This is a genomic window from Pseudomonas sp. AB39(2026), assembly GCF_059831485.1.
Map to the genome: position 1 here is coordinate 4,447,145 of NZ_CP195212.1, position 112,155 is coordinate 4,559,299.

Consider the following 112,155-nt stretch of genomic DNA (forward strand, 5'->3'; position numbering starts at 1 on the left):
TGCACGCGCATGGAGTTGCTGGTAGGCCACGGCTTTTACCAGCGACTTGAAAGGGTCGTGCGGTTCGATCAACGGGTGGAGGCAGGGGCCCACCTGGTTTACCAACGTTTGCCAGTTAGGATCTATAGTGCTCAAAGCCTTCATGGCTTGGGCAATAGGCTCATTGTGCGTCATGAAAGATGATTCCAAGGCTGAAGCGGTTGCCGTCGCGCACGTCGCTGACCCCGTGGCGGGTATAGACCGAGTAATAGCCCTTGGTGCCTTTTACTGGGCGCCGGTTGACTGAAAATATCAACGCGTCCCCTGCCGCCAGCGGCAGTACAGTTGCGCGCGATTGCATGCGAGGGCGTTGCTCGGTGATCACAAATTCGCCCCCGGCAAAGTCTGAGCCCGGCTGCGAGAGCAGCACAACCATCTGCATTGGGAAGGCTACATCGCCGTAAAGGTCCCGGTGTAAGCAGTTATAGTCGCCCGCAGTATAGCGAAGCAGCAAAGGCGTAGGCTTGTGCTGGCCAGCGGTGGCGCATTCAGCGATAAATGTGTCTAGCAGAGGAGGGTAGTGTTCAGGTATCCCCAGCCTGGCGTTCCAGGCATTGGCCAAGGGGGCGAGGCGTGGGTACACCTGCGCGCGTAGCGTGGCAATCAGGTCCGGCAGCGGGTAGGCAAAATACTTGTACGTTCCCGAGCCAAACCCGTACCTGGCCATGTGTATGCACGCTCGAAAGGTGGCGTCATGCTCATAGCCGCCAGCAAGCTGGTCACAGACCTGGGGTGTCAGCAACCCTTGGATCAAGGTATAGCCTTTGGCATCCAGGCCCGCCAGGTGTTCATCCCAGGGGAGGGCGGCAAGGCGTTCCTCCAACGCAGCATCAGGCATGTCAGGCACCCTTGTATGAAGTGCATGAAGCCTAGCGGTAGTTGGCGGTCGAACCTTCCCGTTTATTGCTATTTAAATGCGTGCCACCCCCCGGCGGTGGCAGCGATGGTTTATTTGCCGCTTGCCAGCGCTGCGCGTGCGGTGTCGTAAAGGTCTTTGGGCAGGGCGTGTGCGCCCGGTTCGCCCAGCTGTTCCAACGGCACACGGTAGGTTTCCGGTGCCAGGTAGGCTGCCAGCGCAGCCATGCAGGTGACGGCGAAGGTCAGGGTGCCAATCACCATCGGTACGTTGTTGGTACCCGGAGGCGCCACCAGGGTGAACAGCGCCGGCAGCATGGCCGTAAGGAAGGTGCCCAGGTTCTGGGCAATGGCCATGGCCGATACCCGGTAGCGTGTCTTGAACAGTTCTGGGTAGAAGCTGGGGAAGATGGCGTTGTAGCCCTGGTACACCACGCCCCACATCAACAGCGACATGACAAAGGCCAGGGGCAGGTTATGCAGGCTGATGGCGTACAGGTAACCGTAGGACAGCAAGCCAGAGCTCAAGGCACCCCCGATGATGAGCGGCCGGCGGCCTATCTTGTCTGACAGGTTGCCCACAAAGGGAATGGTAACAACGGCTACGATATTGCCGATGACCGGAATCCACAGGTACACGCTTTTATCGAAGCCTATGCCGTAGGCCGGCTGTACCGCGTAAACAGCCCCAAATACCGTGGCAACCACGGGAATCACGTTCATGAAGGCCACGAACACCACCAGTATCATGCGCTTCCAGCTGTATTTGAACGCTTCAGTGATGGGGGACTGCGCCGTGGCCTGGCTGGCATCGGCCTCGGCGAATGCCGGGGTTTCGTGTACACCCCGGCGAATGAAATAACCGGCGATCAGCACCAGCGCACTGAGCAGAAACGGAATGCGCCAGCCCCAACTGTTGAAGTCTTCAGGGGCCATGAAATAGGCCAGCGGCAGGAAGATAGCCGCTGCCAGCACCTGGCCGAATTGCACACCCTGCAAGGTAAAGCTGGCGTAGTAGCCACGGCGGCCAAACGGTGCATGCTCAAGAATCATCGAACTGGCCCCTGAGATTTCGCCGGCCACGGCAAAGCCTTGGATCAGGCGCATCACCACCAGCAGGATAGGCGCCAGAATGCCCACCTGATGGTAGGTAGGCAGCAAGCCGACGCCCATGGTGGCGATGCCCATCAGGAACATGCACAGCAGTAGCAGGTTCTTTCGCCCACGGGTATCACCCCAGTGGCCAAGGAAGAACGCGCCCACGGGCCTTGCCAGGTAGCCCACGCCATACGTAGCCAAGGAGGCAACGATGGCGATCTTCGGGTCGGTGGAGGGGAAGAACAGTTGCGGGAAAATCAGTGCGGCGGCTTGTGCGTAGATGAAGAAGTCGTAGTACTCCAATGCCGAACCGATCCAGCCGCTGGCGGTGGCCTTGCGGGATTGAGAGGACATTTGTGGCTTGCCAGTTAACGGGTTGCCCATGGGGCACCTCCTTTATTGTTGTTATTGAACGCGCTGCCTGCCGGTGTGCCTGGTTGTTGCTTCAGTGGGTGATGTCCACCATTCGGCCTGTCCGGGCGGCCTGTACGATGGCTTCGGTGACCAGCAGGTTGGCCAAGCCATCCTGCACGGTGACCAGCGGGTCGGCTTCGCCCCGTATCACGGCACCGAAATGGACCATCTGCCGGGCGAGCGGGTCTGCTCGGGTCATCTCTACTACGCCGGTTTCAAAGGGTTTCCACCAGGAGCGGTCATTCTCCGTGGGGTACGTGTTCAGGCGCAGCGTCGGTACGCTCAGGCTCCCGTGTGTGCCGGCAACCACATAGCAGTCCTCGTCCGGGTAACTGGCGTAGGCCGGGTTTTCCTGGGAGGTCTGCTCCCAGCTGCGCGGGCTGGCGGCAGTGTCCGACAGCAGAAAAGTGCCTAGCACACCATTGGCGAAGCGCAGGTTGATGGCGACGGTGTCTTCCACGGGAAAGCGGCGTACTGCGTGAGAGGCAAAGGCCTGAACCGCGGTGATGTCGCCACACAGCATGCGCAGGTTGTGTACCTCGTGGATCATGTTCAGCAGGATTGGCCCTGCACCGGGTTCCTTGCGCCAAGGGGCATCGCTGAAATAGTGGTCCGGTTTAACGAACAGGGCGCTGCCCATTACGGTCACCAAACGGCCCAAGGTCCCCTTGGCAATCACTTCGCGCGCCTTGGCCATGATCGGGCTGTGGGCGCGGTGGTGGCCTACCAGGATGCGTGCGTGGCTGCGCTGCGCCGCTTCGGCCAGTGCCCGGGCTTCGGCCACCGTTGGGGCCACCGGCTTCTCCAGCAGCATGGGAATGCCGGCATGGATGCACAGCTGTGCATGGGGGACGTGAAACTGATTGGGCGTTGCCAGCACGATGCCGTCAGGCCGGCCCAGGGCCAGCAGCTGCTCCAGCGACTCATACAGCGGTACACCCGCCTGCTGCGCCAGGGCCTGGGCAGCCGGTGAAGGGTCGACCACGGCGGCCAGCTCGCACGTACTGCTGTGCTCCAGCACCTGCATATGGGCCTGGCCGATATAGCCGGCGCCAGCAACGGCAATGCGTGTCTTGGTCATAAGGGGCTCCGTTATTGTGATTATTCAAAGGGAGCCTGACTGAGCGTGCGGTTCAGCCGCGTACCGCGCTGACTACGGCTCGCAGGCCCAACAGGTAGCTGTCCACCCCAAAACCTGCGATCTGCCCACGCACGATCTCGGCGAATACCGAATGGTGACGAAAGCCTTCGCGGGCATGGATATTGGACATGTGCAGCTCCACCACAGGCACGGTCAAGATGGCAAGCGCGTCGCGAATGCCATAGCTGTAGTGGGTCCAGGCACCGGCGTTGATCAGCACGCCGTCTACGCCGTCCTGGTAGCCCTGGTGGATACGGTCGACGATCAGCCCTTCGCAGTTGCTCTGGAAGCTGTCGATGTTCACATCCAGCTCCTCCCCCAGCGCCTTCAGCCGGGCGTCGATCTCGCTCAGGGTAATGGTGCCGTACTGCACCGGGTCACGCTTACCAAACAGGTTGTGGTTAATACCGTGCAGCATCAGAACGTTCATAGGGCTACTCACGTCAAGGGCACCGTCAGGCGGTCGATCACCGGGCGGGTATCAGGGCGCACACCGCGCCACCAGTAAAAGGCTTCGGCGGCCTGTTCCACCAGCATGCCCACGCCGTCGGCCAGGTGTGCCGAGCCGTGCTCACGCGCCAAGCTCAGAAAGGGCGTAAGGCCTTTGCCATAGGCCAGTTCGTAGGCCAATGCGGCATGGCTGAACACGCTGCCAGGCACAGGGGGACGTTGGCCCGTCAGGCTGGCGGACGTGGCATTGATCACCAGGTCGAAGCTGTCCCCATCCAGTGCCGTGTAGGGCCGCACCGTCAGGCGTGGGTGGTTGATTTCCTGGGCCAGTGCGTGTGCCTTGGGCAGGTCGCGGTTGACCATCACCAGCTCGGCCGGCCCAGCCGCTAGAAACGGCAACAGCGCCCCACGCACGGCGCCGCCGGCCCCCAGCAATAACACCCGCTTACCGTTTAAGGGGGTGCCCAGGTTGTGCTGGATATCGCGCATCAAGCCGATGCCGTCGAAGTTGTCGGCCAGCACCTGGTCGCCCTCGAACTTCAATGCGTTAGCGGCCTTGGCCAGGCGGGCCCGTTCGCTGGGGTGGTTGGCCAAGGCAAAGGCCTGCAATTTGAACGGGGCCGTTACGTTCATGCCGAGCCCACCTGAGGTGCGAAAGCGTGAGACATCCATAGCGAAGTGCTCCAATGACCCCTCGATGGCCCCGTAGTGAATGTCCTGCCCGGCGCCTTCGGCAAATAGCCCGTGGATCAGGGGCGACTTGGTGTGGCTGATGGGCCGGCCAATCACGGCATAGTGGTCAGTCATGGCTTGACCTCCTGGGTGTAGAGCACGCCATCGGCGACCAGGCGCGCAATTTCATCGGCACTCAGGCCCAGGCGCTGGGCCACTTGAACGTTATGCTCCCCCAGGTCGGGGGCTACTGAAGCAATGGTGGTATCGCAGTCGGAGAACCGGAAGGGCAGGTTGGGCAGGCGCAGCGTGCCGTAGCGCGGGTGCTGCTGCTCCTGGATCATCCCCCGGGCCTTGATCTGCGGGTCATTAATCACTTCGTCGATACGCTGCACCTTCGCACAGGGCACGTCGATGCCATCGAGCAGGTCCAGCAAGCGAGCGACCGGGTTACGCGCCACCCAGGCCTTGACCGTGGCCAGTATCTCCTCTCGGTGGGCATTGCGGCCCTTGAGGGTATGGAAGCGCGCATCGCTGCCTAATCCCGGCTGCTGAGCGTCCTGCTCTACAAGGGTTGCAAACCGTTTCCAGGCCTCATCCACCTGGGCAGCGATCACCAGGTCGCCGTCGGCGGCCCGGAATACGCCATACAACGTTGAAGTGGGCATGTCGTGCCCGGTCTGCTCCGGCAGAATCTCGCCGCCGGACAAGGTATGACACTGCACCGCATACTCGTGCATGGACACCAGTGTGTCGTACAGGGCCATGTCGATGTGCTGGCCCTTGCCGCTGGTCACACGCCCCAGCAGCGCGGCGTTGATGGCCGCCACCGCATGAATGCCGGTGTACATGTCGCCCAGCGAAATACGCAGCAGCGGGGGTGCCTCACCGGGTGTGCCCACCATCTGCATGATCCCGCTCTTGGCCTCGGCAATTAGCCCGAAGCCGGCACGGTGTGCATCCGGCCCGGTATGGCCGTAGGCCGAGATGGAGCAATACACCAGTTTCGGGTTGCGCGCGGCGAGTTCCTGATAACCCAGCCCCAATTTGTTCAACGCACCAGGGCGGTAGTTCTCAATGAACACATCGGCGCTGTCGCACAGCTGCTGCATAAAGGCTTTGCCGCGCGGGTCCTTCATGTTCACGCTGACGCCTTGCTTGCCCATGTTCAATTGCAGGAAATAGCCGCTCTGGTAGTCGTCCAGCACAAACGAGTGCTGACGGCCGGCATCTCCGCTGCCAGGGCGCTCCACTTTGATCACTTCCGCGCCCAGCCCCGCCAGGCAGCGGCCCACATAAGGGCCGGCCAGAAAGTGGCTGTAGTCGATTACCCGGATGCCTGTGAGGGGTAAGGGCTGGCTCATAGGGCGCCTCCTTTGCACGGCACCATCAGGCGGTGCTCACCCTGCTGTACCACCTCGCCTTTCTGGTTGATCAACTGGGAGGGCAGCACCACGATGCCCCAGCCGGGCTTGCTCTTACTCAGCCGCATGGTGCCTACGCGTAGGCTCACATGCAGCACGTCATCCACCCGGATCGGGAGCAGGAAGTCCCAGGTCCATCCCAAGGACATACCAGGCACGAAGCGGTACTCGCACTGCGTCTTGAGCCCGTCCGCGATGGCCAGCCCCATCAGCCCATGGGCGACCAGGCCGCCGAAATGGCTGGCGTTAGCGTAGGCCTCGTCCACATGGACCGGCGTATGGTCCCCGGTGAGGTCGGCATAGGCAAGGATACGTGCCTTGGTGACGTGGTACTGGGGGGTGATCGCGGTGTCGCCCTCGCGGGCGTCGTCGAAGTATTTTTCAAGCAGGGTCATGGTGGAGGCACTCTTCTTATTGGGGGGCACGTGCGTTAACCGCCAAGGCGTCGTGCACCGCCTGGGCTGGACACGCCTGAATGAATTCCACGGCCAGGCCATCGGGCAACTGCAGCCAGTTGGAGCCCTGGGGCATTTGCGTCACGCCCTCGAAGGCCCTTGCCGCCGCCAGGGACGCCTCCAGGTGCTCACACATGATGCCCAGGTGCCCAAGCCGGCCCTCGGGGCCTTCGAAATCGGGCTTGCTCATGAACTGCATACCGCCCAGCGTCCAGTATTGAACGGGAGCGTGTGCCGGCCCCTGTACTTCGCGCAGGGTCATGCCGAACACGTCATGGAAAAAACGGATGTGCCAGTGAATGTCACGCACCCAGATGGCCACGTGTTCCAGGTAGGCTTTGTGCACGCTCATAGGGTGGTCTCTTGTTGTTGTGTTTGGTGTTGATCGGCCATGGCGCGTTCGAGGCCTTTGATGCAGGCCACCAGCGTGGCGTTGACGGGCGTTGGCACTCCGTAGCGCTGGCCCAGGCGCACCACGGCGCCGTTGATGAAGTCGATTTCGGTGATCGAACCTTTCTGCAGGCTTTGCAGCATGGAGGTTTTGAAGGCGGCGGGCAGGCCTTCGCTTGCCAGCTGCCAGGCCGCTTCCGGCGTGTGCAGGCTCAGCCGTATACCGGCCGCCCTGGCCACGCTGATGGCTTCTGCAACCGCCAACAGGGCAATGTCCTGCAGCGCAGGCTCGCTGTAGAGCTGGCCATAGTTCAGCCGGGTAATGCCGGTGAGTGCGCCGGTAGCCACGTTCACCAGCAGCTTGTCCCACATGGTGCCCAGAATGTTATCGGTTGCCGTGGTGGCCAGGCCTGCACCGTTGAACGCGTCGACGACCGCCTGCACACGGGGTGTAAGGCGCCCGTCCAGTTCGCCAATAAACGTGTGCTTGCCCATCACGCCGCTGCACACCACGCCAGGTTCCGCCTGCACCCCCCCTACATAGGTTTTGCCCGCAATCACCTTGTCGCGGCCGACCACGCTGGCCAACACGTCTTCCTGGCCCAGGCCGTTCTGGAGCGACATCACTACAGTGTGCGGGCCGACAAGGGGGAGGGCACCTTCTATGGCGACCTGGGTGGCAAAGGACTTGACCAGTACTACCACCAGGTCCACGGGGCCGATGTCCTTGGCATCGGTGCTGACGCGCACATTCACAGTACGCCGGTGGGTATCTTCTTCGACGGTCAGGCCGTGGCGGCCTATGGCCTCAAGGTGGCGGCTGGGCCGGTTTAATAGCCATGTGGTATGCCCGGCTTCGCTCAGCCAGGCACCGAACGTACTACCCAACGCCCCAGCACCAAGAATGCAAATATTCACAATAGAGGCGGCTCCCGTTTTTGGGCTACCTTAGGCACCGGGCGTTCTTTGAGCTATACAATGAAACCAATAGGCCTATTGGGAAACGCAATAATGCGCAGCGTTGATGGGTTGCCAGACCCCAAACTGCTGATACTCTTCGATGTGCTGTACAGCACAGGCAGTGTCACCCGCGCTGCCGAGCACTTGGGGCAAAGCCAACCCACTATCAGCCTCTGGCTAGGCAAATTGCGCAAGCAACTGCGCGACCCGCTGTTCGTTCGCACGCCTACGGGAATGGCCCCTACACCCCAGGCAGATGCACTTATCACCCCTTGCCGCGAGGTGCTCGAATCCCTGCGCCGGCTGGTGGCTTGGGAGGTGGCTTTTGACCCGGCTACGGCGCAAAGGCGCTTCAACCTGTGCATCACCGATGCCAGCCACATCACGTTGCTGCCGCGCCTGCTTGCTCACCTTCGCACCGTAGCGCCAGGTATTCGGCTGGACATCTCGCGCATTGATGGCAATACCGAGCGCGCCTTGGAAGGCGGCGAGGCAGACCTGGCTATAGGGTTCGTACCTTGGCTGGGGGGTGGCATCTATCAGCAAGTGCTGTTCCCGCAGCGCTGGGTATGCCTGGTCAGCGCGCAGCACCCGCGTGTGACACATACACTGTCCAAGGCCTTGTACGAAGCCGAGGGCCACGTGCTGGTCAGTGCCGGTACGGGCCAGCGGTTGCTGGAAGCCGGGCTGGCACAGGCGGGGGTAAACCGGCGGATCGTGCTGGAACTGCCCGGCTTTCTCGGGTTAGGTGCAGTGATTCAAACGTCGGACCTTGTAGCAACCCTGCCGCGCCATATCGGGGATACCCTGGCGAGCACTTATGGCTTGCAGGTGTATGACTGCCCAGTGCCTGTAGAGGGGTTTACGGTGAAGCAGCACTGGCATGCCCGTTACCACCAGGACGCTGGCAACCGTTGGTTGCGAGGGGAGGTGGCGGCGTTGTTCAGTTACTTGACCTGAACGGTATGCCTGGCGCTGTGTCCGCATTAAGTAGGATCGCCAGGCACCTTCCGTTCACAATGAGGTATGCAGGATGACATCGAATTTCGAGGCTGTTGGCTTCCTGGGCTTTGACGTGTTCGGCACGGTGGTGGACTGGCGCACAAGTGTCGCTCGGGTGGCGGAACCATTCCTGAAACGCCATGGCCTGGAGATCGATCCTCTGGCGTTCGCCGATCGTTGGCGGTCGCTGTACCAGCCCTCCATGGAGCCTATACGGGCCGGGCGCCGGCCTTTCGTCACCCTGGACGTGTTGAACCGTGAAAGCCTAGACACTGTTCTGAGTGAACTGCACGCCGATATCAGCCGTATCCCGGCAAAGCAGCGCGATGAACTGAACAGGGCGTGGGAACAACTGAGCCCTTGGCCTGATGCCGTCGAAGGGCTAGCCAGGCTCAAACGTCGGTTCGCGATTGGCTCGTTGTCCAATGGCCATATCGCTGGAATGATGAACCTGGCTCGTCACGCAGGCTTGCCATGGGACATGATCGGTGGGGCGGAGCTTAGCCAGACCTACAAGCCCCAGGCACAAACTTACCTCAGAACCATTGCGGCCGCAGGCCTGCCCCCGGAACGTACGGCACTGGTCGCTGCACACAATGAGGATTTGAGAGCTGCACGTGCTGTTGGCATGCGTACCGTCTTTATTCGCAGGCCTTGCGAGCACGGCCCTGGCCAAATGAAAGACATTCATGCAGAAGAAACGTGGGATGTGGTGGCCGATTCTTTGATTGAGGCGGCTCAAGCGCTGGGTTGCTAGTTAGAGCTCCCCAGCCGCTTTTGTCAGGCAGGCACCTGGCATGCAATAGCAGGCGCCTGGTTTAACCGATCAATCCCAGCTCAGCGCCCCGCCGGTCTGGTACTCGATCACACGGGTTTCGAAGAAGTTTTTCTCTTTCTTCAAGTCCATGATCTCGCTCATCCAGGGGAACGGGTTGGTGGTGCCTGGGTATTCTTCCTTCAGGCCGATCTGCGACAGGCGACGGTTGGCGATGAACTTGAGGTAGTCCTCCATCATGGCCGCGTTCATGCCCAGCACGCCGCGTGGCATGGTGTCGCGCGCGTATTCGATTTCCAGTTGGGTGCCCTGGAGAATCATCTGGGTGGCTTCTTCCTTGAGCTCGGCATCCCACAGGTGCGGGTTTTCGATCTTGATCTGGTTGATCACATCAATGCCGAAGTTCAGGTGCATGGACTCATCGCGCAGGATGTACTGGAACTGCTCGGCTACGCCGGTCATCTTGTTGCGACGGCCCATCGAGAGGATCTGGGTGAAGCCGCAGTAGAAGAAGATGCCTTCGAGTACGCAGTAGTAGGCGATCAGGTTACGCAGCAGTTCCTTGTCCGTTTCCGGGGTGCCGGTGTCGAACTTGGGGTCGGAAATGGCGCGGGTGTATTTCAGGCCCCAGGCTGCCTTTTTGGCGACCGATGGGATCTCGTGGTACATGTTGAAGATCTCGCCTTCATCCATGCCCAGCGATTCGATGCAGTACTGGTAGGCGTGAGTGTGGATCGCCTCTTCGAAGGCTTGGCGCAGGATGTACTGGCGGCACTCGGGGTTGGTGATCAGGCGGTATACGGCCAGGGCCAGGTTGTTCGCAACCAGGGAGTCGGCGGTGGAGAAGAAGCCCAGGTTGCGCATCACGATGCGGCGCTCGTCGTCGGTCAGGCCTTCGGCGTTTTTCCACAGGGCGATGTCGGCGGTCATGTTGACCTCCTGGGGCATCCAGTGGTTGGCGCAGCCGTCCAGGTATTTCTGCCAGGCCCAATCGTACTTGAAGGGCACCAGCTGGTTGAGGTCGGCGCGGCAGTTAATCATGCGTTTTTCATCGACCTTCACACGGGCAGCGGAGCCTTCCAGCTCGGCCAGGCCTTCGGCGATGTCCAGGCTGTTGAGTGCTGCCTTGGCACGGGCCACCGCCGCGCTGTCATTGGCGCTCACTTCGCGGGCCTCGTGGGCGGCGGCATCACCGGCGCTGTCGAGTTTGTCCATGGCAACGGCTGCTGGGTTGCCATCGGCCTGTACAGCGGTATCGTCGTCTTTCTCGAATTCGTCCCAGCTCAGCATAGGGGAGTCGCTCCTGCTTGAAGCCGCACGCTGGCGGCCAGGTTGATGGGGGAAAAGCTGCTGCGCCGCGCCTATTGGCGCGATGCAAAAAATAGGGTTTGCCGCTTAGCCGTGTATAAGGCCAAAGGGGGTGCGGGGTACTGCCAACCCCTTCTTCGGGGACGAGAAAAGCCGCCAGTCGGTATGAATAACCGCTGTTTCCAAGTGCATGGTCAGGTCCTTTTGCAGGTGGCGCAGTATAAAGAAAATCGCGGCAAAATGCTCGGGCAGAAACCACAAAATTCCATGAGGTAGCCGGCGCTTTTGTACAGCGTCGCACCTATATATAGGGGTGCGTGTTGATGTAGGACACAGGATAGTGTGGTTTGTGCGACGGTGCGTACAGCCGTCAGTCGGGCGAAATGCGGCCCGTGAGACATCGCGCGAAGATGACGCCAAGAGGGGCGTAATCGCAGTGAACGGCACTGATGTTGGCCGCTTTCCATTCGTCAGGAAGGACCGTGCTCCACTCCACCGTATAACCGGCGTTCACAACCACGTGGTCGAACAGAATGCGCTGTGCTCTTCCGTTACCCTCGCGAAACGGGTGGATCATATTGAGCTCACCAAATAGTTCGGCAATGGCCTCGATGAAGGCGAACCTGGGCAGGTGTGTGAACCAGTTTTGATGAGCAGCCTGTGCGAAAAGCTTCTCTGCTTCGGCCTCAATTCGGGATGTTGTACAGAATCGGGTGGAACCCTTGGCAATATCGACCGTTCGTAGCTGGCCAGCCCAATCGTATAGGTCCTTGAACAGGTGATGGTGCACGGTTTGCCAATACGCTATGTCGTATGGAGGAGGCTGAAAATCGATTTCATTGGCAGCAAGGGTAGAGAGGTCTCGTTCAGCCTCGCTCAACCTTGTTGAATCCGTGATACCCAAGCGGTTGCGAAGCACCCTGGACTGTGGGTAGCAATAGGTGTCCTGGCCTACGCCGTATTTATCCATTACTCCGTACGAGTGCTGGCGCTGTACCGCTTCAGTAGTTCTTCACGGGTAGGAAGCGGTTTGGTGCAGCTGCCTTCTGGCACGTCAAAACCTTCCAGCCTGAGGCTTGCCAGGTAATTAGCTTGGCGGATGCGAGCGTAATAGGCACGTTTTTCATCGAGCGAAGCGGGCATAAGCATATCTCCAAACGTAGTCGGCAATTATAGGCCGCAAAGGCGCCTTCACCAAGGGCTTGCCCAAACGAGACAAGGCGCCCGAAGGCGCCTTGTTGGGTCACTCCGCCAGGGTTACTGGCAGGCTTCGCAATCCGGCTCGTCAATGGCACAGGCCTTTGGCACCGGAGCAGGGCCGGCAGGGGCGGCGGTTTCCGGGGCGGCATGCAGGGCGGAGTCGCCACCGTTTGAAACGGCGTTCAGCTTGCCCGTGTTGACGGTGGATTTCTCAGTGCTGGTAGCGGCCAGGGCACGGAGGTAGTAAGTGGTTTTCAGGCCACGGAACCACGCCATGCGGTAGGTCACGTCCAGCTTCTTGCCCGAGGCACCGGCGATGTACAGGTTCAGTGACTGAGCCTGGTCGATCCACTTCTGGCGGCGGCTGGCTGCTTCCACAATCCACTTGGTATCGACTTCGAACGCGGTGGCATAGAGGTCCTTGATTTCCTGCGGAATGCGCTCGATCTGCTGCACCGACCCATCGTAGTACTTCAGGTCGTTGATCATGACCGAGTCCCACAGGCCGCGGGCCTTGAGGTCGCGTACCAGGTAAGGGTTGATCACGGTGAACTCGCCCGACAGGTTCGATTTCACGTACAGGTTCTGGTAGGTCGGCTCGATGGACTGTGACACGCCCGTGATGTTGGCGATGGTCGCGGTCGGCGCGATGGCCATGATGTTCGAGTTGCGAATACCTTTCTGAACCCGTGCCCGTACCGGTGCCCAGTCCAGGGTTTCGGTGCGGTCCACTTCGATGTACTTGGCGCCACGCTGCTCGATCAAGGTGTCCAGCGAGTCCAGCGGCAATACGCCTTTGGACCACAGCGAACCCTGGAACGTCTCGTAGGCGCCGCGCTCGTCGGCCAGGTCACAAGACGCCTGGATAGCGTAGTAGCTCACCGCTTCCATGGAATGGTCGGCGAACTGGATAGCCGCTTCGGAACCATAGGCGATGTGCTGCAGGTACAGCGCGTCCTGGAAGCCCATGATGCCCAGGCCGACCGGGCGGTGCTTGAGGTTGGAGTTGCGTGCCTGGGGTACCGAGTAGTAGTTGATGTCGATCACGTTATCGAGCATCCGCACGGCCGTTTTAACGGTGCGTGCCAGCTTGGCGGTGTCCAGCTTGCCGTCCACGATGTGGTTTGGCAGGTTGATCGAGCCCAGGTTGCAGACCGCAATCTCGTCCTTGTTGGTGTTCAAGGTGATCTCGGTGCACAGGTTGGAGCTGTGCACCACGCCCACGTGCTGCTGCGGGCTGCGCAGGTTGCACGGGTCCTTGAAGGTCAACCATGGGTGGCCGGTCTCGAACAGCATCGAGAGCATCTTGCGCCACAGGTCCTTGGCTTGCAGGGTTTTGTACACCTTGATCTTGCCGTACTCGATCAGGGCTTCGTAGTACTCGTAGCGCTCCTCGAAGGCCTTGCCGGTGAGGTCGTGCAGGTCCGGGGTTTCGGACGGGGAGAAGAGGGTCCACTTGCCGTCTTCGAACACGCGCTTCATGAACAGGTCAGGAATCCAGTTGGCCGTGTTCATGTCATGGGTACGGCGACGGTCGTCACCGGTGTTCTTGCGCAGTTCGAGGAACTCCTCGATGTCCAGGTGCCAGGTTTCCAGGTACGCGCACACAGCGCCTTTGCGCTTGCCGCCCTGGTTGACCGCTACGGCCGTGTCGTTCACCACTTTCAGGAAGGGCACGACGCCCTGGGACTTGCCATTGGTGCCCTTGATCCATGAACCCAGTGCCCGCACAGGCGTCCAGTCATTGCCCAGGCCGCCCGCGAATTTGGACAGCATGGCGTTGTCGTGGATGGCGCCGTAGATGCCGGACAGGTCGTCTGGCACGGTGGTGAGGTAGCACGAGGACAACTGCGGGCGCAGGGTGCCAGCGTTGAACAGGGTGGGCGTGGAGGCCATGTAGTCGAACGACGACAGCAGGCGATAGAACTCGATGGCGCGGTCGTCGCGGTTTTTCTCTTCGATGGCCAGGCCCATGGCCACGCGCATGAAGAAGATCTGCGGCAGTTCGAAGCGCACGCCATCCTTGTGGATGAAGTAGCGGTCGTACAGGGTTTGCAGGCCCAGGTAGGTGAACTGCTGGTCACGCTCGTGATCGATGGCAGCGCCCAGCTTGGCCAGGTCGAACTTGGCCAGCTCCGGGTTCAGCAGCTCGAATTTCACACCGGCAGCTACGTAGGCCGGCAGCGCCTTGGCGTACAGTTCAGCCATTTCGTGGTGGGTAGCGCTCTCGGCCACTTCCAGGAAGCTCAGGCCTTCGGCACGCAAGGTGTCCATCAGCAGGCGTGCGGTTACGAACGAGTAGTTCGGCTCGCGCTCCACCAGCGTACGGGACGTCATCACCAGTGCGGTGTTCACGTCCTTCAGGGCTACGCCGTCGTACAGGTTCTTCAGGGTTTCACGCTGAATCAGCTCGCCGTCCACTTCCAGCAAGCCTTCGCAAGCTTCAGTGATGATGGTGTTCAGGCGGCCCATGTCCAGCGGCTCCAGGGCACCATCAGCGCGGGTGATGCGGATGCTGGGGTGGGGCTGGGCAGGCTGGCCGGCGTTGCCACGGCTGGCACGCTCGCGGGTGCGCTGCTCGCGGTAGATCACGTAGTCGCGGGCTACTTTCTGCTCGCCAGCGCGCATCAGGGCCAGTTCAACCTGGTCCTGGATCTCTTCGATATGAATGGTGCCGCCGGAGGGCATGCGTCGCTTGAAGGTGGCGCTCACCTGTTCGGTAAGGCGGGCAACGGTGTCATGGATGCGCGACGACGCGGCAGCGGTGCCGCCTTCCACTGCGAGGAACGCTTTGGTGATGGCCACGGTGATCTTGTCGTCGGTGTAGGGGACGACCGTACCGTTACGCTTTATCACACGCAATTGGCCGGGGGCCGTGGCGTTCAGCTCCTGGTGGGAGCCGACGCCCTGAGGCGCCTGGCCTTGCGGGTTCTCGCGAGTGGTGTCGGTGTGCATTGAGTTCTCCACGGTTTCTAGAAATAGTCAGGCGCGGCGGAAAAACCACCGTTCCATACGAAGCACGACAGCCGGCGAAGGCAACCTGGGGCCGATGGAAGGCCCCGACCGCCTGGGCCGGAATACAGCACTTCAGAAAAAAATTGGGGGGCTGAACAGACGCCTCCCTGGCAGCGCTAGCGCGCATAAACAGCACAAGAACAACGTATTGCCTGCCACGAACCCGCTTCAAAAAAGGCTTGAAATATTCAGCTGATTTGTGTTCACAAGAAAACACCAAAACCCAACATGTAGTGTTTCTGCGCGAGGCAGATACAAGATAATGCGGTCTACCGACCATTGCAACATCAGGAAATGTGGATAACGTGTGGGCAAAATGTGGGGCAAAACCTGCGAGCCGCGTGCTTCAAGGGTTTCAGCCAGATTCGACACGTATTGTAGGAAAGCTACCGTTCGTCCCGTCGCCCAGCGATGGAAACCAGGCTCAGCAAACGGTCGTCGGTGACCTGGAATTGCCCGTGCAGTTCACTGCCACGCGTCCATTCTTCGCTCAGGTCCTCCAGCAGGCGCAGGCGCGCCTGGCCGTCGTCAGACCACGCCAGCAGCTCGGCTGCCTCGAAGTAGAACCGGCGCCGTACCAAGGGGTAGAGGGCCTTGAACAGGCTTTCTTTCAGGGAAAAGGTAAGGGTCACGGCCAGTGCTGAGCGCTCGGCGTGTGAGGGAAGCCGTTCCAATTCCGCCGGTGTAAGGATTTCTCCGGCCAATCGCTGAGCGCGCTCAGGTGCGAGTACGGTTTCAACGTCCAGCCCCAGCCCCCGATAGGCCTGCAAGGGCGCCACGATAGCCGCTGCCCAGCCTTGGCCATGGGTAATGGCGCCGCTGATACCTGCCGGCCATACCGGTGCCCGGTCCTCGCCAATAGGGATGCCGCGGTCGGTAACCCCCAGCTGTGCCAGGGCCTGCCGTGCGCACAACCGGCCCGCCAGAAATTCAGCCTGGCGCTTGGCCACGGACCGTTCGATGGTAGCCGGCTTGGCAATACCGCTGCGGCTAAAGTCGTCTGCGGCGAGCAAGGCGGGGTCAAAGGTGCAACTGGCGAACCCACTGCCTACTACTGGCAAGGGCAGGGGGCAGTGGTGTTCAAAGGCGGTGCAACAGGCAGGATAAGCATTCATGGCGCTATTCTGCCGTTTGCCACCGATGTTGCCCACCTTTGGCGTTCGGCGGTCAGAAGAACACTTTCACCAGCAGGCTGGCCGTGTTCTGGTCGGTGTCGAAGTAAGGGGTGTCCTTGATGCCGTACTTGTCTTTCCAGTAGTCGTATTCGATACCCACATACAGTTGGCGATCCTGCATGTTCAAGGCCTTGCCCAGGTCATACTTGATCTGTGGGTTGAAGTGCAGGTTGGCGTGGTAGTCGCCACGGTTGTTGCTGTCATTGCCCACTACCCAGTCCATGAAGCCATCGATCAGTACATCGGACTTGCCCACAGGAAGGGTGTAGGACCATACAGGGGTGATCTGCCATACGTTGTCGCCGGCACGCGGCCCATCGGTCACGCGTTTGTAGAAGTTGAGCTGGAAGTAATCGAAACCGGGTACGTCCAGGTCGAAGCCGGGGCCGAACAGGTAGGATTCGTTGTCCCCTTCGCCGAACTCATAGGTCAGCGCCAGCAGCACGTCTTTTACAGGGCCCAGCTTGATAGGGCGGTCCAGAATCTTGGCAGCAGAGATGCGCGGGCTGAATTCGCCATACAAGGTACTGTTGCCCGAGCTGGAAGACGCCTTGCCGTTGAAGAAGATCTTGTCCACGAACAGGAAGTTGTCCCCATACTTCCAGGAATCAGCATGTTCGTAGGTAAAGGTCTGCTGGTTCTGTGGGTCTACCGTAAAGTCCCGCCCGTTAAGGTAAGTCAGGCTGTTGCTTTGCCATTGCAACCACTCGCCTGCCGCGTGAGCAGTGTTTGCGGCCAGCGCAAGGCCGGTGATCGCAAGGCTGGAAAGGACACGGTTCATTCATAAGCTCCCTGGTGATAACGACGGCGCTACATGGGCGCCACCTGAGTAAACGTGCTGTCTGGTTGGTCAGGTTCGCTGACGGCCAGAACCCTTTAGCAATTGCTGCGCCAGTGCTTACGGGCCAATTGAAAAGAGTTGTCGAACGGGTCAGGAAACCGCGCCAACAGGCCAGGCCACACTCTTCAACGGCAGGCAGCCGGGCAGGGCAGCGCTATCGGCAAAAGGGCGCGCAGCATAATGAGGGGCATTGTGAAAGGCAATCGCCCCGGGATGGGGCGTTGTGTGTCAGGAACAACCGCTGCAGGGGTGGGCAAGGCCAGGGAACAGGGTGCAGTCAGCTATCAGCGGTAGCCTCCAGCCTGGCCATGGGGGCAAGCATCCACTGCTGCTCCACCGGGAAGAAATGCTCGTCGCAGTTGTTGCCTGGCCCACTGCGGTCTACCACCAAGAAGTCGTCCTGCGGGTGCAAGGCCAGCACCGGGTGGTGCCATACGCCACGGTGGTAGTTCACGCCTTGGCGGCCGTCGCTATAGAACGCGCAAATAGCGGCTGGGTCCGGTTGGTCGGCTGGCGGCGCCACTACCACCAGAAACGGATGCCCCAGCAGTGGCATGAACGCCTGGCTGCCATAGGGGTGCCGCTCCAGCATGGTGATGGGCCGGGGCATCTCCAGGGCCTGTGCCCGGAAGATACTGAGGATGGCCGTATCCCCTGGCAGGCCCAGTTGCACGTCGGCCAGCCGGTGATAGCGTTCGGTGGAGCCGTTGTTGATCAGGAAGTGATCGCGCCCTTGGGTTTCGATCACCTCACCGAAAGGCGCAAAGGCATGTGGGGTCAATGGCTGGATCAGCAGTTCACGCATGGCAAATCCTTGGGAAGGTCAGCGCGCGGGGCGGCCGATGATGCGCAACCGGCTGACACCGCCGTCCGGGAATACATTCAGGCGCAGATGAGTGATGGGGCCAAGGTCGCGCAGTTGCTCGGCAAAGTGGTGCTCTTGGTGCATCTGAAGTTTCTGGCTGGGCAGCAACTCGCGCCAGAACAGGCTTTGTGTTTCGATCTGGCTGTCTGTACCGCCCTTTACGAAGGCCGCCTGGATGGAACAGCTGTCGGGATAATTACCTTTGAAATGCAAGGTGTCTACCACCACCTGCTCCACGGTGCCTGGGTGCCCCAAAGCGACAATCACCCAATCGTTGCCCGGGGTACGCCGCCGTGCGGTTTCCCAGCCATCGCCCATGTTCACACCACGGCCAGGGTTGAGCAGGTTGCTCATGTGGCCGTAGTGCTGGTCGGAGCAGGCCAGCGCACGGCCCCCGTTCAGTGCGGCGGCCAGGTCCATAGGCGCGTCCCCGGCGCACGACCAGTCCACGGTAGGAATGCCATGCACACGCAAACGCGCCACACCGCCGTCGGGGTAGATGTTGAACCGCAGGTGGCTCACCGGCTGGTCATAAGCGATGGCGTGGTAGTGGTGGCTGTTGCCTTGCAGTTCCACGGCAGCCAGCACCTCGACCCAGGGGGTAGTGTCGGTAGGGTCGCCCTCGGCCAGGTAACAGGCTTCCAAGGATGCTGAGGGGGGGAAGTTGCCGGTGAACCACGAGGTGTCAATGTCTACGCCTTTCAATGTGCCCGGCACGCCTAGGCGAATTACGGTGTGGTCGTAGCCTTCAAAGCGCTTGCGCCGGGACTCCCAGCCGTCCATCCACTTGCCATTGTCGTCAAATACGCCTTCTTTCCACACAGCAGGGTGAGGCTGGAACAAGCGGTTCACGTCAGCGAACCAGTCGTCGCTCACCGACAGGGCGCGGGTGCCCAGGCGGGCGTCAGCCAGGTTCAGGTACTTCTCGAAGGGTGCGGCGTAGGCAATCATCAGTAGGGCCTTGAGCGGTTAAAGGGCGTGAAGGCGGAAGCGGGCAATCTTGTTGATTTCGCCCAGTGCGCAGTTGAACTCCTGCGCTGGGGTGTGGTGAATCCGGGTTTCGAACGCGGCCAGGATCTGGTGCCGGTCACTGCCCTTCACCGCCATGATAAACGGGAAGCCGAAGCGTGCCTTGTAGGCGCTGTTGAGTTCGGTGAAGCGGGCGAACTCCTCGGGCGTACACAGATGTATGCCAGCGCCCGCCTGTTCGGCCGTGCTCGCCGCGGTCAACTCACCAGCGACGGCGGCTTTCCCGGCAAGGTCCGGGTGTGCGTTGATCAACGCCAGTTGGCGGTCGCGCTCGGCGGCCAGCAAGGTTTCGCTCAGGGCGGTGTGCAACGCGTCCAGGCTATCCAAGTGCTGCCCGCCCAGCCGGTCCCAGGTGTCGATGGCGACCCAGGGCGAGTGCTCATACAGGTCGGCAAACGTCGCAATGAACTGTTCGCGGTCAAGGGCGGCAATATCGATCATGGGGTGGCCTGAGGCTGGAAAGGGTAGGTGGCATGCCAGTGGCGGGCGATGTCGACGCGGCGTGCGAACCACACCCGGTCATGGCCTTTGGCATACTCAATGAAACGCCGCAGTGCAGCCAGGCGGGCAGGGCGGCCAATCAGTCGGCAGTGCAGCCCTATCGATAGCATTTTTGGGGCCTCGGCACCTTCTTCGTATAGCACGTCGAAGGCGTCCTTCAGGTAGTGATAGAACTGGTCGCCGTTATTGAAGCCTTGTACCTGAGTAAACCGCATGTCGTTAGTGTCCAGCGTATAGGGAATCACCAGGTGCGGCTTGCCTGTAGGTGTGACAGGTTCCCAATAGGGCAGGTCGTCGTCGTAGGTGTCCGAGTCATACAGAAACCCCCCTTCCTCCATCACCAGGCGGCGGGTGTTGGGCCCGGTACGGCCGGTGTACCAGCCCAGCGGGCGCTCTCCGGTCAGTTGGGTCAGCACCTCGATGGCCTTGTGCAGGTGCTCACGCTCCTGGGCTTCGTCCATGTATTGGTAGTCGACCCAGCGGTAGCCATGGCTGCAGATCTCGTGACCGGCGGCCACCATGGCGCGGATCACCTCCGGGTGCCGCTGGGCGGCCATGGCCACGGCGAACACGGTCAAGGGAATGCCTTGTTGCCGGAACAGCCGAAGAATGCGCCACACACCGGCACGGCTGCCGTATTCATACAAGGACTCCATGCTCAGGTTGCGTACGCCTTGCAAAGGCTGCGCCGCCACCATTTCAGAGAGGAAGGCTTCGCTTTCCTTGTCTCCATGGAGCACGTTGCGTTCGCCACCTTCTTCGTAGTTGAGCACGAATGACAAGGCAATGCGCGCCTGGCCAGGCCACTGGGGGTGAGGCGGGTGCTCGCCATAGCCGACGAGGTTGCGGGGGTAGCTGGCGCTCACGGCAAAGCTCCTTCTGGCGAGCGTTTGAAAAAGGGGGCCTTTATCAGCACGGGCAGGCCGGTGTTTTGTATCCTGCCTCGGCCATAAAAGCGTTGCAAGAAACTTGCCTGCGTGGTCAGATTTTCTCGTTTCCGCGCAACAGGTGTGCCACTGAAATGGCAATTGCCTAAACCGCACCCGCGTGGTGCATTTGGTTGATACAGGAGCCTTTCATGGGGCGTTTGACCACACATGTATTGGACGCTAGCAGAGGCTGCCCTGGCAGCGGCATCGACATTACGCTCTACCGCGTGGATGAGGGCCAGTTAACCTGGCTGGCCAGCGCCACCACCAATGCGGACGGGCGCTGCGACCAGCCTCTGCTGGACGGCGCGACTTACACCAGCGGTATCTATCAGCTGCACTTCCAGGCCGGTGCCTATTACCGCGCGCAAGGCGTAGCGCTGACAACACCGGCGTTTCTGGACGAAGTGGTGCTGCGGTTTGGTATAGACGCTACCCAGGCGCATTACCATGTGCCCCTGTTGCTGTCCCCCTACAGTTATTCCACCTACCGCGGGAGCTGAAGGTAGATATCTACCACGCGTGCTTTTTCGCGGTAAGCACACTGCGGCTTCCCACTGGAAGGAGCCGCAAGCATGCATGCTTTGGATGATCTACTTGAAAGCCCCGTTACCCCTTACGACGACGGCGCGCCGCCGCTGGCACAGCAAGACGCCCAGGCGTGCCTGGCGGCCGGTGAGGCAGCTTCGCACTGGCCCGTTACATGGCTCAATAAGGTTGCCGATGCCCTGAAGGGCCACGCTCAGGGCCAAGACGACTGGTACCTGACCCTGCCCCCCGAGCTGTCAGCTCAGCGTGACCGCATAGAGGCTGAGCCAGAAGCCTGGCAGGCCGCGCTGACAGAGGCGTTGCACTTCCAGGGGCGGGCTTATGAGGCGCTGATCGCGCTGGGGAACCTGCCTCAGGGCTACCCCAAGCAATGGTTGGAAACCCAGCATGCGCGCCATTGCGAGCGCTTGCTCGCCCGCTTTGGGGATGAAGCGCCAGCGTCTGATGTGCTCGCGCCTTACCAAGCGATTCGACAGCAGCGTCAGCTGGCGTGGCAGCAACTCCATGGCCTGCTGGCTGGGGAACTGAGTTCGGCCTACCTGGAAGACCAGCTGCTGACTGTGCAAAAGTTGATCCAGGACGCCTTGATGGCTGAAGCGGCCCTGCAGGCCGAAGAACGGCAGCTACCCGAGACGGCGCTGCAAAGCCTCACCGCCGGGCTTGCGGCAGGCACGCTGCAGTACCTGGCGATCGAGTGGAACGGCGCACGCCTGCCCGGCGCCTGGGTGTTGACCGATGAACATGCCTGGGCTGGCAACCTTCGCACCCTGCCGCTGTGGCTCTGGGTACAGGGCGAAGGGGGTGGCCTGGCCCATTTTGAAGACGCAGCTACGCTGTGCAGCCGCTTGGCATTCACGCTTGAAGCGCCGGTGCTTTCCGTATGGTCAGAGCGCATGCCAGACGTGGTGGGTGATGACAGCGGCTTGAAGCTTGTGCCTATGGCGGGCGGCTTGAGCGCTGTCGTTCACGCTATGGTCGACCATTGGGTAGAGCGGCTTCGTGCTGTCGAATCCGGGCAAACGCCCTGGCCTGAGCTGACTGCCGCGCAAGCGCTGGAGCGCGTGACAGATGAAGCCCGAGCCGGTTTGGCGGTGCCTTTGGACACTACCCGTAATCAGGCATTGGCCACGGTAGAGCGACAATGGCAAGCCGATGCCTTGGTGGAGCATTTGCCCACTTGGCTGTTGGCACGGGACAGCACTGACCGGCAGCGCTTTGCCGCAGAGCTTCAGGCCTACCATGAGGCTGCGTCGCGCCTTGAACACTGGCTGAGCGAAAACATCCCGCCGTTCCCGAACTTTGCGGGCCGCTTGCTGGCTGAGCGAATTCAACAAGACCTGGGGCTGACGCTGGACCCACGCGAGCCGGTGCTGGAGCGCCCGGTGAGTGTCACTTACCACTGGTTCGGCCCGGGTAGCATTCTTGAACCCTCGCCCGAAGGCACGTGGGGCGCCGCTGTCGAGCCCCATGACGTCCCTACCGGGATGCAGTGGGTACCCAGCCAGGCGTGGGAACAGGCCAGCCTTGAACAACTGGCCACGGAAAACCTGGATGCCCGCGACGAAGCGGAAACCGAACGGCTGAAGCAGGCGCAGTGGCGGGTGCCGGGGCTCTCCGCCAGCTACCTAGTCCGTACGTTGCCTGCACTGGACCCCCTCAAGCAGTACAAAACACTGTTGCAACGCCTGCTGGACCCTGCGCTGAGCGACGCGCCGGAGCGTTTAAGGCGCCCTTACGAACTCGAATTACGCTTGCAGGGCCTCACCGCCCATTGGCAGGGGCGTTTGAGTGAGGGGGGGCTGAAACTGCTCCACAGCGCGGCGGCCGAACACGATCCCGGGCGGCTGGCCGCCTTGGGGGTGAGGGTGCATTGGCTGGTGGTGCAACCAGGTGAGCCGATCGGCCGCAATATCGAAGGCTGTTGTGCCTTGGTCGCGGGCGAGGGCGGTCGCACCCTGCTGTGTATGCCTGGGGCGCCTGGCGGGTTCTCGCTGCTGGAGCGTGACACGCTGGCCGATGCTCTGGACACCCTGCGCGATGCTATTCGCACACGTGACGACATGGCCACTTACGTGGCCAAACGCTTGGGCGGCGACCCGGCGCAGCGGCTGTCGTGGTTCCGTCAGGCCGCACAGCATGGTTACGGCGGGTATCTGAGCGCGCCCGCCAGCCTGGCTCAAACCTTGGTGGCTGTGCAATTGCACGACCGACGCGCCTGGTTGCTGGCACGCGCCAGCGAGGAGGGGCGTAGCCAGCTGGATATTCTAAAAGCGCGCAATTTGGCCGGGCATCATCAATACCTGGGGTACCTGCGTGCAGCGTTGGCGATTTTGCCAGGTGTGGGCACGCTGATCGGCCTTCAAAACATTTATGAAAGCGCTCACGCCGTAGCCGCAGGCTGGCGTCAGCAAGACCCTGAAGCCTTTAGTTGGGCCTTGTTGGGTGTTGCCGGTGGCATCGTGGACGTACTGCTAGGCGCGTTGCCGGTTGCCGGCGGCTTGGCAAGGTTGCGCCATGCGGTCCGCGCACACGTCAAACTCCGCTCCGGGTTGGAGGCAGGCCGGGAGGCCTTCGCAGGTTACCAGGCACCGCTGCGGTTGCGCGGCGCTGTCGCCCTGGAAGGGCGAGACACCGGGACCTGGTTGCTCAACGGTGAACAATACATCTGGCAGGACGGCCGAGCCTATGCCGTATACCGCCGAGCGGAAGAAGAAACCCTACGCCTGAAGGCAACGGTTACCCGGCGTTATCAGGCACCCGTACGCCGTGAAGGTGAACGTTGGGTGATCCATGCCGATACTGGATTGCGTGGCGGTGGCGGTAAATTGACCGAGGCTGAAGAGGTGTTCGCATCCTGGGGACCGCGTAGCCGACATGCCCCCTTCGCAGGCACGAGCCGCGCGGCTGCGCTACGACGAGGCCGCAGCGTGCTGGCAGATTACAATTTCTTCAGTGAAACGCGCGCCAGCGAGTTCGCCCACGCTTACCTCATTGATGGCACACCGCCAGCCTGGGCATTGGAATTTCGCCGCGGCCCAGGCGCTGCTCCCACTGCGGTGCCGCCTGCCCAGGGCTGGGAACGTGTGCGTTGGAACCTTACCCGGAGCGATCACGTTATCCCAGGCGTAGAAGGGGGGGGCGTTACTGTCATGTTCCAGGGCAGCACCCAGAGGCGGCCTGCGGTACGTATACAGGGCCAGTACTACCCTGTCATAGAAGGTGCCATGCGTAGACAGGAGCGTTTTATCACCCCGGTGGGTGCGCCGCCCCGCAGCCTGCGGGACCTTGACGACTTGATCAGCCGGGGTGAAGGGCCGATTCGTGTACGCCTGGGCGACTCCGCCATCGACCCGCCTGAGGTGCTGGGTGGCTATACCCAAACCTTTCAGCAGCGGCTGGCCGAACGTTTTCCCGGCCTTGCCGCAGACAGCCGCCAGGCGCTGGGTGAAGCGGTATATCGCAGCGCCGACACGACAACGGACGGCCTGACCCATGCTCGCCTACAGGCCCTTGAGCGCTTTGTAGCCGACCCGCACGCCGACCCGCTGCGTTTCCTGACCGTGCAACGTCTCAATACGGTCCAGCACTCGTTGACAGTTCGTGCTGGATCGGAGCAGTTTTCTCAATTGCGCTGGCAGTTGGACGCGGCAGAACATACGGCATTGCGCAACGCACAATTGTCAGGAGACGGGTCGCAGTTGCAGGCTGCGTTGGCGGACATCATTACCCATCGGGGCTACCAGGTGTTGTTCAGCCGCTCGCTCCCAGGGCGCCACGTGTGCATTTTCCGCCGCGACGGCCATGCCCGCATCCATGTGCTACTGCAGGTGGACACCCAGGGTGTGGTGTCCATTCAGGGGATGAATGACGTCAATCTGCTTAGCGACGCCTGGATGGACATGATTATCGCCAGGCTGCCGGATCCCCAGATGGCCGCTACCTTGCGTCGGGCCAGGTACCAGGGGCATTTCGATACCTTGCTCGGTGGCATACAAACCCAGGCTACACGCCCGGCCGCATTGATCTGGGAGCGCGTGATTCTAGGATCAGGTACACCGGCACAGCCGGTGCGGGGGCGTAACTGGCGCCATGCGACACGACCGCTCGGCGTGCAGGACATCGAAACCGTGCAGGGGTCCAGGCTGTACCGCACACAAGGTCAGGCTGCGGTTGAGGGTGTCCAGGTCAACGGCCGTTTGTTACCGGTTTACCCTGCAAGCGAGGATGCATTGCTGCTGCTGTCCAGGCCAAATCACTTGCCATCGCCGCTAACATTCGAGGCCTTGGAGCGCTGTGTTCGCGAGCGATTTGGCGAACAGCCCTGGCTGATCGCACGTGAAAGCAATCGGTGGACCGTGCGCCGACAATTGTTCATAGCCCCTTTGGACCGTCAGGTAAGCCGCGCCAGGCCAGGGCTTACCCGGCAAAGCGCTTTGAACGTCGCTCACGCTACCTTCTTGGCTGCCGAGGGTAGCGATGCCGCCCGGTTGCTACACTTTGAACACACCCTGTCGAGCTGGATGCGCGAGAGCCACACACTGGGCAGGCTCGCCGACCCTTTGACGTTGTTGACTGCGCAGCGTCCAACCCTAACGACAAGCCCTGGGGGATGGCGGTTGCCGCTGGTCGCCGATGCGCCCGCGTCAGCGCCGACGGTGCTTTACCTGCGGCCCGTGGAACAGTACACCCAAGGGTTGGTCGCGGCCGTTGGCAGCGTGCGCATGCGTCACCACGCCGCGAACGTGATTGACGATATGCTGACCCGTTACGGGCTCATACTCGATCACCGTGCCGGTCATTTCGCTCAATATCGCCAGCCCTCTACCAACCAGGTGTACCTGGTCGCCTTGCAGGTCAGCGAGTCGCAGGTCATAGAGATCGCGTCCGAAGGAGGGCATCAGGTGCTGTCCAATGGCTGGACCACGTACTGGCGTCAACACATCAGTGAGCCCCAGGCCACGGCATTGGAGCTAGCGATGGCTGAAGGCAGGTTGATAAGGCTGGTGGCGACGTTGCGCCTGGACGGGAGCACAATGCACGGGCAGGTAGCCTTGCAACGTTTGGCCGATTTCTAAGCTAGAAACAAGGGCGCTTAACGCTGCCCGAGCAAGGCGGCCGTGCCAGCGCTGGCAAACAATGCAGCGCTGGCGCGGTTGAACCATTGCTGGCCACGACCACTGCGCAGGTAGGTGCCTGCGCTGCGCGCCAACAGGCCATAGCCCAGCTTGCAGCACAGGTCCAGTACCGCCCAGGTCAGCGCCATGACCGACAGCTGCGGCAACAGCGGTTCGGTGCTAGTGATGAACTGCGGCAAAAAGGCTGCGAAAAACAGGATGTCCTTTGGGTTGCTCGCGCCCAAGGCAAACGCACGGCCAAACAGGGCTGCGTTCCCCCCGTGCAGTGCCACAGGCACAGTGGCCACCACCGCAGGCCGTCGTGCCTGACCCCAGCTCATCCAGGCCAGGTAAAACAGATACAGCGCACCTCCCAGTTTCAGTAACCCAAACCAAGTAGCGGACGCAGCCAACAGTGCGCCCAGCCCCAGCGCCGATGCACACAGCAGGCACAATGACGCGCTTACGCCACCGATGAAAGCCGGCCACGCGCGCCGGATGCCCAAGGTGAGGCTGTTGCTCACCATCAGCAGCGACAGGGGCCCAGGGATGACAATCACCACAAAGGCAGCGGTCGCGAAGAGAAGCCAGGTTTCCAGGTTCATGGGCAAGGTGCAGGTCGCTTGAAAAAGGGGGGATTATCCGCCTGCCCACGGCATGCGCAAATCGCCGTGGGGGCGCAATGTTGTGCTCAGCGGCTGTGCACCCGGTGGCCCGCTGCGAAGGTGTGCTGCACCACGCGGTCGTCGCCCAGGGTCATCAGCACGAACAGGGTTTCTGCGATGTCGCGGCATTGGGCCAGGCGGTAGCTGAGCAGCGGCGTCGCCTTGAGGTCCAGTACCAGAAAATCTGCTTCATAGCCGGGGGCCAAGCGTCCGACCCGGTCACCGAGGGACAATGCCCGCGCACCGCCTAAGGTGGCCAGATACAAGGATTTGAAGGGGTGCAGACGGGCACCCTGCAACTGCATCACCTTGTACGCCTCGTTAAGGGTCTGCAGGATCGAAAAGCTGGTGCCGGCCCCTACATCGGTGCCCAACCCCACCTTGATGTTATGCCGTTCGGCCATGGGCAGGTTGAACAAACCGCTGCCCAAAAACAGGTTGGAGGTGGGGCAGAACGCAATGGCCGAGCCGGTCTGTGCCAGCCGCGCGCATTCGTCTTCGCACAGGTGCACGCCATGGGCGAAGACCGACCGCTCCCCCAGCAAACCATAGTGGTCATACACGTCCAGGTAGCCTTCCTGCTCAGGGAACAGTGCCTTGACCCACTCGATTTCCTGTTGGTTTTCGCTGAGGTGCGTGTGCAGGTACACGCCTTCGTGTTCAGCCAGCAGGCGCCCGGCCGCGGTCAATTGCTCCGGGGTGCTGGTAGGGGCAAAGCGCGGTGTGACGGCGTACTGCAAGCGGCCCTTGCCATGCCAGCGCTCGATCAACGCCTTGCTCTGCTCATAGCCTGTTTGTACGGTGTCGGTAAGATAATCCGGCGCATTACGGTCCATCATCACCTTGCCGGCGATCATGCGCAAGTTGTGGCGTTCGCACACTTCGAACAGGGCGTCGACGGATTCGGGGTGAACGCTGCCGAACACCAGCGCCGTGGTAGTGCCGTTGCGCAGCAATTCAGCCACGAAGCGGGCCGCCACGTCATCGGCATGGGCCTTGTCAGCAAACTGACGTTCGCACGGGAAGGTGTAGGTATTGAGCCAATCCAGCAGCTGTGCGCCGTAAGCCCCGATCATGCCGGTTTGCGGCAAGTGGATGTGGGTATCCACAAAGCCCGGCGTGATCAGGGCGTCCTTGAAATGCTCGACCGGCGTGTCCGCGCCTAGGGTAGGCAATAGCACGGCCGCCTCGCCCATGGCGGCAATATGGCCATCTTCGACCACCAGCACGCCGTCGCTGATGTACTGGTAAGAGGCATCGATACCCAGGTCTGCTGGGTCGCCCAAGCTGTGCAGCAGGCTGGCGCGGTAGGCTTTTCGGGTTGTGTTCATGTAGGGCTCTGTCATAGCGATGAATGACGCCGGGACGGCGACACCAGGCGAGTGAAGGTTTCCCCGCCCTGGCTGGCTTCGCCGAAGCGTGCGTTGTAGAGAGAAATGATTTCGGCCGCGATGGACACGGCGATTTCCATGGGCAGTTTACCCTTCACAGCGTCCAGGCCCACCGGGCACCGCATACGCGCCAAGGCTTCAGCGGCCAGGCCCCGGTCGCGCAGGCGGTGTTCAAAGCGGGCGCGCTTGGTTTTCGAGCCGATCAGGCCAAACCACTGGGTATCGCCACGGCGCAGGATGGCCTCGCTCAAGGCCAGGTCCAGTTGGTGGTCATGGGTCATCACCAGGCAGTAGCTGCCGGGGCGCAGGTGATCCACTTCTTCGACCGGGTCATCGTTGACGATAGCCTCCACACCGGCGGGCAACGCAACGGGGAATTCCTGGGCCCTGGCATCCACCCAGCGCACGCGGCAGGGCAGGCTGGCCAGCAACGGCACCAGCGCGCGCCCCACATGACCTGCGCCGAATACCGTGATATGGGCCTGGGGCTGCCCCAAGGGTTCGAACAGCACCACAGCTGCGCCCCCGCAGCACTGGCCCAGGCTGGCGCCCAGGCTGAACCGCTCCAGGCGCGATTGGCGCTGGCCGCTGGCCAGCAGTTCTCGTGCGATGGCCAGTGCCTTGAATTCCAGGTTGCCGCCGCCAATGGTGTCAAAGGCTTCCTGAGGCGTGACCACCATTTTCGCCCCGGCGTTGCGCGGCGTAGAGCCGCGCTCTTCGATCAGGGTCACCAGCACGCAGGGTTCGCCCGCCGCGTGATGCTGGGCCAGTGCGCCTATCCAGTCGCTCATGGGCACGCTTCCTCGGGCTGTTGAACGGGCACTGCCGTGGCCGTGGCCTCACGTACCTGCTGGCAGGCCATCAGCACGCGTTCAGGGGTGGCAGGGGCGTCCAGCAGCGGGTGTACACGGTAGTCGGCCAGGCTGGCCACGGCATCCTTGAGGGCGCACCAGGCGCTGATGCCCAGCATGAACGGCGGCTCGCCCACGGCCTTGGAGTGAAACACCGTGTCTTCAGGGTTCTTGCGGTTCTCCACCAGGCGCACATTGAACACCTCGGGCGTGTCTGCCACGGTCGGGATCTTGTAGGTGGCCGGGCCGTTGGTGAGCAGGCGGCCCTTGTCGTTCCACACCAGTTCTTCGCAGGTGAGCCAGCCCAGGCCTTGGATAAACCCGCCTTCCACTTGGCCAATGTCGATGGCGGGATTAAGCGAGGCGCCTACGTCATGAAGAATGTCCACTCGGGTGAAGCGGTATTCGCCCGTCAGCACGTCCACCAGCACTTCGCTGCAGGCTGCCCCAAAGGCGTAGTAGTAGAAGGGACGGCCCTTGGCCTGAGAACGGTCATAGAAGATTTTCGGCGTTTTGTAAAAGCCGGTGCTAGAGAGTGACACCTGGTTGAAATACGCCAGCTGGATCAGCGCTTCGAACGTGATGATCTGCTCACGGACTTGTACCAGGCCGTTGCTGAATACCACGTCTTCCTCGCTCACGCGCCAATGGCTGGCAGCGAAGGCCACTAGGCGCTGGCGCAAGGTGAGGGCGGCATTCTGGGCGGCCTTGCCGTTGAGGTCAGCCCCGCTGGACGCAGCCGTGGGTGAGGTGTTGGGCACCTTGCCGGTGTGGGTGGCCGTGATCTCGATACGGCTGATGTCCACCTGGAACACTTCGGCCACCACCTGGGCCACTTTGGTGTTCAAGCCCTGGCCCATTTCGGTGCCGCCATGGTTCAGTTGCAGGCTGCCGTCGGTATAGATATGGAGCAGGGCACCGGCCTGATTGAGAAAGCTGGCGGTAAACGAGATACCAAATTTTACCGGCGTGAGCGCTAACCCTTTTTTCAGCACAGGGCTGCTGGCATTGAACGCCTTGATGGCCTCGCGGCGTTGGGCATAGTCGCAGCTGGCCTCCAGTTCGGCGGTCATCTCCTCCAACAGGTTGTGCTCTACGGTCTGGTAGTAATGGGTGATGTTGCGGTCCGTCTTGCCGTAGTAGTTGGCCTTGCGCACGGCCAATGGGTCCAGGTGAAGGTGGCGGGCAATGCGCTCCATCACCTCTTCAATGGCCACCATACCTTGGGGCCCGCCAAAGCCGCGGTAGGCGGTGTTGGACGCGGTGTTGGTCTTGCAGCGGTGGCCGTTGATAGTGGCGTCGCCCAGGTAATAGGCGTTGTCGGCATGGAACATGGCGCGGTCTACGATGGAGGCAGACAGGTCGGGTGAATACCCGCAGTTGCCGGCCAGGTCCAGGGCGATGCCGTGCAAACGGCCACGGTCGTCAAAGCCCACGTCGTATTCCACGTAAAACGGGTGGCGCTTGCCGGTCATGGCCATGTCATCGCCCCGCAGCAGCCGCATCTTGGTGGGCTGGCCGGTCAGCCGCGCGATGATTGCGCACAGGCAGGCCGGGCCAGCGGCTTGTGTCTCCTTGCCACCAAAGCCGCCACCCATGCGGCGCATGTCCACCACCACCTTGTTCATGGCCACGCCCAGTACTTCAGCCACCAGCTTCTGCACTTCCGTGGGGTTCTGGGTGGAGGAATACACCAGCATGCTGCCGTCTTCGCCGGGCATTACCGAAGCCACCTGGGTTTCCAGGTAGAAATGCTCCTGGCCGCCGATGTGCAACGTGCCCTGCAGGCGGTGCGGCGCTTTGGCCAATGCCGTGGCGCTGTCACCCCGCTGGTGAGTGTGACTGTCCAGCACAAAATGGCGTTTGCGCAGGGCTTCTACTACATCCAGTACCGGTTCCAGTTCTTCGTATTCGATCACGGCCAGCTGGGCCGCGCGCCGTGCGGTTTCCAGGTCGCACGCCGCCACGGCCAGGATCGGCTGGCCCACGTATTCCACCGTGTCGATGGCCAGCAGAGGGTCGCCTGGCACCAGGGGGCCGATGTCTTTCAGAGCCGGGAGGTCTTCATGCGTGATCACCAGGCGCACGCCAGGCACGGCCAGGCAGGGTGTGGTATCTACGCTGATCAAGCGGGCGTGGGCGCGGTCGGACAAGCGTGCATACACATGCAACTGGTTGGGGAATTCCAGCCGGTCATCAATGTACTGGGCTTCGCCGCTCACATGCTTTTCAGCACTTTCATGGCGCACGCTGCGGCCCACACCTGTGGTCATGCCTTGGCGAAAGGCTTCGGCCAGGGCCTCGGGTGATCTGTGCGGGGCATGGGAACTAGACATGAGCGGCCACCCGGAGGTTGAGTTCTGGTGTAAGAGTTTCCAGCAGGCACTTGCGTAACAGGTTCTGTGCAACCAGCAAGCGGTACGCCCGGCTGGCGCGCATGTCGCTCAGCGGGGTGAAGTCGTCGGCCAGGGCCTGGCAAGCGTGTTCTACGGTTGCCGTGGTCCAGGGCCTGCCCAGCAGGGCCGATTCGCAGGCCTGCGCCCGTTTGGGAACAGCCGCCATGCCGCCATAGGCGATTCGGATACCGGCGACGCGGCCTTGATCAAGGGTAAGGCTGAAGGCCGCGCACACCGCAGAAATGTCATCATCCAGCCGCTTGGCGACTTTATAGGCCTTGAACTGTTCACCCGGCAGCGGCCTGGGCACATGCACGCGCTCGATGAACTCGCCGGGCTGGCGGGCGGTGATGCGGTAGTCCAGATAGAAGTCTTCCAACGGAAGCGTGCGTTGCACAGCGCCTTGGCGAAGTACCAGCGAAGCTCCTAGTGCTAGTAGCAGGGGCGGGCAGTCGCCGATCGGGGAGGCATTGCCGATATTGCCGCCCAGCGTGCCCTGATTGCGTACCTGCAGTGATGCAAAACGGTGCAACAAGGCGCCAAAGTCCGGGTAGTCCTCGGCCAGGGCCGTGTAGCAATCGGTCAGTGGGGTCGCCGCACCGATGTCGATCACCTGTTCGTTGACGGTCACACCCCGCAATTCAGCCACGTGGCCCAGGTAGATCATGGCGCCCAGTGGCTTGTGCAACTGGGTCACTTCCAGGGCCAGGTCGGTGCTGCCGGCAAACAGGCGTGCTGCGGGGGCTTGAACATAGGCGGTGGCCAGTTCGTCGACTGTAGTGGGGATCAGGCAATGGGCGCTGCCATTGTCCAGTTCCGCCAGGCCTTGCTGGGCAATGCCCTGCAGTTGGGCAAGGGTTTGGGCCTCAAGGGCATCGAAACGGTCCGCCACGGGCTCGGCGCAGGCCTGGAGCCCGGCCTGCACAATGGGGCGGTAGCCGGTACATCGGCACAGGTTCCCGCCCAGGGCTTCCTGGATGGCGGGGGTATCGGCCCCAGGGCGGTTCTTTTGCAGCGCGAACAGGCTCATCACAAAGCCAGGCGTGCAGAACCCGCATTGGGACCCATGGCAGTCCACCATAGCCTGTTGAACGCTGTGGAGTTGGCCTTGCTGCTTGAGGGCTTCCACCGTGATCAGCTGCTTGCCATGGAGGCTGGCCACCAAGGTAAGGCAGGCATTCACACTACGGTAGCGCAAGGTGGGAGCGCCATCGGCGTGAGGGGCCAGCTCGCCCAGCACCACGGTACAGGCGCCGCAGTCGCCGCTGCCACAGCCTTCCTTGGTGCCACGGATGTTGCGGTGTTCGCGCAGGTAGGCGAGCACAGTAAGGTTAGGGTCCAGGCGGTGTTCGGTGCACAGCGTATGGTTGAGCAGAAACTGAATCACAGGGCGGCCTCGCTGGCAGTTCCGGCCTTTGCCGTTATGGGCAAAGGGTGTGTTGGGCAGGCCCAAAGGTCAAATATTTTCTGACCTATGAGTCAGCTTTAAAAGCGGTTGGCTTTCGCAAGCGGGTTTCGTGCCACCTTTGCCTGTGGGTAGCAGGCCCGGCCCGTGTGCATTTGCTATACAATCGCGCCCTTGCGCTCAACCGGACCCCTAGAGACCATCATGACGTTCAAGGCCTCGGACAGCCTCGCCGAGCAGATCGCCCGCCACCTGGCCGACCGCATTGTCCGCGGCGAGCTTCGCCCGGGCGAACGCATTCAGGAACAGAAAGTCACTCAAGCGCTGGATGTAAGCCGTGGCTCGGTTCGTGAAGCATTGTTGATCCTGGAGCGCCGCCACCTGGTGGTGATTCTGCCGCGCCGGGGTGCCCACGTCAGCGACCTGGATGCCCACCACGTGCGCAGCCTGTGCACCTTGATGGCTGAACTGTACATCCTGCTGGGCAATGCCGTTGCCCAGGGCTGGCGCACCGAGGCAGACCTGGCGCCGTTCACTGCGCTCCGCCAGGCCTTGGCACGCAGCGCCCAGGCCGATGATATCCAGGCGTTCGTGGACCACAGTTTTGCGGTAATGCGTGCAGCCTACCGGTTTGCCGACAACCCTTACCTGCGTGAAACGGTGGAAAACCTGCAGCCGGCCATGAACCGCAATTACTACCGGGCCCTGGAGCAGCGCAAGGCGGTGATGGCTGACTACCTGGCGTTGTTCGACGGCTTGCTGGCCGCGGTTCGCCAACGGGATACCGCCGGTATCCGGCAGCAACTCGATGCCTACGGCCAGTTGAGTTGCCAACTGGTGCTGGCCGCCCTGGGTCAGCCCTGACATGCGCCTTAAATGCATTCGCCTGGCGGGCTTTAAGTCCTTCGTAGACCCCACGACGGTCAACTTCCCCAGCAACATGGCAGCCGTGGTAGGGCCCAATGGCTGTGGCAAGTCCAATATCATCGATGCCGTGCGCTGGGTCATGGGCGAAAGCTCCGCGAAAAACCTGCGCGGCGAGTCCATGACCGACGTGATTTTCAATGGCTCCACCAGCCGCAAGCCGGTAAGCCAGGCCAGTATCGAACTGGTGTTCGACAACAGCGAAACCACCCTGATCGGAGAGTACGCGGCCTACGCCGAAATCTCCATCCGCCGCAAGGTGACCCGCGACGGGCAGAACACCTATTACCTCAATGGCACCAAGTGCCGCCGTCGAGACATCACTGATATTTTCCTGGGCACGGGCCTGGGTGCGCGCAGCTACTCCATCATCGAACAGGGGATGATCTCCCGCCTGATCGAAGCGCGCCCCGAAGAGCTGCGCAACTTCATCGAAGAAGCGGCCGGCATTTCCAAGTACAAGGAACGCCGCCGGGAGACCGAAACGCGCATCCGCCGTACCCAGGAAAACCTCGAACGCCTGACCGACCTGCGAGAAGAGCTGGAGCGCCAGCTCGAACGCCTGCACCGCCAGGCCCAGGCCGCCGAGAAGTACCAGGAATACAAGGCCGAGGAACGCCAGCTCAAGGCGCAGCTGTCGGCCCTTCGCTGGCGGTCGTTGGATGAACAGGTCGCACAGCGTGAAGGCATTATCGGTGAGCAGGAAGTCGGTTTCGAAGCCCTGGTGGCAGACCAGCGCAACGCCGATGCCAGCATCGAGCGCCTGCGCGATGGCCACCATGAGCTGTCTGAGCGCTTCAACCAGGTACAGGCCCGGTTCTATTCGGTAGGCAGTGACATTGCGCGTATCGAACAGAGCATTCAGCACGGCCAGCAGCGCTTGCGTCAGTTGCAGGACGATCTACGCGAGGCTGAGCGCGCCCGCCAGGAAACCGAATCGCACCTGGGCCATGATCAGACCCTGCTGGCGACCTTGGGCGAAGAGCTGGACATGCTGGAGCCCGAGCAAGCCATAGCAGCGGCAGCGGCCGAAGAAAGCGCCGCTGCCCTGGAGGCCGCTGAAGCGGCCATGCAGGGGTGGCAGGAACAGTGGGATGCGTTCAACCAGCGGTCGGCCCAGCCCCGCCAGCAAGCCGAAGTGCAGCAAGCCCGCTTGCAGCAGCTGGAGCAATTGCTGGAACGGCTGGCCGAGCGCCAACGCCGCTTGGCCGAAGAACTGGCTAGCCTGGCTGCAGACCCGGAAGACGCGGCCATTGTCGAGCTTAATGAACAACTGGCCTCGGCCGAGCTGCTGATCGAGGACCTGCACAGCGAAGAGCAGTCGCACACCCAGCAGCTGGACACCCTGCGCGATACCCTCCACACCTTGGGCCAGCAGCAGCAGGCCGGGCAGGGCGAGCTGCAACGGCTGGGTGGCCGGCTGGCCTCCCTGGAAGCTTTGCAGCAAGCAGCACTCAACCCGGTGGGCGGCGTGGCGGACTGGCTGAGCGAGCAAGGTTTGCAGGCACGGCCGCGCCTGGCTGAAGGCCTTCGTGTGGCGCCCGGCTGGGAACAGGCGGTAGAGGCCGTACTGGGCGCGGACCTGAATGCGGTACTGCTCGATGACCTCAAGGCCGCCGACCTGGGCCGCTTCGACGGTGGCGACCTGCGCCTGGCGCAACCGGTACAGGCCCCGGCACTGGCAGGCAGCCTGCTGGATAAAGTCAGTACGCCCGTAGACCTCTCTGCCTGGCTGGGTCAGGTACGCCCCATGGACACTCTGGATGCGGCCTTGGCAGCACGTTGCCAGCTGGCACCGGGTGAAAGCCTGGCCACCCGCGACGGGTACTGGGTGGGCCGGCACTTTGTCCGGGTTAGCCGAGGCAGCGACACCCAAGGGGGTGTGCTGGCACGTGCGCAGGAACTGGACACACTCAACGCCACGCGGGAAGCCGCCGAAGCCACCCAGGCTGAAGTGGAGCAGCAACTGGCGGACCTGCGCGCGCGCCAGCAGCACAGTGAACAGGCTCGGGAGCAGTTACGCCGTCGGCTGCAGGACGAAGCCCGGCAACTGGGAGAATTGAAAGCCAAGCGTTCGGCCAGCCAGGCCCGCGCCGAACAGTTGGCCCTGCGCCGGCGCCGGTTGGACGAAGAAACCCTGGAGCTGGCCGAGCAGCGGGCCATGGAAACCGAGGCCATTGGCGAGTGCCGGCTGCTGCTGCAAGAGGCACTGGACGCCATGGCCGAGGACACCGGCCAGCGTGAAACCTTGGCCGCCCAGCGAGACGCCTTGCGCGAACAACTGGACCGCGTGCGCCAGGCCGCACGGCTGCACAAGGACAGTGCCCATCAGTTGGCGCTCCGCCTGGGGTCATTGCGTGCCCAGCACACGTCCACCCGCCAGGCCCTGGAACGCCTGGAACTGCAATCGGCACGGCTGGCCGAGCGTCAGGAGCAGCTGCTTCTGAACCTGGAGGAGGGGGAGGCGCCGCTGGAGGACTTTCGCCTCACCCTCGAAGGGCTGCTGGAGCAACGGCTGGCCGTGGACGACGACATGCGCCTGGCCCGCGCTGCTCTGGATGACGCCGACCGTGAGCTGCGCGAAGCGGAAAAACGCCGCACCCAGGCTGAGCAGCAATCGCAACTGCTGCGCGGGCAGATGGAGCAGCATCGGCTGGAGTGGCAGGGCCTGAGCGTTCGGCGCAAGGCGTTGCACGAGCAACTGACGGCGGATGGTTATGACCTGCACGGTGTGCTGCTCACCCTGGCGCCAGATGCCAGTGAGCAAGGCGCCGAAGCATCGTTGCAGGCGCTGGACGCTCGTATCAACCGGCTGGGGGCCATCAACCTGGCGGCCATCGAAGAGTATCGCCAGCAGTCCGAGCGCAAGCATTACCTGGATGCCCAGAATGCAGACCTGGAAGAAGCGCTGGCCACGTTGGAAAGCGTGATCGGCAAGATCGACCGGGAAACCCGCAACCGCTTCAAGGACACGTTCGACCAAATCAACAGCGGCTTGCAGGCTCTGTTCCCGAAAGTGTTCGGCGGTGGCAGCGCTTATTTGGAACTGACCGGCGAAGATTTGCTCGATACTGGGGTCACAATCATGGCCCGGCCACCAGGCAAGAAAAACAGCACGATCCACCTGTTGTCCGGCGGCGAAAAAGCATTGACGGCCCTGGCGCTGGTGTTCTCGATTTTCCAGCTGAACCCGGCACCGTTCTGCATGCTAGACGAAGTGGATGCACCATTGGATGACGCAAACGTAGGACGTTACGCACGGCTGGTGAAGGAAATGTCCCACACGGTGCAATTTATCTACATTACCCACAACAAGATCGCCATGGAGATGGCCGATCAATTGATGGGGGTTACCATGCATGAACCCGGTTGTTCCCGGCTGGTGGCTGTAGATGTTGAAGAAGCGTTGGCGATGGTGGATGCCTAAGTGTTGCGCCCTTGCGGTGAAACACATGCGCGGGACGGTGTAAAGTTGCCTTTGGTCGTGATAGTTTATTGTTCATATTTTTGTGTACGTGGCAAAAAGCCAACCAGAACATAGGTTTGGGGCTACGTTTTAAAGGGTTTTTCACCCTATTTCATTTTTGACATCTTTTTCGAGGCACAGGACTTCATGGAAATCGGTTTGCGCGAGTGGCTGATCGTCATCGGCATCATCGTGATTGCCGGCATTCTCTTCGATGGCTGGCGCCGCATGCGCGGTGGCAAGGGCAAGCTCAAGTTCAGGCTGGACCGCAGTTTTTCCAACCTGCCGGATGAAGAGGGGCCAACCGAAGTACTGGGCCCGCCCAGGGTGCTGGAAACCCACCAGGAACCCGAACTGGACGAGGCCGACCTGCCGTCCATGACCGCACCGGCCAGGTCGTCGAACCGTCGCAAGCGCCAGGAAACCGCCCGCGTTGCCGAACTGGCGGTGGACGAGCCGCGCCTGTCAGCCCGCGAGGATTTCGGCCCCGAAGAGGCGCATACATTGGTCGAAGACGCTTCGCCGGTAGAGGAAGTGCTGGTCATCAACGTGATTTCCCGCGACCCCAACGGTTTCAGGGGCCCGGCCTTGTTGCAGAACATTCTGGAAAGCGGCTTGCGCTTCGGTGACATGGACATCTTCCATCGCCACGAAAGCATGGCAGGCAATGGGGAAGTGTTGTTCTCCATGGCCAATGCGGTCAAGCCAGGGGTGTTCGACCTGGATGACATCGACCACTTCACCACCCGCGCCGTGAGCTTCTTCCTGGGTATGCCTGGCCCGCGCCATCCCAAGCCTGCGTTCGAGGTTATGGTGGCGGCTGCACGCAAACTTGCCCAAGAGCTGGATGGCGAACTCAAAGATGACCAGCGCAGTGTATTGACGGCACAGACCATCGAGCACTACCGCCAGCGTATCGCAGAGTTCGAGCGCCGCGCGCTTACCCACAAGCGTTAATGCTGCACTGTTTGAAAAGCCAGTACCGGCGTGAAGTCGGGCTGGCTTTTTTAGTTTCAATCCCTATTCAACAACGCCTTGAACCGCTGATGTTCGAGGCCGGACTACGCTTATGACCACTGCCCATACCCGTATCCTTGAACTGCGCGCCGAACTCGACGAGCACAACTACCGTTATTACGTGCTGGACGAACCCAGTGTGCCAGATGCGGAATATGACAGGCTGTTCCGGGAACTCCAGGCATTGGAGGCGGATAACCCTACCCTTATTACGGTCGACTCGCCCACGCAGCGGGTCGGTGGCAGCGCGCAAACAGCCTTTAGCCAGGTACGCCATGAAATCCCCATGCTCAGCCTGGGCAATGCCTTTGCCGAAGGCGACCTGGTGGATTTCGACCGGCGTGTGACCGACGGGCTGGATGCTGCACCAGGCAAGGCGGTGGAGTACAGCTGCGAACCCAAGCTCGATGGCTTGGCCGTCAGCCTGCTGTATGTGGATGGCCAGTTGCAGCGGGGTGCCACGCGTGGCGACGGCACTACGGGCGAAGACATCAGCGCCAACGTGCGCACGGTACGCAACATTCCGCTCAAGCTCAAAGGCATTGGTTGGCCAGCCACGCTGGAAGTACGCGGCGAAGTGTTCATGAGCAAGGCCGGGTTCGAGCGCTTGAACGCGACCCAGGCCGAGGTGGGCGGCAAGACCTTCGCCAACCCCCGCAACGCAGCAGCTGGCAGCCTTCGCCAATTGGATTCACGCATCACCGCCAGCCGCCCGCTGGAGTTCTGCTGCTATGGCATCGGCCAGGCCAGCCATGACATTGCCGACAGCCATATCGGCAACCTCCAGCAGTTGCAGCAGTGGGGTTTGCCCATCAGCCGTGAACTGAAGCTGGCCCACGGCCCCCAGGAATGCCTGGCGTATTACCACAGCATTGGCGAGCGCCGTAACAGCCTGGCCTATGAAATCGACGGTGTCGTGTTCAAGGTCAATAACATTGCCGCGCAGCGGGAGCTGGGGTTCCGCTCCCGCGAACCGCGCTGGGCAATCGCGCACAAGTTTCCAGCCATGGAAGAACTTACCGAATTGCTCGGTGTGGAATTCCAAGTAGGGCGCACGGGCGCGGTAACCCCGGTAGCGCGCTTGAGGCCGGTGAAAGTGGCTGGCGTCACTGTGGCCAATGCCACCCTTCACAACATGGACGAAGTGGCACGCCTGGGCGTGATGATCGGCGATACGGTGATTATTCGCCGCGCCGGCGATGTGATTCCTCAGGTGATGCAGGTGGTGTTGGAACGCCGGCCTGAAACCGCCGTGCCCGTGCAGGTGCCTACCCACTGCCCGGTCTGTGGCTCCGAAGTGGAACGTACCCAGCTGATCAAGCGCAGCCGGGGCAAGCAGACGGTGACCGAGGGCGCTGTGTACCGGTGTGTGGGCCGGTTGGCCTGTGCCGCGCAGCTCAAGCAGGCCATTATTCACTTCGTTTCCCGCCGTGCCATGGACATCGACGGCCTGGGGGACAAGATCGTCGAGCAACTGGTGGACGCTGGCCTGGTGCATTCGCCGGCTGACCTCTACCAGCTCACCCAGGAGCACGTGCTGGGGCTGGAAGGCTTTGCCGAAGTCTCCAGCCGTAACCTGATCGCGGCCATCGACGCCAGCCGCCAACCTACACTGGCACGCTTCATTTTCGCCTTGGGTATTCCTGATGTGGGGGAGGAGACGGCCAAGGTGCTGGCACGCGCCTTAGGCAGCCTGGAACGCATCGGCCAGGCGCTGCCGCTGGTGCTTACCTACCTGCCGGACATCGGCAACGAAGTGGCCTATGAGATTGGCCATTTCTTCGAGGAAGCCCACAATCGCACCGTGATCGCGCAATTGCTGGAGCGGGGCGTAGCGCCTCAGGACCAAGGCGAAGTGCACGCCGAATACGCTGCCGCCACAACCTTTGACGGGTTGGTGGCCAGGCTGGAAATCCCTTATGTAGGCCCCGGCGCTGCGCAAAAACTGGCCGAACGCTTCGGCTCCATCCAGGCCCTGGCCGAGGCCGACTGGTTGGACCTGCGCCAGACGGTGAGCGAGCGCGCGGCTGAAGCCTTGCGTACCTGGTTTGCCGACCCTGCCCAGCGTGACGCGGCTTTAGCCGTAGAGGCTCAACTACGTGACTTCGGCATGCACTGGAGCAGCGCCAAACGCACCGTGGAAGGTTTGCCCCTGGCTGGGCAGACCTGGGTGCTCACCGGCACCCTAGAGAGCATGAGCCGGGACGACGCCAAGGAAAAGCTTGAAGCCTTGGGTGCCAAGGTGTCCGGCTCCGTGTCCGCCAAGACCCATACCGTGGTGGCAGGGCCTGGGGCGGGGTCGAAGCTGGCCAAGGCGCAGCAGCTGGGGGTGGCGGTGATGGATGAGGCACAGCTCCTGGCAGCGCTTGAGTCGATGAAACCTAACGGCGCGTGAGTTCCGCGCAAAACCACATGGTTTCTTTAGACTGCACATCCAGCCCGGTCATCACGCCATTGGATGGCGTTAATAGATAGTCCGGAGCAGGGTGGCCAGGACGCTCGCAGGTATTGTAATGCTCTTTGTAGTGGATCCAGCGGGAAGACGACTCACTGCCGCTGGTGCCGAGCGTAGCGGTCCCTGAGGGGTTTTGAAAAGAGGCGCAAGTCAGTGTGGCGCCCTCGAAAAATTCCCCGTTGTAGGAGTTTTTCAGGTAAAGGCCTGTTACAACCTTTCCATTAGGGCACGACCGAGGAGGGTCATTCGGGGACATTGACACAGTGGATTCATCGTATGAGGTGTACATCTTTCCACTGTCGTCCAGTAGGTCCGCGCATTGATACGAAAATTCGCCTGCCCGTTTGTTGTAGGTAGCGATCAGTATTCCATTCCCACATTGGGCATTCTGATCTTTCTTGGACTCTACCCAAAGGCGAGGCGACAGGTTCATTACGTCTGCTCGCTGCAAGGCCGGTAACTGAAGTAAAGCGCATTGTATGGTGCTGGATGATTGAGACCTGATCTGTGCGCCTACGATTTTCAGGTATGGCGCGATGTACACGTTATCGGAGGGATTGGCTATCCACTTGCTGGCTTCGCTGAGGATGTTTGAGACAGGCAGGCTTGCACTCGACGTTAATCGGTTAGTTGCCTGGATTTTCACCCACCATCGCGAAGTGAAAATCAAAGCAGATTCAGTGCAATCATCTCCGCTAATGAGCAGCGTACTTTGTGACGGCATTGCCTCTACCAGAACCTGGTCAGCCCCATAATCGCAGCTACGATTGAGTGCCCAATGCCCGGTGCCTTCTACGGGCAACTGACAATTGCGGTTTGCGCTGTTCAGCATCCGTACACTCCCTGACAGGGGCTCGGCCCGTGGCGTAGGCGTATTAGATTGCTGTGCCGCCATCGTATAGGTATTACAGGCCAGCGCGATAGCCGCTGCGGTTAAACAGGTGAAGCGTCGAATATTCATCAGGGCTTCCTTCCAAGCTGTCAACGAGTGCCTGGACGGTATCAACTGCACACGGCGCTGAATACCTAGCAACCTTGTCAGGGAAAACGCGGCAAACAATGGCCTATTTTTTGCTGCACCTGTGGCATGGCTCGCCAAGCGCAACAATGTGCGGGCTCTAACGATGATGGGTTGTACCCCTAACACAGCTAAACGCTTGAGTTGAGTAGTTTTTTCCGTCAATTAGTTGTATCCCGCTGCCAAGCCTGTACAATGGCCCCCGCTCACCGGGCAACCCGGCCGAGCGTGCGTTATGGTGGCCCTATCGGTCCCCTCGCAATGATTACCCGTTAACCTGGTCAGGCCCGGAAGGGAGCAGCCATGGCGGGAACATCGTGTGCCGGGGTGTGGCTGGTGGGGCTGCCACCCTACCTACCCGCCGTACATCCCCTTCGTGAGCGCTACACCCTTCCTACGCCTTCGAACAAACGCCCGGCCGCCGCATGCGCAGCCGCCAGACCTTCGTTCATCCGCTTATTCGTACGTCACAACAAACCTCAAGGCACCTTTGGGCTTCCCCGGAATCACCGCACCCGTATGCTTGACCATCCGTACGTTGAACGGCACCTTCAGGTTGCCGGTGGGCAAGGCCATGATAGGCACCTTGGCATTGAGCGGCATCGCAGTAATGGCGTCCTGTTTCAGCAATTGAAAGGCCACGCCGCTGCCGGTGCTACCAGTGCCGGTGCTGAAAAGCCCATTGGCAGCGTCAAGGATCGTTGAGCCGTTGTCAGGGTCCATCTGGACATGCACACGAGGTACCGTACTTTGTGAGGGGGCCTGGCAGTCCACCAGGTTCAGTTCGAAGCGTGTTGGGGTGCTGCCTGAGTTGGCTTGTTCAAAGTCCTTGACGTCGAATTCGCCCAAGTCCACCGGGTTTGGGGTGACCGGATCGGTGGCGGTCTCGCACCCCGAAGACACCAGATCGCCCGACAGCCTGAAGTTCAATACGGTATCCAGGCCCGGCAAGGGTTGCATGATGTCGGCACGAATGATTTCATAGCTGGGATCAAAGCTGTGCATACCCGCAGCTATCGTTCCTGTTTTCACGAGGGACACGTAATAAATGTGCGACGGGACGCGCGTAGGTGCCAGGCTGTAGTGGTGGCGTGTAGCGGTAAACGGGACGCGAGCCTCCGTCCCTTGTAGCAGAAATTCGTACTCATTGGCGCCGGTGCCTATCCAGCGTTCCATCTTGATGCTGGCCCCTACGCCCGGAATGCTCGTACGGATGATCGTCTCCTCCGGGAAGGGCAGTGCTATGCGCGGCAACCCCCCCTCCAGTGTGGCCAAAGGCGCAACGTTATGGGCATTGTAGGTAATGCGCACCATAGGTCCATTTGTACTTTTGTTGTCGCAGATATAAATACTGTAGGAGGAGGGTATGCCTTCGTCGCGGAAGGTTTCCCCACCAATCAGGGTGCCGACTGGCGCGTCTTGGGCAATATGCAGGGTAGGTGGGATATTGAACACCACCTGGGCCGGGCCGATCCATGGATCCTCCCAGTAGCAGCCATTTTCCCCGGGCGCGGCCCAGGTATAGGGTGATGCCAGAAGGGCCCCAAGTAAGGGGCCTAGGGTTGCTAAACGGTGCTTCATGAATAATGCCTTGTTCAGAGCGGCGGGTAGGGCAATGAAAAACATGCGGGGTGCAACCAGGTTCAGGGGGTGCAGACCGCGTCGATGAGGTGGTAGCCCTCGCGCTGCGTGGCCTGGGCAGGGTCGAGGCTAATCAGGCAGCGCGACTGGCCATTTTCCCCCCAGCGTGCCATGAGGGTGTGCACTTGGTCTGGGCCTTCCAGCAGTGCCTGCCCACCCTGGCCGACCGTGGCTATCCACTGGCCGTCCCGGTCCAGCAGTTCAGTGCCGAACGCGAGTTTTTCGCCAGACGGCAACCTCGCAGTCAATAGCAGCCGAGTAACAAGGCGACCACTGAAGGTCGTTTTCACGATAGCCCCTCGACGTGGGATCACCTGTTGCGTGCCATTGTCGATCAGCACATCCGGGCCCAGGTCACTGGTGTCCAGGCTAACGGTGTTGGTGCGGTAAGGGCGCAGTGAATTGGCCACGGTGTAGCCCGAGGCATTGGTACGGCCGCTGCCATTGTGCACCCCCACGTTCTCGATGCCCGGGACCTGCACGATGGCAAAGGTATCGCTGACTTGCGGCGACGCAATAAGGCCTTCGGGGTGCAGCACCAGGGAGCCGCTGGCATTGACAGACAGTGAAGTTCTGTCGCTGCTGCGGCTTATGGCGGCACCCAGGCTAGCTGCAGGTGCCTGCCAGCTGGCGGAAAACGCTCCGGTACGGTTTCGCTGGCTGTCTTGGGAAACCGTGGCGCGATAGCCCAGTTGCGAGCCTGGGTGATAACCGGCCAGCGAAGCGTTCTGGCTCAACCGCTCGCCGCTGCGCTGCACATTGAACGTTGCGCTCGAGCGGGTGCTACCCAGTGGGATACTCAGGCTCAAGCCCCATTGGCGATACTGGCGGTTACGCTCATCGAAGGCTTGGCTGGCGTACAGGTTGGCGCCGATGCCCTGCCACAGGGTGCTGAGGTTGGCCTGTACCTGGCGGCGCTGGTAGGTCGAGCCCCAGTAGTCTTCCTGGGACATGGACAGGCTCAGGTTGGTACGCGGCCCGAGGGTCTGGTATAGCGCACCTTCAAGCCGGCTACGGCGTGAGCCATGGCGTAGCCAGCGGTGTTCCTGTTCATTGACGGCTTCGTCGAAATCCCGATAGCCTTCAGTGGAGTAACGGTAACCGGCGAAACGCAATTGCGTACCGGTGCCAAAGGCTTTGCCGTAGCGTGCGGCGTAACTCATGCCTCGGTGTGTACCCCCTTCACTGTCGGTAGTGGCAGCGGTGGCGTCCATGGACAGCGCGCCCCAGGCGCCAAAGTCCCGCGAAAGGCCCAGCTGCCCAGCCTGATAGAAGCTGGCACCCAGCCCTCCGCCGTATAGGGTCCAGTTGCCTGCAAGCCCCCGAGCAACGTTGGCTTGCGCCAGCAGTGGTCGGTTGGCGCCTGCATAGGCCGGGTTATAGCGGCCTGCCGCTACGCTGTACCGCCATACCCCCTCGCGTAGCAAATTGCCCAGGGTCGAGTAGGGTTGGGTGAACCGGGTAACCTGGCCATCGTCCTCGATCACAGAGACTTCCAGTTCGCCGCTGCCGCTAACCGACAGGTCATCCAGCACAAAGCTGCCTGGAGACACATAGGTGGTGTACAGCAAGTAACCGTCGCGGCGCACCTCGACCTTGGCACGGCTTTGGGCTACGCCGCGGATGATCGGGGAATAGGCCTGCAGTACATCTGGCAGCATGTCCATGTCCGAGGCCACCTGCGCGCCCAGCAAGGGCACACTACGAAAGCCATCCCCCTGGGTGAACACTTCACCGACGGTCAGGTTGGCGCGCCAGTGGGCCAAGTCACGCTGGGCGTAGGTATTGGAGTGTTGCCACTCCCGGCCCAGCCGGTCACTGTCGGTCAAGGCGTGGGTTGTGCGCAGGCGCCAGTCACCCAGGTTGAGGCCAGCGTTCAGGTACAGGTCGCGGCTGCCGTCACTACCGCCGCGCCGGCCACGGCCTTGTCGTGCTGAGGCCTGGTAGTTGACATAAGCGGCGTTGATGCCGCGGTCCCACTCCTCAGGCTGGGTGGTGCCATGCAGGCGGCGGTGGATCGCCGCCTGCGGGACCAGCACTGTGACTTTGAAGTGGCGGGTATCTACGTTCACCTGGCTGTCGGGGAGGGCGTTTTCCAGGTCAATGCAGCGTGCGTCGGCCTGCGGTGGCTCAGCCAGCGCGGCCAGGTTTACACCTGCTCGCTCAAGCAGTGCCAGCGGTAGGCACACACGCCAACGGCCTTGCGGGGCCGGTTCCAGGTTCAGGGCGTGCTGGCCCAGCGCCTGGTCGTTGACAGACACGTCGAAACGGTACTCGCCTGGCGCTATGCTGGCCTGTTCATCCAGGTGGGCCAGCGCGCTGGCAGCGGCCGTGTTGCGCAAGAAACCTGGGTCGAAGTCGCTGGCCTGTACAGCGCCAGCTAGCGTACTCAAAGGCACCAGCCAGGCTGCACGCAAGGCGGCATGGGCTGGGCGCGGGTTGCAGGGGGTCATGGGGGTTACTCCAACGTCGACCGCAGTCAGGGCATCACAGGCAGGGGCAGGTCCAGAGGGTCGGTAAAGCCGCCGTAATCGTTGATGGCGGCCACGCTTAGGCGGGCGTCGCTGCCCAGCGCAATGTTCACCGGGTAGCGCTGGCGGGAGAGTGGGGCAAGCATTGGCGCCACGGTCAACGGGTGAGATTTTCCGGCGCTCTGCGCGCGCAGCGTGACGAAGGAAAAATGAAAGGGTGTAGGGTTATCGACCACCAGGTAGTCCTGGCCCTGTTCCCGTGTGCGGTACCAGTGCAGCTCTTTGAGGCGCAGGGTCGGGTCCTCTTTGAACTGGCTGGGGCGATAAAACACCTTGATGCGCGTGCGCAAGGCAATACGCAGCATATTTGCGGCGCCTTCGCTCTTTTGGGGGATTTCCTGCAGGTTGAAGTAGAACAACGACTCACGATCGGTAGGCAAATCGCTGGGTAAGCGGTTGACCGTCACCAGCTGTTCCTCACCCACGCCCAGCCTGAACAAGGCAGGTGCGGGAATCAGCGGTACCTCGGTGGTGGTGTCATCGGTTTCCGTATTCACCCACACCTGTGCGGCATAGGGCTCCTTGCTCGGGTTTCTCACCACCAGCGAGGCGCTGCGTTTATCATCGGTTATTACCAGCCGCGTGGCGCTAAGTGTCAGCGCGGCCTGGGCGGCAGCGGGTATCAGGCAGGCGAGCGCCAGTGCCACCACACCAGTCCGGCGCAGCGCGGGTATTATGCAAATAGCCATGGGTCTACCTTCAAAGGCGGGCCGCATTGCACGGCCCGCAAGCAATCAATTGATGGTCAATTCCACTGACACGTCAGCATCGGCGGCACCGGCCTCCACGGTGGCGGCAGTGGATTTATAGAAGGCCGTGAAGCCCAGCTCGTTGGCCTGGCCCCCGATAAGGGGGTAACTCTTGGAAGTGCCCCCATGGCCTACCAACGTGCCGGCGTCGTCCTTGATACCTAAGGCCACACCGGTTGCAGGTGCACCGCTGGCATTGAGGGCAAACAGTTGGTCGTTGTCAGCACCGCCTGCCAGGCCGAAGAAGCGAACGGCACCGACGTTGCTGCCTGAGTTGTTCCAGCCGGGGCATGTAGCGGGGTCGTCCACCTTGATAGCGAAGTTGCGATGGTTCACCTCAAGGCCTACCCGGTCGAAGTTGCCGGCCATGGCTTCGCCCATACCGATGGTGCCAGAGGTCCCTCCGGCGGGGTCCTTGATAGTGATGGGGCAACTGCCCGCGATCACGTTACCGGTAAAGCTGATGACGGCCGTGTTGGCCAGTGCCGACGCGCTCAGGGCCAGCAGGGGGAAGGCCAGCAGGTAGTGTTTCATGGAACATCCTTTTAAACGGCAGGGGTGGGAAACCAGGTCAGTTGATGACTAGTTCGAGCTGCACGTCGGCATCGGCGGCACCGGCTGTTACGGCTGCCGCAGTGGATTTGTAGAAGGCCTCGAAGGTCAGGTCACTCTGGCCACCGCTGTTAAGCGGGTACTCCCCAGAAAGCTCACCGTGGCCCACTTGTTTCTTGTCCTTGTCACGCAGGCCTAGGGCCAGCCCTGTGGCGGCGCCAGTACCGCCCTTGAGTGCAAACAACTTGCCGCTATCGGCACCGCCTTGCATGCCGATAAAGCGTACTTTGGCGACATTCGTGGCCCCACCGGCGCCGTCCCAGCCTGCGCATAGGGAGGCGTCAGCCACTTCAATGGTGAAGGCACGGTGGTTAGCCTCAATGCCAGCCTGGCTAAAGTTGCCCGCCAGGGCTTCGCCCATCTTGACCTCGCCGCCGGTACTGCCGGACGGGTCTCTAATTTCGATAGGGCAGGTGCCGGCCTTGATGCTGCCGGTGAAATTGATGATGCCGGTGTTGGCCATGGCCGGGGCGCCCAGCGCCAGCAAGGGCAGGGCAAGCAGGTAGCGTTTCATGGGGTGAGCTCCTTTCAGCGATAAATACAGGCCGCTTGGCCTGCAAAACGAAAAACCCCGCCAAAGCGGGGCTGTGGCGGGGTGGGGAGGTTAGTGCCCGAAGGTCAAGGAGGCTATTGGCAGAAGTCTTAAACGTTAGGCGTTCTTAGCCCTTAGTTATCTTAGTTAGAGTTCGATTGAGTTCAGCAGCAGACAGGTTCGTATTGCCTTGGGAAACGGGTTTTCCATCTTTCGAAAACCATGTGTACTGGTCATAAAATACGTTATCAAGAGTTTTTACTCAGCAGCGTCAAAAAAGCGTTTTGGGGGAGGAGAGGGGTCATGCGCACGCTAACGGTGCACCAGGAGGACGGCGAGCGGCGATTGACCGCGGCCGAGTTTCAACACCTGGCCGCGGTACCGGCTGCCGTCGAATGGTTTGCCAACATCGATAACCCACGCACGCGTCGTGCCTACCAAAATGACCTGACGGATTTCTCTTCCTTTATAGAGCTAGCTGCTGTCCTCTGACTGCTCAGAGGCACATCCAGCCTTAACGCTTTTGCCTGAAATTTCCTTGATGTGTAGGAATGTTTGAATACACACACATCAAGGGATGGCGTTTTGATACTTAGTTGAGAACCCTGGCTCACAGGGTCTCGAACAATTTCTTCCTTATCTGATCAACTTTGTTTAGCGAAGGCTTTTTATCGGAATCCGCTAATTTATCAGAAAGTTTTGAAAGTGAATTCAGCATGCCACTCACGCTTTCAGAGTTATACGGTTGTTCATATGGCATCATTGGTAAATAACCTGCCATACCAGATGGCGGCGGTGGTGGCGGTGGATAGCCTCCCATACCAGGTGGCGGCGGTGGTGGCGGTGGTGGCGGTGGATAGCCTCCCATACCAGGCGGCGGCGGATAACCTGCTATGCCAGAGTTGAAGTCGACAGCCGCTGGCAGTTTTCCGAAAACTCCATCTAAATTTTCAATAGTACTGATTAAGTTATTAAAAACTGTTTTGATTGTTGCCTTATCAGGTTTATTCTCCACCCAGCTTCTTTCAAAGGCGTGTAGATATTGGTTGCTTTTTTCCCACAAGGATTTTTTAATATATCCTTGCTCTTCATTACTCGGCAATTCATTCGTGTGTGAGATAACTTTATCAAATACAGCAGTATAATCATCTTCAGCAAATGAAATTGCTTTTGTGATAAGGCTTAATGCTTCGGATTTAAAGGACCGCTCCATTCTTTCTTCGTCGGCAGGAAGTATTGGTGTTTCTATCAGGTGAGCAGGCAATTTGCTTACCAAATTTAGCAAGGACAAAAGAATTTTCGGGCTTATTTCCTCCGAGAAAACTTTATGCGCGATATCATCAAGAGCATCTCGAGCCTTTATATCTTCCATCCAGTTAGGATAATCTGAAGCATATAGATTTTTTATTACATCACTGAATTCCGCTGGCGCGTTTTTAGGATTTACAAGAGCATTCTGTAGGCGTTCATTTTCAAGCGCTAGCTCTTTAATTTCTTTAGGAAAATGCATCGAAAGAGCTTCTAAAAGACTATCCTGTAAAAATTTGTTATGTTCACTCGAAATTTTTAAACTTCCTCCAAGAGGCTCGTAATCGGTAGGATCGTATGAACCAACTGATTGGCCTCGATAGTAAAATGGTCTGAAATCACACGGTCTCTCAACGTAGCCCTGGTACTCTGGATCCTTTGATTGATGAAGTGATTCTTCATCTAAACATTGCAAAGCCTTCATACTAATTTTTGTTGCTGCTTCAAAAGATCTAGTCCAACCCATTTCAGGATTATCAGCAAGGTATTGAACATGCGAGGCTAATCTCTAGAGCATTTCATCCTTTGATTTTTCCATTTTTTTCAGAATTTTTATGTTTTTTAGTTTTTTGGAAAATGGTTCAGGAAAAAGTCCAGAGATATCGTTAGCTGTCTTGGGTCGAAATTTAATATTGCTCCCTTCATTCATTGAAGGGCCAGGAAAATTCATAGATACAGGATCTTTAGAATATTCTTTAAACTCAATACTTATAATATCATGCCTTTTAGAAAGTTCATTTAATTTAGTATTAATTAACAATATATCTTGGTTAGTCATCCTCTTAAATTGTTTTATACCGCTATTAGACTGACTTGGCAAAGTCTCCAAATCAGGGCTGCTTATGGCATCTTTTGCAAGCCCAACTAGCATCTTTTCATTATCATTACCCTGTGCTTCTTTTGCATTCAAAGCATAGGCTGTGTAATCGCTTAACCCAGCCGGTGTCAACCGGCTATGCTGCTTAGACAGTTGTGCTTCCGCCATTGCTTTTGAGGTTTCAGCAGAGTGTGCTGAACTGGCATAAACGCTGTGGTCACTATTACCTCTAACCGGAATCATTATATCCTCAGTGTATATTTTATGCATAAAAAGAACTGAGTGGCATGAAAATCCAATCAGTTCCATTCGGGCTAGCTACAAAGTTAAATACTCGACGAAAGACAGTACTTTTCCGTAGCCAGACTTGACTGTCTTGCCTAAATCTCCAGTGCTGCCATATGCTCAGTCGATTTCCCCTGGCGTTCAGAGAGTCTGCGCTGACTAATATTCAGTCAATTGCTTGAAGGTAAGCGAGAGTGGTCATCAAATATCATATTGTCACGCGCCTTACGCAAGGCGCAGGGGTTCATGGCCTGAGCAGGGCCGTGCGTGTGAAGGGTCCGGGGAGCAATGAGATAGGGAAGTCACTTAAGCTCAGTGCCAGCCCGCAAACCCGCGTGGCGCCTGGTCCAGTTCGATAAAATCACCGTTTTCTAAAACCATTTATGCGATCATGGCGAACGGCTCAGAACGGCCCACAACCAGCCGAAAAATTTTCGATAAACTGGTTTCACAAATCAAAATACGTCAATCAACACCATCGAATGAGTAAACAGAACTTTAACTCGGGCTTAAGTGACTTCGCTGTTCCATTGCTCCCCGGACCCCGTAAACTGCTTTAAAGGGTTCCATATGAAACTTCAGAATGATGACTTTCGAATAGACTGGGTGCCTATGCCGTGGCAGATCCGTCTGCCCCGTGTTCTGCAATCAAGAGAGCCTTACGCACCAGGCTGCGCCTTATGTCTTTGCTCTTTTATACATATTAGCTCAGCCTCAATCTTCCGATCTGCAAAAATACATAACTAATTTATCTTAATGATTTATACTGCTAATACGGAATCAAAATACAGGTTATCAAGAGTTTTCAATCAGCCGCGTCAAAAAAGCGTTTTGGGGAGGAGGAGGGGTCATGCGCACACTAACGGTGCATCAGAAGGACGGCGAGCGTCGATTGACCGCTGCCGAGTTTCAGCACCTGGCCGCGGTACCGGCTGCCGTCGAATGGTTTGCCAACATCGATAACCCACGCACGCGTCGTGCTTACCAAAACGACCTGGAAGACTTCTGTTCCTTTATAGGGTTGGCCACTGCAGACGAGTTTCGCGTGGTAACGCGTTCTCATGTCTTGGCCTGGCGTGCCCAGCTGGAACACCGAGGCCTGGCCGGGGCCACCATCCGACGCAAACTGGCAGCGCTGGCCAGCCTTTTCGACCACCTGCTGGAGTGCAACGCGGTCGCCGGTGGCAACCCGGTGCACGGGGTCAAACGGCCCAAGATCGAAAGCAACGAAGGCAAGACCCCGGCCCTGGGCGATCACCATGCCAAGGCGCTGCTGGACGCGCCGGACGTGGCTACCCTAAAAGGGCTGCGGGACCGGGCCATTCTGGCCGTGCTGCTCTACCACGGCCTTAGACGGGAAGAAGCGGCCCAGCTGGGCGTCAGCGATATGCTGGAGCGGCGTGGTATCAAGCATTTATTGATTCACGGCAAAGGCGGCAAGGTGCGTTATCTGCCTCTACACCCGGTTGCCGCTGACCGCATTCATGATTACCTGGAGCGCTCGGGGCATCACCTGGTCACGCCTAAAGGCCCGCTGTTCCTGCCGCTACGCGGCCCCATAGATCGAGGTGGCATCACTGCCGATGGCATTTATAAAGTAGTGGAAGCCTATGCCAAAAAGGCTGGCATTGAGGTCGCCGGTCTGGGTGTACATGGCCTGCGGGCAACGGCAGCTACCAATGCCCTGGAGCATGAGGCGGACATTGCCAAGGTCCAGGCCTGGCTGGGCCATGCCAACATCAGCACGACCAGGATCTATGACCGGCGGCAGAACCGGCCGGAGGATTCACCAACATATAAGGTTAGATACTGAAAAAGAGGTTAAATTATGATTACCGTCCTAGCTAAATTAGCCTAGGACGGAGATTCTTGTCTACAAAGAATCAGACTTTGATTTTCTAGATTTGTGATCAATAATTCTAGACTGCTGTATGCTTATATGTGCAATTGTAGAAAGCCGCTGCTTGTCTTTGTCGGTGGTATGAAACATATGGAGATGATAATATATCAAGCTTTGCAGGATGGTAAAGGCAAACTTGTTATTTTTTAAATCTCGAGAAAGGGATTCTAGGTAATCAAAGGGAATATGACCAGGTTGCGTTAGACAGGAAGCAGCCTCTATCAGCCTATACGAGTTCTCATTTTTTTCAGCTACGGAACGCGCAATATCATCGCGGATTTTTTCTGAACTGACGAGGTTTCCAGTTCTAGCTATAAAAGAAGTAGTTATTAATCCTACAAGCTGGAATGCAAATTTCTTAGCTTGAGTAGTTAGCTCTTCCGCCTGCATCTTCGGAAATCGTTCAGCAAGCTCCCTCTCCATTTCGGCAACGAATCTATCCGGCTGCTCTATTATTTCAGAGAAAAGGGCACTCAATGTCCTAAGCGAGCTGTCAAATATACTGGTTATGTATTGCTGTTTTCTAGCCTTTTTAATTGAGCCGTAATAGTTTTTAACTATGTTAGCCAAAATTTCAGAAGTTTTTGTTGTGAGGTTAACATTTGAGCCTATACTAAGAGCTTTCTTACTTTCATCATATGTATTTTCATTTTGCGCATCATGGTCTTCATCTTCTGTTTGCGCAGATTCAAACCTGTCCTGATTTTTCCTGCTATTTTCTTGGTTCTGATCAACATCGGGATTTTTGATTACTAATCGAGTAGCTGACTCGACCAAATTATTTATTGCAGCCAGATCTCCATTCAGATGAAGAGGTTCATTATCAGAAAAACATGAATCTAAAGTTGCCGAAATCTTGTTTATAACTCTTGGATCGCTTGAATAATGAGTAAGGAACATTATAATATTTGCGTTTTCGCGGAGATATAATTCCTCACAATACTCTTCAACGCTTTGCATTATTTCATCTTCATGCAAATTATCACTTAAATACTTACCGACAAGCAAATAATATATATAGGCATAAGTAAATCTATAATAGTCCCCGCATTTAGAAATTATTTTTGCAGTTGAAAGCAGACTAATACGCTGTTCAAAATCCACCGAAGTAAATTCATCCGAGAACTTTTTATTGAATTCTCTTAGCTCAGCAGTGCTCAATTCCTTACGGTTATTTTCTTTAAAATACCAAGCCATTTGAGAAAGATATGAGAACATTTCATCAAACTGATCGGTTCTATATCCTGCGTCCTTCAAGCTTTTTGTTATAAGGTACTGATAATAATAGGAGAAACTACTGTTTTGTAATTCCCTTTGTTCATTTTGCTCGTTACTTTGCAGAAATATCAATAAGTAAACTGGCTTCGCAGGGACTATGCTTTTCCCTAATATTCCATTTACCAGTTTTTCTGCACCGTAGACCTTTCTATCAAAGTCTACAAGTGTAGTCACTTCCCCCAGCATGCACCACTTTTTTATAAGTGCATTCCTGAGTAAATGCCCGAACGGTCTAATCTTATAGGTCGCATACTCCATTATGAAGTTTGATGCTTCACCCCCGACAAGCTCGTCTATTTTATACCTAGAGCTTCCAGTCAATACCACAGCGACAAAACGTTCTTGTAGGATATTGACCAATCTTTCCTGTATTTTGAAATCGCCTTTTATACGGTCAAAGTCATCAACCAGGGCTATTTTTTTAGATTTCTCAGCATATCTAAATTCATCTGGATTTGTATATTGCTGTGCGGCTGTCTGCTCAATTAGCTTATCAATATCTCTTTCAGTAACTGATTTTACATCTTCGCCTTTTAAGTATAATGGAAGTCCATCTTGCTCATAAGCGTCAAGAAAATACTTCCGCAGAAGAAATGTCTTCCCCCCTTCGTCATCTGCAAGAATTAGGATTTTTTTTCCTAGCTGCCAACCAGCACAAATTTCGTCTCCATAAAGAGTCTTTTTCTTAGCTGCGTCAGGATCGTTTTCTTCAAGTTGAGGATAGACGAAAATTTCCTCTGAACTCAAAGATCCTCGAAGGGGATGGGTAAAATTCCCACCCGGATCCATTAATACTTTTAGGAATTCGGGGTTAATCTTATTTAGTTTAGATTTTCCAGAATTTGTATCAAAACTATGTGTGATTTCCGGTTCGATCAATTCAGGTAACGAACTAGTTGCTTTGAATCTCTTCTCAAAAACAGATTTGCTAGCTGTCTCAAACAGTAGACAAGTAAACTGTGGCTCTAGGTTTCCCTCATGTGGTTGCAAAGCCGGAGCTTCCAACATGAGAGTACTACCATTCAAATCAGATATCACCTCAGATCCTACCGAATGCTCATGACCCGATAATATCACGTTACAATGCGTTTTTAATGCCCTACGCATAGGATGATATGTGTTTTGACAATACCAATTAAGTGGGTGATGGATAAGTGCTAGCCGTAAATTGCAAGGAATTTCAAGATTGTCTAAGTAATTTTCTATTGGAAATACCAACTGCCCTGCATTTTCATGCAGTTTTGACATCCAAGCCGCATTAATTGAGGAAATTCGAACAATGCCCCCACCGACGGGAAGCTCAAATTCTTTCCACAATTTATCTTCAAAAACCGGCTCAAGCGTTCTGATTTTTTTTTCAAACTCAAAATAAGCAGATTGCGCTTCAGTGCATTTCTCTATCAATGCTTGGCTAAGATTTCTCCCTTGGCTTTCGATGACTTTTTCTATTGTTATGTTCCGTATTTCATCAATGGGAAATAGTGAGCAATCATGATTTCCTGGGGCTAAAAATATTTTTATATCCCTGGCAACCTCACCCTGCAATTTTTCCGCCAGCGTTAAAAGCAACTCCTCGGAGTAACCATATTCTACTTTTTGCCCACCATAAGCTAAGTCACCTGTTACGATAATAACGAACTCATCACATTGACGTGCAGTTTCATAGCACGCTTTTGCTATGCAGCCCGCATAGCTCCTAGCGGGATCACTCTCGCGTCGAAAATGAATATCGCTGAGGTGTAGTACTCCTAGTTTCATCCAGATTTCCTTGGCTTTTGGTAGACAAAATACTGATGCCCCGCATCAGGGTATCCAGCATCAGGGAAGGCATATTATCACGACCACTAGCTGAATGGATCCGTTATTGCGGCCTATGCATATTACTGATCGGTTATAGGTTTTTTGATAGTAATTTATAATTGAGGTTTAGGCTTTTTATCCTTTGTTGGCAACTTATAGGCCAAAATAAATAAAACCTAATCATTGCGTTAGACTACTTACTAAGAGGATTTATGCCACCGAGGGATACAGAATAGATAGGTAGTACATAGGACGATTTAACATATCACCCGATATGGTCATTTCCAGTCGATGCAAGCTTGTAACCAGCTCTTCACCAGTGGGGGAGTCTTCCCTTCCAGGGCGAGACGCTCTGGTTGGAACAAAGTAGCGACGAAGAACCCGGCACCTGACAGTTCGACCACTCGCACTTCACCATCCTCATCCCAACCTGTCGCGCATAGAGCCCTATCCAGCAGCTCAGCCGCGAACTGCGGATTCAGCCCATACCGGCATCTATAACCCTCCTGAATACGCAAAGCGCCATAGGCCTGGGCGATACGTGAACCTTCGGCCAGGCGAATGGACTGTTGAGTCTCTACCAGCCCACACGTCAGTGGGGCAATTACCGCCCGGCCGCCTTCGCTAGGCAGTTCGCCATGCTCGGCATCCTTCCAGTCCAGGGCATTGCGGGCATACTCCAGCAAGGCGTGTTGAAAGCCGCCACAGGTGCCTAGAAATGGAATGGCCTGCTTTCGCCCATAATTGATAGCGGCCAGCACAGCATCGGTGTCACGGTAGGGACTAGCAGGAACGCACCATAGGCCATCGAAAACGGGTAGGTGTGATGGGTCAATCGAGTCTGTAGTCAGCCATTCAAATTCGACAATGATACCCATTGCGGCAGCAGTCAATGGCAGCGCTTGTTCGATAGCGCGGTGAGCAACGACGCTAAAGTCGCGGTCTCCGATCAGGCCTACACGTATGGCCTGCAATGTACTCATAAGTCGTTCCTTTGACTGTGGTAAAGCTAACTGCAGCAAGAAGCGACGATAAGCTCAGGGAGGCGATCTGTCGAGTATGGCCACCCAAAGCGATCGTCGTCGTGACGCAGATACGCTAAACGTAAGTGTCTGGCGCGCGCAACCCCCTAAAGCTGAGATGGAGCCATCATCTCCATTGAATCGAGGCAATAGTGGTTATGCGTATTCTGTTCTCTATAATGACTGGTCGGCCATGTTTAGGGTGCTCGTTATGCCAGCCTCCGTTGATCAAAACCCTGCTGTCGTTTTATGCGCAGCTTGCAATAACGACCTAGAAAATCTGGTAGCCATCAGGATTGAGGCCATGCGCGAGAGCCTTGAACGGCTTGGGCGTTTTAACCCAGATCGTGCGCGCGAACGATTTCTCGATGGGTTCGACGCTAACAGCACACGCCGCATAGAAGTATCAGGTGAGCTGGTCGGTTTTGTCGTTGTCAGAGACCGTCAGAGCGAGCTTCTGCTTGACCACTTGTATGTGGTACCCAGCGCTCAAGGAGCAGGAATCGGCTCTGAAGTTCTTACTCAGATTTTCAGAGAGGCTGATGAGATCGGGCGTCCCATCAAGGTTGGTGCTCTCAAGGAAAGCGCTTCAAATCGTTTTTACACTCGTCATGGATTCGTGTTCGTCGAAAGCAGTGAATTCGATAATTATTATATCCGGATTAATGGTAATTCCATTAATTTGGATGACTAGGCTCTGTACGAAATTGATAGATACCTCTTTAACTAGCAGCTACGCACGCAATCAGTAGCGTTCACGTCCTTCAAGGGAGCTTCTCTAATGGCGAAACGCTACGAAATTGCAGACGCATTCTGGGCGTCGATCGAAGAGCTTTTCTCTCCCCCTCGATATAGCTGCCGTTAGCTATCGGTCGAGACCCACGTGGTACGCACCTACTCTAGAAAACGACTTTCACTCATTTCACTTATGTAGGAGAGTCATTTCAGTGCGCGCTTACCGCCCACAGCTGGCCAATGCGCGTGGTATGGCTCTGACTCATGAACTCCCGACCCATGCCCCAATCTGGCTCTATCGGCACCTTAGCAGCCCGCAACGTGCCTCGATCCCATGCTCGCTCGCTACGGCCTAGCCGCGACTGACCTAGTCTGGAATCTCTTGCTGCCATTCTTGTAGAAGTGCCCTGAGCGCAAGCCATGGGTGTTGGGGCAGGTCGCTGCGCAGGGGACAATCAATGTAGTGCAGCGGATTGAAAGGCTGTCCTGCATCCTCGATCAACTGCTGGGCACCGCACTGCGTGCAACGCACATACGGGTCGTCAATGTCCCACCAGCGCTTCCAGCGCTGGATGCGTGCATCAGGAGTACTCATTTGAGCCATGGCTGCCTCTTACTTTATCCAGTTATCAGTAGATAGTTTATATCTTATCAATGACTTCGACTATGTGCGTAGCACTGAAATTATTTAGGTTCGGCAAAATAGAAATTAAAATTTCAAGCCAAGTGGAAAATGGGATACAATTTTAAGTTAACCCTTAAACTAAAATAGTGTAGAAATATATAGTCTATAAAAAAGATTTTTACAGTCGCTATCGATAATATATACGCATTGACGTAGCTTTATTTATTGCTAGCATGCTTGGAGCTTTCACACTCAGCGGATACGCCTATTTAGAAAAATACTGTTTGACATTGGATGTTCCAATCGAGTAGATAGAAGTTAGCGCGCAGCGAATTTTGGCCTATGGTGCGGCAAGACTTGGGTCATATATAAGCGTAATAGTAAGCACCATTGTCTTGGTCGGATCGTCAACTTTGTTATTGGAAGTATTAGCAAACTGAATACGAAAGAGATTTCTCCAATGCATGGCTAAAATGGCTTTGTACCATTAAATATCGCTTCATGTCGAATCAGGCTGCTGCTATAACTATTTTATTTATAGGCATTTTTGCAGTTATATTTGTACCAATATCTATGGAAACTACCCGCCAGCTGGCACTTCTTTCATAGCTTGCACCATCCAATACCGTACAGATGCCTGAGTATCAATAGGCGCGCGGCTCAAAAATTATTACGGTCAATAGCAAAACCGCCGGTGCGCCCCCTACGCTGAACCTGATCACCTCCTCCTACGACGCTAGCGGCCCGTGCGGCCAATCTTGGATTGCGGGGTGCAACCTGTCGCCTGGATTAGGAATTAGGACTTTTCTTACATACGGCTAGGAAGCATCTACCTAGGCTTGCGCCCCTTTCGATGTTTGCAACTTTTTATTGCAGGAGTGTTGTTGTGGGTAAGCATGTAGAAAGGTCGGGCCATTCGGCCCGCTGCCTCCGGCTGGCCGTAGCCCTGGGTATAGGGGCTGCTCTGCCAGGCGGTTGGGCGCAGGCAATTGTCATTGATCGTGACACCCAGCTGGAAGGCAGTCACCCCTCGCTCTCCTATGAGGTGGAAGAGGGCGCGACCTTGACGGGTTCTAACACGGCCTTCAGGTCTGCAACCTTGGTTGATCAGAGCACCTTGATACTTAGCGACAGTACGGTATCAGGCTCGAACAGCTCCGGCTTCGCCCTGGACCTTACCAACTCCAGCATGACGTTAACCGGTGTTACGGTGCAGTCTGCCGATAGGGCATTGTGGCTCAAGCAAAGCCAGGCTGAAATCAACGGCAGCAGCCTGGTCGGGCAAAACATCGGCGTCACGCTTTCCACCGGCAGCGAGATGGTGCTCGATGGCAGCCAGGTCCGAGGCACAGACCTGGCTGGCCTGTACATGGGCGGCGGTAAGGTAGTGGCCAACGGCAGCTCAATCACCGGTGGCGAGTTTGGCATTGTGATTGAAGACACGACCGGCAGCGATGTGGCCACCCTTGAGCTGAATGGCACCCAGGTAGATGGGGGTACGGGGCCCGCCATCCAGGTGGGCATTCCCTTCACCGGGGGGTACTTGGGGCAAGCCGTTATCACGTTAAGCAACGGCACCACGCTCAGCAGCGGAAGCGGCGAACTGGTTGCCGTGACAGACGGCTCCCGGGCAACGGTCAACGTGACCGGCTCGAACCTTGAGGGTGACCTGGTGGCCGGTGACAATGCCGCATTGGCGCTTTCTCTGGGGCAAGGGGCTAGCCTGGTGGGCAATGTACGGGCCGGTGACAATACTGAGGCCAGTGTCGCTCTGGCAGATGGCGCACGGTTCACCGGCCGCCTGGAAAACGTGGCAGACATGAGCATCGCCAGCGGCGGGGTGTGGTCGCTGGTAGAAGACACCACGCAACAGAACCTTCGCCTTGATGGGGGAGCAGTGACGCTGGGCGACGGCAGTGCATTTCGTACCCTGAGCGTCGGCAACCTGAACGGAAGCGGTGGGCAATTCAACCTCACCACCGACTTTGCCACCGGGCAAACCGACTTCGTGGAGGTGACAGGTACCTCCAGTGGCAGCCACGTGCTCAACGTGCAGAGCACCGGCAGCGATGCCAGCCAGACTCACATCGACGTGGCCCGCACGGCCGACGGCGGGGCGGATTTCTCGTTGCTAAACGGCCGGGTCGACCTGGGCACCTGGTCGTACCTGTTGGCCAGCGAAGATGGCAAAAGCTGGTACCTGGACGGCAGCGAGCGCACCGTCAGCCCTGGCGCTGCGTCGGCCATGGCCCTGTTCAACACGGCACCCACCGTCTGGTATGGCGAACTTACCACCCTGCGCAGCCGCATGGGCGAACTGCGCTGGCGTTCGACGGCCCCCGGCGCCTGGGTGCGTAGCTACGGAAATAAATTCAACGTTGCCACAAGCGCGGGCGTGGGTTATCGCCAGCAGCAGCAAGGCGTATCACTGGGGATAGATACGCCATTGCCTTGGGGTGACGGGCAGTGGATCGCTGGCGTGCTGGCCGGTTACAGCCAGTCGGACCTGGACCTGCAGCGCGGGACGGACGGCAAGGTCAACAGTTACTACGCAGGTGCCTACGCCACCTGGCTGGACAGCCGCAGCGGCTATTACGTCGACGCGCTGATCAAGGCCAACCGGTTCCGTAACAAGGCAGACGTTGCACTCAGTGATGGTGGCCGTACCAACGGCGACTACAACACCCTGGGCGTAGGCGCTTCCGTGGAGTTCGGGCGCCACATCAACCTGCCCCAGGGCTGGTTAGTGGAGCCTTATGGGCAATTGTCTTCACTGGTGGTGCAGGGCCGTGATTTCAGCCTGGACAACGGCTTAAATGCCGACGGCGAGCGGGCGCACTCCTTGCTGGGCAAAGCCGGTGCCACAGTGGGCCGCACGCTGGAGTTGGGCGAAGGGCGCAGTGTTCAGCCTTATGTGCGAGCGGCGATGGTGCATGAGTTCGCCAGGGGCAATAACGTGACCGTCAATGGCAACCGTTTCAACAACGACCTGGCAGGTTCTCGCGCAGAACTGGGGACGGGCCTGGCCGTTAATTTCGGCAGCCGCTTGCAAGCCAACGTAGGGTTTGACTACGCCCACGGGGATGCACTCGAGCAGCCTTGGGGCGTCAACGCGGGGCTTCGCTACAACTGGTAAAACTTTAGGGAGTTTACGCATGGGTACGTCCGCGTCACATGAGTTCAGCCTGTCACCGGCCAACGTACTCGATGCGTTGCCGGACCTGGCGGGCGAGCCGGTAAATTTGCTGCCCGTAACGCTATTGAGCCAGCCTCTACGGGTTCAGGTGCCGAACTGGGGTGAGAGTGGAGGGCTTGGCCGACCCAGGGTGGAGCTGTATTGGGATGGGGCGATAGTCCTTGACCAGGAGATGCCGCCAGAGTTCGGCGATGACGACCTAGTGTTTTCACTGGAAGGGCTGCGTCTGGACCACGGCACGCATCGTTTGCATTACCAGGTACACCTGAGCAACGGCAGCGTGAGTGAAGGCGAAGCCACAGAAGTCAATATTGACCTAATACCTCCGACCTTGGGCGTGGCGCCACCGTTTTTGCAGTTCCCAGACGAAGTTCTGAGTGGGCTAACGGATGACTACCTGCAGGCCCATGGCGACCAAGTTCAGGCAGTAGTTCCCGCCTATTCAGGCCAGGCCCCTGGAGACTGTATCGAGTGGTACTGGGATACCCAGCCCAGTGCCGAGAACAGTGCAGGTAGCCTGCGCGTTGCGCAGCTGGTTCCCGCAATGACGCTTACCTTCAAAGGCGAGATGGTGCGAGAGCGAGGCGATGGCCCACGGTTTGTGTACTACCGCATTACGGACTATGCCGGTAACACCTCGCAGTCTGCAATTACGTCGCTACCTGTACAGGCTACCCCCGTGCCTCGTGTACTGCCTGTGCTGCAAGCCAAAGATGCCACTGGCAGTGGTAACCAGCAAACGCTGAGGGCGTGCCAGGTTACTACCGGGCTTACCCTGAAGGTGCCGGCCACTGCGGTGATCAAGCCTGGCGAGACAGCGGTCCTGGTATTCGGTACACCTGGCCAGGTGGGCGGCACATGCCTACCGATCGAAGGTGCCGGCACGCAGGTGAACGTAGGTGTGCAAGCCGTTGCGCCGCATCTGGACAGCACGGTTGCCGTGCATTACGAGGTGACTGACACGGCAAGTAAGGTTCACCTCTCCGAGGTGCTTACCTTGAAGCTGATAGCGTCCAGCGAGTTGAATTTTCCAACCGTCCAATGCGAACTGGTCGATGGCAGCCAACTGTCATTGAGCCGGGTTCCTAAAACTGGGGCGCCGGTCACTTTGGCGCCCTGGCGCATGATGACCACTGATCAGCGCCTGATGGTGCGTGTGGAGGGGGTAGACGCCAGTGGCGCAGCTTTGAACGAGCCGATAGTAGAGGTAGAGGGGCGGCCTATTGCAGCCGCCGAGGTAGGCAATGGCGTGGGCCATGACGGTAGCCTGGTGATTCCCCGGGAACTGCTGCTGCGCCTGCATCGCGGCTGGACGTTCTACGTGCGAGGTTATTTGAGCTTCGATGGGTCGGATCAATGGCCGGCTGTGCCCACCTTCAAGGACCTTGTGCCCACGCTGGTCAGCTAGGCGCGCATTTACAAGTACAAGGGGCTGTTGCATATTTCAGCTGAATCGTTTTGGTTTTGCTACGGAGTACCGCACGTGGAACAGCCCCTCAGCACGCCGTTGGACAAGGTGTATATCTTGCGTATCGATGGCACCCGCTTCGGCCCTTACGACACGCAGGTGGAGCAGGGCAAAGCCTTGATCTGGGAGGTGACGCTCAACGCCGGTGCCGGTGACACCCTGGAGTACCACCCGGCAAACGGCCCTGTATCCAGCTACCTCATCACCAATACCCATTTCCAGCCGCAGATGAAAGGCATCGAAGCCCATTACACCGTTCGCCTGCGGGCCGAATAGGGTTACTCAAGCGGGTTGGCGGCCAGCCACGCCTGCACGTCAAAGCAAGGGCAGGCTTTGAGAAATTCGTTCGGCGTCAGTTTGCCGTCGTTGTTCAAGTCTGGGGAAAAGTCCCGGTGGCCGCGCACACGCGCCGCCGGGTAGCGGCGTGTGAGTTGGCCCAGCAGCGTGCCTAAACTGGAAAACTGCGCCGGTGTGAAGTTGTTTTCCGGCTTGCCCTGTTCATCCAGGCCGCCCACCAGGCAGAGGCCCACTGAGGTCGAATTGAAACCCTGCACATGGGCACCCACGGTGTGCTCCGGTCGGCCTGCCTCCATAGTGCCATCCCGGCAGATGACGTAGTGGTAACCGATGTCGGCCCACCCCCGGTCCAGGTGCCAGCGGCGTATGTCGGCAGCACGCACGGCACTGGCCGCGCGCGTGGCGGAGCAATGCACCACCAGCCAGTCCGTGCGGTGGCGTTGCTTGAGGGTAACGGTTGTCATGGCTTGCGTCCTTTGCGGTAAGAGAAAGGTGCGTAGAAAAGCCTGAGCGTAAAAGCCTGCCAACTCGGAAAGGCTACCGGCGAGCCTGCTCACACGCCGTGCCCAGTGCTTTTTTGGCCCTGCTCGGCTACGATTGGCGGCCTTGGGCAACGGGTTGTGACGGGTTTTCATGAGTTATCAGGTTCTTGCACGTAAATGGCGGCCGCGTTCGTTTCGCGAAATGGTCGGGCAGGGCCATGTGCTCAAGGCCCTGATCAATGCGCTGGACAACCAGCGCCTGCACCACGCCTACCTGTTCACCGGCACCCGCGGGGTGGGTAAAACCACCATTGCCCGCATCATTGCCAAGTGCCTGAACTGTGAAACCGGCATCACCTCTACGCCGTGCGGCCAGTGCTCGGTGTGCAGGGAAATTGACGAAGGCCGTTTCGTCGACCTGATCGAAATCGACGCTGCCAGCCGCACCAAGGTCGAAGACACCCGTGAGCTGCTGGACAACGTGCAGTACGCCCCCAGCCGTGGGCGGTTCAAGGTGTACCTGATCGACGAAGTGCACATGCTGTCTACGCACTCTTTCAACGCCTTGCTCAAAACCCTCGAAGAGCCGCCGCCCTACGTCAAGTTCATTTTGGCCACAACAGACCCGCAGAAACTCCCGGCAACCATTCTGTCCCGCTGCTTGCAGTTCTCTCTCAAGAACATGACGCCTGAACGGGTGGTCGAGCACCTGGCCCATGTGCTGGGGGCTGAGAACATTCCCTTCGAAGACGATGCCTTGTGGCTGCTGGGCCGGGCGGCTGACGGCTCCATGCGTGACGCCATGAGCCTTACCGACCAGGCCATTGCGTTTGGCGAGGGCAGGGTACAGGCGGCCGATGTGCGCGCCATGCTGGGCACCCTGGACCACGGCCAGGTGTTCGATGTGCTGCAAGGGCTGCTAGAGGCTGACGCCAAGGCACTGCTGGCTGCTATTGCACATCTGGCCGAGCAGGGGCCGGACTGGGCTGGCGTGCTGGCAGAAATCCTTAATGTGCTGCACCGGGTGGCCATTGCCCAGGCCTTGCCCGAGGCGGTCGACAACGGCCACGGCGACCGTGAGCGTGTGCTGGCCCTGGCGCAGGCTTTGCCGGCCGAAGACGTGCAGTTCTATTACCAGATGGGCCTGATCGGCCGCCGCGACCTGCCGTTGGCGCCGGAACCCCGCAGTGGCTTCGAGATGGTGTTGCTGCGCATGCTGGCGTTCCGGCCGGCCGGTGAGCCCGCGCCGCCCGTGCAGTTAAAGCCGGCAGGGATCAGCCAGGCCACGGTTGATTCCCCCAAGGCCGTGGCCCCATTGCCCGTTGCCCAGCAGCCGGCAGCCTCCAAACCGCCGCCTGAGCCCGTACCACTACCAGCGGCGCCCACCAAGCCCGCATCGCTGGGCGCGGACGACCCGAGCCTGCCGTGGAACGACGCGCCCGCCGCGGATGCAGAAGTGCCGGTCACTGCGCCCGCCGCGCCGCCCGAAGCGCTGCTCGATACCCGTGCCGAGCAACCCCCTTTGTCGCCCATGCCAGGCCCGGTACCGGCCTCGGTGGTGCCTCCGGCGCCCGACAACAATGCCGCCCTGGACGACAACGCCGGTGCGCCGATCGAATACCATCCCGTTGGCATGGTGCGGGACGACGAACCACCTGCCGATGACGACTACTACCTGGAGGAAGCCGACCCGGCCGGCTACGGCTACCTGGACGACCTGGCCAGCCACGCTGCCGAGCCGGTTACCGCACCGGAGCCACCGCCTGCCGCACACGCCGCCACCGGGCTGGCACTGGAGTGGTTGGAGTTGTTTCCCAAGTTGCCCGTTTCAGGCCTTACCGGCAGCATCGCAGCCAATTGCAGCCTCGTGGCAGTAGACGGGGATACCTGGCTGTTGCACCTTGACCCTGCCCAGGGCGCGCTGTTCAACGCCACACAACAACGGCGGTTGAATGAGGCCCTGAACCAGCACTTGGGCAAAACGGTCACGGTAAAGATAGAGCTGGTGCGCCCGGAACAGGAAACCCCGGCCCAGGCCGCCGCACGCCGCCGTGCCGAGCGCCAGCAGGACGCAGAGCAGGCCATCGCAGCCGACCCGTTCATCCGCCAGTTGATGGACCGGTTTGGCGCTACCGTGCGCAACGATACCATTGAACCCCTGGCAGACCAGGGCACTTGAACCCGAACGAACGTGGAGATTGCACCCATGATGAAAGGTGGCATGGCAGGCCTGATGAAGCAGGCCCAGCAGATGCAGGAAAAAATGGCCAAGATGCAGGAAGAACTGGCCAATGCCGAAGTAACGGGCCAATCGGGCGCAGGCCTGGTGAGCGTGGTAATGACGGGCCGTCATGACGTCAAGCGCATCAGCCTGGACGACAGCCTGATGCAGGAAGACAAGGACGTGCTTGAAGACCTGATCGCCGCCGCCGTAAACGACGCCGTGCGCAAGATCGAAGCCAATAGCCAGGACAAGATGTCGGGCATGACCTCTGGCATGCAATTGCCGCCTGGTTTCAAGATGCCGTTTTAAGAAACGCCCAGGGCCTGGCGTGGTCTCTTTTCAGTCCCCAACGATTGAAGGAGCCACGCTCATGGCCGCTGATGCCATTCAAAACCGTCGTATCGTTCTGGCCTCCCGCCCCAAGGGCAAACCGGTGGCCGACAACTTCCGTACCGAAACCCAAACCTTGCCTGCGCTGGAAGACGGCCAGGTGCTGCTGCGCACCCTATGGCTATCACTGGACCCATACATGCGTGGCCGCATGAGTGATGCCCCGTCCTACGCGCCACCTGTTGAACTCAATGACGTGATGACCGCCGGTGCCGTGAGCCGGGTGGAACAGTCGCGTCATCCTAAATTCCATGAAGGGGACCTGGTAGTGGGCGCCACTGGCTGGCAAACCCATTCGATTTCAGACGGCTCCGGCTTGATGCCTTTGCCAGCGGGCATCCCTCAGCCTTCCATGGCGCTAGGTGTGCTCGGCATGCCTGGCATGACCGCCTTCATGGGCCTCACCCACATCGGCCAGCCCAAGGAAGGTGAAACCCTGGTAGTCGCGGCGGCATCCGGCGCGGTCGGCTCTGTGGTAGGGCAGGTTGCCAAGCTCAAAGGCCTGAAGGTCGTTGGCGTAGCAGGCGGCCCCGAGAAGTGCAAATACGTGGTGGAAGAACTGGGCTTCGACGCCTGTGTGGATCACCGCAGCGAGACCTTTGCCAAGGACCTGGCCGCAGCCTGCGACAAGGGCATCGACGTGTATTTCGAAAACGTCGGTGGTGAAGTGTTCGAAGCGGTGATTCCGCTGCTCAACCCTCGTGCACGTATCCCTGTCTGTGGGCTGATTGCCCATTACAACGAACAGGACCTGCCCGAGGGCAAGGACCGCCTGAGCCTGATACCGCGCTTGTTGCTCACCAAGCGGGTACGCATGCAGGGCTTTATCGTGTTCGACGACTTCGGCGACCGCCATGCTGAGTTCTTCTCGGCCATGGTGCCCTGGGTGCGAGACGGGAAAATCAAGTTCCGCGAGCACGTGGTAGAAGGCTTGGACAACGCGCCAGAGGCCTTCTTTGGGCTGCTCGAAGGTAAGAACTTCGGCAAGCTGGTGGTGAAGGTCAGCGAGTGACCCATCGACGTTGACCCCTGTAACAGGCGCGGGTATAACCCGCGTCTTCGCCGTTTTTGTCAGGTTGTGTTTTGATGAGCTTCAGCCCACTGATTCGCCAACTGATCGACGCCCTGCGCATCCTGCCAGGCGTAGGTCAGAAAACTGCCCAGCGCATGGCGCTGCAATTGCTGGAGCGGGACCGCAGCGGCGGCGCCCGCCTGTCTCAGGCACTGGCCCATGCCATGGACGGGGTAGGGCATTGCCAACGCTGCCGTACCCTGACCGAAGAAGCGCTCTGCCCCCAGTGCGCAGATCCGAGGCGTGATGATACGTTGCTGTGCGTGGTGGAAGGGCCCATGGACGTGTACGCCGTGGAACAGACAGGCTTTCGCGGCCGCTACTTTGTGCTCAAGGGCCACCTGTCACCCCTCGATGGGCTAGGACCGGAGGCCATTGGCATTCCTCAATTGATGGTCCGCATCGGCGAGGAGCCAATGCTGGCCGAGGTGATCCTGGCCACCAACCCTACGGTGGAAGGCGAGGCCACCGCGCATTACATCGCTCAATTGCTCAATGAAAAAGGCCTGGTGGTGTCCCGCATCGCCCATGGTGTTCCTTTGGGCGGCGAGCTGGAAATGGTAGACGGTGGCACGCTGGCCCACTCCTTTGCGGGGCGCAAGCCGATCACTCTGTAAGTACAGCGCTGGCACTGTTCGCCGGCTGGCGCCAGCTCCCACAAGGTATGCGCCGTTTACGCTGTAGGACCAGGCGAAGCCTGGGAATGCGCACAGTGCTGGACAATAGCCCTCACAAGGTCGGTGCCGTTCATGCTGTGGGACCAGGCGAAGCCTGGGAATACGGGCCTTTGGGCCTACTGCTCGTCCAGCGCGAACGCGGTCAGGCTGAACACCGGCACGCCGGCTTCGGTCAAGCGTTGGCCGCCCCCCAGTTCGGGCAGGTCGATGATGGCCGCGGCCTCATGTACATGGGCACCCAGGCGGCGGGTAAGGCTCACGGCTGCCAGCAGCGTACCGCCGGTCGCGATCAGGTCATCGAACAGCACCAGTGAGTCCCCTTCGCACAGGCTGTCGCTGTGGACTTCCAGGAACGCTTCGCCGTATTCGGTCTGGTAGCCCTCGGAAATCACATCGGCGGGCAGCTTGCCCTGCTTGCGGAACAGGATCAGCGGCTTGTTCAACTCGTGCGCCACCACGGCCCCGATCAGAAAGCCCCGTGCGTCCATGGCGCCGATATGGGTCACGTTCTGCTCCACATAACGCTCCACGAAGTGGTCGATCACCGTACGCATGGCCCGGGGTGACTGGAACAACGGGGTGATGTCGCGAAACACCACGCCCGGCTTGGGGAAGTCCACCACCGGGCGGATAAGGGACTTGAGGTCGGAATCGTCAAAAGGCATGAACACGTCTCGGCAGGGCACAAAAGCGGGGGATTATACCTGCCCTTACGCCGGTGTTCAGCCCTGCATCGACCCACCGGCCAGTGCACAGAGCTCAACCGGTTGTAGAATATGGATTTCCTTGCCCTCGGCTGCGATCAGTCCGTTCTGCTGGAAGCGTGTGAATACCCGTGACACGGTCTCCACCGCCAGGCCTAGAAAGTTGCCCATGTCGTTGCGCGACATGCTCAGGCGGAATTGGTTGGGTGAATAACCGCGTGCCCGGAAGCGCGCTGACAGGTTGATCAGAAACGTGGCGATACGCTCATCGGCATTCTTTTTCGACAGCAGCAGCATCATCTGCTGGTCATCGCGGATTTCCCGGCTCATCAGCCGCAGCAGCTGACGTCGCAGTTGCGGCAGCTGCATGGCCAGGTCTTCCAGGCGCTCGAAGGGTATTTCGCACACGCTGGTGGTTTCCAGGGCCACCGCAGATACCGGGTAATGGTCGGCGTCCACGGCACACAGCCCTACCAGCTCACTGGGCAAATGGAAGCCTGTGATCTGTTCCTGACCGTTGTCACTCAAGGTGAGGGTGCGAAGCGTACCGGACCGGACCGCGTACAGCGCACTGAAGGGGTCGCCCTGGCGAAACAGGGCGTCACCTTTCTTCAGGGGCCTGCCACGCTTCACAATGGCGTCCAGCGCGTCCATGTCTTGCAGGTCCAGGGAAAGGGGAAGGCAAAGCGGGGCCAGGCTGCAGTCCTTGCAATGTGCCTGATGGCCTGCCCCTTGTTTAAGTGGCTCGGACATCTATCAAACTCCTTGAAGCACGTATGAAGCGCAAGGGTAACCGATTGAAACACAACGGGCCAACTTCAGCTGGATCCATTAATGACGTGGTGTGTAGCCATGTGCTCATGGTGAGAGCTGAAAGCCTCATGGTAGACAACAGCGGCGCACGTCCACAGGCCATAGGCAATCAGCAGGCTGCCCGCCGCCCGGCGAATACCAGGGCGTCTCAGCCAGCGCTGCCCACCGGCACCGGCCAGGCCGGTCAACAGCAAGAGGGGCCACGTGCCTAGCCCAAAGGCCAGCATCAACAAGCCCGCATGCGCCGGCTGGCCCTGACTGGCTGCCCACAGCAGCGTGCTATAGACCAGGCCACAGGGTAGCCAGCCCCACAGCATGCCCAGCATGACCGCCGCTCGCAGCGAGGCCACCGGCAGCAGGGTGCCGGCCAAGGGACGGATGCGCGCCCACAACCCTTGGCCCACATGCTCCAGCTTCAGCAACCCCTGCCACCCTCCCGCTAGGTATAAGCCCATCACCACCAACAAGCCACCGGCCAACAGCCGTAACGGCCACTGCCCTAGGGCTTGGGTGAGCGCCCAGCCCGCACCGCCCAGCAGCATACCGGCCACCCCATAACTTACTACCCGGCCCAGGTTGTAGCCCAGCAGCAGGGCTGAGCGGGACCGGCGGCCCGGTGTGGCGCCCAAGGCAAAGGCGCCCATCAGCCCCCCGCACATGCCTACGCAATGGCCACTGCCCAGCAACCCGAGGATAAAAGCACTGGCCAGGCTGGACAGCATTTCAGCGGTCATGGGAAGGCGGCTCAGGTGGGGGAGGCAGGTCTTCATCCATCAGCAGGCGCCGTGCGGGCGTATCAAGGTCATCGTATTGCCCACTGCTGACAGCCCAACAAAACAGCCACACCACCGCGCTGACAATCAGCAGCGCAGCGGGTATCAGAAAATACAGGGCGCTCAAGGGCGGGCCTGCGGCAAGCGGTTCAGGCGCAAGGCGTTGAGCGCCACCAGCAGCGAGCTGGCCGACATGCCAATGGCCGCCCAGGCCGGTGTGACCAGCGCCATGGCAGCAAACGGCAGGATGAGGCCATTGTACAGCGCAGCCCACGCCAGGTTTTGCAGGATGACCCGGCGGCACCGGGTCGCCATGTCAACAGCCTCGATCACAGCACCCAGGCGATTGGAGAGCACCACGGCATCGGCCTGGGTATGGGCCAGGTCCGTGCCTTGCCCCATGGCGATGCCAACGTCGGCCTGGGCCAGCATCGGGGCGTCGTTGCTGCCGTCACCCACTACCAGCACGGTTCGGCCCTCAGCCTGAAGCCGCGCCAGCAGGCTGAGTTTGTCCGCAGGCAGCAGCCCACTGAAGGCCTCGATGCCCAAGGTATGGGCCAGGCCCTCCACGGCAGGGGAACGGTCGCCGGAGGCTATCACCATGCGCCAGTTACGCTTGCGAGCGTAGGCAATCAAGGCCGGTGCGTCTTCCCGCACGCGGTCGTCCAGGCCGAACCACGCCAGGGGCCCGGACGGGTCAGCCAGCAGCAGCCACTGGTGTTCAGTGTCGGGTGCCGCCAACGCTTGCTTGCACGCCCAGTCGGCCGCGCCCAGCCGCCTCACCTGGCCTTGCACCTCGCCTTCCAGCCCTTGCCCAGGGTAGGCCTGCACGCTTTGAGCGAGGAGGCTGACGGGTGCAAAGGCATGGCTCAGGGTATGGCCGGAATCCTGTTGCAACGCACTGGCCAGTGCGCTGCAGTCCGCCGCCGATAGCAACCCGAGCGGCACGACCTGAGCAATGTGCGGGCGCCCTTCAGTGAGTGTGCCCGTCTTGTCCAGCAGCAGGGTGTCCACGTGAGTGAGGGTTTCCAGCACAGCCCCACGGGTAATCAGCAAGCCGCGCCGCTGCAGTGTAGATAGGGCCGCCGTCAGGGCCGTAGGGGTCGCCAGGGACAGGGCGCACGGGCAGGTGGCAACCAGCAAGGCCAGCACCACCCACGGCGCCTGCGCCTTGTCCAGCCACCACCAAGCGGCGCCGAACACCAGGGCAGCCCCTAGGGACACCCACAGCAATACCCGCGCGGCCCGGTCGGCCAGCCGGGCCAAAGCCGGTTTGTTGGCCTGCGCCTGTTCCAGCAAGCGGCTGATCGCCGACAACTGGCTGTGATCGCCTACCGCTTGCACACACACGTCAAGGCGTTGATCGAGGTTGAGCGTGCCGGCACTGACCCGCTCACCTGGCCCACGCGGGCACGGCATGAATTCCCCCGTCAGCAAGGATTCATCCAGCCGGGACTGGCCATAAACCACCACGCCGTCGGCCGGCACAACACTGCCGGCGGGAATGCGGACCTGATCGCCTACTGTCAGGCTGCTGAGCAATACGTGTTCAGCTTGGCCTGAGGGCAGTATGCGCAGGCAACTGGCAGGCAATTGTGCGGCCCATTGGGCACTGCCTTGGGCGGCACGCTGGCGCACCCGCGCCTCCAGGTAGCGACCGGCCAGCAGGAAGAACGCGAACATGCCTACCGCATCGAAATACAGCTCGCCCTGGCCGGTGACCGTGGTGTAGATCCCCGCCCCATAGGCGCCGCCAATGGCCAGGGCCACGGTCAGGTCCATGCTGGCCTGCCTGGCCCTTAGCGCACGGGCTGCACCCTTGAAAAAGGGCGCGCAGCTATAGAACACGATAGGGGTAGCCAGGAAAAACCCTACCCAGCGCAGTACTGTGTGCAGGGCGGGGCTAAGGTCCAGGTTGAATTCCGGCCAGGTCGCCATGGTGGCCATCATCACCTGAAACCATAAAATGCCGGCCACGCCCAGCCGCTTGAGCGCCCCGCGGGTATTCCGTACCTGGGCCTCGGCCGCTTCATCGGCACGCCAAGGGCGAGCGGCATACCCGATGTGCCCCAACTCGGCCAGCACGGTGGCCAAGGGCACAACGGCGGGTTGCCAGGCCAGGCGAAGCCGGTGGGTAGCCAGTTGCACGTCGGCTGCCTCCACACCTGGCATTGCTTTGAGGCGGTGCTCGATGAGCCAGGTGCAGGCTGTACAGTGCAGGCCTTCTACAGCCAATGAAAGGCGTGCCATCCCATTGGCTTCGCGAATAAAGCCCGCCCAGCTCTCATCAGGCTCGGAAGTGAGAAGGCCCGCAGGGCGCACTGGCAGGGCGCCAGGCGCTTCGCGGTGGTGGTAGAAGCTTTCCAGGCCTGCCTCCATGATGCTCTCGGCCACGGACTGGCAGGCCAGGCAGCAGAACGTACGGCGCGCCTGTAGCAGCTCACGGGTATAGCGGCCCTGCAACGCCTTGGGCACGGCTTCGCCGCAATGGAAACAACGTTGGATGTCGGCCGTCATGGCTTCAGCGCCGCCGCAGGCGTGTCATCACCCAAGGTAACGCTATGGTCCTGAACCACCCATTCCTGCTCGTAGATCCGCCAAGTGCCCTCAGGGCTTGTGCCTAGCAGCTCCAGGCTGCGCCGGCCCTCGACTGGCTCTGCCAACTGCCCCCGGTATTCGGCAATGCCCCGTGTGGCCACTTGGCTGCGCACCAGGCGCACGGCACGGTCCCGGCCCGGCTGGGTAGGGCTGATCACGTTGAGCTGCAGGTGTGCCGGCTTGCTACGGCCGCGCAGGCGCAGGCGCACTTCCCCGGTGAGGCTGTCGAACACCAGTTCAGCCTGCTGCCCTAATTGACGGGCGAGCAGGTCTTCACCCAAGGCCCGGTTGATACCTTTGCCCGCATCGTAGTAGCGGTCGTTGACCACGCCATCCTGGCCCCTTATGGCCAGCACCAGCATCACGCTGCTCAGCAGCATCGAGCCGGCCAGCAGCAGCACGATGAACCATGCCCACCGGTGTTTATACCAAGGGCTGGTCATCGCAATGGCCCCGTGAAGCGGCTACTGACCTGTTGTTCAATGGCCTGTGCAGCGGGTGAACGGTGTTCAGCTACCTGAAACACCACCTCGGTATTAACCGCCTGCTCAGCCGCCAGGGCCAGGCTCATCACCTCGGTTCGCCGCTCACCCGGCGCCAGTGTGACCTGGCGTACTCCCCGCCAGGCCAGGCCTTGGGGGCCGGTGGCACTCAAGGCATAGGTACGCGGCTGACGTGTCTTGTTCATGACCGTGAGGCTGTACAGGTTTTCAATAAAGCCATCGCCCCGTTCGCGGTAGAGCTGCCGGTCCTTGCTCACACTCAGGGTCACCAGTGGCCGAGTGGCCAAGCCATAGGCAAGCAATGCCGTGCTGGCGATCACCGCCACCCCGTACCCTAGCAGCCTGGGTCGCCGTTTCGGCGGGGCATGGCCAGCTTGGCCGGCTTCGCTGCGGTAGGCAATCAACCCCTGGGGGCGTTTTACCTTGGCCATGACGCTATCGCAGGCGTCCACACAGGCGCCGCAGGCAATGCAGGCCAGTTGCAGGCCTTGGCGGATGTCGATGCCGGTAGGGCACACCTGCACGCACAGGGTGCACTGGGTGCAGTCGTCACGGGCCTGGTCATAGTGGACTACGGGTGTGTGGGCATCGAACATCACGGCCTGGAAACGGCCGTAAGGGCACAGGTAGACGCACAGGTGTTCACGTAGCCACCCGGCGTTGACATAGGTGAGCAGGGTGATAGCCGCCAGGCAGGCCCCTGCGCCAGCCCCTAGGGTGCCCGTGGCGATGGCAGGCAACAGCTGCTGGATGGGCACAAACAGGCCCACCAGTGTGAGCGCAGTGAGTGCGCTGAGGGTGAGCCACAGCAGATGACAGATCAGGCGTCGCCCTCGGCTCACACGCTCGCACCACAAGAACAGCGCAGTCCACACGGTGTGAGGGCAGGCATACCCGCACCATACGCGCCCGGCGAGCACGGTGGCCCAGAATAAGGCCAGCGCCGCGACGATCAAGGCCAGGGCGAGCAGGTGCAGGTCGTCCGGCCAGAAGGCCGCACCCCATACCTGCAGGCGGCGGTTGGGCAGGTCCAGCCACAAGGCTTGCTGGCCCTGCCAGCGCCACCAGGGAAGCGATAGAAACGCGAGCACCAGCACGCCCCCCAGCCCTGTACGCAGCCGCGTGTATCGGCCGCTGACGGCACGCGGCAGCACCGTAAGGTTGCGCACAGGTATCAGGGTCATGGCGCGGGTTGCTCAGCGGCAGGTGGCTGGGACAGGCTGCGGATATAGGCGGCCAGCACCTTCACGCGTTCGTCCCCTACGATTTGCCCTTGGGCAGGCATCTGGCCCATGCGCCCATCGTGGATGCTGCGGTACACCGCCTCGAAGCTGGCGCCGTTGATAAAGCCACGGGCCTGGGTAAGGTCCGGCGCGCCCAGCAATGGGTTGCCATGCCCTTCGGCACCGTGGCAGGCCACACAGGCCTGGGCATAGCGTTTGGCGCCCTCAGCGGGGTTGGCGATAATCCCTTCGGGCACGGTACGCCCATTGAGTTGCAGTACATAGGCGGCCATGTCGCGGCTACCTTGCTCGCCCAGTACAGCGGCCCAAGGCGGCATTACACCGGTGCGGCCCAGCCGGATACTGGTTTGCAGGGCCGCGTCATCACCGCCCCAGCGCCACAGGTCATCGGCCAGGTTCGGGAAGCCTGGTGCGCCTTGGCCATCGGCCCCGTGGCACAAGGCACAGTTGCTGGCGTAAAGGCGCTTGCCCATGGCCAGGGCTTGGGGGTCCGCTGCTACGGCGTCCAGCGGGAGGTCAGCAAAGCGGGCGTACAGCGGAGCATAGGCTTCCCGGGCTTGGGCTTGTTCCTTTTCCCATTGATGAACCCCGCTCCAGCCTTGACGGCCATCGGTGAAGGCCGTTTGGGTATGCGGGTCCAGCCAGGTGTAGCCCGGCAGCAACCCCCGCCAGTTACCCAGGCCGGGGTACAGCAGCAGATAGGCCACGGCAAATACCAGGGTGGCGATGAACAGCCAGGGCCACCAGCGCGGCGGCGGGTTGTTCTGCTCGGTGATGCCATCGAACTCAGGGGGCGTGTCGTCAGGGTCAGATGGGCGGGAACGGTTGGCCCACAGCAACCACCCCATGGCGGCCAAGGTGCCCAGGGTCAGTACGGTGATATACAGGCTCCAGAAGGCGCTCATGGCGGGGGAGCGTCCTGTGGCTCATCCTTGGGCTCATCGGCAAAGGGCAACTGCGCGGCATCATCGAAGTCCGCCTGGCGGCGTGCACTCCAGGCCCAGATAACCAGGCCGATGAAGCTCACCAGTACCAGCAGCGTACCCAGGCCGCGAAGGGTTCCGACGTCCATGGCTTATGGCCTGTCCTTGATAAGGGTGCCAAGGCCTTGCAAGTAGGCCACCAAGGCTTGCAGTTCTGTTTTGCCCCGCACCGCAGCCTCCGCCCCCTGGATGTCAGCCTCGGTGTAGGGCACCCCCAGGGTACGCAGGGCCTGCAGCTTTCGAGCGGTTTGCGTGCTGTCCACCAAGGTGTTGGCCAGGAAAGGGTAGGCCGGCATTACGGATTCAGGCACCAGGCTGCGCGGGTCGGTCAGGTGTGCCACGTGCCAGGCATCGGAATAGCGCCCGCCTACCCGGGCCAGGTCCGGCCCGGTGCGTTTGGAACCCCAGAGGAAAGGGTGGTCCCACACACTTTCGCCGGCCACTGAATAATGCCCATAACGCTCGGTTTCCGCCCGCAATGGGCGAATCATCTGGGAGTGGCAGCCCACGCAGCCGTTGGCAATGAACACGTCGCGGCCTTCCACTTCTAGCGCCGTGCGCGGCGTCATGCCCAGCACCGGCTGCGTGGCTACGTCCTGGAAAAACAGCGGCACGATCTGCGTCAGCCCGCCCACGCTGATGGCCAGCACCATCATCAACGCCAGCAGGCCAATGTTCTTCTCCAGCCGGGCGTGGTTCATCGCAGCGCCCCGGGTATGGCCGCTGCTTTCAGGGCCTGCTCAGGGCTACCGCGCTGAACGGTGCGCCACAGGTTCCAGGCCATCACCAGCATGCCGCTGGCAAAGCAGGCGCCCCCCAGCAGGCGTACCCCATAGCCCCCGTGGCTGGCCTGAACCGCCTGAACGAAACTGTAGGTGAGGGTGCCATCGTCTTCGAGGGCCCGCCACATAAGGCCTTGGATAAGGCCATTGACCCACATGCCGGTGATGTAGAGCACTGTGCCCACGGTGGCCAGCCAGAAGTGCGCGTGTATGGCGGTAATACTGTGCATGCTCGACCGGCCAAATACCCGAGGCGCCATGTGGTAGGTAGCGCCGAGGGTGATCATTGCCACCCAGCCCAGCGCCCCCGAATGCACGTGGCCGATGGTCCAGTCCGTGTAATGGGTGAGGGCGTTTACCGTCTTGATGGACATCATTGGGCCTTCGAAGGTGGACATGCCGTAGAAGGCCAGCGCCACCACCAGAAACCGTAGGATGGGGTCGGTACGCAATTTGTCCCAGGCACCGGCCAGGGTCATCATGCCGTTGATCATGCCGCCCCAGCTGGGCACCAGCAAAATCACCGACATCACCATGCCCAGGCTCTGGGCCCAGTCCGGCAGCGCTGTGTAGTGCAAGTGGTGGGGGCCGGCCCAGATGTAGAGGGTAATCAGCGCCCAGAAATGGAGGATGGACAGCCGGTACGAGTACACCGGGCGCTCGGCCTGTTTGGGAACGAAGTAGTACATCATTCCCAAAAAACCGGTGGTCAGGAAAAACCCGACGGCATTATGGCCATACCACCACTGCACCATGGCATCGGTGGCCCCGGCGTACACCGGGTAGGACTTGAACAGGCTGACCGGCAAGGCCAGGTGGTTCACCACATGCAGGATGAGCATCACCAGGATAAACGCCCCGTAGAACCAGTTGGCCACATAGATGTGCCGTACGGTGCGTGCCCGTATCGTGCCGAAGAACAGCCAGGCGTAGGCCAACCAGACAATGGCCAGCGCCACGGCGATGGGCCATTCCAGCTCCGCGTATTCCTTGCTGGTGGTGTAGCCCAGCGGTAGCGAGATAACCGCTGCCACCAGCACCGCTTGCCAGCCCCAGAACACGAACTCGGCCAAGGCATCGGAGATCAAGCGCGCCTGGCAGGTGCGCTGCACCACATACAGCGATGTGCCGAACAGCGCACAGCCGCCGAAAGCGAAAATCACCAGGTTGGTGTGCAGCGGCCGTAGGCGGCCGAACGTGGCCCATGGCAGTTCGAGATTGAGTGCAGGCCATACCAGCTGCGCGGCGATGAACACGCCCACCAGCATGCCTAGAATGCCCCAGGCCACAGTGGCCACGGTGAATTGGCGAACGACCCGGTAGTTGTAGGTGGTTGCGCGCGAAGGGCTGTGCATGGTTCGTCCACATGGATATGAAGCAGTGGTGGCAGTGTGGGGGAAGTCGGGCAGGGAGGCAATGCGACCTCACGCCTCGCTGGCATGGTGCTTTGCCCGGCCTTCGTGCACAGTCGGGCTTTATGGCTCAGGAGCTGGCGTGATGGACGAGTGGGAAGAACGTGTACAGGACAATGGCTGGTTATGGAACGGTGCGACCACCGAGGCCAGCGAAGACGAGCGTACCTGCCTGATTCTGGCCCACGGCGCAGGCGCGCCCATGGACAGCCCCTTCATGGAGACTCTGGCCGGCCTGCTGGCCAAGGGCGGCGTGGACGTGCTGCGGTTCGAATTCCCCTACATGGCCCAGCGCCGGCTTGACGGCCGCAAACGGCCGCCTAACCCCCAAGCCCGGTTGCTGGAGAAGTGGCGCGAAGTGTATGCCCTGGCCCGTACCCTGGTGCCGGCGCGCCTGGCCATTGGTGGCAAATCCATGGGCGGGCGCATGGCCAGCCTGCTGGCCAATGAACTGGGTGCTGATGCCTTGGTGTGCCTGGGTTACCCGTTTTATGCCGCAGGCAAACCCGAAAAACCTCGGGTCGAGCACTTGGCAGACCTGCAAGTGCCCACGCTGATTATCCAGGGCGAACGGGACGCCTTGGGCAACCGTACGGCAGTGGAGGGCTATACCCTGGCGCCTGCCGTGGAGGTGTACTGGATGGCCGCAGCGGACCACGACCTCAAGCCCCTGAAAGCCTCCGGGTTCACCCACGAACAGCACTTGGAGGCAGCGGCTGACCGGGTGTGTGCGTTTCTTTGAACATGTTCGCCCGCTACGCAGGCACTGTAGGAGCCTGCGTAGCGGGCGAATAGGGCCCCCGCAAAGATTAACCGTTAACAGCGCTACCGGTTGAACCGCTCCACCAGCGAATACTGGCTGGCTGCGGTCTGGGTCAGTTCTTCGCTGAGCAAGGCCGTGCTCTGGGCTTTGCCGGAGGTCTGGTCTGCCAGCTCGGCGATGGTGGTGATATTGCGGCTGACCTCTTCGGCCACGGAGCTTTGTTCCTCGGTAGCGGCCGCGATCTGGGTGGTCATGTCGGTGATGTTGGCCACCGCCTCGCTGATACCTACCAGTGCCTGGTCCGCTTCCAGCACGCGAGCCACCCCTTCCTGAGCCTGGCGGGTGCCGGCTTCCATGGTTTGCACGGCCGCGTTGGCGGTGCTTTGCAATTTGGCGATCAGGCTGTGGATCTGGCCAGTGGACTCCGCCGTGCGCTGGGCCAGCTGGCGTACTTCATCGGCTACCACGGCAAAGCCCCGGCCCATTTCCCCTGCACGGGCCGCTTCGATGGCGGCGTTCAAGGCCAGCAGGTTGGTCTGGTCCGCAATGCCCTTGATCACGTCCACCACGCCGCCAATCTCGTCGCTGTCCTTGGCCAGGCGCGTCACGGTCTGCCCGGTTTCACCCACGGACGCCGACAGCCGCTCGATGGCCTCGCGGGTTTCACCGGCAATGTCGCGGCCCCGGCGGGTCAATTGGTTGGCCTGTTGGGTTGCATCGGCCGTGCGTTGCACATGGCTGGCCACCTCCTGAGTGGTGGCCGCCATTTCGTTCACGGCGGCGGCCACCTGTTCGGTTTCGGCCTTCTGGCGGTCCAGCCCTTCGGAGCTTTCGTGTGCCAAGTGGTCGGCCTGGCGGGCCTGGCCATTGAGGTGCTCGGCGGTATCCTGCAACCGCGTAAGGCACGTTTTCAAACGGGCTTCCTGGCTGAGCATGGACATTTCCAACTGCCCCTGCACACCACGGCTGTCGGTATACATCTGCGCAATCAGAGGGTCGGAGGTGGTTTGTTCCGCCAGTTTCAGCAGCCGCTTCAAGCCACGCTGCTGCCAGCTCAGGCCCAGCAACCCCAGCGGTACCGAAAGCGCTGCAGCGGCCGCGAAGCCCCAGCCCGTGTTCAGCCACAGCCCGATCAGAAAACCGACCTGGCTGACCAGAATGAACGGCAGCCAGTCCCGTACCACGGGCAACCAACGGTCTATGGCGGCGATTGCCGGCTTGCTGGCATTGAGCCGGGCGTACAAAGCCTGGGCACGGCCGACCTGTTCGGCAGTGGGCTTGACCCGCACAGACTCATAGCCCACCACCTGGCCATTTTCCAGCACAGGGGTGACGTAAGCGTTCACCCAGTAGAAGTCGCCGTTTTTGCAGCGGTTCTTCACGATGCCCATCCACGGCCGGCCCTTCCTGAGGGTGGACCACATGTGCTCGAACACGGCCGACGGCACGTCCGGGTGGCGCACTAGGTTGTGAGGCGCGCGGATCAGCTCGTCACGGCTATAGCCGCTGATGTCCACAAAGGCATCGTTGCAATAACTGATCATGCCTTTGGTGTCGGTGGTGGAGATCAACCGCTGCTGGGCGGGGAAGGAACGTTCACGTTGGGTGACGGGCTGGTTGTTGCGCATGAGCTGGCAGGTTCCGCTTGGGGCTTTGTGAGCATGTCGGCGGGAACGGGGGAATGTTTAGGCCGGATGTACGAAAAGCGGATCCAGGTTTCAACAGTTAATCAATGCGGGTAGCGCCTGGCGCGCATGAAAATCCGCGAGCCAGGCGCCTGTACAGTCAGGCAATCAGTTGCCGCAGCACATAATGCAGAATCCCTCCGGCCTTGAAGTACTCCACCTCATTAAGGGTATCGATCCGGCACAATACCCTTACATCTTGGGTTTCGCCGCCGTCGCGGGTGATGCGCAGGGTAAGCGGCAGGTGAGGGGTGAGGGTGGCGTTGGTCAGGCCGAGAATGTCGAAGCGCTCACGGCCTGTCAGCGCTAGGCTTTTCCGGGTGTCACCGGCGGTAAACTGCAGTGGCAGCACGCCCATGCCGACCAGGTTGGACCGGTGGATACGTTCGAAGCTTTCCGCGATCACGGCTTTGACGCCTAGCAGGTTGGTGCCTTTGGCCGCCCAGTCGCGGCTAGAGCCCGTACCGTACTCCTGGCCTGCCAAAATGACCAAGGGGCTGCCCTCAGTTTGGTAGCGCATGGCCGCATCGTAGATGGCCAGTTTTTCACCACTTGGGATGTGAACCGTATTGCCGCCTTCTTCGCCGCCCAGCATCTCGTTGCGAATCCGGATATTGGCGAACGTGCCGCGCATCATCACTTCGTGGTTGCCACGGCGGGAACCGTAGGAGTTGAAGTCTTGGGGTGCCACGCCCTTTTCTCGCAGGTAACGGCCCGCCGGGCTATCGGCTTTGATGTTGCCGGCCGGAGAGATATGGTCTGTGGTGACTGAGTCTCCCAGCACCGCCAGGGCATAAGCACCCTTTACGTCTTCCACCACGGGAAGGGGGCCGGCAATCCCTTCGAAGAACGGTGGATGCTGGATATAGGTAGAGTCGTTCTGCCAGACATAGGTCGCCGCCTGGGGCACGTCGATGGCCTGCCATTGGGCATCGCCGGTGAACACCTCGGCGTATTCCTTGTGGAACATGGCGGTGTCGACCTTGGCGACCGCTTCGGCAATTTCACGTTGGCTGGGCCAGATGTCCTTCAGGAAAACAGGTTTTCCATCAGGTGTAGTACCCAAAGGCTCGCTGGCAATATCGATGCGCACGTTACCAGCCAGGGCATAGGCCACTACCAGGGGGGGTGACGCCAGCCAGTTGGTTTTCACCAACGGATGTACGCGGCCTTCGAAGTTACGGTTGCCAGACAATACAGAAGCCACTGTGAGGTCGGCCTGCTGAATAGCCGCTTCGATAGGGGCGTCCAATGGCCCGGAGTTGCCAATGCAGGTGGTGCAGCCGTAGCCCACCAGGTCGAAGCCCAATTGTTCCAAGTAAGAGAGCAGCCCAGCGGCCTTGTAGTAGTCGGTGACCACTTTGGAGCCGGGCGCCAGGGAAGTTTTTACCCAAGGCTTGCGGTTCAGCCCCTTTTCCACCGCTTTCTTGGCCAGCAGCCCGGCTGCCATCATGACGCTAGGGTTAGAGGTGTTGGTGCAGGAAGTGATCGCCGCAATGACCACAGCCCCGTGCTTAAGTGCATGGGTGGCGGTGCCATCGCTGTACGTGGCCTCGCCGGCCTGGTCGGCATTCCCCACCGCTACGCCACCGCCGCCTTCGTTTTCCAAGCGGCCTTCCTCTTTTTTCGCTGGCTTGAGCTGCAGGCCGATAAAGTCATTGAACGCCTGGCTGACCTGGCCCAGAGGCACGCGATCCTGGGGGCGTTTCGGGCCGGCCAGGCTGGCCTCAACCTCGCCCATGTCCAGGCCCAACTGTGCGCTGAACACCGGCTCCTGGCCGGGTTCGCGCCACAGGCCTTGGGCCTTCGAATAGGCTTCCACCAGTTGCACGGTTTCTTCCGGGCGGCCAGACAACCGCAGGTAGCCCAGGGTGATGTCATCCACTGGGAAAAACCCGCAGGTGGCACCGTATTCCGGCGCCATATTGGCCAAGGTCGCGCGGTCGGCCAGTGGCAGTTCAGCCAGGCCGTCTCCGTAGAACTCCACAAACTTCCCCACCACCCCTTGCTTACGCAGCATCTGGGTGACAGTCAGTACCAGGTCGGTGGCAGTGATGCCTTCTCGTAGCTTGCCCGTGAGCTTGAAGCCCACTACTTCTGGAATCAGCATGGACACCGGCTGGCCTAGCATGGCCGCTTCCGCCTCAATGCCACCCACGCCCCAGCCCAGCACACCCAGGCCATTGATCATTGTGGTATGGGAATCAGTGCCCACCAGCGTGTCGGGGAAGGCGTAGGTGCGGCCATCCTCTTCGCGCGTCCACACGGTGCGGCCCAGGTACTCCAGGTTTACCTGGTGGCAGATGCCAGTACCGGGCGGCACCACGCTGAAATTGTCGAAGGCACTCTGGCCCCAGCGCAGGAAGGCATAGCGCTCGCCGTTACGTTCCATTTCAATGTCGACGTTTTCCTCGAAGGCCTGCGCGTTACCGTAGCGGTCCACCATCACCGAGTGGTCGATCACCAGGTCTACGGGCGACAACGGGTTGATGCGCTGGGGGTCACCGCCTGCCTTGGCCACGGCGGCGCGCATGGCCGCCAGGTCTACCACCGCCGGTACGCCGGTGAAATCCTGCATCAACACCCGCGCCGGGCGGTACTGGATTTCCCGGTCCGAGCGCCGATCCTTCAACCAGCCCGCCAGGGCGTGCAGGTCCGGCACCCCCACGGTAGTGCCGTCTTCCCAGCGCAGCAGGTTTTCCAGCAGCACCTTGAGGGACATGGGCAGCGATTGCAGGTCGCCCAACTGCTTGGCCGCAGCGGGCAGGCTGAAATAGTGGTACTCGCGGTCACCGACCTTGAGCGTATGCAGGGTATTCAGGCTATCGAGGGAAGGCATGTAAGGGGTCTCCTGATGGCCCGCACGGCACGGACCATTGGCTGAGCTTGTCTGCACTGGACTTTCCCAGCACCGCCACGGTTCCCACGGTGTGCCTGGCTGCTCCAACGGTCGCAACGCCGGCCCCCATGGTGGCGACGGCTGCGCTATCATCCGCAGTTTGCCGCGCCACCTTCGCCTTGCGCCGAACGCAAGGCCCCAGGGCGCGGCCTGCGGAGTAGGGATGAATACCTTGTTGCTTCACTGCCGCCCCGGTTTCGAGGGCGAAGTGTGCTCGGAAATCAGCGAGCACGCGGCCACGCTGGGTGTGGCCGGTTACGCCAAGGCCCGGCCCAGCACGGCATGTGCCGAGTTCGTGTGCATGGACGCCGAAGGCCCTGCCGCGCTTATGGCGCAGTTGCGCTTTCGCGAGTTGATCTTTCCGCGTCAATGGGCGCGTGGGCACTATGTGGCCCTACCGGAGACCGACCGTATCAGCGTGCTGCTCCAGGCGCTCGAAGGCTACCCAGCCTGTACCAGCCTGTGGCTGGAGGTGCTGGACACCAACGACGGCAAGGAACTGTCTACGTTTTGTCGCAAGTTCGAGGCGCCGTTGCGCAAGGCGCTGGAAAAGGCTGGCAAGCTGCGGTCCGGCCCGCCTGGCACCCGTTTACTGCTAACGTTTATCAGCGGCCGGGAGGTGTTTCTGGGCGTGGCCGAGGAGCAGAACAGTGCCATGTGGCCCATGGGGATTCCTCGCTTGAAGTTTCCTCGCGAAGCCCCGAGCCGTTCCACCCTCAAGCTGGAGGAGGCCTGGCACCACTTCATTCCTCGTGACCAATGGGACGACCGCCTGCACAGCGACATGACCGCCGTGGACCTGGGTGCTGCACCGGGGGGCTGGACTTGGCAACTGGTGAACCGGGGTATGCTGGTGACCGCCGTGGACAACGGCCCCATGGCCCAGAGCCTGATGGACACCGGCCTGGTCAAGCACCTGATGGCCGACGGGTTTACCTATGCACCGCGGCCACCGGTGGACTGGATGGTGTGCGATATCGTGGAAAAACCCGCCCGCAATGCGGCGTTGCTGGAAACCTGGCTGGGGGAAGGGCATTGCCGTGAGGCAGTGGTGAACCTCAAACTGCCCATGAAGCAGCGCTATGCGGAGGTGCGTCGTTTGCTGGACCGCATTCGTGAGGGCTTCCAGGCGCGCCGTATCAAGGTGGCCATCGGCTGCAAGCAGCTGTACCACGACCGTGAGGAAGTGACCTGCCACCTGCGCCGGTTGGATACCTGATGCTCTTGTCCATGCAACGAGAGCCACGCAACAAGAGTCATGTACCGAAAGCGGCCCACGGGGAGATGTAGCCCATGCCTGATACCCTTGAACACCTGAACGTCGATGCGGTACTTGACGCCACTGGCCTGAACTGTCCGGAGCCGGTGATGATGCTGCACCAGTCCGTGCGTGACCTGCCGCCCAGCGGCCTGTTGAAAGTGCTCGCCACCGACCCGTCCACCCGGCGCGACATTCCCAAGTTCTGTGCGTTTCTGGACCACGAACTGGTCGGCCAGGATGAGGCGGCGGGCACTTATCGTTACTGGATTCGCAAAAAGGCGTAGTAAGCGCCCAGAGGTCCCTCGATGCTGATCGTTGCTGACGAAAATATCCCCTTGGCTGACGCCTTCTTCCAAGGCTTTGGCGAACTTCGCCGAGTGCCAGGGCGCACCCTGGCCGCCAGCGACGTACGTGATGCGGAGGTGCTGCTGGTGCGTTCCGTGACCCCGGTCACTCCGGCGCTGCTGGAAGGCAGCCGTGTGCGGTTCGTGGGTACCTGTACCATTGGCACCGACCACCTGGATGTGTCCTGGCTGCAACAGCAAGGCATTGCCTGGGCCAGCGCGCCAGGCTGTAATGCCCGTGGCGTGGTCGACTATGTGATCAGTAGCCTGTTTACCCTGGCTGAGCTGGACGGCGCCGCCTTGCCCGAGCGCACGTATGGCATCGTGGGTGCAGGGCAGGTGGGCGGCAGGCTGGCCAGTGTGCTGCGTGGGTTCGGCTGGCAGGTGAAGGTGTGTGACCCGCCGCGACAGGCGGCAGAGGGCGGCGACTTCTGTAGCCTGGATGAGATTATCGAACACTGCAATGTGATCAGCCTGCACACGCCGCTCACCAAGACCGGCCCTGATGCAACCTGGCACCTGTTGGGCAGCCCCGAACTTGAACGCCTGCGCCAGGGCGCTTGGCTGATCAACGCGGCCCGTGGGCCTGTGGTCAGCAACACTGCACTCAAGCGGGTACTGCTGGCCCGTGATGACCTTCAGGCGGTGCTGGATGTGTGGGAACACGAGCCTGCGGTCGACGAGGCGCTGGCCGACCTGTGCGCCATCGCCACGCCTCACATCGCGGGCTACAGCCTGGAGGGGCGGCAACGGGGCACCGAAGCGATCTACCGGGCTTACTGTGCAGCGGCTGGCGTGCAACCTAGCGTTTCTCTGGCTAATCTGCTGCCGCCACTGGCATTGCCGGGCCTTACCCTCAATGGCAGCGCCGACCCCGCCTGGGCGCTGGCCATGCTATGCCGTGCGGTGTACGACCCCCGTAGCGACGACGCCCGTTTTCGGCTCAGCCTGGCCGGCGATGCCGCTCAACAACGTGCCCGCTTCGATGCGCTGCGCAAAGCCTACCCGCCACGCCGGGAGATCGATGGCTTGGCCGTGCACATCGAAGGGGAGGGCGCGCTGCTGCGCCAGTATGTGCAGGCGCTGGGTGCACGGCTGGTGTAACGCGAGGCGCCCGTTCGCAGGGTGCCCCTGCTCCCACACAGTGAACTGCGGTGCCCCTGCTTTCACATATGCAGCGCAGTCCAACCCTGTGGGACCGGGCAAAGCCCGGGAACGAACGACCCAGGCACTGGGTTTACGGCTGGCATAGCGCGTGGCGCCAGTTCGCAGGGTGCCCCCTGCTTTCACATATGCGGCGCAGTTCAACCCTGTGGGATCGGGCAAAGCCCGGGAACGAAAGGCACAGGCACTGGGTTTACGGCTGGCATAGCGCGTGGCGCCAGTTCGCAGGGTGCCTGCTGATCCCACACATGCGGCGTAGTTCAACCCTGTGGGATCGGGCAAAGCCCGGGAACGAAAGGCACAGGCACTGGGTTTACGGCTGGCATAGCGCGTGGCGCCAGTTCGCAGGGTGCCTGCTGATCCCACACATGCGGCGTAGTTCAACCCTGTGGGATCGGGCAAAGCCCGGGAACGAAAGGCACAGGCACTGGGTTTACGGCTGGCATCGCGCGTGGCGCCAGTTCGCAGGGTGCCCCTGCTCCCACACGTGCAGCGCAGTTCAACCCTGTGGGACCGGGCAAAGCCCGGGAATGAACGACATAGGCACCGCCGTAAGGGCTACCGGTGAGTGGCAATCCAGATCAAAAGCGCGGCCTGGAACAGCGCAAACGCAATCAGACAGGCGATGGTAAACCGCAAGCTGCCATCTTCACGCCGGTACTTGTTGAGGCGCTCCTCATGCTTGCGCAGCTTCACCTCCTGCTCCTGCAAGCCTTTGTCGGCCTGTTGCAGCAGCGCGGCGGTTTCCAGCGTGTCCATCCGCTGCAGCTTGTCACCGTTCCAGTTGGGCAGCAGCTCATTCACGGTCACTGGCTTTACACTGCCCTTGAGGTGCTGGGCGTCTTCGTACACCACATCAAACCCGTGGGTGCGCAGCACATGGTCACGCCGTAGGCGAGTGTCTTCCACCAGCGCGTCGCGGTTAGGCAGCTCGATACTGTCCAGGCGATAGGCGGGCCAGCGCCCCTTTGCCCAGGTAGCCGCCTGGGCCAGTAGAAAACGACCCAGGCCACGGTTGGCCGGTTCGATACTGAGGGTTTCCGGCAGCGTGAACAGGCGCCGTTCCTGATGATCGGCCCAGACATCCAGGCAATTCTGTTCCTTGCGTACGCGCTGGCCTGGCAGGTTGATCACCAGCCGCAGCAAGCTGTAGCGCTCACTGTGCCGTTCTGCCCAGCCATATTGCACAAACCGCAAGGGCCGCAGGCCTGCTGTGCGGTCTGTAGGCAAGGCAGCCAGGCGTAGCACTTCCAGGTGCTCTGGGGCAACATCGCCCCATGGCAGGTCGGCACCGGGGGCGGGGGTAGCCGCTTCGGCCGGTGCCTCGTTAAGGGGTGTATCAGACATGGTGACAGTCCTCCTGTAAGGAGGGTATCGGCCATCCAGCCCAGAGCTGAAGCCTAGCTCAGCGGTTCACGTTGACGAAGCTGGCCAGTTCCCGCGCCAGGCCTGCCGCCAGGGGCAGGTTAGGGTTGTTGTAGGAGGCCAGTTGTTGCTTCATGTCCAAAGGCACGATGCGCAGCACGTGGTTCATGCCAGGAATGATCACCCGGCGCGCCTTCGGGTTGGCGGCGGCCAAGGCATCGGCGTCCTTCACACCCACCTGAATGTCGTGCTCGCCCTGGACGATCAGCGCCGGCACCTTCAGCCCCGCGAACGCTTTGCCGGGGTCCTGGCGGAACAGAGAAATCAGGTAGGGCTGCACACTAGGGCGGAACACTACTTGCAGAGGCTCAGGCACCTGCTCATCCACTTGGCCGGCCTTGAGCGAATCCAGCAGCTGCTCGCTGCGGGCATAGAGCTCTGGTGGCAGGCGTTCGCTCAGTTGCTCTCGCAATACCTGGTCGATGGGCCGGCCGCTTCCAGACAAAGTCACCACGCCCACGGCTTTAGTACCCGGGGCTGCCAAGGTGGCGATCAGGGCGCCTTCGCTATGGCCGACCAGCGTCAGCGGGCCAAACCGTGGGTCGGCGGACAGTTGCCGAGCCCAGGCCTGGGCATCGGCCACGTAGCCCTCCACGCTCAGCGTTCGCTCGTCGGGGGCCAGGGGCAGGCCGCTGGCCACGCCGCGTTTGTCGTAGCGCACGCTGGCGATACCGGCACGCGCCAAGGCCCAGGCCAGCTTTTTCAGGCTGTCAGTGCGCCCGGCATCGGGGTTGTTGCCGTCCCGGTCGGTGGCACCAGAGCCGGAAATCATCAGCACCACAGGCACCGGGCCCTTGGCGCGGGGCAGCAGCAGGCTTCCGTGCAACGTGCCTGTGCCGGTGTCCAGGTCAATGGGCCGTTGCAGGATGGAAGCGGGGGCAGCCTGGGCCAGGCTGGTGAACAAGGCAGCAAGCAAGATAAAGAAGCGCAACATCGTGGACCGTGTGGGCAGAGGAAGGGTTGGACCGAAGCGGCTCGGCAGGGTTCGGCAAAGGGTGAACTGCCTCGCTACCCTGCGTATACTGGCCGGCCCCATGTTTCATGCAGATTCATCTCGCGGAGCGCCTCGCATGTCTGGCAACACCTTCGGCAAGCTGTTCACCGTCACCACCGCAGGCGAAAGCCATGGCCCTGGCCTGCTGGCCATCGTCGACGGGTGCCCACCAGGGCTGCCGCTGGACGTTGCGGACCTGCAGCGTGACCTGGACCGCCGCAAGCCAGGCACTAGCCGGCACACCACCCAGCGCCAGGAAGCCGACGAGGTCGAGATCCTTTCCGGGGTGTTCGAAGGCCATACCACGGGTACGCCTATCGGCTTGCTGATCCGCAACACCGACCAGAAGTCCAAGGACTACTCAGCCATCAAGGACGTGTTCCGCCCCGCCCATGCGGACTACACCTATCACCACAAATACGGTGTACGGGACTACCGTGGGGGCGGTCGCAGCTCGGCACGGGAAACGGCCATGCGGGTGGCGGCGGGGGCCATTGCCAAGAAATACCTGGCCACGCTGGGCATACAGGTGCGTGGCTACATGAGCCAGCTAGGGCCTATCCATATCCCTTTCGTAAGTTGGGACTCGGTGGAGCAGAATGCCTTTTTCAGTGCCGATGCCTCCAAGGTGCCGGAACTGGAGGCCTACATGGACCAGCTGCGCCGTGACCAGGATTCCATTGGCGCGAAAATCACCGTGGTGGCCGAAGGCGTGATGCCTGGCCTGGGCGAGCCCATTTTCGACCGGCTGGACGCCGACCTGGCCCATGCCTTGATGAGCATCAACGCCGTCAAAGGCGTGGAGATCGGTGCAGGCTTTGCCAGCGTCGCCCAGCGTGGCAGTGAACACCGGGACCTGCTCACCCCCGAAGGGTTCGTGGGCAACAATGCCGGTGGGGTGCTGGGGGGCATCTCGTCAGGCCAGCCCATCGTGGCTCACCTGGCGCTCAAGCCTACGTCCAGCATTACCACGCCAGGGCAGTCCATCGACGCGGCCGGGCAGTCGGTGGACATGATCACCAAAGGCCGCCACGACCCCTGCGTAGGCATTCGTGCAACGCCTATCGCCGAAGCCATGATGGCCATCGTGCTGCTGGACCAGCTGCTGCGCCACCGTGGGCAGAACGCCGATGTTCGGGTAGGCACGCCGGTGCTGGGCCAGCAGGCATGACCTGCGCGCGCCTGCTCGGCCTGGCCTGACAGCATGGCCGTTCCCTACTGGCGGCTGTCCGGCTTCTACCTGTTCTATTTCGCCCTGCTGGGCGGCACTGCGCCGTTTCTAGCGCCCTGGTTCGCCTACCTAGGGTTCGCTCCTGCGCGCATTGGCGAACTGGTGGCCATTCCCATGGTGATGCGCTGCATCGCCCCGCACCTGTGGGGGTGGCTAGGCGATCGCAGCGGCCATCGCCTTCGCATCGTACGGCTGGGCGCTGCGGCCACCTTGCTCAGCTTCAGCCTGGTATTCCTTGGCGACAGCTATGCCTGGCTGGCACTGGTGATGGCCTTGCATGCGTTTTTCTGGCATGCGGTACTGCCCCAGTTCGAAGTGATTACCTTGGCCCACCTGCGTACCCAGCCCACCCGTTATGGGCAGGTACGGCTGTGGGGCTCCATTGGCTTTATTGCAGCGGTCATCCTGCTGGGGCGCTGGTTCGAATGGCGCGGCATGGGGGATTACCCAGCCACGATACTGGTGATCATGGCCGGCATTCTGTTGGCCAGTGCCTGGGTGCCTGCCCCTGCGCGTGAAGCAGACGAAACCAGCCCGCCATACCCAGGTGATGGCTTTGTGGCACGCTTGCGCCAGCCAGGGGTTATTACCTTTTACCTGTGTGTGGGGCTAATGCAGCTCAGCCATGGGCCGTACTACACCTTTTTCAGCATTCACCTGGCCACCTTGGGCTATAGCAGCCTTGCCATTGGGTTGTGCTGGGCCCTGGGTGTGGTGGCCGAGGTGCTGATGTTTATGGGCATGGCCCGGTTGCTTGCACGCTGGCCCGTCAATACCGTGCTGCTGGTGAGCTTTGTGCTGGCTGCTGTTCGCTGGGTGCTGCTGGGCGGGTTCGCCAGCAACGTGGGGGTTTTGGTAGTGGCCCAGGTGCTTCATGCCGCGACCTTCGGCAGCTTCCATGCTGCGGCGGTACAAAAAGTGCGTACCACCTTTGGCTTGCGCTACCAAGGGCAGGGCCAGGCGCTGTACGCCGCGCTGGCAGGTGTAGGCGGCGCCTTGGGCGCGGTGTATTCCGGCCATGTCTGGCAGTCCCTGGGGCCGTTCGGCACCTTCGCGCTAGCCAGCCTGGCGGCCTTTGCCGCAGCCGTTATGATGGTCCTATTTACCCAGAAGGAACCGGTATGATCCCAGACCGCGATACCCTTGCCCGGCAGATCATCGAAGCGGGCCGTTTTCTGTATGCCCGAGGCTGGTCCCCGGCCACCAGCAGCAACTACTCTGCACGGCTGTCCGCCAGTGAAGCCCTGCTGACCGTTTCCGGCAAGCACAAAGGGGCGTTGGGCCTGGACGATGTGCTGGCCACCGACATGCAAGGCCATAGCCTGGAGCCGGGCAAAAAGCCCTCTGCCGAAACCCTGCTCCATACCCAGCTGTACAGCTGCGATGCCCGTATCAACGCCGTGCTGCACACCCATTCGGTTAACGCGACCGTGCTGTCGCGTGTGACCTCCGGAGCTGTGCTGGTGTTCGAGGATTACGAGCTGCAAAAAGCTTTCAGCGGTGTGTCCACCCATGAAAGCCCAGTGCAGGTGCCGATTTTCGAGAATGACCAAGACATCGCGCGCCTGGCCAGCCGTGTACAGCCTTGGCTGGACGAGCACCCGGACTGCGTTGGCTATCTAATCCGCGGCCATGGCTTGTACACCTGGGGCGCAAGCATGCAAGACGCCCTGCGCCAGGTGGAAGCCTTCGAGTTCCTGTTCGAATGTGAATTGAAGATGCGAGCCGTACGTTGATACGGCGTACACAAGGAGCTGCCCGATGAGCTGCCTGACCGTTTACCACGAAAGCACCCCAAGCCTGCCGAACAAAGTGCTGACCCACGTTGAAGACATTGCCGCCACTTTGGCTGAACACAACGTGCGGTTCGAGCGCTGGGAGGCGGCCGCGCCCATACAGCCCGGCGCCAGCCAAGAGGCTGTGATTAATGCGTACCGTGCGCAGATCGACCGGCTGATGACCGAATGCGGTTACGTGACCGTGGACGTGATCAGCCTGGCGGCCGACCACCCGGACAAAGCCGCACTGCGTGCCAAGTTTCTGGAAGAACACCGCCATGGTGAGGACGAAGTCCGTTTCTTTGTGGCGGGTCGTGGCCTGTTCACCTTGCACTTGGGTGAATACGTCTACGCCGTGCTGTGCGAAAAGAACGATCTCATTTCCGTGCCTGCCGGAACACCCCATTGGTTCGATATGGGGGAACACCCTCACTTCGTAGCCATTCGCCTGTTCAACAATGCCGAAGGCTGGGTGGCCAACTTCACGGGTGAGCCCATCGCCAAGCACTTTCCACGCCTGGATGACTGAAGGATGCTCTCAATGCCCATCAAGGCCATACTCACCGACATCGAAGGCACCACCAGCTCGGTCAAATTCGTGTACGACGTGTTGTTCCCCTACGCCGTTCGCCAATTGCCTGGGTTTGTGCGTGAGCAGGCGCATGATCCGCAGGTCGCTGCTCAGATCGCGGCGGTGCGTACCGAAGCAGGCGAGCAGGGTGCAAGCCTGGAACGGGTCGTCGACATTCTTCTAGGGTGGATGAGCGAAGACCGCAAAGTGACGCCACTCAAAGCGCTCCAAGGGATCGTGTGGCAGCGGGGATACGAGACCGGTGAACTCAAGGGCCATGTGTACCCGGATGCCGTGGCAGCGTTGAAGCGCTGGAAGGATGAGGGGTATGACCTGTATGTATATTCCTCCGGCTCGGTCCAAGCGCAAAAGCTGCTATTTGGCTATTCCGAAGCGGGTGACCTGACAGCCCTGTTTTCAGGCTATTTCGACACCACCAGTGGTGGCAAGCGGGCTCAGGCTAGTTATACGGACATTGCGCAAGCCATGGGATTGCCGCCAGAGCACGTACTGTTCCTGTCTGATATAGGCGAGGAGCTGGAGGCTGCAAGTGCTGCAGGAATGGCCGTGTGCGGGTTGGCGCGAGAGGAGAAGCTGGACACCTTGCATCCAGTGGTGGCGACCTTTACGTCTATTGAGCCAAGGGCTTTTTAAACGCTTATGTAAAACTAAATCCGCCATTAGCCGGTCCACTGTTACAGCGTGGTGGGAGGGCCGGTGGCGGATTTTTCGTGGTTGCTATCTGCCCAAATGCCAAGCGTTGGCGGCAGACCTTTCGCTTAGACCGAATGGTAAGTCGGCAGGGCGAAGCGGTTCTGGCTTTGCAGCAAATGGATTTCTGGGAGCTGACTGACTTCGCCTGCCAGGTCACGGCGAATGGCGCTGATTACCCAAGACAGCTGCTCTGGCGTATTGAGCTGGGAGTAAGAGATGGAGCGGCGGGTTTGACGGCCGTCCTCGCCACGTAGAGTCAGCAGGACTGCACCATCCGGGCGAGGCTGGGCAATCACGTCATATTCCGAAAACAGGCTAGCGAATTTTTCTTGGAGGAATTCCATCTGGCGACTCCTTGGCATTTCGAGTGGGCTGGCTGACCAGCTGGCGATGCAAGGAAGGTTGCAGCGAATGTGCCAAGTACCTATAAAAAATAAAATCCTTGTTTTTCAATGGCTTGGCTAAGGAAGGATTTTTACGCGTTCGTGCAATCTGCAAGGTGAGGGGTAGGGGAGTATGCATTTTGCGTGATGGGCATCACACTTCAGCGGATAGTGTGTATATGACATCATTTGGCATTTAAATTCCGTGCTCAGCGCTTCAGTTGACGAGCGGTTGACCCACCGTCTGTCTCTCAGGAACACTGTGGCAAACTGTTCTGGCTGGAGCCTTCAATGCCTGATTCAACTGCCCCTCACGTAATGACCGAAGACGAAGCTGCCGAATTTGCAGCCCAAGTGTTCGATGTGGCTCGAAAAGGCGATGCCGACATGCTGCAAAAACTGCTGGAGAAGGGCGTGCCCGCCAACCTTCGTAACCACAATGGCGATACGCTCCTGATGCTTGCCAGCTACCACGAGCACCTGGCCGCGGCGCGCACGTTGTTGGAAGGGGGTGCCGACGCCAACATCGCTAACGACAAGAACCAGTTGCCACTGGCCGGTGCCGCATTCAAAGGCAACCAAGCGATGGCACAACTGCTTATCGAACATGGGGCCGATGTAAACGGCTGCGCAGCAGATGGCCGTACCGCGCTTATGATGGCCGCCATGTTCAACCGCACCGAGCTGGTGGCCTGGCTACTGGAACAGGGCGCCGATCTCCAGGCGCGTGACCGCGCAGGCGTCGATGCGTTGGGCGCGGCCAGGGCAATGGGCGCACAGGCCACAGTTGCACAGCTTGAAGCCTTGGCTCACTGAAGGTGTGGGGCTGGTATCCTTGGTATTTCTCCAATGAAACCTGGACCCCATGCAAAGCCTTTTGATTGAACTCCTCACGTGCATCAGCTCCGGCTGCATGACAGACGCCGATATTGCCCGGGTGGCCGACGAAGCGGCTGCTGCCTATGCCGACCCTGATGGCTTCCTGGCGGCCAACCCGGACATCAACTACGACGACAGCTTCCCTATTCCCCTTGGTGAGTGGGTGATTGTAGGCAGCCTGCCGGACACCGTACTGTTTCAGGCCGACAGCTATCCGGAACTGCTAGAGCAGATCATGGCCTCCTTCGGCCCGGGCGTGCCCTTCAACCTCAAGCCCAAGCAGCTGATGCGCGTCGAGCCTCAGGTGGCTGTCAACCGCCTGCAGATCCAGTTGTCCAGCATGAACAAAGAGGTAGGCGGTTATGTCCTGCTCAACTTCAGCCGCGTTCTGGACACGGAACTACAGGCAGTGCTGGTCTACCACAATGACCTGCCCAAGGTGCTACAGCTCTGCGAGCAGGCGCATATTTACGCAGCCCCTGCACTAGAGGCGCTGAAGGCGGGGTAACGGAACCGCCAGCGCGGCAAACGGCCTAATGCCGGTACCTGCCTACTGGAGTGCGTCATGGGTGCTACTTTCAATGGCCTGTTCGGCCTTATCGTTCTGGCGCTGGATATCTGGGCCATTCTTCACGTGCTTAAAAGCGGCGAGGAGGTGGGCATCAAAGTGCTGTGGGTACTGCTGATCGCCATTGTGCCGGTGCTGGGTTTGATTATCTGGGCGATCTTGGGGCCGCGGGGAAAGCTCAGATAGGCACACGGTTAGCCTTGTCACCGTTCACGTACTAGAATGCGCCCCTTTCTTACCCCGGTGGCACCTGCTGCCGCCGATTAGCAGGGGACCTGTTCATGAGCGACTATCAGGAAACACTTTACGAGGGCTATGGCCAGCGGTTCCGTATGGAAAAGCTTCTTCACGAGGTGCGCACTGACCACCAGCACCTGGTGATCTTCCAGAACCCGGTGATGGGCCGCGTAATGGCCCTGGATGGCGTGATCCAGACGACCGAGGCCGATGAGTTCATCTACCACGAGATGCTCACCCATGTGCCGATCTTCGCCCATGGCGCCGCTCGCCGCGTCTTAATCATTGGTGGCGGCGATGGCGGCATGCTGCGTGAGGTGGCCAAGCACCACGGTGTCGAACACATCACCATGGTAGAGATCGACGGCACCGTGGTAGAAATGTGCAAGACGTTCCTGCCTGACCACTCCAAAGGCGCGTTCGAAGACCCTCGCTTGAACCTGGTCATCGATGACGGCATGCGCTTCGTGGCGACCACTGAAGAAAAATTCGATGTGATCATTTCGGACTCCACCGATCCCATCGGGCCGGGTGAAATATTGTTCACCGAAAACTTCTATCAGGCATGCCATCGTTGCCTTAATGAGGGCGGCATTCTGGTTACCCAGAACGGTACGCCTTTCATGCAGCTGGACGGCGTTCGTACCACGGCCGGTCGCCTGCGCGGGTTGTTCGCCGACTGGCATTTCTACCATGCCGCAGTGCCCACCTACATTGGCGGGGCCATGACCTTCGCCTGGGGCGCCACCCGCCCGGAATACCGCAAGTTGCCGCTGGAAACGCTGCGTGCCCGCTTTGCAGGCAGCGGTATTGTGACGCGTTACTACAACCCGGAGATTCATCTGGGCGCCTTTGCACTTCCGCAATATGTGCTGCAGGCCGTCAATAAACCCAGCAACAACTGAGTGAGTGTTACCAAGCCAGCGCCACCGGGGTGAACAGAATTTTCACACCGGCTGTCGCAGGCTTGGGTGCCGCTTCGCTTATTGATCGACCACCTTTGTACGGATACCCGACCCCACATGGCTACCCTGGATGCTCAGCGCCCTGACCGCACGCCCGCGCGCGCGCCTCGGCCTTCCCTGAAGTCTCACCTTGCTTACACGCTGCTGTGCGGCCTGGCCCTGATGGTGCTGTTCAGCGGCCTGCGTGCAGCCCTTCTGGCGTACAACCTGGAGTCTGCAGGGGACGCCTCTACGTCCGCCCTTGCAGAAGGGTTCGTCAACGGCCTGCGCTTTGACCTGCGCGTGGTGGTGTACCTGCTGGTGCCCTTGCTATTGGCGGTGCTCAGCGCTCGCGCCATGGCAGCGCGCGGGTTTTTCCGCGCCTGGTTGACGGTCACGGCCAGCCTGTCGATGTTCGCAGGCCTGCTGGAAATGGACTTCTATCGAGAGTTCCACCAGCGCCTTAATGGCCTGGTGTTCCAGTACGTGAAAGAAGACCCGAAAACCGTGCTCAGCATGATCTGGTACGGTTACCCCGTGGTGCGTTACCTCATCGCTTGGGCCGTGGGCACCCTGCTGCTGAGCCTGGTGTTCAAAGGCATCGACCGGGCAACGCGCCCACGTCAGGTGGCAGTGGCTGGCCGCACAAGCGCGCCCTGGTATGGCCGCACGGCAGTCTTTGTAGTGGTACTGCTTCTGGCTGTTGTGGCCGTGCGCGGCACCTTGCGCCAGGGCCCTCCGCTGCGCTGGGGCGACGCCTATACCACGGACTCGAACTTCGCCAACCAACTGGGCCTCAACGGCGTGCTGACCCTGGCCACGGCAGCCAAGAGCCGCCTGTCCGAGGACCGCGACAACATCTGGCAGGCCACGCTGCCCCAGGCCCAGGCGACGCGTACCGTCCGCGACATGCTGGTGACGCCCAACGAGCGCCTGATCGACACCGACAGCGCCGCTGTACGCAGGGTATTCACGCCACCTGCAGGCAATACCCTGCCAATCCGCAACGTGGTGGTGATCCTGCTGGAAAGCTTTGCTGGCCATTCCGTGGGTGCGTTGGGTAATGACGCCAATATCACGCCGTACTTCGACAAGCTCAGTAAAGAAGGGCTGCTGTTCGATCACTTCTTCTCCAACGGCACCCACACGCACCAAGGCATGTTCGCCACCATGGGCTGCTTCCCCAACCTGCCTGGTTTCGAATACCTGATGCAAACCCCTGAGGGCAGCCATAAGCTTTCCGGCTTGCCTGCGATGCTGAGCCCGCGCGATTACAACGACGTGTATGTGTACAACGGGGATTTTGCTTGGGATAACCAGTCCGGGTTCTTCAGCAACCAAGGCATGACCACCTTTATCGGCCGTGACGACTTCGTAAACCCAGTCTTCTCGGACCCTACTTGGGGCGTGTCGGACCAGGACATGTTCAGCCGCGGCAACGAGGAGCTGGACAAGCTCGCCGGGCAGGGCCAACCGTTCTATGCCCTGTTGCAGTCCTTGTCCAACCATACGCCTTATGCCTTGCCCACCAACCTGCCTGTGGCGCCGGTCACCGGCCGTGGCAACCTGGACCAGCACCTGACCGCCATGCGCTATTCGGATTGGGCCCTGGGGCAGTTCTTCGAAAAAGCCAAGCAATCGCCGTACTATAACCAGACGTTGTTCGTGATCGTGGGCGACCATGGGTTTGGTAACGAGCGGCAATTGACTGAGATGGACTTGAGCCGCTTCAACATTCCGCTGCTGTTGATTGCACCAGGCATCCAGGAGAAATTTGGTGCCGTGAACCACACGGTGGGCACCCAGGTGGACATCGTGCCGACCATCATGGGCCGGCTGGGTGGCGAAACGCAGCACCAGTGCTGGGGCCGGGACCTGCTCAACTTGCAGCAGGGTGACCAGGGCTTTGGCATTATCAAGCCTTCGGGCAGCGAGCAGAGTGTGGCCATCGTGAGCGGTGACCGTATCCTGATCGAGTCCCGTGACATGGAGCCCAAGCTGTACCGCTACAACTTTGGCCCTGAACCCAAGGCCGAGCTGATCCCGGAAACCGCTGACGTTCCGGCCCTGCGCAATAAGCTCGATTCGTTCATCCAAACGGCGACCAAGAGCCTGATGGATAACACGGCGGGTGCGGTGCAGAGCAAGGCCGAGTAAACCTTCGCGTAATAATAAAAGGCCCATCGCGTGATGGGCCTTTTATTTGGAAGCGGGAAAGCTGCTGGCAGCCGTTCAGGCTTAAGCGCCGTGGCACTTCTTGAATTTCTTGCCATTGCCGCACGGGCAGGGGTCATTGCGGCCCACGTCCTTCAATGCGTTGCGGACAGGTTCCTGGGGTTCGTGACTGTGGTTGCAATGCGGGCCGTGGACATGCCCATGATGGCCGTGGTCATGGGAATGAGCATGATCATGATCGTGATTGCAATCCGGGCCATGAACGTGAGGTTGTTGCGACATCTGCACTACTCCAGAAGCAGGCCTGCGGGGGTGAGTTCACCGGTTCGCCGCAGGGAAAGGTTGTGGCCGAATAATAACCCGGTGCGCAGCTCACCCTCCAGCCGATACTGCAACGGCCTGTCCGGGTGGCGCAGCAGTTTGGCCAGGGGCTTGAGGTGCTCCCACAGGTTAGTGCGTACCTCTACCACATGGACGGCCCGGCTGTGGGCACGTACGCTGAACCAGCTGTCATCTTCGCCTTCGGCCAGCAACAGCCCTTCCAGGCTTACCTTGTAGGTAAGGCCGCGCACGGGCAAGTCCTCGTCATTGGGGTTGTCGATCACGAAATGAAGCTTGAAACGCTGTTCCAGCAGCTTCGCCTTGACCACCTCCACACGCTTGAGATGTACTTCCGGGTCTTCATAGTTACCTGTGAGCCAGGTAGAGCAGCCCCCCAACCCGAGCAGAAGGGCCAGCAGCATGAACCTTGCGTTGCGGTGGTTTCGTTGCATCTACCGCCTCCCAGGGGTGTCCATTGAAGAACACCGTGCCGATTTACAGGAGACCATAGCATGGCGCTGTACGAGATTGCTTTCAGAGGTGAATGCATGCCAGGCGTGCCGGTTGAAACCGTGAAGGCCAGTGTTGGGCAACTGTTCCGCGCCGATGCCGAGCGCGTCGCGTTGCTGTTTTCCGGCCGCCGCCTGGTGTTGAAGGGCGGCCTGGAGGCCGCGGCGGCTGAGCGTTTCCGCCAGGCCATGGCCAAGGCAGGGGCTGTTGCCTATGTTCAAGAAACCGCTTCTGTGGAGCACGTTGAACTGGCCCCTCCACCGCCACTGGCTTCGGTCGCTGGCCCTCGGTTGCAGGTCACACCCAGAGATCGCTACATGGCGGCCTTTGTGGACGTGGATGCCCCCGACTACCCGGTGGCCGAACCCGGCGCCTTGATGCAGCCCCAAGCTGCGCCAGTGCCGCCACCGCCGTTGGACCTGAGCCGGTTGAGCCTGGCCCCGGCGGGCGCTGACTTGGTGACGGCTGAGATTGAAACCGTGGCAGTGGTGCCGGATGTTTCGCATTTGAAGCTGGTGCCTTAGGCCCCTGCATAGCCCGAACAACACTTCTTGAATTTCTGCCCGCTCTCACAAGGGCAGGGGTCATTGCGGCCGGCAACCAGCGGCACTGTGGGGTCGATGAAATACCAGCGGCCAGCGTTTTGAACGAAGCCGGAGCGTTCTCGGTGGCTGTGTTCGCCCTGAGTATCGTGCCAACGGGCAACGAAGGTAACCCGAGCGTGCTCAGGCGTGCCGCCCATCACCTCGGCGCTTTCTACTTCCAACCCTAGCCAGGTGGCTTGGGCACTCCATGTGGCCATGGCTTCACGGTCGAGCTTGCCCTGTTGAGCAGGGAGCGTAGTGGCGACTAGGTAGTCCACCCGTCCAAGCACATAGGCGCTATAGCGGGACCTCATCAGGTGCTGGGCATCTGGCGCTGAGTAATCCTCATAAAAACGCCCGCAGCAGGCCTCTAGAAAGCTGCCACTGCCGCAGGGGCATACCGACGTTGCCATGGTTACCACCAATATTTGTCAAAGTGCTGCGGGTTGGCCCAGAAGCGCGCGTTGAGCCAGTCCGGCGCTTGTTTGTATTCGCGCACATCATAAGTGAACAGCCCGAGGGTTTGCGTGTCTCGTTGAAAGGTTGCGGTTTTTTGCAGGGCCAAGGCATAAAAGTCTGTCTCAGCCCAGGGGCTCGCACCCAGGTCAGCCAGCACGGCCAGGCGGCTGGCGTTCAAGTTGCGGATACCACCCAGCAGTTGCTGGCCTTGGCGAAGGGTCAGGTGTTCCAGGCAGTCCACTACCACCGCCAGGTCGAAGCGCTCGCCTGCCAACTCAGGTGGCAGGGCGCCGGGGCCTGCCAGGCCAAGCACCGTGTGGGGGTGCGTTTCCATGAAGGCATCCAGCGCTGGAAAGCGCCCGGCAGCCACCACCAGTAGGCGTTCGGGTGGGTGCGCGTCGAGCACTGCCGCCAGTGCCTGCTGGGGCGTTTGGGTTGAAAGGGTCATGCCGCATGTCCTCTTTTAGAAAACAAAGACTAACGTCCTGGAAACTTCCCGCCTAGTGCGCAATCAATTTGCCTGTATTTCGGCAGAGCGACCTGCCTTGGGCTTTAATCCAATGACCGGCACCGGCCGGCGACACAGGAGTTACAACGATGAGAACAATCGTGCGGGCGTTGTTGCCCGTTCTTCTGGTCAGTAGTGTTCTCTCAGGGTGCGCATCGCACAGTGATGGTACTGCGCCGCTGAACCAAGGGAACTGGCCCATTTGCAGTGCCATCGGGGGTGTAGCAGGTGCAGGGCTGGGCGCGCTGGAAAGCAGCGCCTGGGCTGCAGGGGGAGGGGTGCTGGGTGTGATTACCGGCGGTTTGATCTGTTACGCGCAGGACGGTGACCAGGACGGGGATGGCGTGTTTGACCGCCGTGATCGCTGCCCCGACACGCCACGCGGTACACCGGTATCCCACAACGGTTGCCCATTGCCGCCGCTGCCAGCGCCTGTTGCGGTAGAGCCACCGCCACCACCACCTCAGCCGCCCAAGGAAGAAGTCATCACCCTGAGCGACGCGGGTGACGTGCTGTTTGAGTTTGACAAGTCCAACCTGACCGCAGAGGCCCAAAGCCAGTTGACGGGCTTGCTGGATCGCCTCAACGCGGCTGACATCGTCAGCGTAAAGGTTGAGGGTCATACTGACAGCGTAGGCAGTGACAGTTACAACCAGAGCCTGTCTGAACGCCGCGCCCAAAGCGTGGTGGACTTCCTGACCCAGCACGGCGTGGCCCAGGCCAAGCTGAGCAGCCAGGGCTATGGCGAAAGCCAACCTGTGGCGGACAATGGCACGCCTGAAGGCCGTGCGCAGAACCGTCGAGTGGAACTGCGGCTGAACCGCTGACAGGACGCCTCGCAGCTTTTTCGGTAGAGTAACCCCCTTTACCGAAACGGCTGCGAGGCCCCGCCCCATGAGGTTTCCCACAATCGCTTCTGGCGTTGCCTACCTGCTGCCACTTCTAGGGTGGTGGCTCGTACTGCTGAATCTAGTGTCGCCTTTCCCCAAACCTTTTTCCGCGCTTATCTCCTTTGCTGGCATTAGCCTGTTGCTACTGCATGGGCTGGAGCTGCTGGTGTTCAACCGCAGGTTGCAGAGCAGCAACCGTCACTGGCTGGACCGGCTGCTGGTGCTGGTAATGGGCATTTTCTACCTGCAGGTCGTGCTGCGCAGGCCTGTGGTACCTGCATCTGTTTTAAACAAGGCCTAGCGCAACGCGGCTAGCGCAACGCGGTTGGCGCAAAAGCTGCATTGGGGTCTTCATTCGCCGGGTTTCCGTCGCGGCATTTGGAGAACGCAATGCAAAGGTTGGGTGCTGTACTGGCAATGCTGCTGTTGAGCGGTTGCATGAGTGTGAGTGACATGGGCGTAGTAGCACGGGACCAGCTTAGCGACGCCGGCGTGCTTGACCACAGCCAGACCCGCCGTTCAGTCAACTTCCGGCTGCAGCCAGACTCCTTTATCTACATTGCCCAGGGTTCATTCGTTCCCCCCGGTGGCGCGTACCCTCGGCCTAACGTAGTGGCTGAGGAAGCGTTCAAAGGCTTTGTTGAATACTTCCCCATGGTACGTCGTGCAGAACAGCCTGAGGGCCTTGAACAGGCGCTGACCGAAGCACGGGGTGTGGGTGCGCACTATGTGTTGTACACGCGTTTCGCCAGGGCAGATGACCGTATCGGCAACCTGGACGAATGGTCTGATCAGGAAGCCGTGGACCGGCTGGGCATCGACAGCGGCGTGGTGCAGATGATGCTGATCGAGACCAGTACACGTTATCTGATCGATACTGCCACTATTCGCAGCCGGGGCGGGTTGCTCACCTTCCATAACAACCGGCCGGAAGACTTGCTTGGCCCGCCTTTCGAGGACTACGCTCAGCGCTTGTTAGGCATGGGCGACCAGCCGTAACCGCTTTAGGAACGACCATGAGCAACCTTTCAACGGCTGACAACTTGCTGGAACAGATTCCCAAGGCCAAAGGGTTGCCCCCGGTGCACCTGTGGAACCCGGCCTTTTGTGGGGATATCGACCTCCGCATTGCCCGTGATGGCACCTGGTATTACCTGGGCACCCCTATCACGCGAAAGCCCATGGTGCGGTTGTTCTCAACCATTTTAAGGCGTGATGAAGACCGTTGGTGCCTGGTGACGCCGGTGGAGAAGGTGGGCATCCAGGTTGAGGACGCACCCTTTGTGGCGGTGCTGATGGAGGTGGAAGGTGAGGGCGAGCAACAGCACCTCCACTTCACAGACAACGTGGAGAACCACTTCAGCGCCGGGCCGGAACATCCCCTGCGGGTAGTGACCGATGACGTAACGGGCGAGCCTGCACCTTATGTCACCGTGCGCGGCAACCTGGAGGCTTTGATTAACCGCAATGTCTTCTATCAGCTGGTAGAGCTGGCCGTTACTCGAGAGGTAGACGGCCAGCAGTGGTTAGGCGTGTGGAGCGGGGGAGTGTTTTACACCCTTGGCGAAGCGCCCTAAATCTCAGGGCTTGGCAACGTGCCACACCCCGCCTTTGCCATCTCCGGTCACATCGCCGGGCTTGGCATCGTTTTTCCAGGTGTACAACGGTTTGTCTTTATAGGCCCACTGCTGGCGGCCGTCGTCGCGCTTGACCAGCGTCCAGTCGCCCTCCGGAACAGCGCCAGTTTGAGCCACGAAGGCTGGCCAGTTTTCCACGCACTTGCCATTGCACATGGACATGCCCGTCATGTCCTCATCGTATGTGTACAGGGCCTGGCCCTTGTCATCCACCCATACCGCACCCTTGTCGGTAGTAACGGTCTTGGCGGGTTGGGCAGCCTGGGCAGTGGCCGCGAGGCAGGCGATAGCGAACAGCGCGGGAAGTGCAATACGTTTCATTGAAAGCTCCTGCCTGGGTAGAAGTGACGAGTTCTCAAATGACCTTGCGGATAGCGTCTGTGACGATACCCAGGTTGCTTTGGTTAAGGGCGGCAGCACAGATGCGCCCTGTGTCTAATGCATAGATGCCGAATTCATCACGCAAACGGTGAACCTGAGCGGTTGTCAGGCCTGAGTAGGAGAACATCCCCCGCTGCTGCTGAACGAAACTGAAATCCTGGCTGGCGCCCGCCAGACGGTCGACCAGGGCCAAGCGCATGTCGCGGATGCGGCTACGCATCTCTGCCAGTTCCGATTCCCATAAGGCGCGCAGTTCCGGGCTGTTAAGCACCGTGGCAACAATGGTCGCGCCATGGGTAGGCGGGTTGGAGTAGTTGGTGCGAATCACACGCTTAACCTGGGAAAGCACGCGGGCGCTTTCGTCCCGTGAGGCTGTCACGATCGACAATGCGCCCACGCGCTCTCCATACAGCGAGAAGGACTTGGAGAACGAACTGGACACAAAGAACTCAAGGCCCGCTTCCGCGAACAGGCGTACCGCCTCGGCATCCTCGGCAATACCGTCGCCAAAGCCTTGATAGGCGATGTCCAGGAAGGGGATATGGCCCTTGGCGCGGACCACGTCCAGCACCTGCTCCCAATCGCTGCGGGTCAGGTCCACGCCGGTGGGGTTGTGGCAGCACGCGTGCAGCACCACCACTGAACCACTGGGGAGCGCGTTCAGGTCCTCCAACAGGCCGGAACGGTCCACACCGTGGCTGGTCGCATCATAGTAGCGGTAGTCCTGCACAGGGAAACCGGCGGTTTCGAACAGGGCCCGGTGGTTTTCCCAACTCGGGTCACTGATGGCCACCACGGTATCGGGCTTCAGACGCTTGATGAAATCTGCGCCCAGCTTGAGCGCGCCCGTGCCGCCTACGGCCTGAACGGTCACCACACGGCCTTCGGCCAGTAGCGACGACTGCTCCCCGAACAGCAGCACCTGTACGGCCTTGTCGTAGGCGACGATGCCGTCGATGGGCAGGTAGCCGCGCGCCGCGTGCTGGGCCACTCGAGCCTGCTCAGCCTGGATGACAGCCTTGAGCAGCGGAAGTTTGCCAGCTTCGTCGTAGTACACACCTACGCCCAGGTTGATCTTGCCCGTGCGAGGGTCGGCGTTGAAGGCTTCGTTGAGGCCGAGGATAGGATCGCGGGGTGCCAATTCTACAGCGGAAAACAGGCTCATGAGGGACCGTGGCTCTGTGGGAGAAGTTAAAAAGACCGCACCAACGCGGTACGCCAACGGTCAGTGAGTATAGAGACCGCACCGCAGGTTCGCGACCGCCATGGCTTTGTTTTAGTGAATTTATTTCCCCGCCTGAATCAGGCCCAGCAGCACTTTGCTGAGGCCCTGAAAGCATGCGGGTTTGACGGGACAGCAATGGCCCAAGTACTGTTTATGGATACAGCCCTGCGGGGTGAGCCGAGGTAGACCATGTCCGAATTCCAGCTTGTTACCCAATACCGCCCTGCTGGCGATCAGCCTGAAGCGATCCGCCAACTGGTAGAGGGCATCGATGCAGGCCTGGCGCATCAGACACTGCTGGGGGTGACGGGCTCAGGCAAGACGTTCAGCATTGCTAACGTAGTGTCCCAAGTAAAGCGGCCGACGTTGGTACTGGCACCTAACAAAACCCTCGCAGCCCAGTTGTATGGGGAGTTCAAGGCGTTCTTCCCCAACAACGCCGTTGAGTACTTTGTGTCCTACTACGACTATTACCAGCCCGAGGCCTATGTGCCGTCGTCGGACACCTTCATCGAAAAGGACGCCTCCATCAACGATCACATCGAACAGATGCGGTTGTCGGCCACCAAGGCCCTGCTGGAGCGTAAAGACGCGATCATCGTCACTACGGTCAGTTGCATCTACGGCTTGGGCAGCCCAGAAACCTATTTGCGTATGGTGCTGCACCTGGACCGGGGTGACCGCTTCGACCAGCGTGAACTGCTGCGTCGGCTGGCTGAACTGCAGTACACCCGCAACGAAATGGATTTCGCCCGGGCCACCTTCCGCGTGCGTGGCGACGTAATCGACGTATTCCCGGCCGAGTCGGACCTGGAAGCCATCCGTATCGAGCTGTTCGACGATGAAATCGAAAACATCTCGTCCTTCGACCCGCTTACCGGGGAAATCATCCAGCGCCTGCCGCGCTACACCCTCTACCCCAAGACCCACTACGTGACCCCTAGGGAAACCATCGTAGGGGCCATCGAGAAGATCAAGGTGGAGCTGGAAGAGCGCCTGGAATACCTGCGCGGGGCCAACAAGCTGGTAGAGGCCCAGCGGCTGGAGCAGCGCACCCGGTTCGACCTTGAAATGATGCTGGAGCTGGGCTATTGCAACGGGATCGAAAACTACTCCCGCTACCTGTCAGGCCGCCCGGCCGGGGCCCCGCCGCCTACGTTGTACGACTATCTGCCGGCCGAGGCCCTGCTGGTGATCGACGAGTCCCATGTGAGCGTGCCTCAGGTAGGCGCCATGTACAAAGGCGACCGCTCACGCAAGGAAACCTTGGTGGAATACGGCTTCCGCCTGCCGTCGGCGCTGGATAACCGGCCCATGCGTTTCGAAGAGTGGGAATCGATCATGCCCCAGACCATCTTCGTCTCAGCCACGCCAGGCCCTTACGAGCAGGAGCATGCGGGGAGGGTGGTCGAGCAGGTGGTGCGGCCTACGGGCCTGGTGGACCCTCAGATCGAGATCCGCCCCGCGTCCACTCAGGTGGATGATCTGTTGTCGGAAATCCGCAAACGTGTTGCCCTTGATCAGCGTGTACTGGTGACCACACTGACCAAGCGGATGTCCGAAGACCTTACGGACTACCTGGCGGACCACGATGTGCGTGTGCGCTATCTGCACTCGGACATCGATACCGTAGAGCGGGTGGAGATCATTCGTGACCTGCGCCTGGGCACGTTCGACGTGCTGGTGGGGATCAACCTGCTGCGCGAGGGCCTGGACATGCCTGAGGTGGCCTTGGTGGCCATTCTGGATGCGGACAAGGAAGGGTTCCTGCGCTCGGAGCGCTCGCTGATTCAGACCATTGGCCGTGCGGCCCGTAACCTCAATGGTCGAGCCATTTTGTACGCGGACAACATGACAGGCTCCATGGAACGCGCCATCAACGAGACAGATCGCCGTCGTGAGAAGCAGATCGCGTTCAACGAGGCCAACGGTATCGTGCCCAAGGGCGTAGTGCGCGACATTGCAGACATTCTTGAAGGCGCCAACATTCCAGGGGGCAAGAGCAAGAAGCGCAAGGGCATGGCCAAGGCTGCTGAAGAAAGCGCCAAGTACGAAGCCGAGCTGCGTAGCCCAAGCGAAATCACCAAGCGCATTCGCCAGTTGGAAGAGAAGATGCTGCAGTATGCGCGCGACCTGGAGTTCGAGGCCGCGGCGCAAACTCGGGACGAGATCGGCAAATTGCGCGAGCGTTTACTGGCGGTGTAAGCATCAGGCCCAAGGTTCGTCCGCTTCGCCCACTGCGCCCGCGCTTCGCAGGCTCCCACAAGCTCTTTCAGTGACTGGCGCACCTTGTGGGACCGGGCTTGCCCGGGAACAAATACCAAAGGTTCGCCCGCTGCGCCCGCGCTTCGCAGGCTCCCACAGGCCTTTCAGTGCCTGGCACACCCTGTTGGACCGGGCTTGCCCGGGAACAGGCGCCCTAGGTTCGTCCGCTGCGCCCGCGCTGCGCCCGCGCTGCGCGAACTCCCACAGGATGCTACCATTCCCTACTTTGCACAGCCCTGCCCGAGAACCTTCAATGAGTACCGTTCGTACCCGAATCGCCCCTTCACCTACCGGTGACCCCCACGTTGGCACGGCCTATATCGCCTTGTTCAACTACTGCTTTGCCAAAAAGCATGGGGGCGAGTTCATCCTGCGGATCGAAGACACAGACCAGCTGCGTTCAACCCGCGAATCCGAACAGCAAATCTATGATGCCTTGCGCTGGTTGGGCATTGAATGGAGCGAAGGCCCGGACGTAGGTGGGCCCCATGGGCCCTACCGCCAGAGCGAGCGCGGCGAGATCTACCAGCGTTACGCCCAACAGTTGGTAGAGGCCGGCCATGCCTTCCCATGCTTCTGCACGGCTGAAGAGCTGGACCAGATGCGCGCCGAGCAGACCGCCCGGGGCGAAACACCCCGCTATGACGGCCGCGCGCTCTTGCTGCCTGCCGATGAAGTCCAGCGCCGCCTGGCCGCTGGCGAGCCCCATGTGATCCGCATGAAGGTCCCCACCGAAGGCGTCTGCGTGGTGCCCGACATGCTTCGTGGCAACGTGGAAATCCCGTGGGACCGTATGGACATGCAGGTGCTGATCAAGACCGATGGCCTGCCCACCTACTTCCTGGCCAACGTGGTGGACGACCACCTGATGGGCATCACCCACGTGCTGCGTGGCGAAGAGTGGCTGCCGTCCGCGCCCAAGCTGATGAAGCTGTACGAATACTTCGGTTGGGAGCAGCCCCAGCTCTGCTACATGCCGTTGCTGCGCAACCCGGACAAATCCAAGCTTTCCAAGCGCAAGAACCCCACTTCGGTGACCTTCTACGAGCGCATGGGCTTCATGCCTGAGGCCATGCTCAACTACCTGGGCCGCATGGGCTGGTCCATGCCGGACGAACGCGAGAAGTTTTCGCTGGAGGAAATGGTCGAACACTTCGACCTGTCCCGCGTCTCCTTGGGCGGGCCTATCTTCGATATCGAAAAGCTGTCCTGGCTCAACGGCCAGTGGCTGCGTGAATTGCCTGTGGAAGACTTCGCGGCGCGGTTGCAGAAGTGGGCGTTCAACCCGGATTACCTGATGAGAATCGCTCCCCTGGTACAGGGCAGGGTAGAGACCTTCAGCCAGGTGGTGCCGCTGGGCGGCTTCTTCTTCGAGGGTGGCGTACGCCCGGACCCTGCCTTGCTCGTGAGCAAAAAGCTCGGCCCTGACCAGGTTCGGCAGGTGACACAACTTATCCTCTGGAAGCTTGAAAGCCTCCGTCAGTGGGAGAAGGACCGCATTACGGCCTGTATCCAGGCGGTGGTCGATGCGTTGCAGCTCAAGCTGCGGGATGCCATGCCTTTGATGTTCGCCGCCATCACTGGCCAGGCCAGCTCGGTATCGGTGTTAGACGCCATGGAAATCCTGGGGCCGGACCTTACCCGCTACCGCCTGCGTCAAGCGTTGGATGTACTGGGCGGCGTCTCGAAGAAAGAAAACAAGGAATGGGAAAAGCTGCTGGCCGATATCGGCTGATAATGCCCCTGGGTGTGCAACGGACATGAGCGCTTCGCTTGTTGCCGTTGCGGCCTTGTTATTCGGGGGGTTGGCCTAACCCTTTGAATGCCGGGAATAATTTTTCAAGCATTTCTGAAAATTTGTTTGACAGGGTAGGGGTGTCGTCTTAATATGCGCCCCGTCCACGACATGGTGCTGAAACAAGGCGCCGCACTGTGGGGCTATAGCTCAGCTGGGAGAGCGCTTGCATGGCATGCAAGAGGTCGACGGTTCGATCCCGTCTAGCTCCACCATATTCCTGGCCCGAGGCGCTGTAAGCCTGGGGTGCACCGGCCAGAAGGTTGGTGGGAAAGAAGGTCTGTCCCCTTCGTCTAGTGGCCTAGGACACCGCCCTTTCACGGCGGTAACAGGGGTTCGAGTCCCCTAGGGGACGCCAGTTTCACCTGTATCGCTTCGGTGATACACGCCGCCAGGCGTTAAATTGGGGCTATAGCTCAGCTGGGAGAGCGCTTGCATGGCATGCAAGAGGTCGACGGTTCGATCCCGTCTAGCTCCACCAATTTGCCAAGGTCTGCTACGGCAGGCCTGCTCGAAGGTTTGCGTCCCCTTCGTCTAGTGGCCTAGGACACCGCCCTTTCACGGCGGTAACAGGGGTTCGAGTCCCCTAGGGGACGCCACGTTTACCCCGATCTCCGGGAATCAAGGCTCATTCGATTATTGAATGGGCCTTTTGTTTTTCCAGCCCCCGTGAGCGCAGGAGAGCCTATGAATTGGGATCTACCAGCACCTTTCACCCTCGACTATCACGTAACCGCCGATGACATCGATGGCCTGGGGCATGCCAACAATGCCGTGTACGTCGCCTGGCTTGAGCGCTGCGCCTGGCGCCACTCCGGCCATCTAGGCCTGGACCTGGCCGAATACCGCCGCCTGGACCGTGCCATGGCGGTACTGCGTCACGAGATCGACTACTTGGCCGCCGCCTATGAAGGCGATGAGCTGGTAATGGGCACCTGGATCATGGACTGGGACCAGCGCCTGAAAATGAACCGCCGCTTCCAGCTAGTTCGCCCCCGCGATGGCGCGACCTTGTTGCGTGCGCAAACCACATTCGTGTGCATCGAGCTGTCCACTGGCCGGCCCAAGCGCATGCCTAGCGAATTCATCGATGGCTATCGCTGCGCCATCCTGCCAGCGCCTGCTGCGCCCGAGAACTGAAACCATGCAACTTGCCTTGGCGCCCATGGAGGGGCTGGTAGATAACATACTGCGGGACGTGCTGACCCGCGTGGGTGGGATCGACTGGTGCGTGACCGAATTCATCCGCGTATCGGACCGAGCGCTGCCCCCCTCGTCCTTTCTCAAGCTGGCCCCAGAGCTGGCCCATGGCAGCCAAACCCGTGCCGGTACGCCCTTGCATGTGCAGTTGCTGGGCTCCGAGCCAGCCTTGCTGGGCGACAGTGCCGCTGTTGCCTGTGAGCTAGGAGCGCCAGTAATCGACCTGAACTTCGGTTGCCCGGCGAAAACCGTCAACCGATCGCGGGGCGGGGCGGTGCTGCTGAACGAGCCGGACCTGTTGCACCACATTGTGAGCCAGGTGCGCCGTGACACACCTGCCCATGTGCCCGTCACGGCCAAGATGCGCCTGGGCTACGCCAGCCCTTCCAGTGCCATGGACTGCGCGCGCGCGCTGGCCGATGGCGGGGCTGAACGCATCGTGGTGCATGCGCGCACCAAGCTTGAAGGCTACAAGCCACCGGCCCATTGGGAGTGGGTGGCGCGCGTGCAGGATGCCGTGAAGGTGCCGGTGTATGCCAACGGTGAGATCTGGACGGTTGAGGATTGGCTACGTTGCAGGGAAGTGAGTGGCGCTCAGCATTTCATGCTGGGCCGTGGGTTGGTGTCGTGTCCGGACCTGGCGCTGCAGATTGCTGCAGCGGCCCAGGGCCACGATCTTCAGCCCATGACCTGGGAGGCGCTGCTCCCCCTGCTGCAAGACTTCTGGCGGCAGGCCACGGCCAAGCTATCGCCTCGCTATGCGCCAGGCCGTCTCAAGCAATGGGTGGCCATGCTCACGCGTACCTATCCAGGCGCCGTGGAGCTGTTTACTGCCTTACGCCAGGAAACCGACTGCACCCGAATCAGCGCCCTGCTGGGCATGAACGACACGGTAGCTGCCTGAAAAAAAAGACGACAAACGGTCTTGAAACCGTGTTGGCGAGCCCTATCTGTTAAGTACGCGATGCCGAAGTCGGGTCGCGGAATCAACCACTCGCTGAAACATTTAGGAGTTTGTCATGAGTACTGCATTTTCCTTGGCTCCACTGTTCCGTCACTCCGTTGGCTTCGATCGTTTCAACGATCTGTTCGAGTCGGCGTTGCGCAATGAATCGGGTAGCACCTACCCACCCTACAACGTCGAAAAGCATGGCGATAACGACTACCGTATCGTTGTAGCCGCAGCGGGCTTCCAGGAGCAGGACCTGGACCTTCAGGTCGAGAAGGGCGTGTTGACAGTCACCGGCGGCAAAAACCGCGAGGGCGATACCAGCGCTGTTACCTACCTGCACCAGGGCATTGCCCAGCGGGCCTTCAAGCTGTCCTTCCGCCTGGCAGACCATATCGAGGTCAAGGCGGCTGGCTTGCAGAACGGCCTGTTGAACATCGACCTGTTGCGTGTGGTGCCTGAAGAGGCCAAGCCAAAACGCATCCCGATTGGTGGTGTACAGCAGCCTGTGCTGGAACACTGATCGCTCGACGCGTGAAGTAAAAAAGGGGGCGCCTGGTGGGGTGCCCCCTTTTTATTGGCTACAGGCAGCCGTGCAGTTCACGCACCCTCATCGAACGTTGCCTGGGCTTCAAGCAGTGCCATGAAGGCACGTGCCGCATTGGAGAGCGTACGCTCCGTATGCACGATGTAGCCCAGCTGGCGAGACAACTGGACGCCGGGCAGCGACAGGGTGGTCACTTGATTATCCAGCATGGTACGCGGCAATACGCTCCAGGCCAGGCCAATGGACACCATCATCTTGATGGTTTCCAGGTAGTTGGTGCTCATGGCGATATTGGGGGTCAGCCCCTGGGCCTGGAACAGGTGATGCACAATATGATGAGTGAAGGTATTACCGCCTGGGAACACAGCGGGGTGCCGGGCAATGTCCTGGAGCGACACGTTCGCCTGGCGCGCCAGCGCATGCTCGGGCGCGGCCACCAGGTCTAGCGGGTCGTCCCAGATATGCATGGCCTTCACTAGCCCATGGGGTTCAGGTGCCAGGGTGATAACGGCCAGTTCGGCACGCCCGTGGAGGATTTCCTCATAGGCCACTTCTGAATCCAGAAACTGGATGTCCAAAGCCACATTGGGGTAGCGCCGTGTAAAAGTGCGCAGCACGGGCGGTAATCGATGTAAACCGATGTGGTGGCTTGTCGCCAAAGTCAGCCGGCCAGTGACCTCCTTGTCAAGGTTGCTCAAGGCACGGCGGGTGTCCTCCAGCACATTGAGAATCTGGTAGGCCCTGGGCAGCAGAGCGCGCCCGGCTTCGGTGAGGCTCACTTCCCGGCCCAGGCGGTCGAACAAGCGTGTGTTCAATTGGCTCTCCAAGCCTGCTATGCGCTTGCTGATCGCCGGTTGAGTCAGGTGCAATTGCTCACCTGCGTTGGAAAAACTGCCGGTTTCGGCCACCCTGATAAAGGCAGTAAGGTTTGCCAGGTCCACGCCTTCGAATTCCTTTTTGTTATCCAGAATATGAAAATTATGAATTTGAGTTATTCAATCTAACCTCATAGCATTTAGGCCTACAAGCGGAGGCTTATCAATCGAGCGGCTAGCAGAAGCCGCCACTCTGCGACAGTCATGCCTGACGAGGAACCACTAGATGGCCGGTAAAACGCTGTACGACAAGCTCTGGGATTCGCATCTGGTCAAGCAACGGGACGATGGCTCTGCGCTGATCTACATCGATCGCCACATCGTTCACGAAGTGACCTCCCCGCAAGCGTTCGAAGGGCTGCGCCTGGCGGGTCGCAAGCCCTGGCGCGTCGACAGCATCGTGGCCACACCTGACCACAACGTCCCTACCACGCCAGAACGCAAAGGCGGTATCGAAGCCATTGCCGATCAGGTGTCGCGCCTTCAGGTTCAGACCCTGGATGACAACTGCGACGAGTACGGCATCACCGAATTCAAGATGAACGATGAGCGCCAAGGCATCGTTCATGTCATTGGGCCTGAGCAAGGGGCTACGTTGCCGGGCATGACCGTGGTATGCGGCGATTCCCACACCTCCACCCACGGCGCGTTCGGTGCGCTGGCCCATGGTATCGGCACCTCGGAAGTGGAGCATGTGCTCGCCACCCAGTGCCTGGTGGCCAAAAAGATGAAAAACATGCAGGTGCTGGTGG

The 112,155-nt window shown here is 60.1% G+C and carries 103 protein-coding genes, 4 tRNA genes, 1 other RNA gene and 1 pseudogene (2 of these 109 only partly in view); 48 read left to right on the forward strand and 61 right to left on the reverse strand.

Translation table 11 applies throughout. The features are described 5' to 3' along the window. From ACSAMW_RS20505 to ACSAMW_RS20550, 10 genes are all read right to left on the reverse strand, one after another. Positions 1–174 carry the start of a DNA-3-methyladenine glycosylase family protein gene (locus ACSAMW_RS20505; RefSeq protein WP_500591827.1) on the reverse strand. Its footprint begins 507 nt before the window's first position, so only the first 174 of its 681 coding nucleotides appear in the window; its start codon is at positions 172–174; its stop codon lies off the left edge, out of view. Then, on the reverse strand, positions 161–877 hold the full coding sequence (locus ACSAMW_RS20510) for a 2OG-Fe(II) oxygenase (protein WP_500591828.1): 717 nt from the start codon (positions 875–877) through the stop codon (positions 161–163). The genes ACSAMW_RS20505 and ACSAMW_RS20510 overlap by 14 nt, the downstream gene beginning before the upstream one ends. Before the next feature lie 110 nt (positions 878–987). Further along, positions 988–2,376: an MFS transporter gene (locus ACSAMW_RS20515; protein ID WP_500591829.1), complete on the reverse strand. Its 1,389-nt coding sequence runs from the start codon at positions 2,374–2,376 to the stop codon at positions 988–990. A 61-nt stretch (positions 2,377–2,437) separates the two neighbouring features. Next, the gene (locus tag ACSAMW_RS20520) at positions 2,438–3,487 is read right to left on the reverse strand and encodes a Gfo/Idh/MocA family protein (protein ID WP_500591830.1); all 1,050 of its coding nucleotides are present in this window, start codon (positions 3,485–3,487) and stop codon (positions 2,438–2,440) included. 52 nt (positions 3,488–3,539) lie between these two features. Beyond that, a complete protein-coding gene (aroQ, locus tag ACSAMW_RS20525) occupies positions 3,540–3,977 on the reverse strand; it encodes a type II 3-dehydroquinate dehydratase (RefSeq protein WP_500591831.1) in 438 nt (145 codons plus the stop codon). Positions 3,978–3,985: 8 nt separating this feature from the next. After that, positions 3,986–4,804 (reverse strand): shikimate dehydrogenase, encoded by an 819-nt coding sequence (aroE, locus tag ACSAMW_RS20530; protein ID WP_500591832.1) that lies wholly within the window; start codon positions 4,802–4,804, stop codon positions 3,986–3,988. Continuing rightward, positions 4,801–6,033 (reverse strand): CaiB/BaiF CoA transferase family protein, encoded by a 1,233-nt coding sequence (locus ACSAMW_RS20535; protein WP_500591833.1) that lies wholly within the window; start codon positions 6,031–6,033, stop codon positions 4,801–4,803. The genes aroE and ACSAMW_RS20535 overlap by 4 nt, the downstream gene beginning before the upstream one ends. Next, the gene (locus ACSAMW_RS20540) at positions 6,030–6,488 is read right to left on the reverse strand and encodes a MaoC family dehydratase (protein ID WP_500591834.1); all 459 of its coding nucleotides are present in this window, start codon (positions 6,486–6,488) and stop codon (positions 6,030–6,032) included. Before ACSAMW_RS20540 ends, ACSAMW_RS20535 begins: the two co-directional genes overlap by 4 nt. Positions 6,489–6,504: 16 nt before the next feature. Beyond that, entirely contained in the window at positions 6,505–6,900 is a 396-nt protein-coding gene (locus tag ACSAMW_RS20545; protein ID WP_500591835.1) for a VOC family protein, read from the reverse strand. After that, positions 6,897–7,856 carry a ketopantoate reductase family protein gene (locus tag ACSAMW_RS20550; RefSeq protein WP_500591836.1) on the reverse strand — a complete coding sequence of 320 codons (960 nt, stop codon included), beginning with the start codon at positions 7,854–7,856 and terminating at the stop codon, positions 6,897–6,899. Before ACSAMW_RS20550 ends, ACSAMW_RS20545 begins: the two co-directional genes overlap by 4 nt. A 93-nt stretch (positions 7,857–7,949) precedes the next feature. Here ACSAMW_RS20550 and ACSAMW_RS20555 point away from each other — a divergent pair, with 93 nt between their 5' ends. Together ACSAMW_RS20555 and ACSAMW_RS20560 are read left to right on the forward strand one after the other, a co-directional pair. After that, a complete protein-coding gene (locus tag ACSAMW_RS20555) occupies positions 7,950–8,858 on the forward strand; it encodes a LysR family transcriptional regulator (RefSeq protein ID WP_500591837.1) in 909 nt (302 codons plus the stop codon). A gap of 73 nt (positions 8,859–8,931) precedes the next feature. Further along, a complete protein-coding gene (locus ACSAMW_RS20560; protein WP_500591838.1) occupies positions 8,932–9,657 on the forward strand; it encodes a haloacid dehalogenase type II in 726 nt (241 codons plus the stop codon). 69 nt (positions 9,658–9,726) lie between these two features. Here ACSAMW_RS20560 and ACSAMW_RS20565 read toward each other — a convergent pair whose 3' ends face one another. The 10 genes from ACSAMW_RS20565 to puuE form a co-directional block, all read right to left on the reverse strand. Beyond that, positions 9,727–10,965: a ribonucleotide-diphosphate reductase subunit beta gene (locus ACSAMW_RS20565; RefSeq protein ID WP_168081737.1), complete on the reverse strand. Its 1,239-nt coding sequence runs from the start codon at positions 10,963–10,965 to the stop codon at positions 9,727–9,729. A 388-nt stretch (positions 10,966–11,353) separates the two neighbouring features. Then, on the reverse strand, positions 11,354–11,953 hold the full coding sequence (locus ACSAMW_RS20570; protein ID WP_500591839.1) for a putative adenosine monophosphate-protein transferase Fic: 600 nt from the start codon (positions 11,951–11,953) through the stop codon (positions 11,354–11,356). Next, positions 11,953–12,126: a YhfG family protein gene (locus tag ACSAMW_RS20575; RefSeq protein WP_500591840.1), complete on the reverse strand. Its 174-nt coding sequence runs from the start codon at positions 12,124–12,126 to the stop codon at positions 11,953–11,955. The genes ACSAMW_RS20570 and ACSAMW_RS20575 overlap by 1 nt, the downstream gene beginning before the upstream one ends. Positions 12,127–12,240: 114 nt before the next feature. Beyond that, the gene (locus tag ACSAMW_RS20580) at positions 12,241–15,138 is read right to left on the reverse strand and encodes a ribonucleoside-diphosphate reductase subunit alpha (RefSeq protein WP_500591841.1); all 2,898 of its coding nucleotides are present in this window, start codon (positions 15,136–15,138) and stop codon (positions 12,241–12,243) included. 446 nt (positions 15,139–15,584) lie between these two features. Continuing rightward, positions 15,585–16,313, reverse strand: coding sequence for a 4'-phosphopantetheinyl transferase family protein (locus tag ACSAMW_RS20585; RefSeq protein ID WP_500591842.1), 729 nt, complete (start codon positions 16,311–16,313; stop codon positions 15,585–15,587). A gap of 52 nt (positions 16,314–16,365) precedes the next feature. Continuing rightward, entirely contained in the window at positions 16,366–17,154 is a 789-nt protein-coding gene (locus ACSAMW_RS20590; protein ID WP_500591843.1) for an outer membrane protein OmpK, read from the reverse strand. Positions 17,155–17,491: 337 nt separating this feature from the next. Beyond that, positions 17,492–18,019, reverse strand: a complete 528-nt coding sequence (locus ACSAMW_RS20595; protein ID WP_500591844.1) for an ureidoglycolate lyase — start codon at positions 18,017–18,019, stop codon at positions 17,492–17,494. Between the two features lie 18 nt (positions 18,020–18,037). Beyond that, positions 18,038–19,030 carry an allantoicase gene (gene alc / locus ACSAMW_RS20600; RefSeq protein ID WP_500591845.1) on the reverse strand — a complete coding sequence of 331 codons (993 nt, stop codon included), beginning with the start codon at positions 19,028–19,030 and terminating at the stop codon, positions 18,038–18,040. A gap of 18 nt (positions 19,031–19,048) precedes the next feature. Further along, positions 19,049–19,549 carry a 2-oxo-4-hydroxy-4-carboxy-5-ureidoimidazoline decarboxylase gene (uraD, locus tag ACSAMW_RS20605; protein WP_500591846.1) on the reverse strand — a complete coding sequence of 167 codons (501 nt, stop codon included), beginning with the start codon at positions 19,547–19,549 and terminating at the stop codon, positions 19,049–19,051. Continuing rightward, positions 19,546–20,475: an allantoinase PuuE gene (gene puuE, locus ACSAMW_RS20610; RefSeq protein WP_500591847.1), complete on the reverse strand. Its 930-nt coding sequence runs from the start codon at positions 20,473–20,475 to the stop codon at positions 19,546–19,548. Before puuE ends, uraD begins: the two co-directional genes overlap by 4 nt. Before the next feature lie 212 nt (positions 20,476–20,687). Between puuE and uraH the strand changes: the two genes are divergently transcribed. Next, positions 20,688–21,041 (forward strand): hydroxyisourate hydrolase, encoded by a 354-nt coding sequence (gene uraH, locus ACSAMW_RS20615; protein WP_500591848.1) that lies wholly within the window; start codon positions 20,688–20,690, stop codon positions 21,039–21,041. Positions 21,042–21,113: 72 nt separating this feature from the next. Continuing rightward, entirely contained in the window at positions 21,114–26,162 is a 5,049-nt protein-coding gene (locus ACSAMW_RS20620) for a dermonecrotic toxin domain-containing protein (protein ID WP_500591849.1), read from the forward strand. A gap of 17 nt (positions 26,163–26,179) precedes the next feature. On the opposite strand, the gene ACSAMW_RS20625 is transcribed toward ACSAMW_RS20620, so the two are convergent. The 5 genes from ACSAMW_RS20625 to xdhA all read right to left on the reverse strand — a co-directional run bounded on the left by ACSAMW_RS20625 (position 26,180) and on the right by xdhA (position 32,891). After that, a complete protein-coding gene (locus ACSAMW_RS20625) occupies positions 26,180–26,806 on the reverse strand; it encodes a LysE family translocator (protein WP_500591850.1) in 627 nt (208 codons plus the stop codon). Positions 26,807–26,892: 86 nt separating this feature from the next. After that, positions 26,893–28,197 carry a guanine deaminase gene (gene guaD / locus ACSAMW_RS20630; protein ID WP_500591851.1) on the reverse strand — a complete coding sequence of 435 codons (1,305 nt, stop codon included), beginning with the start codon at positions 28,195–28,197 and terminating at the stop codon, positions 26,893–26,895. Positions 28,198–28,208: 11 nt separating this feature from the next. Beyond that, positions 28,209–29,048, reverse strand: coding sequence for a xanthine dehydrogenase accessory protein XdhC (gene xdhC / locus ACSAMW_RS20635; protein ID WP_500591852.1), 840 nt, complete (start codon positions 29,046–29,048; stop codon positions 28,209–28,211). Further along, positions 29,045–31,444: a xanthine dehydrogenase molybdopterin binding subunit gene (xdhB, locus tag ACSAMW_RS20640; protein WP_500591853.1), complete on the reverse strand. Its 2,400-nt coding sequence runs from the start codon at positions 31,442–31,444 to the stop codon at positions 29,045–29,047. Before xdhB ends, xdhC begins: the two co-directional genes overlap by 4 nt. After that, on the reverse strand, positions 31,437–32,891 hold the full coding sequence (gene xdhA, locus ACSAMW_RS20645; protein ID WP_500591854.1) for a xanthine dehydrogenase small subunit: 1,455 nt from the start codon (positions 32,889–32,891) through the stop codon (positions 31,437–31,439). The genes xdhB and xdhA overlap by 8 nt, the downstream gene beginning before the upstream one ends. Before the next feature lie 222 nt (positions 32,892–33,113). Between xdhA and ACSAMW_RS20650 the strand changes: the two genes are divergently transcribed. The 4 genes from ACSAMW_RS20650 to ligA all read left to right on the forward strand — a co-directional run bounded on the left by ACSAMW_RS20650 (position 33,114) and on the right by ligA (position 40,711). Then, the gene (locus tag ACSAMW_RS20650) at positions 33,114–33,773 is read left to right on the forward strand and encodes a GntR family transcriptional regulator (protein WP_500591855.1); all 660 of its coding nucleotides are present in this window, start codon (positions 33,114–33,116) and stop codon (positions 33,771–33,773) included. 1 nt (position 33,774) lies between these two features. Continuing rightward, positions 33,775–37,260: a chromosome segregation protein SMC gene (gene smc / locus ACSAMW_RS20655; protein WP_500591856.1), complete on the forward strand. Its 3,486-nt coding sequence runs from the start codon at positions 33,775–33,777 to the stop codon at positions 37,258–37,260. A 186-nt stretch (positions 37,261–37,446) separates the two neighbouring features. Further along, positions 37,447–38,256, forward strand: coding sequence for a cell division protein ZipA (zipA, locus tag ACSAMW_RS20660; protein WP_500591857.1), 810 nt, complete (start codon positions 37,447–37,449; stop codon positions 38,254–38,256). A gap of 112 nt (positions 38,257–38,368) precedes the next feature. Next, positions 38,369–40,711: an NAD-dependent DNA ligase LigA gene (gene ligA, locus ACSAMW_RS20665; protein ID WP_500591858.1), complete on the forward strand. Its 2,343-nt coding sequence runs from the start codon at positions 38,369–38,371 to the stop codon at positions 40,709–40,711. Here ligA and ACSAMW_RS20670 read toward each other — a convergent pair. After that, positions 40,698–41,732, reverse strand: coding sequence for a hypothetical protein (locus ACSAMW_RS20670; RefSeq protein ID WP_500591859.1), 1,035 nt, complete (start codon positions 41,730–41,732; stop codon positions 40,698–40,700). The two genes, ligA and ACSAMW_RS20670, sit on opposite strands and share 14 nt — an antisense overlap. A 302-nt stretch (positions 41,733–42,034) precedes the next feature. Between ACSAMW_RS20670 and ffs the strand changes: the two genes are divergently transcribed. Further along, an RNA gene (gene ffs, locus ACSAMW_RS20675) (signal recognition particle sRNA small type) lies at positions 42,035–42,131 on the forward strand. A gap of 114 nt (positions 42,132–42,245) precedes the next feature. Here the strand turns inward: ffs and ACSAMW_RS20680 are convergent. The 5 genes from ACSAMW_RS20680 to ACSAMW_RS20700 form a co-directional block, all read right to left on the reverse strand. Continuing rightward, positions 42,246–43,370: a fimbrial protein gene (locus tag ACSAMW_RS20680; protein ID WP_500591860.1), complete on the reverse strand. Its 1,125-nt coding sequence runs from the start codon at positions 43,368–43,370 to the stop codon at positions 42,246–42,248. A gap of 62 nt (positions 43,371–43,432) precedes the next feature. Then, the gene (locus ACSAMW_RS20685) at positions 43,433–45,883 is read right to left on the reverse strand and encodes a fimbria/pilus outer membrane usher protein (protein WP_500591861.1); all 2,451 of its coding nucleotides are present in this window, start codon (positions 45,881–45,883) and stop codon (positions 43,433–43,435) included. A 26-nt stretch (positions 45,884–45,909) separates the two neighbouring features. Beyond that, positions 45,910–46,650 (reverse strand): fimbrial biogenesis chaperone, encoded by a 741-nt coding sequence (locus ACSAMW_RS20690; RefSeq protein ID WP_500591862.1) that lies wholly within the window; start codon positions 46,648–46,650, stop codon positions 45,910–45,912. A gap of 45 nt (positions 46,651–46,695) precedes the next feature. Continuing rightward, on the reverse strand, positions 46,696–47,244 hold the full coding sequence (locus ACSAMW_RS20695; RefSeq protein ID WP_500591863.1) for a fimbrial protein: 549 nt from the start codon (positions 47,242–47,244) through the stop codon (positions 46,696–46,698). Positions 47,245–47,281: 37 nt separating this feature from the next. Beyond that, positions 47,282–47,836 carry a fimbrial protein gene (locus ACSAMW_RS20700; protein WP_500591864.1) on the reverse strand — a complete coding sequence of 185 codons (555 nt, stop codon included), beginning with the start codon at positions 47,834–47,836 and terminating at the stop codon, positions 47,282–47,284. Between the two features lie 321 nt (positions 47,837–48,157). Between ACSAMW_RS20700 and ACSAMW_RS20705 the strand changes: the two are divergent. Next, positions 48,158–48,337 (forward strand): annotated as a pseudogene (locus ACSAMW_RS20705) (tyrosine-type recombinase/integrase); the annotation flags it as partial. Positions 48,338–48,464: 127 nt separating this feature from the next. Here the strand turns inward: ACSAMW_RS20705 and ACSAMW_RS20710 are convergent. Together ACSAMW_RS20710 and ACSAMW_RS20715 are read right to left on the reverse strand one after the other, a co-directional pair. Next, positions 48,465–49,586 carry a hypothetical protein gene (locus ACSAMW_RS20710; protein WP_500591865.1) on the reverse strand — a complete coding sequence of 374 codons (1,122 nt, stop codon included), beginning with the start codon at positions 49,584–49,586 and terminating at the stop codon, positions 48,465–48,467. Positions 49,587–49,670: 84 nt separating this feature from the next. Continuing rightward, positions 49,671–50,222, reverse strand: a complete 552-nt coding sequence (locus tag ACSAMW_RS20715; protein WP_500591866.1) for a hypothetical protein — start codon at positions 50,220–50,222, stop codon at positions 49,671–49,673. An 892-nt stretch (positions 50,223–51,114) separates the two neighbouring features. Here ACSAMW_RS20715 and ACSAMW_RS20720 point away from each other — a divergent pair. Then, positions 51,115–52,077 carry a tyrosine-type recombinase/integrase gene (locus tag ACSAMW_RS20720; RefSeq protein WP_500591867.1) on the forward strand — a complete coding sequence of 321 codons (963 nt, stop codon included), beginning with the start codon at positions 51,115–51,117 and terminating at the stop codon, positions 52,075–52,077. Between the two features lie 60 nt (positions 52,078–52,137). Here the strand turns inward: ACSAMW_RS20720 and ACSAMW_RS20725 are convergent, their stop codons facing one another. Together ACSAMW_RS20725 and ACSAMW_RS20730 are read right to left on the reverse strand one after the other, a co-directional pair. Then, positions 52,138–55,200 (reverse strand): anti-phage protein, encoded by a 3,063-nt coding sequence (locus ACSAMW_RS20725; RefSeq protein ID WP_500591868.1) that lies wholly within the window; start codon positions 55,198–55,200, stop codon positions 52,138–52,140. A gap of 320 nt (positions 55,201–55,520) precedes the next feature. Further along, positions 55,521–56,225 (reverse strand): CTP synthase C-terminal region-related (seleno)protein, encoded by a 705-nt coding sequence (locus ACSAMW_RS20730; protein WP_500591869.1) that lies wholly within the window; start codon positions 56,223–56,225, stop codon positions 55,521–55,523. A 250-nt stretch (positions 56,226–56,475) separates the two neighbouring features. On the opposite strand from ACSAMW_RS20730, the gene ACSAMW_RS20735 reads away from it, so the two are divergent. Then, positions 56,476–56,958 (forward strand): GNAT family N-acetyltransferase, encoded by a 483-nt coding sequence (locus tag ACSAMW_RS20735; protein WP_500594096.1) that lies wholly within the window; start codon positions 56,476–56,478, stop codon positions 56,956–56,958. 250 nt (positions 56,959–57,208) lie between these two features. Here ACSAMW_RS20735 and ACSAMW_RS20740 read toward each other — a convergent pair whose 3' ends face one another. Then, positions 57,209–57,421 carry a DUF4113 domain-containing protein gene (locus tag ACSAMW_RS20740; RefSeq protein ID WP_500591870.1) on the reverse strand — a complete coding sequence of 71 codons (213 nt, stop codon included), beginning with the start codon at positions 57,419–57,421 and terminating at the stop codon, positions 57,209–57,211. Next, positions 57,367–57,594: a hypothetical protein gene (locus tag ACSAMW_RS20745; protein WP_500594107.1), complete on the reverse strand. Its 228-nt coding sequence runs from the start codon at positions 57,592–57,594 to the stop codon at positions 57,367–57,369. The genes ACSAMW_RS20740 and ACSAMW_RS20745 overlap by 55 nt, the downstream gene beginning before the upstream one ends. Before the next feature lie 916 nt (positions 57,595–58,510). Here ACSAMW_RS20745 and ACSAMW_RS20750 point away from each other — a divergent pair. The 3 genes from ACSAMW_RS20750 (at position 58,511) to ACSAMW_RS20760 (ending at position 62,564) form a co-directional block, all read left to right on the forward strand. After that, entirely contained in the window at positions 58,511–60,760 is a 2,250-nt protein-coding gene (locus ACSAMW_RS20750; RefSeq protein WP_500591871.1) for an autotransporter outer membrane beta-barrel domain-containing protein, read from the forward strand. A 19-nt stretch (positions 60,761–60,779) separates the two neighbouring features. Beyond that, the gene (locus ACSAMW_RS20755; RefSeq protein WP_500591872.1) at positions 60,780–62,228 is read left to right on the forward strand and encodes a hypothetical protein; all 1,449 of its coding nucleotides are present in this window, start codon (positions 60,780–60,782) and stop codon (positions 62,226–62,228) included. A gap of 75 nt (positions 62,229–62,303) precedes the next feature. Beyond that, positions 62,304–62,564, forward strand: coding sequence for a hypothetical protein (locus ACSAMW_RS20760; RefSeq protein ID WP_500591873.1), 261 nt, complete (start codon positions 62,304–62,306; stop codon positions 62,562–62,564). 2 nt (positions 62,565–62,566) lie between these two features. Here the strand turns inward: ACSAMW_RS20760 and ACSAMW_RS20765 are convergent, their stop codons facing one another. After that, complete coding sequence (locus ACSAMW_RS20765; protein WP_500591874.1) at positions 62,567–63,049, reverse strand: N-acetylmuramoyl-L-alanine amidase; 483 nt, start codon at positions 63,047–63,049, stop codon at positions 62,567–62,569. Between the two features lie 169 nt (positions 63,050–63,218). Between ACSAMW_RS20765 and dnaX the strand changes: the two genes are divergently transcribed. The 4 genes from dnaX (at position 63,219) to recR (ending at position 67,370) form a co-directional block, all read left to right on the forward strand. After that, a complete protein-coding gene (gene dnaX / locus ACSAMW_RS20770) occupies positions 63,219–65,246 on the forward strand; it encodes a DNA polymerase III subunit gamma/tau (RefSeq protein ID WP_500591875.1) in 2,028 nt (675 codons plus the stop codon). Positions 65,247–65,273: 27 nt separating this feature from the next. Then, positions 65,274–65,600: a YbaB/EbfC family nucleoid-associated protein gene (locus ACSAMW_RS20775; RefSeq protein ID WP_168081661.1), complete on the forward strand. Its 327-nt coding sequence runs from the start codon at positions 65,274–65,276 to the stop codon at positions 65,598–65,600. Between the two features lie 61 nt (positions 65,601–65,661). Further along, positions 65,662–66,693: an NADPH-dependent curcumin/dihydrocurcumin reductase gene (curA, locus tag ACSAMW_RS20780; protein ID WP_500591876.1), complete on the forward strand. Its 1,032-nt coding sequence runs from the start codon at positions 65,662–65,664 to the stop codon at positions 66,691–66,693. A 74-nt stretch (positions 66,694–66,767) separates the two neighbouring features. After that, entirely contained in the window at positions 66,768–67,370 is a 603-nt protein-coding gene (gene recR, locus ACSAMW_RS20785; protein WP_500591877.1) for a recombination mediator RecR, read from the forward strand. 176 nt (positions 67,371–67,546) lie between these two features. Here the strand turns inward: recR and ACSAMW_RS20790 are convergent, their stop codons facing one another. From ACSAMW_RS20790 to ccoN, 11 genes are all read right to left on the reverse strand, one after another. Further along, positions 67,547–68,095: an adenine phosphoribosyltransferase gene (locus ACSAMW_RS20790; protein ID WP_500591878.1), complete on the reverse strand. Its 549-nt coding sequence runs from the start codon at positions 68,093–68,095 to the stop codon at positions 67,547–67,549. A 57-nt stretch (positions 68,096–68,152) separates the two neighbouring features. After that, on the reverse strand, positions 68,153–68,887 hold the full coding sequence (fnr, locus tag ACSAMW_RS20795; RefSeq protein ID WP_500591879.1) for a fumarate/nitrate reduction transcriptional regulator Fnr: 735 nt from the start codon (positions 68,885–68,887) through the stop codon (positions 68,153–68,155). A 65-nt stretch (positions 68,888–68,952) separates the two neighbouring features. After that, positions 68,953–69,681: a sulfite exporter TauE/SafE family protein gene (locus ACSAMW_RS20800; protein WP_500591880.1), complete on the reverse strand. Its 729-nt coding sequence runs from the start codon at positions 69,679–69,681 to the stop codon at positions 68,953–68,955. Then, on the reverse strand, positions 69,671–69,847 hold the full coding sequence (gene ccoS, locus ACSAMW_RS20805) for a cbb3-type cytochrome oxidase assembly protein CcoS (RefSeq protein ID WP_168081649.1): 177 nt from the start codon (positions 69,845–69,847) through the stop codon (positions 69,671–69,673). The genes ACSAMW_RS20800 and ccoS overlap by 11 nt, the downstream gene beginning before the upstream one ends. After that, positions 69,844–72,237, reverse strand: coding sequence for a heavy metal translocating P-type ATPase (locus ACSAMW_RS20810; RefSeq protein WP_500591881.1), 2,394 nt, complete (start codon positions 72,235–72,237; stop codon positions 69,844–69,846). The genes ccoS and ACSAMW_RS20810 overlap by 4 nt, the downstream gene beginning before the upstream one ends. Continuing rightward, positions 72,234–72,761, reverse strand: a complete 528-nt coding sequence (locus ACSAMW_RS20815; protein WP_500591882.1) for a FixH family protein — start codon at positions 72,759–72,761, stop codon at positions 72,234–72,236. Before ACSAMW_RS20815 ends, ACSAMW_RS20810 begins: the two co-directional genes overlap by 4 nt. Continuing rightward, a complete protein-coding gene (locus tag ACSAMW_RS20820; RefSeq protein ID WP_500591883.1) occupies positions 72,758–74,005 on the reverse strand; it encodes a 4Fe-4S dicluster domain-containing protein in 1,248 nt (415 codons plus the stop codon). Before ACSAMW_RS20820 ends, ACSAMW_RS20815 begins: the two co-directional genes overlap by 4 nt. Beyond that, a complete protein-coding gene (ccoP, locus tag ACSAMW_RS20825) occupies positions 74,002–74,970 on the reverse strand; it encodes a cytochrome-c oxidase, cbb3-type subunit III (RefSeq protein WP_500591884.1) in 969 nt (322 codons plus the stop codon). Before ccoP ends, ACSAMW_RS20820 begins: the two co-directional genes overlap by 4 nt. After that, on the reverse strand, positions 74,967–75,137 hold the full coding sequence (locus ACSAMW_RS20830; RefSeq protein ID WP_500591885.1) for a cbb3-type cytochrome oxidase subunit 3: 171 nt from the start codon (positions 75,135–75,137) through the stop codon (positions 74,967–74,969). Before ACSAMW_RS20830 ends, ccoP begins: the two co-directional genes overlap by 4 nt. 3 nt (positions 75,138–75,140) lie before the next feature. After that, positions 75,141–75,749: a cytochrome-c oxidase, cbb3-type subunit II gene (gene ccoO / locus ACSAMW_RS20835; protein WP_500591886.1), complete on the reverse strand. Its 609-nt coding sequence runs from the start codon at positions 75,747–75,749 to the stop codon at positions 75,141–75,143. Further along, the gene (ccoN, locus tag ACSAMW_RS20840) at positions 75,746–77,185 is read right to left on the reverse strand and encodes a cytochrome-c oxidase, cbb3-type subunit I (protein ID WP_500591887.1); all 1,440 of its coding nucleotides are present in this window, start codon (positions 77,183–77,185) and stop codon (positions 75,746–75,748) included. The genes ccoO and ccoN overlap by 4 nt, the downstream gene beginning before the upstream one ends. Positions 77,186–77,327: 142 nt before the next feature. Between ccoN and ACSAMW_RS20845 the strand changes: the two genes are divergently transcribed. Then, on the forward strand, positions 77,328–77,984 hold the full coding sequence (locus ACSAMW_RS20845; protein ID WP_500591888.1) for an alpha/beta family hydrolase: 657 nt from the start codon (positions 77,328–77,330) through the stop codon (positions 77,982–77,984). Between the two features lie 83 nt (positions 77,985–78,067). Here ACSAMW_RS20845 and ACSAMW_RS20850 read toward each other — a convergent pair whose 3' ends face one another. Together ACSAMW_RS20850 and acnA are read right to left on the reverse strand one after the other, a co-directional pair. After that, positions 78,068–79,633, reverse strand: a complete 1,566-nt coding sequence (locus tag ACSAMW_RS20850; protein WP_500591889.1) for a methyl-accepting chemotaxis protein — start codon at positions 79,631–79,633, stop codon at positions 78,068–78,070. 157 nt (positions 79,634–79,790) lie between these two features. Next, positions 79,791–82,529 (reverse strand): aconitate hydratase AcnA, encoded by a 2,739-nt coding sequence (acnA, locus tag ACSAMW_RS20855; protein WP_500591890.1) that lies wholly within the window; start codon positions 82,527–82,529, stop codon positions 79,791–79,793. A gap of 223 nt (positions 82,530–82,752) precedes the next feature. On the opposite strand from acnA, the gene rlmM reads away from it, so the two are divergent. The 3 genes from rlmM (at position 82,753) to pdxB (ending at position 85,298) form a co-directional block, all read left to right on the forward strand. Then, positions 82,753–83,808 carry a 23S rRNA (cytidine(2498)-2'-O)-methyltransferase RlmM gene (gene rlmM / locus ACSAMW_RS20860; RefSeq protein ID WP_500591891.1) on the forward strand — a complete coding sequence of 352 codons (1,056 nt, stop codon included), beginning with the start codon at positions 82,753–82,755 and terminating at the stop codon, positions 83,806–83,808. 74 nt (positions 83,809–83,882) lie between these two features. Continuing rightward, positions 83,883–84,134, forward strand: a complete 252-nt coding sequence (gene tusA, locus ACSAMW_RS20865; RefSeq protein ID WP_500591892.1) for a sulfurtransferase TusA — start codon at positions 83,883–83,885, stop codon at positions 84,132–84,134. 21 nt (positions 84,135–84,155) lie between these two features. Then, positions 84,156–85,298, forward strand: coding sequence for a 4-phosphoerythronate dehydrogenase PdxB (gene pdxB, locus ACSAMW_RS20870; RefSeq protein WP_500591893.1), 1,143 nt, complete (start codon positions 84,156–84,158; stop codon positions 85,296–85,298). A gap of 618 nt (positions 85,299–85,916) precedes the next feature. Here the strand turns inward: pdxB and ACSAMW_RS20875 are convergent. Continuing rightward, positions 85,917–86,705, reverse strand: a complete 789-nt coding sequence (locus tag ACSAMW_RS20875; RefSeq protein WP_500591894.1) for a hypothetical protein — start codon at positions 86,703–86,705, stop codon at positions 85,917–85,919. A gap of 58 nt (positions 86,706–86,763) precedes the next feature. Further along, positions 86,764–87,717 carry an alpha/beta hydrolase gene (locus ACSAMW_RS20880; protein WP_500591895.1) on the reverse strand — a complete coding sequence of 318 codons (954 nt, stop codon included), beginning with the start codon at positions 87,715–87,717 and terminating at the stop codon, positions 86,764–86,766. Between the two features lie 136 nt (positions 87,718–87,853). Between ACSAMW_RS20880 and aroC the strand changes: the two genes are divergently transcribed. The 5 genes from aroC to mtnC are packed head-to-tail and all read left to right on the forward strand — an operon-like array spanning position 87,854 to position 92,011. Continuing rightward, positions 87,854–88,948 carry a chorismate synthase gene (gene aroC, locus ACSAMW_RS20885; RefSeq protein ID WP_168081615.1) on the forward strand — a complete coding sequence of 365 codons (1,095 nt, stop codon included), beginning with the start codon at positions 87,854–87,856 and terminating at the stop codon, positions 88,946–88,948. A gap of 33 nt (positions 88,949–88,981) precedes the next feature. After that, positions 88,982–90,133 (forward strand): MFS transporter, encoded by a 1,152-nt coding sequence (locus tag ACSAMW_RS20890; protein WP_500591896.1) that lies wholly within the window; start codon positions 88,982–88,984, stop codon positions 90,131–90,133. Beyond that, positions 90,130–90,744, forward strand: a complete 615-nt coding sequence (locus ACSAMW_RS20895; RefSeq protein WP_500591897.1) for a methylthioribulose 1-phosphate dehydratase — start codon at positions 90,130–90,132, stop codon at positions 90,742–90,744. Before ACSAMW_RS20890 ends, ACSAMW_RS20895 begins: the two co-directional genes overlap by 4 nt. Positions 90,745–90,769: 25 nt before the next feature. Continuing rightward, on the forward strand, positions 90,770–91,315 hold the full coding sequence (locus tag ACSAMW_RS20900; protein WP_500591898.1) for a 1,2-dihydroxy-3-keto-5-methylthiopentene dioxygenase: 546 nt from the start codon (positions 90,770–90,772) through the stop codon (positions 91,313–91,315). Positions 91,316–91,327: 12 nt separating this feature from the next. After that, positions 91,328–92,011 carry an acireductone synthase gene (gene mtnC / locus ACSAMW_RS20905; protein WP_500591899.1) on the forward strand — a complete coding sequence of 228 codons (684 nt, stop codon included), beginning with the start codon at positions 91,328–91,330 and terminating at the stop codon, positions 92,009–92,011. A 125-nt stretch (positions 92,012–92,136) separates the two neighbouring features. Here the strand turns inward: mtnC and ACSAMW_RS20910 are convergent, their stop codons facing one another. Next, on the reverse strand, positions 92,137–92,415 hold the full coding sequence (locus tag ACSAMW_RS20910) for a DUF3509 domain-containing protein (RefSeq protein WP_500591900.1): 279 nt from the start codon (positions 92,413–92,415) through the stop codon (positions 92,137–92,139). 330 nt (positions 92,416–92,745) lie between these two features. Here ACSAMW_RS20910 and ACSAMW_RS20915 point away from each other — a divergent pair, with 330 nt between their 5' ends. The 5 genes from ACSAMW_RS20915 to ACSAMW_RS20935 all read left to right on the forward strand — a co-directional run bounded on the left by ACSAMW_RS20915 (position 92,746) and on the right by ACSAMW_RS20935 (position 97,239). Further along, on the forward strand, positions 92,746–93,270 hold the full coding sequence (locus tag ACSAMW_RS20915) for an ankyrin repeat domain-containing protein (protein ID WP_500591901.1): 525 nt from the start codon (positions 92,746–92,748) through the stop codon (positions 93,268–93,270). Between the two features lie 49 nt (positions 93,271–93,319). After that, the gene (locus tag ACSAMW_RS20920) at positions 93,320–93,841 is read left to right on the forward strand and encodes a hypothetical protein (RefSeq protein WP_168081602.1); all 522 of its coding nucleotides are present in this window, start codon (positions 93,320–93,322) and stop codon (positions 93,839–93,841) included. A gap of 57 nt (positions 93,842–93,898) precedes the next feature. After that, complete coding sequence (locus ACSAMW_RS20925; RefSeq protein ID WP_168081600.1) at positions 93,899–94,087, forward strand: PLDc N-terminal domain-containing protein; 189 nt, start codon at positions 93,899–93,901, stop codon at positions 94,085–94,087. 95 nt (positions 94,088–94,182) lie between these two features. Further along, complete coding sequence (speE, locus tag ACSAMW_RS20930) at positions 94,183–95,043, forward strand: polyamine aminopropyltransferase (RefSeq protein WP_500591902.1); 861 nt, start codon at positions 94,183–94,185, stop codon at positions 95,041–95,043. A 117-nt stretch (positions 95,044–95,160) separates the two neighbouring features. After that, a complete protein-coding gene (locus ACSAMW_RS20935; protein WP_500591903.1) occupies positions 95,161–97,239 on the forward strand; it encodes an LTA synthase family protein in 2,079 nt (692 codons plus the stop codon). Between the two features lie 81 nt (positions 97,240–97,320). Here the strand turns inward: ACSAMW_RS20935 and ACSAMW_RS20940 are convergent, their stop codons facing one another. Next, positions 97,321–97,539, reverse strand: a complete 219-nt coding sequence (locus tag ACSAMW_RS20940; RefSeq protein WP_500591904.1) for an SEC-C metal-binding domain-containing protein — start codon at positions 97,537–97,539, stop codon at positions 97,321–97,323. 5 nt (positions 97,540–97,544) lie between these two features. Continuing rightward, positions 97,545–98,030, reverse strand: a complete 486-nt coding sequence (locus ACSAMW_RS20945) for an LEA/WHy family protein (RefSeq protein ID WP_500591905.1) — start codon at positions 98,028–98,030, stop codon at positions 97,545–97,547. Positions 98,031–98,090: 60 nt separating this feature from the next. Between ACSAMW_RS20945 and ACSAMW_RS20950 the strand changes: the two genes are divergently transcribed. Continuing rightward, on the forward strand, positions 98,091–98,612 hold the full coding sequence (locus tag ACSAMW_RS20950) for a hypothetical protein (protein ID WP_500591906.1): 522 nt from the start codon (positions 98,091–98,093) through the stop codon (positions 98,610–98,612). On the opposite strand, the gene ACSAMW_RS20955 is transcribed toward ACSAMW_RS20950, so the two are convergent. Both ACSAMW_RS20955 and ACSAMW_RS20960 read right to left on the reverse strand, forming a co-directional pair. Beyond that, positions 98,609–99,085, reverse strand: a complete 477-nt coding sequence (locus ACSAMW_RS20955) for a YchJ family protein (RefSeq protein ID WP_500591907.1) — start codon at positions 99,083–99,085, stop codon at positions 98,609–98,611. The genes ACSAMW_RS20950 and ACSAMW_RS20955 overlap by 4 nt on opposite strands. 2 nt (positions 99,086–99,087) lie before the next feature. Next, a complete protein-coding gene (locus ACSAMW_RS20960; RefSeq protein ID WP_500591908.1) occupies positions 99,088–99,579 on the reverse strand; it encodes a DUF6231 family protein in 492 nt (163 codons plus the stop codon). Positions 99,580–99,728: 149 nt separating this feature from the next. Between ACSAMW_RS20960 and ACSAMW_RS20965 the strand changes: the two genes are divergently transcribed. The 4 genes from ACSAMW_RS20965 to ACSAMW_RS20980 all read left to right on the forward strand — a co-directional run bounded on the left by ACSAMW_RS20965 (position 99,729) and on the right by ACSAMW_RS20980 (position 102,106). Beyond that, positions 99,729–100,466, forward strand: a complete 738-nt coding sequence (locus ACSAMW_RS20965; protein ID WP_500591909.1) for a PA1041 family peptidoglycan-binding anchor lipoprotein — start codon at positions 99,729–99,731, stop codon at positions 100,464–100,466. 67 nt (positions 100,467–100,533) lie between these two features. Further along, positions 100,534–100,830 (forward strand): DUF1145 domain-containing protein, encoded by a 297-nt coding sequence (locus ACSAMW_RS20970; RefSeq protein WP_500591910.1) that lies wholly within the window; start codon positions 100,534–100,536, stop codon positions 100,828–100,830. 89 nt (positions 100,831–100,919) lie between these two features. Further along, complete coding sequence (locus ACSAMW_RS20975; RefSeq protein ID WP_168081580.1) at positions 100,920–101,528, forward strand: DUF4823 domain-containing protein; 609 nt, start codon at positions 100,920–100,922, stop codon at positions 101,526–101,528. Positions 101,529–101,545: 17 nt separating this feature from the next. Continuing rightward, positions 101,546–102,106, forward strand: a complete 561-nt coding sequence (locus ACSAMW_RS20980; protein ID WP_500591911.1) for a DUF1285 domain-containing protein — start codon at positions 101,546–101,548, stop codon at positions 102,104–102,106. A 3-nt stretch (positions 102,107–102,109) separates the two neighbouring features. On the opposite strand, the gene ACSAMW_RS20985 is transcribed toward ACSAMW_RS20980, so the two are convergent. Beyond that, on the reverse strand, positions 102,110–102,487 hold the full coding sequence (locus ACSAMW_RS20985) for a COG4315 family predicted lipoprotein (RefSeq protein WP_500591912.1): 378 nt from the start codon (positions 102,485–102,487) through the stop codon (positions 102,110–102,112). Positions 102,488–102,521: 34 nt separating this feature from the next. After that, entirely contained in the window at positions 102,522–103,712 is a 1,191-nt protein-coding gene (locus tag ACSAMW_RS20990; RefSeq protein WP_500591913.1) for an amino acid aminotransferase, read from the reverse strand. A 249-nt stretch (positions 103,713–103,961) separates the two neighbouring features. Here ACSAMW_RS20990 and uvrB point away from each other — a divergent pair, with 249 nt between their 5' ends. The 9 genes from uvrB to ACSAMW_RS21035 all read left to right on the forward strand — a co-directional run bounded on the left by uvrB (position 103,962) and on the right by ACSAMW_RS21035 (position 110,504). Next, positions 103,962–105,977 (forward strand): excinuclease ABC subunit UvrB, encoded by a 2,016-nt coding sequence (gene uvrB, locus ACSAMW_RS20995; RefSeq protein WP_168081572.1) that lies wholly within the window; start codon positions 103,962–103,964, stop codon positions 105,975–105,977. 313 nt (positions 105,978–106,290) lie between these two features. Next, on the forward strand, positions 106,291–107,772 hold the full coding sequence (gene gltX / locus ACSAMW_RS21000) for a glutamate--tRNA ligase (protein ID WP_500591914.1): 1,482 nt from the start codon (positions 106,291–106,293) through the stop codon (positions 107,770–107,772). Between the two features lie 199 nt (positions 107,773–107,971). Then, positions 107,972–108,047, forward strand: a tRNA-Ala gene (locus ACSAMW_RS21005). Positions 108,048–108,114: 67 nt separating this feature from the next. After that, positions 108,115–108,190 (forward strand) — tRNA-Glu (locus ACSAMW_RS21010). 47 nt (positions 108,191–108,237) lie between these two features. Beyond that, positions 108,238–108,313: transfer RNA gene (locus ACSAMW_RS21015), tRNA-Ala, on the forward strand. Between the two features lie 42 nt (positions 108,314–108,355). Further along, positions 108,356–108,431: transfer RNA gene (locus ACSAMW_RS21020), tRNA-Glu, on the forward strand. Between the two features lie 88 nt (positions 108,432–108,519). Further along, positions 108,520–108,972: an acyl-CoA thioesterase gene (locus ACSAMW_RS21025; protein WP_168081568.1), complete on the forward strand. Its 453-nt coding sequence runs from the start codon at positions 108,520–108,522 to the stop codon at positions 108,970–108,972. 4 nt (positions 108,973–108,976) lie between these two features. Continuing rightward, positions 108,977–109,936, forward strand: coding sequence for a tRNA dihydrouridine synthase (locus ACSAMW_RS21030; RefSeq protein ID WP_500591915.1), 960 nt, complete (start codon positions 108,977–108,979; stop codon positions 109,934–109,936). A 115-nt stretch (positions 109,937–110,051) separates the two neighbouring features. Next, positions 110,052–110,504 (forward strand): Hsp20 family protein, encoded by a 453-nt coding sequence (locus ACSAMW_RS21035; RefSeq protein WP_500591916.1) that lies wholly within the window; start codon positions 110,052–110,054, stop codon positions 110,502–110,504. A 77-nt stretch (positions 110,505–110,581) separates the two neighbouring features. Here ACSAMW_RS21035 and ACSAMW_RS21040 read toward each other — a convergent pair whose 3' ends face one another. Continuing rightward, positions 110,582–111,469, reverse strand: a complete 888-nt coding sequence (locus tag ACSAMW_RS21040; RefSeq protein WP_500591917.1) for a LysR family transcriptional regulator — start codon at positions 111,467–111,469, stop codon at positions 110,582–110,584. Positions 111,470–111,629: 160 nt separating this feature from the next. Between ACSAMW_RS21040 and leuC the strand changes: the two genes are divergently transcribed. Then, positions 111,630–112,155 carry the start of a 3-isopropylmalate dehydratase large subunit gene (leuC, locus tag ACSAMW_RS21045; RefSeq protein ID WP_500591918.1) on the forward strand. It continues 908 nt past the right edge of the window, so 526 of the gene's 1,434 nt are visible here — the first part of the coding sequence; its start codon is at positions 111,630–111,632; its stop codon lies beyond the right edge, outside the window.

What these genes read in the sequence shown, in the direction of transcription:
- ACSAMW_RS20510 (WP_500591828.1), bottom strand. Translation starts at nt 877, where the DNA reads ATGCCTGATGCTGCGTTGGAGGAACGCCTTGCCGCCCTCCCCTGGGAT.
- ACSAMW_RS20515 (WP_500591829.1), bottom strand. Translation starts at nt 2,376, where the DNA reads ATGGGCAACCCGTTAACTGGCAAGCCACAAATGTCCTCTCAATCCCGC.
- ACSAMW_RS20520 (WP_500591830.1), bottom strand. Translation starts at nt 3,487, where the DNA reads ATGACCAAGACACGCATTGCCGTTGCTGGCGCCGGCTATATCGGCCAG.
- aroQ (WP_500591831.1), bottom strand. Translation starts at nt 3,977, where the DNA reads ATGAACGTTCTGATGCTGCACGGTATTAACCACAACCTGTTTGGTAAG.
- aroE (WP_500591832.1), bottom strand. Translation starts at nt 4,804, where the DNA reads ATGACTGACCACTATGCCGTGATTGGCCGGCCCATCAGCCACACCAAG.
- ACSAMW_RS20535 (WP_500591833.1), bottom strand. Translation starts at nt 6,033, where the DNA reads ATGAGCCAGCCCTTACCCCTCACAGGCATCCGGGTAATCGACTACAGC.
- ACSAMW_RS20540 (WP_500591834.1), bottom strand. Translation starts at nt 6,488, where the DNA reads ATGACCCTGCTTGAAAAATACTTCGACGACGCCCGCGAGGGCGACACC.
- ACSAMW_RS20545 (WP_500591835.1), bottom strand. Translation starts at nt 6,900, where the DNA reads ATGAGCGTGCACAAAGCCTACCTGGAACACGTGGCCATCTGGGTGCGT.
- ACSAMW_RS20555 (WP_500591837.1), top strand. Translation starts at nt 7,950, where the DNA reads ATGCGCAGCGTTGATGGGTTGCCAGACCCCAAACTGCTGATACTCTTC.
- ACSAMW_RS20560 (WP_500591838.1), top strand. Translation starts at nt 8,932, where the DNA reads ATGACATCGAATTTCGAGGCTGTTGGCTTCCTGGGCTTTGACGTGTTC.
- ACSAMW_RS20565 (WP_168081737.1), bottom strand. Translation starts at nt 10,965, where the DNA reads ATGCTGAGCTGGGACGAATTCGAGAAAGACGACGATACCGCTGTACAG.
- ACSAMW_RS20570 (WP_500591839.1), bottom strand. Translation starts at nt 11,953, where the DNA reads ATGGATAAATACGGCGTAGGCCAGGACACCTATTGCTACCCACAGTCC.
- ACSAMW_RS20575 (WP_500591840.1), bottom strand. Translation starts at nt 12,126, where the DNA reads ATGCCCGCTTCGCTCGATGAAAAACGTGCCTATTACGCTCGCATCCGC.
- ACSAMW_RS20580 (WP_500591841.1), bottom strand. Translation starts at nt 15,138, where the DNA reads ATGCACACCGACACCACTCGCGAGAACCCGCAAGGCCAGGCGCCTCAG.
- ACSAMW_RS20585 (WP_500591842.1), bottom strand. Translation starts at nt 16,313, where the DNA reads ATGAATGCTTATCCTGCCTGTTGCACCGCCTTTGAACACCACTGCCCC.
- ACSAMW_RS20590 (WP_500591843.1), bottom strand. Translation starts at nt 17,154, where the DNA reads ATGAACCGTGTCCTTTCCAGCCTTGCGATCACCGGCCTTGCGCTGGCC.
- ACSAMW_RS20595 (WP_500591844.1), bottom strand. Translation starts at nt 18,019, where the DNA reads ATGCGTGAACTGCTGATCCAGCCATTGACCCCACATGCCTTTGCGCCT.
- alc (WP_500591845.1), bottom strand. Translation starts at nt 19,030, where the DNA reads ATGATTGCCTACGCCGCACCCTTCGAGAAGTACCTGAACCTGGCTGAC.
- uraD (WP_500591846.1), bottom strand. Translation starts at nt 19,549, where the DNA reads ATGATCGATATTGCCGCCCTTGACCGCGAACAGTTCATTGCGACGTTT.
- uraH (WP_500591848.1), top strand. Translation starts at nt 20,688, where the DNA reads ATGGGGCGTTTGACCACACATGTATTGGACGCTAGCAGAGGCTGCCCT.
- ACSAMW_RS20620 (WP_500591849.1), top strand. Translation starts at nt 21,114, where the DNA reads ATGCATGCTTTGGATGATCTACTTGAAAGCCCCGTTACCCCTTACGAC.
- ACSAMW_RS20625 (WP_500591850.1), bottom strand. Translation starts at nt 26,806, where the DNA reads ATGAACCTGGAAACCTGGCTTCTCTTCGCGACCGCTGCCTTTGTGGTG.
- guaD (WP_500591851.1), bottom strand. Translation starts at nt 28,197, where the DNA reads ATGAACACAACCCGAAAAGCCTACCGCGCCAGCCTGCTGCACAGCTTG.
- xdhC (WP_500591852.1), bottom strand. Translation starts at nt 29,048, where the DNA reads ATGAGCGACTGGATAGGCGCACTGGCCCAGCATCACGCGGCGGGCGAA.
- xdhB (WP_500591853.1), bottom strand. Translation starts at nt 31,444, where the DNA reads ATGTCTAGTTCCCATGCCCCGCACAGATCACCCGAGGCCCTGGCCGAA.
- ACSAMW_RS20650 (WP_500591855.1), top strand. Translation starts at nt 33,114, where the DNA reads ATGACGTTCAAGGCCTCGGACAGCCTCGCCGAGCAGATCGCCCGCCAC.
- smc (WP_500591856.1), top strand. Translation starts at nt 33,775, where the DNA reads ATGCGCCTTAAATGCATTCGCCTGGCGGGCTTTAAGTCCTTCGTAGAC.
- zipA (WP_500591857.1), top strand. Translation starts at nt 37,447, where the DNA reads ATGGAAATCGGTTTGCGCGAGTGGCTGATCGTCATCGGCATCATCGTG.
- ligA (WP_500591858.1), top strand. Translation starts at nt 38,369, where the DNA reads ATGACCACTGCCCATACCCGTATCCTTGAACTGCGCGCCGAACTCGAC.
- ACSAMW_RS20670 (WP_500591859.1), bottom strand. Translation starts at nt 41,732, where the DNA reads ATGAATATTCGACGCTTCACCTGTTTAACCGCAGCGGCTATCGCGCTG.
- ACSAMW_RS20680 (WP_500591860.1), bottom strand. Translation starts at nt 43,370, where the DNA reads ATGAAGCACCGTTTAGCAACCCTAGGCCCCTTACTTGGGGCCCTTCTG.
- ACSAMW_RS20685 (WP_500591861.1), bottom strand. Translation starts at nt 45,883, where the DNA reads ATGACCCCCTGCAACCCGCGCCCAGCCCATGCCGCCTTGCGTGCAGCC.
- ACSAMW_RS20690 (WP_500591862.1), bottom strand. Translation starts at nt 46,650, where the DNA reads ATGGCTATTTGCATAATACCCGCGCTGCGCCGGACTGGTGTGGTGGCA.
- ACSAMW_RS20695 (WP_500591863.1), bottom strand. Translation starts at nt 47,244, where the DNA reads ATGAAACACTACCTGCTGGCCTTCCCCCTGCTGGCCCTGAGCGCGTCG.
- ACSAMW_RS20700 (WP_500591864.1), bottom strand. Translation starts at nt 47,836, where the DNA reads ATGAAACGCTACCTGCTTGCCCTGCCCTTGCTGGCGCTGGGCGCCCCG.
- ACSAMW_RS20710 (WP_500591865.1), bottom strand. Translation starts at nt 49,586, where the DNA reads ATGAAGGCTTTGCAATGTTTAGATGAAGAATCACTTCATCAATCAAAG.
- ACSAMW_RS20715 (WP_500591866.1), bottom strand. Translation starts at nt 50,222, where the DNA reads ATGATTCCGGTTAGAGGTAATAGTGACCACAGCGTTTATGCCAGTTCA.
- ACSAMW_RS20720 (WP_500591867.1), top strand. Translation starts at nt 51,115, where the DNA reads ATGCGCACACTAACGGTGCATCAGAAGGACGGCGAGCGTCGATTGACC.
- ACSAMW_RS20725 (WP_500591868.1), bottom strand. Translation starts at nt 55,200, where the DNA reads ATGAAACTAGGAGTACTACACCTCAGCGATATTCATTTTCGACGCGAG.
- ACSAMW_RS20730 (WP_500591869.1), bottom strand. Translation starts at nt 56,225, where the DNA reads ATGAGTACATTGCAGGCCATACGTGTAGGCCTGATCGGAGACCGCGAC.
- ACSAMW_RS20735 (WP_500594096.1), top strand. Translation starts at nt 56,476, where the DNA reads ATGCCAGCCTCCGTTGATCAAAACCCTGCTGTCGTTTTATGCGCAGCT.
- ACSAMW_RS20740 (WP_500591870.1), bottom strand. Translation starts at nt 57,421, where the DNA reads ATGGCTTGCGCTCAGGGCACTTCTACAAGAATGGCAGCAAGAGATTCC.
- ACSAMW_RS20745 (WP_500594107.1), bottom strand. Translation starts at nt 57,594, where the DNA reads ATGAGTACTCCTGATGCACGCATCCAGCGCTGGAAGCGCTGGTGGGAC.
- ACSAMW_RS20755 (WP_500591872.1), top strand. Translation starts at nt 60,780, where the DNA reads ATGGGTACGTCCGCGTCACATGAGTTCAGCCTGTCACCGGCCAACGTA.
- ACSAMW_RS20765 (WP_500591874.1), bottom strand. Translation starts at nt 63,049, where the DNA reads ATGACAACCGTTACCCTCAAGCAACGCCACCGCACGGACTGGCTGGTG.
- dnaX (WP_500591875.1), top strand. Translation starts at nt 63,219, where the DNA reads ATGAGTTATCAGGTTCTTGCACGTAAATGGCGGCCGCGTTCGTTTCGC.
- ACSAMW_RS20775 (WP_168081661.1), top strand. Translation starts at nt 65,274, where the DNA reads ATGATGAAAGGTGGCATGGCAGGCCTGATGAAGCAGGCCCAGCAGATG.
- curA (WP_500591876.1), top strand. Translation starts at nt 65,662, where the DNA reads ATGGCCGCTGATGCCATTCAAAACCGTCGTATCGTTCTGGCCTCCCGC.
- recR (WP_500591877.1), top strand. Translation starts at nt 66,768, where the DNA reads ATGAGCTTCAGCCCACTGATTCGCCAACTGATCGACGCCCTGCGCATC.
- ACSAMW_RS20790 (WP_500591878.1), bottom strand. Translation starts at nt 68,095, where the DNA reads ATGCCTTTTGACGATTCCGACCTCAAGTCCCTTATCCGCCCGGTGGTG.
- fnr (WP_500591879.1), bottom strand. Translation starts at nt 68,887, where the DNA reads ATGTCCGAGCCACTTAAACAAGGGGCAGGCCATCAGGCACATTGCAAG.
- ACSAMW_RS20800 (WP_500591880.1), bottom strand. Translation starts at nt 69,681, where the DNA reads ATGACCGCTGAAATGCTGTCCAGCCTGGCCAGTGCTTTTATCCTCGGG.
- ACSAMW_RS20810 (WP_500591881.1), bottom strand. Translation starts at nt 72,237, where the DNA reads ATGACGGCCGACATCCAACGTTGTTTCCATTGCGGCGAAGCCGTGCCC.
- ACSAMW_RS20815 (WP_500591882.1), bottom strand. Translation starts at nt 72,761, where the DNA reads ATGACCAGCCCTTGGTATAAACACCGGTGGGCATGGTTCATCGTGCTG.
- ACSAMW_RS20820 (WP_500591883.1), bottom strand. Translation starts at nt 74,005, where the DNA reads ATGACCCTGATACCTGTGCGCAACCTTACGGTGCTGCCGCGTGCCGTC.
- ccoP (WP_500591884.1), bottom strand. Translation starts at nt 74,970, where the DNA reads ATGAGCGCCTTCTGGAGCCTGTATATCACCGTACTGACCCTGGGCACC.
- ACSAMW_RS20830 (WP_500591885.1), bottom strand. Translation starts at nt 75,137, where the DNA reads ATGGACGTCGGAACCCTTCGCGGCCTGGGTACGCTGCTGGTACTGGTG.
- ccoO (WP_500591886.1), bottom strand. Translation starts at nt 75,749, where the DNA reads ATGAACCACGCCCGGCTGGAGAAGAACATTGGCCTGCTGGCGTTGATG.
- ccoN (WP_500591887.1), bottom strand. Translation starts at nt 77,185, where the DNA reads ATGCACAGCCCTTCGCGCGCAACCACCTACAACTACCGGGTCGTTCGC.
- ACSAMW_RS20845 (WP_500591888.1), top strand. Translation starts at nt 77,328, where the DNA reads ATGGACGAGTGGGAAGAACGTGTACAGGACAATGGCTGGTTATGGAAC.
- ACSAMW_RS20850 (WP_500591889.1), bottom strand. Translation starts at nt 79,633, where the DNA reads ATGCGCAACAACCAGCCCGTCACCCAACGTGAACGTTCCTTCCCCGCC.
- acnA (WP_500591890.1), bottom strand. Translation starts at nt 82,529, where the DNA reads ATGCCTTCCCTCGATAGCCTGAATACCCTGCATACGCTCAAGGTCGGT.
- rlmM (WP_500591891.1), top strand. Translation starts at nt 82,753, where the DNA reads ATGAATACCTTGTTGCTTCACTGCCGCCCCGGTTTCGAGGGCGAAGTG.
- tusA (WP_500591892.1), top strand. Translation starts at nt 83,883, where the DNA reads ATGCCTGATACCCTTGAACACCTGAACGTCGATGCGGTACTTGACGCC.
- pdxB (WP_500591893.1), top strand. Translation starts at nt 84,156, where the DNA reads ATGCTGATCGTTGCTGACGAAAATATCCCCTTGGCTGACGCCTTCTTC.
- ACSAMW_RS20875 (WP_500591894.1), bottom strand. Translation starts at nt 86,705, where the DNA reads ATGTCTGATACACCCCTTAACGAGGCACCGGCCGAAGCGGCTACCCCC.
- ACSAMW_RS20880 (WP_500591895.1), bottom strand. Translation starts at nt 87,717, where the DNA reads ATGTTGCGCTTCTTTATCTTGCTTGCTGCCTTGTTCACCAGCCTGGCC.
- aroC (WP_168081615.1), top strand. Translation starts at nt 87,854, where the DNA reads ATGTCTGGCAACACCTTCGGCAAGCTGTTCACCGTCACCACCGCAGGC.
- ACSAMW_RS20890 (WP_500591896.1), top strand. Translation starts at nt 88,982, where the DNA reads ATGGCCGTTCCCTACTGGCGGCTGTCCGGCTTCTACCTGTTCTATTTC.
- ACSAMW_RS20895 (WP_500591897.1), top strand. Translation starts at nt 90,130, where the DNA reads ATGATCCCAGACCGCGATACCCTTGCCCGGCAGATCATCGAAGCGGGC.
- ACSAMW_RS20900 (WP_500591898.1), top strand. Translation starts at nt 90,770, where the DNA reads ATGAGCTGCCTGACCGTTTACCACGAAAGCACCCCAAGCCTGCCGAAC.
- mtnC (WP_500591899.1), top strand. Translation starts at nt 91,328, where the DNA reads ATGCCCATCAAGGCCATACTCACCGACATCGAAGGCACCACCAGCTCG.
- ACSAMW_RS20910 (WP_500591900.1), bottom strand. Translation starts at nt 92,415, where the DNA reads ATGGAATTCCTCCAAGAAAAATTCGCTAGCCTGTTTTCGGAATATGAC.
- ACSAMW_RS20915 (WP_500591901.1), top strand. Translation starts at nt 92,746, where the DNA reads ATGCCTGATTCAACTGCCCCTCACGTAATGACCGAAGACGAAGCTGCC.
- ACSAMW_RS20920 (WP_168081602.1), top strand. Translation starts at nt 93,320, where the DNA reads ATGCAAAGCCTTTTGATTGAACTCCTCACGTGCATCAGCTCCGGCTGC.
- ACSAMW_RS20925 (WP_168081600.1), top strand. Translation starts at nt 93,899, where the DNA reads ATGGGTGCTACTTTCAATGGCCTGTTCGGCCTTATCGTTCTGGCGCTG.
- speE (WP_500591902.1), top strand. Translation starts at nt 94,183, where the DNA reads ATGAGCGACTATCAGGAAACACTTTACGAGGGCTATGGCCAGCGGTTC.
- ACSAMW_RS20935 (WP_500591903.1), top strand. Translation starts at nt 95,161, where the DNA reads ATGGCTACCCTGGATGCTCAGCGCCCTGACCGCACGCCCGCGCGCGCG.
- ACSAMW_RS20940 (WP_500591904.1), bottom strand. Translation starts at nt 97,539, where the DNA reads ATGTCGCAACAACCTCACGTTCATGGCCCGGATTGCAATCACGATCAT.
- ACSAMW_RS20945 (WP_500591905.1), bottom strand. Translation starts at nt 98,030, where the DNA reads ATGCAACGAAACCACCGCAACGCAAGGTTCATGCTGCTGGCCCTTCTG.
- ACSAMW_RS20950 (WP_500591906.1), top strand. Translation starts at nt 98,091, where the DNA reads ATGGCGCTGTACGAGATTGCTTTCAGAGGTGAATGCATGCCAGGCGTG.
- ACSAMW_RS20955 (WP_500591907.1), bottom strand. Translation starts at nt 99,085, where the DNA reads ATGGCAACGTCGGTATGCCCCTGCGGCAGTGGCAGCTTTCTAGAGGCC.
- ACSAMW_RS20960 (WP_500591908.1), bottom strand. Translation starts at nt 99,579, where the DNA reads ATGACCCTTTCAACCCAAACGCCCCAGCAGGCACTGGCGGCAGTGCTC.
- ACSAMW_RS20965 (WP_500591909.1), top strand. Translation starts at nt 99,729, where the DNA reads ATGAGAACAATCGTGCGGGCGTTGTTGCCCGTTCTTCTGGTCAGTAGT.
- ACSAMW_RS20970 (WP_500591910.1), top strand. Translation starts at nt 100,534, where the DNA reads ATGAGGTTTCCCACAATCGCTTCTGGCGTTGCCTACCTGCTGCCACTT.
- ACSAMW_RS20975 (WP_168081580.1), top strand. Translation starts at nt 100,920, where the DNA reads ATGCAAAGGTTGGGTGCTGTACTGGCAATGCTGCTGTTGAGCGGTTGC.
- ACSAMW_RS20980 (WP_500591911.1), top strand. Translation starts at nt 101,546, where the DNA reads ATGAGCAACCTTTCAACGGCTGACAACTTGCTGGAACAGATTCCCAAG.
- ACSAMW_RS20985 (WP_500591912.1), bottom strand. Translation starts at nt 102,487, where the DNA reads ATGAAACGTATTGCACTTCCCGCGCTGTTCGCTATCGCCTGCCTCGCG.
- ACSAMW_RS20990 (WP_500591913.1), bottom strand. Translation starts at nt 103,712, where the DNA reads ATGAGCCTGTTTTCCGCTGTAGAATTGGCACCCCGCGATCCTATCCTC.
- uvrB (WP_168081572.1), top strand. Translation starts at nt 103,962, where the DNA reads ATGTCCGAATTCCAGCTTGTTACCCAATACCGCCCTGCTGGCGATCAG.
- gltX (WP_500591914.1), top strand. Translation starts at nt 106,291, where the DNA reads ATGAGTACCGTTCGTACCCGAATCGCCCCTTCACCTACCGGTGACCCC.
- ACSAMW_RS21025 (WP_168081568.1), top strand. Translation starts at nt 108,520, where the DNA reads ATGAATTGGGATCTACCAGCACCTTTCACCCTCGACTATCACGTAACC.
- ACSAMW_RS21030 (WP_500591915.1), top strand. Translation starts at nt 108,977, where the DNA reads ATGCAACTTGCCTTGGCGCCCATGGAGGGGCTGGTAGATAACATACTG.
- ACSAMW_RS21035 (WP_500591916.1), top strand. Translation starts at nt 110,052, where the DNA reads ATGAGTACTGCATTTTCCTTGGCTCCACTGTTCCGTCACTCCGTTGGC.